Source organism: Halomonas sp. PBN3 (assembly GCF_000475415.1).
GTDB classification, from domain to species: Bacteria; Pseudomonadota; Gammaproteobacteria; order Pseudomonadales; family Halomonadaceae; genus Halomonas; species Halomonas shengliensis.
In genome coordinates this window covers 1-113,203 of the sequence record NZ_AXCA01000163.1, presented here as the reverse complement: position 1 = coordinate 113,203, position 113,203 = coordinate 1, and the positions used below count along the sequence as shown (strand labels likewise).

General features: G+C 70.2%; 99 protein-coding genes and 1 pseudogene (1 of these 100 cut by a window edge). 39 read left to right on the top strand and 61 right to left on the bottom strand.

The annotated features are described in order from the left end of the window. The 11 genes from Q673_RS29255 to Q673_RS29205 all read right to left on the bottom strand — a co-directional run. Positions 1 to 622, bottom strand: the 5' portion of a protein-coding gene (locus Q673_RS29255) for a response regulator (protein ID WP_023006284.1). It extends 68 nt beyond the left edge of the window; the window shows 622 of its 690 coding nt (coding positions 1-622); its start codon is at positions 620 to 622; its stop codon lies off the left edge, out of view. A gap of 157 nt (positions 623 to 779) precedes the next feature. Next, positions 780 to 1,193 (bottom strand): DUF6691 family protein, encoded by a 414-nt coding sequence (locus tag Q673_RS29250; RefSeq protein WP_031218271.1) that lies wholly within the window; start codon positions 1,191 to 1,193, stop codon positions 780 to 782. Next, on the bottom strand, positions 1,190 to 1,663 hold the full coding sequence (locus Q673_RS29245; RefSeq protein WP_031218270.1) for a YeeE/YedE family protein: 474 nt from the start codon (positions 1,661 to 1,663) through the stop codon (positions 1,190 to 1,192). Before Q673_RS29245 ends, Q673_RS29250 begins: the two co-directional genes overlap by 4 nt. Before the next feature lie 37 nt (positions 1,664 to 1,700). Next, on the bottom strand, positions 1,701 to 3,509 hold the full coding sequence (locus Q673_RS29240) for a SulP family inorganic anion transporter (protein ID WP_023006281.1): 1,809 nt from the start codon (positions 3,507 to 3,509) through the stop codon (positions 1,701 to 1,703). Positions 3,510 to 3,512: 3 nt separating this feature from the next. Continuing rightward, positions 3,513 to 3,947: a TIGR01244 family sulfur transferase gene (locus Q673_RS29235; protein ID WP_023006280.1), complete on the bottom strand. Its 435-nt coding sequence runs from the start codon at positions 3,945 to 3,947 to the stop codon at positions 3,513 to 3,515. A gap of 18 nt (positions 3,948 to 3,965) precedes the next feature. Next, on the bottom strand, positions 3,966 to 4,847 hold the full coding sequence (locus Q673_RS29230; RefSeq protein ID WP_031218268.1) for an MBL fold metallo-hydrolase: 882 nt from the start codon (positions 4,845 to 4,847) through the stop codon (positions 3,966 to 3,968). A gap of 163 nt (positions 4,848 to 5,010) precedes the next feature. Beyond that, positions 5,011 to 5,922 carry an MBL fold metallo-hydrolase gene (locus Q673_RS29225; RefSeq protein ID WP_023006278.1) on the bottom strand — a complete coding sequence of 304 codons (912 nt, stop codon included), beginning with the start codon at positions 5,920 to 5,922 and terminating at the stop codon, positions 5,011 to 5,013. Between the two features lie 197 nt (positions 5,923 to 6,119). After that, complete coding sequence (locus tag Q673_RS29220) at positions 6,120 to 6,311, bottom strand: YgaP family membrane protein (protein WP_023006277.1); 192 nt, start codon at positions 6,309 to 6,311, stop codon at positions 6,120 to 6,122. 40 nt (positions 6,312 to 6,351) lie between these two features. Then, entirely contained in the window at positions 6,352 to 6,840 is a 489-nt protein-coding gene (locus tag Q673_RS29215; RefSeq protein WP_023006276.1) for a hypothetical protein, read from the bottom strand. Positions 6,841 to 6,889: 49 nt separating this feature from the next. Then, a complete protein-coding gene (locus Q673_RS29210; RefSeq protein ID WP_081712036.1) occupies positions 6,890 to 7,126 on the bottom strand; it encodes a hypothetical protein in 237 nt (78 codons plus the stop codon). A 198-nt stretch (positions 7,127 to 7,324) separates the two neighbouring features. After that, positions 7,325 to 8,734, bottom strand: a complete 1,410-nt coding sequence (locus Q673_RS29205; protein WP_023006274.1) for an MBL fold metallo-hydrolase RNA specificity domain-containing protein — start codon at positions 8,732 to 8,734, stop codon at positions 7,325 to 7,327. Between the two features lie 237 nt (positions 8,735 to 8,971). On the opposite strand from Q673_RS29205, the gene Q673_RS29200 reads away from it, so the two are divergent. Further along, the gene (locus Q673_RS29200) at positions 8,972 to 9,481 is read left to right on the top strand and encodes a gluconokinase (protein WP_031218267.1); all 510 of its coding nucleotides are present in this window, start codon (positions 8,972 to 8,974) and stop codon (positions 9,479 to 9,481) included. A gap of 101 nt (positions 9,482 to 9,582) precedes the next feature. Here Q673_RS29200 and Q673_RS29195 read toward each other — a convergent pair whose 3' ends face one another. From Q673_RS29195 to Q673_RS29155, 9 genes are all read right to left on the bottom strand, one after another. Beyond that, a complete protein-coding gene (locus Q673_RS29195; RefSeq protein ID WP_023006272.1) occupies positions 9,583 to 10,884 on the bottom strand; it encodes a TRAP transporter large permease in 1,302 nt (433 codons plus the stop codon). Next, the gene (locus Q673_RS29190) at positions 10,884 to 11,522 is read right to left on the bottom strand and encodes a TRAP transporter small permease subunit (protein WP_023006271.1); all 639 of its coding nucleotides are present in this window, start codon (positions 11,520 to 11,522) and stop codon (positions 10,884 to 10,886) included. Before Q673_RS29190 ends, Q673_RS29195 begins: the two co-directional genes overlap by 1 nt. A gap of 67 nt (positions 11,523 to 11,589) precedes the next feature. Next, the gene (locus Q673_RS29185) at positions 11,590 to 12,609 is read right to left on the bottom strand and encodes a TRAP transporter substrate-binding protein (RefSeq protein ID WP_031218266.1); all 1,020 of its coding nucleotides are present in this window, start codon (positions 12,607 to 12,609) and stop codon (positions 11,590 to 11,592) included. A gap of 83 nt (positions 12,610 to 12,692) precedes the next feature. Then, positions 12,693 to 13,460 (bottom strand): FadR/GntR family transcriptional regulator, encoded by a 768-nt coding sequence (locus Q673_RS29180; RefSeq protein ID WP_023006269.1) that lies wholly within the window; start codon positions 13,458 to 13,460, stop codon positions 12,693 to 12,695. A 165-nt stretch (positions 13,461 to 13,625) separates the two neighbouring features. Beyond that, complete coding sequence (gene glyA, locus Q673_RS29175) at positions 13,626 to 14,891, bottom strand: serine hydroxymethyltransferase (protein ID WP_023006268.1); 1,266 nt, start codon at positions 14,889 to 14,891, stop codon at positions 13,626 to 13,628. Positions 14,892 to 15,008: 117 nt separating this feature from the next. Next, positions 15,009 to 16,142 carry a hypothetical protein gene (locus Q673_RS29170; RefSeq protein WP_023006267.1) on the bottom strand — a complete coding sequence of 378 codons (1,134 nt, stop codon included), beginning with the start codon at positions 16,140 to 16,142 and terminating at the stop codon, positions 15,009 to 15,011. Between the two features lie 225 nt (positions 16,143 to 16,367). Beyond that, on the bottom strand, positions 16,368 to 17,045 hold the full coding sequence (locus Q673_RS29165; protein WP_023006266.1) for a polyphosphate kinase 2 family protein: 678 nt from the start codon (positions 17,043 to 17,045) through the stop codon (positions 16,368 to 16,370). Positions 17,046 to 17,054: 9 nt separating this feature from the next. Further along, the gene (locus Q673_RS29160; RefSeq protein ID WP_023006265.1) at positions 17,055 to 19,634 is read right to left on the bottom strand and encodes an ABC transporter permease; all 2,580 of its coding nucleotides are present in this window, start codon (positions 19,632 to 19,634) and stop codon (positions 17,055 to 17,057) included. Continuing rightward, the gene (locus tag Q673_RS29155) at positions 19,631 to 20,350 is read right to left on the bottom strand and encodes an ABC transporter ATP-binding protein (protein WP_031218263.1); all 720 of its coding nucleotides are present in this window, start codon (positions 20,348 to 20,350) and stop codon (positions 19,631 to 19,633) included. Before Q673_RS29155 ends, Q673_RS29160 begins: the two co-directional genes overlap by 4 nt. Between Q673_RS29155 and Q673_RS29150 the strand changes: the two genes are divergently transcribed. Further along, positions 20,349 to 21,014 (top strand): arylesterase, encoded by a 666-nt coding sequence (locus Q673_RS29150; RefSeq protein ID WP_043524956.1) that lies wholly within the window; start codon positions 20,349 to 20,351, stop codon positions 21,012 to 21,014. The genes Q673_RS29155 and Q673_RS29150 overlap by 2 nt on opposite strands. Before the next feature lie 24 nt (positions 21,015 to 21,038). On the opposite strand, the gene Q673_RS29145 is transcribed toward Q673_RS29150, so the two are convergent. Continuing rightward, positions 21,039 to 21,923, bottom strand: a complete 885-nt coding sequence (locus tag Q673_RS29145; RefSeq protein ID WP_023006262.1) for a DMT family transporter — start codon at positions 21,921 to 21,923, stop codon at positions 21,039 to 21,041. Between the two features lie 104 nt (positions 21,924 to 22,027). On the opposite strand from Q673_RS29145, the gene Q673_RS29140 reads away from it, so the two are divergent. From Q673_RS29140 to ettA, 4 genes are all read left to right on the top strand, one after another. Next, positions 22,028 to 23,341, top strand: a complete 1,314-nt coding sequence (locus Q673_RS29140) for a hypothetical protein (RefSeq protein WP_023006261.1) — start codon at positions 22,028 to 22,030, stop codon at positions 23,339 to 23,341. A gap of 138 nt (positions 23,342 to 23,479) precedes the next feature. Further along, positions 23,480 to 23,914: a PAS sensor domain-containing protein gene (locus tag Q673_RS29135; protein WP_023006260.1), complete on the top strand. Its 435-nt coding sequence runs from the start codon at positions 23,480 to 23,482 to the stop codon at positions 23,912 to 23,914. Positions 23,915 to 24,107: 193 nt separating this feature from the next. Next, positions 24,108 to 24,311, top strand: a complete 204-nt coding sequence (locus tag Q673_RS29130; protein WP_023006259.1) for a PA3496 family putative envelope integrity protein — start codon at positions 24,108 to 24,110, stop codon at positions 24,309 to 24,311. An 80-nt stretch (positions 24,312 to 24,391) separates the two neighbouring features. After that, positions 24,392 to 26,053, top strand: a complete 1,662-nt coding sequence (gene ettA / locus Q673_RS29125) for an energy-dependent translational throttle protein EttA (protein WP_023006258.1) — start codon at positions 24,392 to 24,394, stop codon at positions 26,051 to 26,053. A 133-nt stretch (positions 26,054 to 26,186) separates the two neighbouring features. On the opposite strand, the gene lpxL is transcribed toward ettA, so the two are convergent. The 12 genes from lpxL to Q673_RS29065 all read right to left on the bottom strand — a co-directional run bounded on the left by lpxL (position 26,187) and on the right by Q673_RS29065 (position 36,956). Further along, positions 26,187 to 27,101 (bottom strand): LpxL/LpxP family Kdo(2)-lipid IV(A) lauroyl/palmitoleoyl acyltransferase, encoded by a 915-nt coding sequence (gene lpxL, locus Q673_RS29120; RefSeq protein ID WP_023006257.1) that lies wholly within the window; start codon positions 27,099 to 27,101, stop codon positions 26,187 to 26,189. Between the two features lie 17 nt (positions 27,102 to 27,118). Then, positions 27,119 to 28,225 (bottom strand): alanine racemase, encoded by a 1,107-nt coding sequence (alr, locus tag Q673_RS29115; RefSeq protein WP_023006256.1) that lies wholly within the window; start codon positions 28,223 to 28,225, stop codon positions 27,119 to 27,121. Positions 28,226 to 28,370: 145 nt separating this feature from the next. After that, positions 28,371 to 29,357, bottom strand: a complete 987-nt coding sequence (gene rpoS, locus Q673_RS29110) for an RNA polymerase sigma factor RpoS (protein WP_023006255.1) — start codon at positions 29,355 to 29,357, stop codon at positions 28,371 to 28,373. A 105-nt stretch (positions 29,358 to 29,462) separates the two neighbouring features. Continuing rightward, positions 29,463 to 30,629, bottom strand: coding sequence for a peptidoglycan DD-metalloendopeptidase family protein (locus Q673_RS29105; protein WP_031218261.1), 1,167 nt, complete (start codon positions 30,627 to 30,629; stop codon positions 29,463 to 29,465). Next, positions 30,622 to 31,629: a DUF368 domain-containing protein gene (locus tag Q673_RS29100; protein ID WP_081712039.1), complete on the bottom strand. Its 1,008-nt coding sequence runs from the start codon at positions 31,627 to 31,629 to the stop codon at positions 30,622 to 30,624. The genes Q673_RS29105 and Q673_RS29100 overlap by 8 nt, the downstream gene beginning before the upstream one ends. Before the next feature lie 11 nt (positions 31,630 to 31,640). Next, on the bottom strand, positions 31,641 to 32,321 hold the full coding sequence (locus Q673_RS29095; RefSeq protein WP_023006252.1) for a protein-L-isoaspartate(D-aspartate) O-methyltransferase: 681 nt from the start codon (positions 32,319 to 32,321) through the stop codon (positions 31,641 to 31,643). Then, entirely contained in the window at positions 32,308 to 33,054 is a 747-nt protein-coding gene (gene surE / locus Q673_RS29090; protein WP_023006251.1) for a 5'/3'-nucleotidase SurE, read from the bottom strand. The genes Q673_RS29095 and surE overlap by 14 nt, the downstream gene beginning before the upstream one ends. Before the next feature lie 25 nt (positions 33,055 to 33,079). After that, positions 33,080 to 34,156, bottom strand: coding sequence for a tRNA pseudouridine(13) synthase TruD (gene truD / locus Q673_RS29085; protein ID WP_235048516.1), 1,077 nt, complete (start codon positions 34,154 to 34,156; stop codon positions 33,080 to 33,082). Further along, complete coding sequence (gene ispF / locus Q673_RS29080; RefSeq protein WP_023006249.1) at positions 34,149 to 34,652, bottom strand: 2-C-methyl-D-erythritol 2,4-cyclodiphosphate synthase; 504 nt, start codon at positions 34,650 to 34,652, stop codon at positions 34,149 to 34,151. The genes truD and ispF overlap by 8 nt, the downstream gene beginning before the upstream one ends. Continuing rightward, entirely contained in the window at positions 34,652 to 35,386 is a 735-nt protein-coding gene (ispD, locus tag Q673_RS29075) for a 2-C-methyl-D-erythritol 4-phosphate cytidylyltransferase (RefSeq protein ID WP_023006248.1), read from the bottom strand. The genes ispF and ispD overlap by 1 nt, the downstream gene beginning before the upstream one ends. Beyond that, positions 35,383 to 35,718, bottom strand: coding sequence for a cell division protein FtsB (gene ftsB, locus Q673_RS29070; RefSeq protein WP_023006247.1), 336 nt, complete (start codon positions 35,716 to 35,718; stop codon positions 35,383 to 35,385). Before ftsB ends, ispD begins: the two co-directional genes overlap by 4 nt. Positions 35,719 to 35,813: 95 nt before the next feature. Beyond that, complete coding sequence (locus Q673_RS29065) at positions 35,814 to 36,956, bottom strand: GNAT family N-acetyltransferase (RefSeq protein WP_023006246.1); 1,143 nt, start codon at positions 36,954 to 36,956, stop codon at positions 35,814 to 35,816. Positions 36,957 to 37,048: 92 nt separating this feature from the next. Here Q673_RS29065 and Q673_RS29060 point away from each other — a divergent pair, with 92 nt between their 5' ends. The 6 genes from Q673_RS29060 (at position 37,049) to Q673_RS29035 (ending at position 44,566) form a co-directional block, all read left to right on the top strand. Continuing rightward, a complete protein-coding gene (locus Q673_RS29060) occupies positions 37,049 to 38,446 on the top strand; it encodes an aldehyde dehydrogenase family protein (protein ID WP_023006245.1) in 1,398 nt (465 codons plus the stop codon). Positions 38,447 to 38,560: 114 nt separating this feature from the next. Further along, positions 38,561 to 40,447: a phosphogluconate dehydratase gene (gene edd / locus Q673_RS29055; RefSeq protein ID WP_023006244.1), complete on the top strand. Its 1,887-nt coding sequence runs from the start codon at positions 38,561 to 38,563 to the stop codon at positions 40,445 to 40,447. 182 nt (positions 40,448 to 40,629) lie between these two features. Next, entirely contained in the window at positions 40,630 to 41,595 is a 966-nt protein-coding gene (gene glk / locus Q673_RS29050; RefSeq protein WP_023006243.1) for a glucokinase, read from the top strand. Between the two features lie 21 nt (positions 41,596 to 41,616). Further along, a complete protein-coding gene (locus Q673_RS29045) occupies positions 41,617 to 42,498 on the top strand; it encodes a D-hexose-6-phosphate mutarotase (protein ID WP_031218257.1) in 882 nt (293 codons plus the stop codon). Positions 42,499 to 42,530: 32 nt separating this feature from the next. Beyond that, positions 42,531 to 43,502 carry a carbohydrate kinase family protein gene (locus tag Q673_RS29040; RefSeq protein ID WP_031218256.1) on the top strand — a complete coding sequence of 324 codons (972 nt, stop codon included), beginning with the start codon at positions 42,531 to 42,533 and terminating at the stop codon, positions 43,500 to 43,502. A 74-nt stretch (positions 43,503 to 43,576) separates the two neighbouring features. After that, positions 43,577 to 44,566 carry a Gfo/Idh/MocA family protein gene (locus Q673_RS29035; RefSeq protein ID WP_023006240.1) on the top strand — a complete coding sequence of 330 codons (990 nt, stop codon included), beginning with the start codon at positions 43,577 to 43,579 and terminating at the stop codon, positions 44,564 to 44,566. A 16-nt stretch (positions 44,567 to 44,582) separates the two neighbouring features. Here the strand turns inward: Q673_RS29035 and cra are convergent, their stop codons facing one another. Further along, positions 44,583 to 45,584: a catabolite repressor/activator gene (gene cra, locus Q673_RS29030; RefSeq protein ID WP_023006239.1), complete on the bottom strand. Its 1,002-nt coding sequence runs from the start codon at positions 45,582 to 45,584 to the stop codon at positions 44,583 to 44,585. Positions 45,585 to 45,749: 165 nt separating this feature from the next. On the opposite strand from cra, the gene ptsP reads away from it, so the two are divergent. From ptsP to Q673_RS28990, 8 genes are all read left to right on the top strand, one after another. Next, on the top strand, positions 45,750 to 48,647 hold the full coding sequence (gene ptsP, locus Q673_RS29025; RefSeq protein ID WP_023006238.1) for a phosphoenolpyruvate--protein phosphotransferase: 2,898 nt from the start codon (positions 45,750 to 45,752) through the stop codon (positions 48,645 to 48,647). Then, positions 48,647 to 49,621 carry a 1-phosphofructokinase gene (gene pfkB, locus Q673_RS29020; RefSeq protein WP_023006237.1) on the top strand — a complete coding sequence of 325 codons (975 nt, stop codon included), beginning with the start codon at positions 48,647 to 48,649 and terminating at the stop codon, positions 49,619 to 49,621. The genes ptsP and pfkB overlap by 1 nt, the downstream gene beginning before the upstream one ends. Continuing rightward, entirely contained in the window at positions 49,618 to 51,408 is a 1,791-nt protein-coding gene (locus tag Q673_RS29015; protein WP_023006236.1) for a PTS fructose-like transporter subunit IIB, read from the top strand. Before pfkB ends, Q673_RS29015 begins: the two co-directional genes overlap by 4 nt. Positions 51,409 to 51,590: 182 nt before the next feature. Further along, entirely contained in the window at positions 51,591 to 52,739 is a 1,149-nt protein-coding gene (dgoD, locus tag Q673_RS29010; RefSeq protein WP_023006235.1) for a galactonate dehydratase, read from the top strand. A 159-nt stretch (positions 52,740 to 52,898) separates the two neighbouring features. Then, positions 52,899 to 53,654, top strand: coding sequence for an SDR family NAD(P)-dependent oxidoreductase (locus Q673_RS29005; protein ID WP_023006234.1), 756 nt, complete (start codon positions 52,899 to 52,901; stop codon positions 53,652 to 53,654). Then, entirely contained in the window at positions 53,651 to 54,643 is a 993-nt protein-coding gene (locus tag Q673_RS29000; RefSeq protein WP_023006233.1) for a 2-dehydro-3-deoxygalactonokinase, read from the top strand. The genes Q673_RS29005 and Q673_RS29000 overlap by 4 nt, the downstream gene beginning before the upstream one ends. Positions 54,644 to 54,665: 22 nt before the next feature. Continuing rightward, positions 54,666 to 55,277: a 2-dehydro-3-deoxy-6-phosphogalactonate aldolase gene (locus tag Q673_RS28995; RefSeq protein ID WP_023006232.1), complete on the top strand. Its 612-nt coding sequence runs from the start codon at positions 54,666 to 54,668 to the stop codon at positions 55,275 to 55,277. Next, a complete protein-coding gene (locus Q673_RS28990) occupies positions 55,274 to 56,158 on the top strand; it encodes an SMP-30/gluconolactonase/LRE family protein (RefSeq protein ID WP_023006231.1) in 885 nt (294 codons plus the stop codon). The genes Q673_RS28995 and Q673_RS28990 overlap by 4 nt, the downstream gene beginning before the upstream one ends. 98 nt (positions 56,159 to 56,256) lie before the next feature. Here the strand turns inward: Q673_RS28990 and Q673_RS28985 are convergent, their stop codons facing one another. Genes Q673_RS28985 through zwf form a run of 3 tightly spaced genes read right to left on the bottom strand, consistent with a single transcriptional unit; the run spans position 56,257 to position 59,101 of the window. Then, positions 56,257 to 56,919 (bottom strand): bifunctional 4-hydroxy-2-oxoglutarate aldolase/2-dehydro-3-deoxy-phosphogluconate aldolase, encoded by a 663-nt coding sequence (locus tag Q673_RS28985; RefSeq protein WP_023006230.1) that lies wholly within the window; start codon positions 56,917 to 56,919, stop codon positions 56,257 to 56,259. Positions 56,920 to 56,937: 18 nt separating this feature from the next. Continuing rightward, complete coding sequence (gene pgl / locus Q673_RS28980; RefSeq protein WP_023006229.1) at positions 56,938 to 57,606, bottom strand: 6-phosphogluconolactonase; 669 nt, start codon at positions 57,604 to 57,606, stop codon at positions 56,938 to 56,940. Position 57,607: 1 nt separating this feature from the next. Next, complete coding sequence (zwf, locus tag Q673_RS28975) at positions 57,608 to 59,101, bottom strand: glucose-6-phosphate dehydrogenase (RefSeq protein WP_023006228.1); 1,494 nt, start codon at positions 59,099 to 59,101, stop codon at positions 57,608 to 57,610. A 200-nt stretch (positions 59,102 to 59,301) separates the two neighbouring features. Between zwf and Q673_RS28970 the strand changes: the two genes are divergently transcribed. Next, positions 59,302 to 60,162, top strand: a complete 861-nt coding sequence (locus tag Q673_RS28970) for a MurR/RpiR family transcriptional regulator (protein ID WP_023006227.1) — start codon at positions 59,302 to 59,304, stop codon at positions 60,160 to 60,162. Positions 60,163 to 60,283: 121 nt separating this feature from the next. Here Q673_RS28970 and Q673_RS28965 read toward each other — a convergent pair whose 3' ends face one another. Continuing rightward, entirely contained in the window at positions 60,284 to 61,882 is a 1,599-nt protein-coding gene (locus Q673_RS28965) for a solute:sodium symporter family transporter (RefSeq protein WP_023006226.1), read from the bottom strand. 252 nt (positions 61,883 to 62,134) lie between these two features. On the opposite strand from Q673_RS28965, the gene Q673_RS28960 reads away from it, so the two are divergent. Genes Q673_RS28960 through Q673_RS36740 form a run of 3 tightly spaced genes read left to right on the top strand, consistent with a single transcriptional unit; the run spans position 62,135 to position 65,300 of the window. Continuing rightward, a complete protein-coding gene (locus Q673_RS28960; protein ID WP_023006225.1) occupies positions 62,135 to 62,998 on the top strand; it encodes a putative selenate ABC transporter substrate-binding protein in 864 nt (287 codons plus the stop codon). 8 nt (positions 62,999 to 63,006) lie between these two features. Further along, positions 63,007 to 63,780: an ATP-binding cassette domain-containing protein gene (locus Q673_RS28955; protein ID WP_023006224.1), complete on the top strand. Its 774-nt coding sequence runs from the start codon at positions 63,007 to 63,009 to the stop codon at positions 63,778 to 63,780. Continuing rightward, positions 63,777 to 65,300, top strand: a complete 1,524-nt coding sequence (locus tag Q673_RS36740) for an ABC transporter permease subunit (RefSeq protein WP_023006223.1) — start codon at positions 63,777 to 63,779, stop codon at positions 65,298 to 65,300. Before Q673_RS28955 ends, Q673_RS36740 begins: the two co-directional genes overlap by 4 nt. A 28-nt stretch (positions 65,301 to 65,328) precedes the next feature. Here the strand turns inward: Q673_RS36740 and Q673_RS28945 are convergent, their stop codons facing one another. The 5 genes from Q673_RS28945 to Q673_RS28925 form a co-directional block, all read right to left on the bottom strand. Continuing rightward, positions 65,329 to 65,691, bottom strand: a complete 363-nt coding sequence (locus tag Q673_RS28945) for a RidA family protein (protein WP_023006222.1) — start codon at positions 65,689 to 65,691, stop codon at positions 65,329 to 65,331. A 149-nt stretch (positions 65,692 to 65,840) separates the two neighbouring features. Next, positions 65,841 to 66,956: a sn-glycerol-3-phosphate ABC transporter ATP-binding protein UgpC gene (gene ugpC / locus Q673_RS28940; RefSeq protein WP_023006221.1), complete on the bottom strand. Its 1,116-nt coding sequence runs from the start codon at positions 66,954 to 66,956 to the stop codon at positions 65,841 to 65,843. Then, on the bottom strand, positions 66,944 to 68,602 hold the full coding sequence (locus tag Q673_RS28935) for an alpha-amylase family glycosyl hydrolase (RefSeq protein WP_152527111.1): 1,659 nt from the start codon (positions 68,600 to 68,602) through the stop codon (positions 66,944 to 66,946). Before Q673_RS28935 ends, ugpC begins: the two co-directional genes overlap by 13 nt. Positions 68,603 to 68,737: 135 nt before the next feature. Next, a complete protein-coding gene (gene malT, locus Q673_RS28930) occupies positions 68,738 to 71,425 on the bottom strand; it encodes an HTH-type transcriptional regulator MalT (protein ID WP_023006219.1) in 2,688 nt (895 codons plus the stop codon). A 104-nt stretch (positions 71,426 to 71,529) separates the two neighbouring features. After that, the gene (locus tag Q673_RS28925; protein WP_023006218.1) at positions 71,530 to 73,014 is read right to left on the bottom strand and encodes a carbohydrate porin; all 1,485 of its coding nucleotides are present in this window, start codon (positions 73,012 to 73,014) and stop codon (positions 71,530 to 71,532) included. Positions 73,015 to 73,428: 414 nt separating this feature from the next. Here Q673_RS28925 and Q673_RS28920 point away from each other — a divergent pair, with 414 nt between their 5' ends. The 9 genes from Q673_RS28920 (at position 73,429) to malG (ending at position 84,469) form a co-directional block, all read left to right on the top strand. Continuing rightward, entirely contained in the window at positions 73,429 to 74,709 is a 1,281-nt protein-coding gene (locus Q673_RS28920) for an ABC transporter substrate-binding protein (RefSeq protein ID WP_023006217.1), read from the top strand. Positions 74,710 to 74,723: 14 nt separating this feature from the next. After that, on the top strand, positions 74,724 to 75,704 hold the full coding sequence (locus Q673_RS28915; RefSeq protein ID WP_023006216.1) for a carbohydrate ABC transporter permease: 981 nt from the start codon (positions 74,724 to 74,726) through the stop codon (positions 75,702 to 75,704). Continuing rightward, positions 75,701 to 76,543: a carbohydrate ABC transporter permease gene (locus tag Q673_RS28910; RefSeq protein ID WP_023006215.1), complete on the top strand. Its 843-nt coding sequence runs from the start codon at positions 75,701 to 75,703 to the stop codon at positions 76,541 to 76,543. The genes Q673_RS28915 and Q673_RS28910 overlap by 4 nt, the downstream gene beginning before the upstream one ends. 28 nt (positions 76,544 to 76,571) lie before the next feature. Beyond that, on the top strand, positions 76,572 to 78,191 hold the full coding sequence (locus Q673_RS28905; RefSeq protein WP_023006214.1) for an alpha-glucosidase family protein: 1,620 nt from the start codon (positions 76,572 to 76,574) through the stop codon (positions 78,189 to 78,191). Positions 78,192 to 78,257: 66 nt separating this feature from the next. Further along, complete coding sequence (locus Q673_RS28900; RefSeq protein WP_023006213.1) at positions 78,258 to 79,364, top strand: ABC transporter ATP-binding protein; 1,107 nt, start codon at positions 78,258 to 78,260, stop codon at positions 79,362 to 79,364. 87 nt (positions 79,365 to 79,451) lie between these two features. Next, positions 79,452 to 80,504 carry a LacI family DNA-binding transcriptional regulator gene (locus Q673_RS28895; protein WP_023006212.1) on the top strand — a complete coding sequence of 351 codons (1,053 nt, stop codon included), beginning with the start codon at positions 79,452 to 79,454 and terminating at the stop codon, positions 80,502 to 80,504. Positions 80,505 to 80,706: 202 nt separating this feature from the next. Continuing rightward, the gene (malE, locus tag Q673_RS28890) at positions 80,707 to 81,897 is read left to right on the top strand and encodes a maltose/maltodextrin ABC transporter substrate-binding protein MalE (RefSeq protein WP_023006210.1); all 1,191 of its coding nucleotides are present in this window, start codon (positions 80,707 to 80,709) and stop codon (positions 81,895 to 81,897) included. 76 nt (positions 81,898 to 81,973) lie between these two features. Beyond that, the gene (gene malF / locus Q673_RS28885; protein WP_023006209.1) at positions 81,974 to 83,563 is read left to right on the top strand and encodes a maltose ABC transporter permease MalF; all 1,590 of its coding nucleotides are present in this window, start codon (positions 81,974 to 81,976) and stop codon (positions 83,561 to 83,563) included. A 15-nt stretch (positions 83,564 to 83,578) separates the two neighbouring features. After that, complete coding sequence (gene malG / locus Q673_RS28880; RefSeq protein ID WP_023006208.1) at positions 83,579 to 84,469, top strand: maltose ABC transporter permease MalG; 891 nt, start codon at positions 83,579 to 83,581, stop codon at positions 84,467 to 84,469. Positions 84,470 to 84,606: 137 nt separating this feature from the next. Here malG and Q673_RS28875 read toward each other — a convergent pair whose 3' ends face one another. The 5 genes from Q673_RS28875 to Q673_RS28855 all read right to left on the bottom strand — a co-directional run bounded on the left by Q673_RS28875 (position 84,607) and on the right by Q673_RS28855 (position 90,622). Continuing rightward, the gene (locus Q673_RS28875; RefSeq protein ID WP_031218252.1) at positions 84,607 to 85,461 is read right to left on the bottom strand and encodes a universal stress protein; all 855 of its coding nucleotides are present in this window, start codon (positions 85,459 to 85,461) and stop codon (positions 84,607 to 84,609) included. A gap of 63 nt (positions 85,462 to 85,524) precedes the next feature. Further along, on the bottom strand, positions 85,525 to 87,015 hold the full coding sequence (locus tag Q673_RS28870) for a SulP family inorganic anion transporter (RefSeq protein ID WP_023006206.1): 1,491 nt from the start codon (positions 87,013 to 87,015) through the stop codon (positions 85,525 to 85,527). A gap of 317 nt (positions 87,016 to 87,332) precedes the next feature. Then, positions 87,333 to 88,211, bottom strand: coding sequence for a DMT family transporter (locus Q673_RS28865; protein ID WP_023006205.1), 879 nt, complete (start codon positions 88,209 to 88,211; stop codon positions 87,333 to 87,335). Between the two features lie 104 nt (positions 88,212 to 88,315). Further along, positions 88,316 to 89,119, bottom strand: a complete 804-nt coding sequence (locus tag Q673_RS28860) for a slipin family protein (protein ID WP_023006204.1) — start codon at positions 89,117 to 89,119, stop codon at positions 88,316 to 88,318. Between the two features lie 54 nt (positions 89,120 to 89,173). Then, complete coding sequence (locus Q673_RS28855) at positions 89,174 to 90,622, bottom strand: NfeD family protein (protein ID WP_031218248.1); 1,449 nt, start codon at positions 90,620 to 90,622, stop codon at positions 89,174 to 89,176. A gap of 244 nt (positions 90,623 to 90,866) precedes the next feature. Here Q673_RS28855 and Q673_RS35605 point away from each other — a divergent pair, with 244 nt between their 5' ends. Together Q673_RS35605 and Q673_RS36980 are read left to right on the top strand one after the other, a co-directional pair. Further along, positions 90,867 to 91,280: a TIGR04282 family arsenosugar biosynthesis glycosyltransferase gene (locus Q673_RS35605; protein ID WP_023006202.1), complete on the top strand. Its 414-nt coding sequence runs from the start codon at positions 90,867 to 90,869 to the stop codon at positions 91,278 to 91,280. A 15-nt stretch (positions 91,281 to 91,295) separates the two neighbouring features. Then, positions 91,296 to 91,439, top strand: coding sequence for a hypothetical protein (locus Q673_RS36980; RefSeq protein ID WP_235048515.1), 144 nt, complete (start codon positions 91,296 to 91,298; stop codon positions 91,437 to 91,439). Here the strand turns inward: Q673_RS36980 and Q673_RS28845 are convergent. The 3 genes from Q673_RS28845 to Q673_RS28835 all read right to left on the bottom strand — a co-directional run bounded on the left by Q673_RS28845 (position 91,413) and on the right by Q673_RS28835 (position 94,875). Then, positions 91,413 to 91,979 carry a DinB family protein gene (locus Q673_RS28845; RefSeq protein WP_023006201.1) on the bottom strand — a complete coding sequence of 189 codons (567 nt, stop codon included), beginning with the start codon at positions 91,977 to 91,979 and terminating at the stop codon, positions 91,413 to 91,415. The two genes, Q673_RS36980 and Q673_RS28845, sit on opposite strands and share 27 nt — an antisense overlap. 82 nt (positions 91,980 to 92,061) lie before the next feature. Further along, on the bottom strand, positions 92,062 to 92,400 hold the full coding sequence (locus tag Q673_RS28840; protein ID WP_023006200.1) for a hypothetical protein: 339 nt from the start codon (positions 92,398 to 92,400) through the stop codon (positions 92,062 to 92,064). Between the two features lie 99 nt (positions 92,401 to 92,499). After that, on the bottom strand, positions 92,500 to 94,875 hold the full coding sequence (locus tag Q673_RS28835) for a hypothetical protein (RefSeq protein ID WP_023006199.1): 2,376 nt from the start codon (positions 94,873 to 94,875) through the stop codon (positions 92,500 to 92,502). Between the two features lie 270 nt (positions 94,876 to 95,145). On the opposite strand from Q673_RS28835, the gene Q673_RS28830 reads away from it, so the two are divergent. After that, complete coding sequence (locus tag Q673_RS28830; RefSeq protein ID WP_023006198.1) at positions 95,146 to 96,102, top strand: sulfurtransferase; 957 nt, start codon at positions 95,146 to 95,148, stop codon at positions 96,100 to 96,102. Positions 96,103 to 96,194: 92 nt separating this feature from the next. On the opposite strand, the pseudogene Q673_RS28825 reads toward Q673_RS28830, so the two are convergent. From Q673_RS28825 to doeA, 10 genes and pseudogenes are all read right to left on the bottom strand, one after another. After that, positions 96,195 to 96,879 (bottom strand): annotated as a pseudogene (locus Q673_RS28825) (haloacid dehalogenase type II). Between the two features lie 143 nt (positions 96,880 to 97,022). After that, positions 97,023 to 98,450, bottom strand: a complete 1,428-nt coding sequence (locus Q673_RS28820) for an aspartate aminotransferase family protein (RefSeq protein ID WP_023006196.1) — start codon at positions 98,448 to 98,450, stop codon at positions 97,023 to 97,025. A 175-nt stretch (positions 98,451 to 98,625) separates the two neighbouring features. Next, positions 98,626 to 100,125 carry an NAD-dependent succinate-semialdehyde dehydrogenase gene (locus Q673_RS28815; RefSeq protein WP_023006195.1) on the bottom strand — a complete coding sequence of 500 codons (1,500 nt, stop codon included), beginning with the start codon at positions 100,123 to 100,125 and terminating at the stop codon, positions 98,626 to 98,628. Between the two features lie 209 nt (positions 100,126 to 100,334). Continuing rightward, entirely contained in the window at positions 100,335 to 103,112 is a 2,778-nt protein-coding gene (locus tag Q673_RS28810; protein ID WP_023006194.1) for an aminotransferase class I/II-fold pyridoxal phosphate-dependent enzyme, read from the bottom strand. 50 nt (positions 103,113 to 103,162) lie between these two features. After that, the gene (locus Q673_RS28805) at positions 103,163 to 104,164 is read right to left on the bottom strand and encodes a C45 family autoproteolytic acyltransferase/hydolase (RefSeq protein ID WP_023006193.1); all 1,002 of its coding nucleotides are present in this window, start codon (positions 104,162 to 104,164) and stop codon (positions 103,163 to 103,165) included. A gap of 31 nt (positions 104,165 to 104,195) precedes the next feature. Next, entirely contained in the window at positions 104,196 to 105,668 is a 1,473-nt protein-coding gene (locus Q673_RS28800) for a biotin carboxylase (RefSeq protein WP_023006192.1), read from the bottom strand. Between the two features lie 135 nt (positions 105,669 to 105,803). Continuing rightward, positions 105,804 to 106,673, bottom strand: a complete 870-nt coding sequence (locus Q673_RS28795) for a carbon-nitrogen hydrolase family protein (protein WP_023006191.1) — start codon at positions 106,671 to 106,673, stop codon at positions 105,804 to 105,806. Between the two features lie 173 nt (positions 106,674 to 106,846). Next, a complete protein-coding gene (locus Q673_RS28790; RefSeq protein ID WP_023006190.1) occupies positions 106,847 to 107,323 on the bottom strand; it encodes an Lrp/AsnC family transcriptional regulator in 477 nt (158 codons plus the stop codon). A gap of 16 nt (positions 107,324 to 107,339) precedes the next feature. Next, complete coding sequence (gene doeB / locus Q673_RS28785) at positions 107,340 to 108,353, bottom strand: N(2)-acetyl-L-2,4-diaminobutanoate deacetylase DoeB (protein ID WP_023006189.1); 1,014 nt, start codon at positions 108,351 to 108,353, stop codon at positions 107,340 to 107,342. A 200-nt stretch (positions 108,354 to 108,553) separates the two neighbouring features. After that, on the bottom strand, positions 108,554 to 109,753 hold the full coding sequence (gene doeA / locus Q673_RS28780; RefSeq protein ID WP_023006188.1) for an ectoine hydrolase DoeA: 1,200 nt from the start codon (positions 109,751 to 109,753) through the stop codon (positions 108,554 to 108,556). 445 nt (positions 109,754 to 110,198) lie between these two features. Between doeA and Q673_RS28775 the strand changes: the two genes are divergently transcribed. The 3 genes from Q673_RS28775 (at position 110,199) to Q673_RS28765 (ending at position 113,176) form a co-directional block, all read left to right on the top strand. Beyond that, positions 110,199 to 111,149: a 2-hydroxyacid dehydrogenase gene (locus tag Q673_RS28775; protein WP_023006187.1), complete on the top strand. Its 951-nt coding sequence runs from the start codon at positions 110,199 to 110,201 to the stop codon at positions 111,147 to 111,149. 78 nt (positions 111,150 to 111,227) lie between these two features. Next, positions 111,228 to 111,806 (top strand): isochorismatase family protein, encoded by a 579-nt coding sequence (locus Q673_RS28770; protein ID WP_023006186.1) that lies wholly within the window; start codon positions 111,228 to 111,230, stop codon positions 111,804 to 111,806. Further along, on the top strand, positions 111,803 to 113,176 hold the full coding sequence (locus Q673_RS28765) for a nicotinate phosphoribosyltransferase (protein WP_023006185.1): 1,374 nt from the start codon (positions 111,803 to 111,805) through the stop codon (positions 113,174 to 113,176). Before Q673_RS28770 ends, Q673_RS28765 begins: the two co-directional genes overlap by 4 nt. Positions 113,177 to 113,203 lie beyond the last annotated feature (27 nt).

Sequence of the window (113,203 nt, the reverse complement as noted above, 5' to 3'; positions counted from 1 at the left end):
TCTCGATCACCTCGCCGCCGAGCTTGCGGCGCAGGTGGTGGATATGCACGTTGAGGGCGTTGCTCTCCACGTCCTCGCTCATGCCGTAGAGGCTGTCCTTGAGCTGGTCGGCGGAGAGCACGCTGCGCGGCGCCTGGAGGAAGGCCTCCAGCAGCACCAGCTCGCGGCGCGACAGCGACACCGGCCGGCCGCGCAGGGTCACCTCGCGGGCCACCGGGTCGAGGCACAGGGCGCCGTGCTCGATCAGCGGGTGGGAGCGGCCGGCGGCGCGCCGCAGCAGCGCCTGCAGCCGCGCCACCAGCTCGTCGAGGTCGAAGGGCTTGACCAGGTAGTCGTCGGCACCGCCCTGCAGCCCCGCCACCCGGTCGCTCACCGCATCGCGGGCCGTCAGCACCAGCACCGGGGTGGTCACCCCGGCGTCGCGCCACTCCTCGAGCAGGGCGAGGCCGTCGCCGTCGGGCAGGCCGCGGTCGAGGATCACCACGTCGCTGGCCACGCTCTCCAGGACTCGGCGCGCCTCGGCGATGCTCGCCACGTGATCGACGACGTAGTCGTGCATCGCCAGGCCGGCGCGAATGCCCGAGGCCACCAGGGCGTCATCCTCGATCAACAGTACGTGCATGGCAGGGTCCTCTCGTTGTGCGACATCCTGTCACCGCCCCATTAAGCCTGCGTTAATGGTTATGAACATATAAGTCGGAACCGGCGATCCATTGGTCGTAGACGACGACGCCCCCGCCGGCGGGGCCTGCGGGGGCGTCGCTTGATGCCGATCAGGCTCAGCCCCGGGCGGGGACCGCCCGGGCCAGGAACCAGCCGGCGACCATCGCCACCAGCATGGCGACCAGCGGGGCGGTGAGCCCACCCACGGAGGCGATGGCCGGCCCCGGGCAGTAGCCGGAGAGGCCCCAGCCGATGCCGAACAGCGCCGAGCCACCGATCAGGTGGGCATCCAGGTCCTGGCGGGTGGGCAGCTGGAAGCGCTCGGCGAACAGCGGGTTGGGACGCCGGAGCACCAGCCGGTAGCCGATGAAGTTAGTGACCACGGCGCCGCCGAGCACGAACATCAGGGTCGGGTCCCAGGCGCCGGCGACGTCGAGGAAGCCCAGCACCCTGGCCGGGTCGGTCATGCCGGAGACGGCAAGCCCCAGGCCGAAGATCAGCCCGGCGATATAGCCCATGAGCGTTTTCATGCGCCACCTCCGATCACGTGCCGCACCACGAACACGGTGACGATGGCCGCCACCAGGAAGGTGACGGTCGCCACCATCGAGCGCACCGAGAGCCGCGAGAGGCCGCAGACCCCGTGGCCGCTGGTGCAGCCACTGCCCAGGCCAGTGCCCAGACCCACCAGCAGGCCGGCCAGCAGCATCAGCGCCACGCCGCCGGCGGGTTCACCGATCACCCGGCCGGTGACGTCGACGGCGCCGCCGGCGACGTTGCCCAGGCCACCGCCCAGCAGCATCACCACGAGGGGGCCGCTGATCAGGCCGAGCACGAAGGTGAGGCGCCAGGCGCTGTCGCCCTTCGGCCGGGCGGTGATCAGGGTGCCGACGATGCCGCTGATGCCGGCGATGCGGCCCAGGGTGGCCATCAGCCAGGTGGCAGAGAGGCCGATCAGCGCGCCGCCGGCCAATCCCTGCAGGGATGAACTCCAGTCCACGCTTGTGTCTCCTTTACAAAAACCTTGGGTAAGTCGTTCAAGGCATCCGCGGATGCGGCTGTGCCTCGTCATCGAAGGTCGCGCCCGGCACGGCGCCCATCTGCATCTCGGCGCAACGCCGCGACAGGCGGCCGTCGCCGAAACCCCGCAGCTCCTGCCAAGCATCATAGGTGCTCAGAAACACCTTGCCGGTCATCTCGTGGCAGAACTCGGTGTGCTGCAGGCGATCCATCACCGGCCCCTTAACCTCGGCGAGGTGCAGCGCCACGCCGGAATCCTTGAGGCGCGCGTTGATCGCCTCCAGGCTCTCCAGCGCCGAGGCGTCGATGACATTCACCGCCTGGCAGGCCAGCACGATGTGCTCGAGGCCCGGCTGGCGGGCGGCCAGCGCCATCACGGTGTCCTCCAGGTAGCGGGCGTTGGCGAAGTAGAGGCTCTCGTCGACGCGCAGGATGACCAGGCGCTCGTCGGTCTCGACCCGGTGACGCTGCACGTTGCGGAAGTGCTCGGTGCCTGGCACCCGCCCCACCACGGCACTGTGGGGCCGGCTGGTGCGATAGAGGTGCAATGCCAGCGACAGCCCCACGCCCACCATGATACCGCTCTCCACGCCGTGCCCCAGGGTCACGGCGATGGTACCCAGCATGGCGGCGAAGTCGCTGCGCGAGTAGGCCCAGGTGCGGCGGATGGCCCCCAGGTCCACCAGCGAGAGCACCGCCACGATGATGGTGGCCGCCAGGGTGGCGATGGGCAGGTAGGCGATCAGCGGGGTGAGCAGCAGCGCCGCCACGGCGATGCCCACCGCGGTGAAGGCCCCGGCGGCCGGGGTCTCGGCACCGGCGTCGAAGTTGACCACCGAGCGCGAGAAGCCGCCGGTCACCGGCATGCCGCCGGTCAGCGAGGCGGCGATGTTGGAGGTGCCGAGCCCCACCAGCTCTTGGTCGGGGTCGATGCGCTGGCGCCGCTTGGCGGCGAGCGTCTGCCCCACCGACACCGACTCCACGAAGCCGACGATGCTGATCAGCAGCGCCGCCACCATGAGCTCACGCCACAGGCCGGCGTCGAAGGCAGGCCAGGTCAGCGGCGGCAGCCCCGCGGGCACCTCGCCGACCAGCGCCACGCCACGCTCGTCGAGCCCCAGGGCCCAGCTAGCCAGGGTGGTGGCGGCCACGGCGAGGATCGGCGCGGCCTTGGTGAGCATGTCCGCCAGTCGCGCCGGCACGCCGAGCCGGCGCAGGGCCGGCTTGAGCCAGCGGCGCGCGGCGTAGAGGAAGGCCAGCACCGAGAGGCCGATGACCAGGGTGGGGCCGTTGACCTGCCCCAGGCTGCCCGCCAGGCCGCCGGCGAGCTCCAGCAGGCTGTGGCCGCTCGCCTCGACGCCGAGCACATGGCGCAGCTGGCTCGCCGCGATGATCAGCCCGGAGGCGGTGATGAAGCCCGAGATCACCGGGTGGCTCAGGAAGTTGGCCAAGAAGCCCAGCCGCGCCACCCCCATCAGGGTCAGCATCAGCCCCGACATCAGCGCCAGGGCCAGGGCAGCGGTGAGGTACTCCGGGCTGCCCTGGGGGGCGATCTTGCCCACCGCCGCGGCGGTCATCAGCGAGACCACCGCCACCGGCCCCACCGAGAGGGTGCGGCTGGTACCGAACACCGCGTAGACCACCAGCGGCGCAATGCTGGCATAGAGCCCCACCTCGGGTGGCAGCCCGGCCAGCATGGCGTAGGCCAGCGACTGCGGAATCAGCATGATGGTGACGATCACAGCCGCCAGCAGGTCGCTGGATAGCGTCGCCCGGCCGTAGCCGGGCAGCCACTGCAGGATCGGCAGGTAGCGCCTGGGGTTCATGGCTCAGCCCCGCCCCGCGGCGGCCTCCAGCAGCGGGCGACGCTCCTCGAGGTCATGACCCGCGGCATGGGCCGCGGCCAGCAGCGCGGGGATGTCGCAACTCTCGCCCTGGCTGCGGGCGTGGGCCCAGAGGTGCACGGCGCGCTTGCCGGTCTTGCAGAATGCCAGGATCGGCGTGGGCAGGGTCTCCAGCGCCTCGCCGAAGGCGGCGATATCGGCCGCGGAGTAGTCCCCCGGGGTCACCGGGATGCAGCGCCACTCGAGGCCCAGCTCGGCGGCACGCTCGCGGAGGGGGCGGTCGTCGGGATGGTCCTCGGCCTCGCCGGGGCGGCGGTTGCAGACCACCGAACGGAAGCCGCGGCGGGCGACCTCGTCGAGATCGGCCGGGGTGACGGCGTCGGTGATGGCGAAGCCGGGTTCGAGCTCATGGATCTGCATGCAGGCACTCTCCTCTTCTCAGAACTTGTTGATCGGCACCTTGAGGTAGACCTGGCCGTTGTCCTCGGCGGGGGGCATCTCGCCGGCGCGCATGTTCACCTGTACCGAGGGGATGATCAGCCGCGGCATGCCCAGGGTGGCGTCGCGCTCGGTGCGCATCCTGACGAACTCCTCCTCGCCGATGCCCTCGTGGACGTGCACGTTGTGGGCGCGCTGTTCGGCCACCGAGGTCTCGTGCTGGAACTCCTCGCGCTCCGGCGCCTTGTAGTCGTGGCATAGGAAGAGGCGCGTCTCATCGGGCAGGGCCAGCACCTTCTGGATGGAGCGATAGAGGGTGCGCGCGTCGCCGCCGGGGAAGTCGCAGCGGGCGGTGCCGTAGTCGGGCATGAACAGGGTGTCGCCGACGAAGGCGGCATCGCCGATCACGTAGGTGAGGCAGGCCGGGGTGTGGCCCGGAGTGTGCAGCACCCGCCCCTCGAGGTTGCCGATGGTGAAGGTGTCGCCCTCCTCGAAGAGACGGTCGAACTGGCTGCCATCGCGGGCGAACTCGGTGCCGGCGTTGAAGGCCTTGCCGAAGACGTCCTGCACCACGGTGATCCTGGCGCCGATGCCGGTCAGCCCGCCCAGCCTCTCGTGCAGGTAGGGCGCGGCGGAGAGGTGGTCGGCGTGAACGTGGGTCTCGAGGATCCACGCCACCTCGAGGCCGTTGTCGCGCACGAAGGCGATGATCTCGTCGGCGGAGCGCACATCGGTGCGGCCGGCGGCGTAGTCGAAGTCGAGCACCGAGTCGAGGATGGCGCAGGCATTGCTGTCGGGATCCTGCACCACATAGCTGAAGGTGTTGGTGGGCTCGTCGAAGAAGTGGGTCACGATGGGTCGTGGCGTGTGCGTCCTGGACATGGGGAACAACCTCCGTGGGATGTCGCGTGCCGATATACCAACAGCATAGCCCAAATCACATTCTAAGCATAGATTATTTAGATATATACCACCCTGGCCGTGAGGCCCCACGAAACACCACGGGCCCCGAAAATACGGGGCCCGTGAGCGGTGAACGCTGCGCCTACTCCCAGGCGGCGCCCTCCAGGGCATCCAGGGGGATCTTGAGGTAGCGCCTGCCGTTGGCCTCGGGCTCCGGCAGGCGCCCGCCACGGGTATTCACCTGCAGGGAGTGGAGGATCAGCTTGGGCATGGGCAGCTCGCTGTCGCGCTGGTCGCGCATGGCCGTGTATTCCGCCTCGCTGACGCCGTCGGCCAGGTGCTTGTTGGTCTCGCGCTGCTCGCGCACCGTGCTCTCCCACTCTGGCTCGCGGCCGTCGGGCATGTAGTCGTGGCCGGTGAACAGGCGGGTGTCGTCGGGCAGCGCCAGGATCGCCTGGATCGAGCGCCACAGCTGGTGGGCATCGCCCCCGGGGAAGTCGGCCCGGGCGGTGCCGAAGTCCGGCTGGAAGAGGGTGTCGTGGACGAAGGCGGCGTCGCCCACCACGTAGGTGATCGAGGCCAGGGTATGCCCCGGAGAGAACATCACCCGCGCCTCCAGCTCGCCGATGTGGAAGGTCTCCTCCTCGGCGAAGAGGCGATCCCACTGGGAACCGTCGGCCGGGAAGTCCGGCCAGTGGTAGATCTCCTTCCAGAGCTTCTGCACCTCCACCACCTTCTCACCGATGGCGGTGGGGGCGCCGGTCTTCTCGCTCAGGTAGCGTGCCGCCGAGAAGTGGTCGGCATGGGGATGGGTATCCAGCACCCACTCCACCTCGAGCCCCTTCTCCTTCACGTAGGCGAGCAGCTCGTCGGCGTGGTGGGTGGCGGTGGCCCCGGACTTCTCGTCGAAGTCGTACACCGGGTCGATGATGGCGCACTTGCCGGTGGCGGGGTCGCTAACCACATACTGGATGGAGAAGGTGCGCGGGTCGAAGAAGCCGGCCACCTCGGGGCTGCCGGCGCCACTGCTGGGAGAGAGGGCAAAGGTCTTCATGGGCGTCCTCCGATAGGGTTCGGGGTGGGTCGACCACCGATTGCTTTATATGGAATAAGCTTAGCTGAAAAATGACTATACGGCGATTGTACCGCTGCATGGCGGCGATAGCCGCGGTCAACAGCCGCAACGACAGGCGCCCGCGACCTTGCGGCCGCGGGCGCCTTGCCAGGAACGCCGGCACAGGCCGGCGACGGCTACTTCTTCAGCTTGCAGGTGTTCATGCCCAACAGCTTGTAGGCCGGGCAGAAGTTGAACAGACCGGTGGCCAGCGGTACCACGCCGATCCAGCCCCAGGCACCGATGGTGCCGGTCAATGCCAGCAGGATCAGCACGATGCCGACCACGATACGGGCAATCCTGTCGATACCACCTACGTTACGGGTCATGGCGTTCTCCTCGATGCTTGGACGCAAGAGTTGCTTGGATTCAGAAGGTAAAGACCGGAACACTCGGGTCACGCATCAGCTCGGCGATCGGGCCCGGTGCGGCAATGCCCACCCCCTCGCGCAACACCTCCTCACCATAGTCGCGGTTGGGCAGATAGATGGCGCAGACGTCCACCTGAGCACCATTCCCCATCAGCATCTGCATGATGCCCTCGGGGGTCACCTGACCGGCGGGGTTGCTCGGCGGGGTATTGATGGGCTGGGCGCTCTGGTAGCCCTCTACTGCCAGTTCACCGGCCTGGTCGCAGAGCAGCAGCTGCAGGTCGGTGCCCTGCTGCTGCATGGCGTTGGCGAGGATCATCGCCATGCCCTGGGTCTCCAGGGAGTCGCTGGTCAGGATCACCAGCGCCTTGTCATCCATCGCCTTGCCCTCCTCAGCCTCCCCGCCATGGTTGTCGGCCAGGGCCGCGGCGCCGAAGGCGAGGGTACCGGCGGCGAGTGCCGCACTCAGGGTCGTCTTGATGCTCATACAATCACCTCGCGGTCATTGGGTAGTGAAGGAAACCGACTCAGCGTCGTTACTGCGCCGGGCGCCAGGCCACGTCGGGGTCGACCTCGTAGCTCCAGGGCAGCCCGGAGTTACGCCAGCCGTTCACCGCACGCTCGTTCTCCTGCATCAGTTCATAGGCCTCGCTCGCCGTGACGTAGAGCCCCAGCCGGGTCTCGCGATAGGCCGCGGCCTCCTCGGCCAGCGCCGGGCCCGCCGCGAGCAGCGCCGCCAGGGCGGTCGAGGCCAGAAGATCCTTCAACGCCATTCCATGACAAAACCCTCTAAGCTAATTACAAACTACGTTACCGAAGAATGGTCCACTCAGACAGCTTTGCCATGGGACATCTGGCCGCACCTTGATATGAGTCAAGCTTAAGGAGCGGACCTGGCAGGACCGAGTGGTCAGGCATCACCATCACACCGGGGCTTCCCGGTGTGATGCGGAGGGCAGGTTGTCGCGGCGCTAGAGCTCGATGCGGTCGCCGTAGGCAGGAATCTGTGCCTCGATCTCGCTCTCGGCCAGGGCCGCCTGGAGCACCTTCTGGGTCTCGGGCTCGCCGTGCACCAGGTAGAGGCGCGGACGGTTGCGGAAGGCCCCGGCCCAGCCGATCAGCTGGCTCTGGCCGGCATGGGCGGAGAAGCCGCCGATGGTGTGCACCCTGGCCTTCACCGCCAGGTCGTGGCCGAACACGCGGATGCGCTCGGCACCATCGACGATCTGGCGGCCGATGGTGCCACCGGCCTGGAAGCCGACGATCACCAGCCGGGTGGCGGGTTTCTCCAGGTTATAGCGGAAGTGGTGGACGATACGCCCACCGTTGCACATGCCCGCACCGGCGATGATGATCGCCCCGCCGTGTATGCGGTTGATGGCCATGGACTCCTCAACGGTCCGGGTCATGCGCAGCACCGGAAGGTACTGGCCGGGATCACCGCTGGCCGCCTTGTTGAGCACCTTGAGGTCCTCGGGGTCGAGCGCCTTGCGCGCCCGGTGGTAGAGCTCGGTGACCCGGATCGCCATGGGGCTGTCGAGGAACACCATCTGCTGGCGCAGGCGCCCCTCGTGATAGAGCACGCTGAGGTGATAGAGGATCTCCTGGCTGCGCCCCACCGCGAAGGCAGGGATCAACACGTTGCCGCCGTCGGCATGGGCCTGCTCCAGCACGCCGGCGAACTCCTCGAGGGTCTCCTCCAGCGGACGGTGGTCGCGGTCGCCGTAGGTGCTCTCCATCAGCACCAGGTCGGCCTCGTAGAGCTTCTCGGGGTCCTTCATCAGCACCGAGCTGGGGTTGCCCAGGTCGCCGGAGAACACCAGGCGCTTCTCCTGGCCGCCGGAGGGCACACCGAGCTCGACGATCGCCGAGCCGAGGATATGGCCGGCGTCGCGGAACACCAGGGTCACCCCACCGGGCAGGGTGACCGGCTGGCCGTAGGGGTGGGAGACGCACTGGGCGAGGGTCTGCGCCACGTCGTCGAGGTCGTAGAGCGGCTCCACCAATGGCCTGTCGTGGCGGCTGCGCCACTTGTTTTCCCACTCGATGTCCTTGGCCATCACGAAGGCCGCGTCCTGGAGCATGATCTCCAGCAGGTCGCGGGTGCCGCGGGTGCAGTGGATGGGCCCGCGATAGCCCTCGCGCACCAGCTTGGGCAGCAGGCCCGAGTGGTCCAGATGGCCATGGGAAAGCACCACCGCCTCGAGCTCCTTCACCAGCTTACCGAAGGGCTTCTCGTTGGCGCGATCGGCGTCCGCCCCGCCCTGGTGCAGGCCGCACTCCAGCAGCAACCGGTGGGGCCCCTGCTCGCCATCCACCTCGAACAGGTAGCGGGACCCGGTGACTTCCCCCACCGCGCCCAGAAAGGTCAGTGTCGACATGTGCATGCTCTCCCGTCTGCTGGCGATCCCTGTCGGGCCCTTGTCTACCTTCAGCATAACGGATCGTCACCTCCCTGACGCCTGATCGATGTTACGGCATGACCACGACCGCCTTTCGAGTTCCATCACCGACGGGTAAGCGACGGAAAAACCTTGCCACCCATGCACGCGACTTTTACCCTATAAACTTCCTGAAAAATCCGCGCGCAAGGCGCCATCATCGAGAGCCATACCAGGATGTCGACGAGCCCTCAACTCGTGCTGGTCATGGGTGTTTCCGGGTCGGGAAAATCCTTCATCGGCCGGCGTCTCGCCGAGGCGATATCGGCCTACTTCATCGATGCCGATGACCACCACAGCCCCACCAGCATCGCCAAGATGTCACGCGGCGAGCCCCTCAACGACGGCGATCGCGAGGGGTGGCTGGCCACCCTGGCCGACTACTACCGCGACCACCGGCAACAGGGGCGTTCGCTGGTGATCGGCTGCTCCGCCCTCAAGCGTCGCTACCGCGACACCCTGCGCGGCGGCGCGCCGGCGCTCAGGATCCTCTACCTGCACGGCAGCCGCGAACTTCTGCTGTCACGGCTGCGTGCCCGGCAAGGGCATTTCTTCCAGGGAGAGCACATGCTCGACAGCCAGCTTCGTGATCTGGAACCGCCGGGAAACGACGAGGCCTTTCGCGTCGATATCGCCCTGTCACCGGACGAGATCGTGTCGCGCTTCATCGAGCGATTCGACACCTGACCTCTGCCCTTCGTCAGCCAACAAAGGAAAGAAAATAGGCAAGGAAAAGGGAGGCCATTCAGCCTCCCTTTTTTCACGCCTTGCGCTGTCTTACGGCGCCTCTATAGCGGCCAGATGGCCAGCTGCGGCCAGATCAGCAGGGCCGCCAGCACCAGCAGCTGGATCGCCATGAAAGGCAGCACCGAGAGGTAGATGTCCTTCAGGCTGATCTCCGGTGGCGCCACGCTCTTCAGGTAGAAGGCGGCGGGGCCGAACGGCGGCGACAGGAAGGAGACCTGCATGTTCACCGCGAACAGGATGCCGAACCAGATCGGGTCGTAGCCCAGCTGGGTGACGATGGGCAGGAAGATCGGCAGGGCCAGCATGGCGATGCCGATCCAGTCCAGGAACAGCCCCAGCACCAGCATGATCGCCATCATCACCAGGATGATCACGATCGGCGCCACCTCCATGCCCAGGATCATGCCGGAGACGAAGCGGTTGCCGCCCATCAGGTTGTAGACCCCCACCAGGGCCGCGGCACCGATGCCGATCCAGATGATCATGCCGCAGGTGTTGAGGGTCTGGCCCAGGCTGTGGTGCAGCATCGCCACGTTGAACTCGCCACGCAGCACGATGGCCAGGATCACCCCGAACACGCCCATGGCCGCCGCCTCGGTGACCGAGGCGATGCCGCCATAGATGGTGCCCAGCACCAGGAAGGCGACCATCCCTGGCAGCAGGATCGCCTTGATCGCCTCGAGCTTGCTGGCGAAGGGGTTGTCCTGGGTCTCGGCGGTGAGCGGCGGGCCCATCTCGGGGTTCTTCAGGCAGCGCACCAGCACGTAGGCGATGTAGGAGCCCATCAGGATCACCGCCGGGGTGATCGCCGCGGTGAACAGCTCGGCGATGGAGACGCTGGCGATCAGGCCGTAGATGATCAGCACGATCGACGGCGGCATCATGGTGCCCAGCGCCCCGCCGGCGCACACCACGCCGATGGAGAGGCGCTTGTCGTAGCCCAGGCGCAGCATCTGCGGCAGCGCCAGGATGCCCAGCAGCACGATCTCGCCGCCGATGATCCCCGACAGCGCGGCGAGGAAGAAGGCCACCACGATGGTCTGCACCGCCACGCCCCCGGGCAGCCGCCCGGCGAACACCCGCATGGCGTTGAACAGGTCCTTGGCGATGCCCGAGCGGTCGAGCAGCGAGGCCATCAGCACGAACATCGGCACCGCCACCAGGGAGTACTCGGTGATGAAGCTGAACACCCGGCTGGTGACCAGCGGCAGCGCCGTCTCGCCGAACCAGCCGAAGGTGAAGACCATCGCCACCAGGCCGGTGATGAAGGCCAGTGGCAGGCCGGTGACCAGCAGGCCGAAGATGGCGGCGATCATCAGGATCGTTGCTGTCCCGATATCCATCAACGTGCCTCCCTGTCGGTGGACTCATGGGCGTCGGGCGCATGGTCGGCGGGACGGGCGCGAAGCGACTGGATCAGGTGCAAAGCCGCCTGCAGGGTCATCAGCGCCAGGGCGAACAGGATCACCCCCTTCACCAGCGCCGGGAAGGGCGGGTTCCAGGAGGTGCCGGAGCGCTCCAGCTGCCACTCCCCCAGCGGGTTGTGAGAGGCACGCCAGAACATGTGGAAGGCGGCGTAGCTCATCGCCAGGCAGAAACCCAGGGTCACCAGGTCGTTAAAGCGGTCCATCCAGCACTTGAGCCGTGGACCGGCGCTGTCGTAGAGCACCCGCACGCGGATATGGGCGTTGCGGGCCAGGGCCGCAGGGCCGCCCAGGGCGAAACTCACCGCGACCAGGAAGACCACGCTCTCGTGGACCCAGGAGGTGGGGTTGTTGAAGCCGTAGCGCAGGAACACCTCGACCACGCTGATGCCCATGGCGATGAGCACCAGCCAGGCGGCACCGCGGGCGCCACGGGCTACCAGGCGGTCGAGGGCGGTGCGCTCGGGGCCCTGTGCCTCGACCCGCTCGTGGGCCTCGACCGGCTCAGGCGCCTCGGCGGAGTCGTGATCTCGGGAGTCGGTGGGGGGATGGGTCATGACGCGTCTCGATCGAACGCCGCCCGGGACGGACCCGGGCGGCGCCTTGGCGGTGGATGGGGGCCGTTTACATCAGGTTGCGGGCCTGGAGGAAGGCGACCACGGAGTCGTAGATCTTCTGGTTCATCTCGCTGCGCTCGGCCCAGGCGGCCCACTCCTCCTTGGCGATGTTGCGGAACTTGGCACGCTCCTCCGGGGCCATGTCGATCAGCTCGATGTCAGGATCCTGGCGCGCCTCGGCCACGGCCTCGAGGTCGAGCTTCTTGAGCTCGAAGACCATCTCGTAGGCGAGCTTGTCCACCGAGGTCTCGAGGATCGCCTTGAGGTCCTCCGGCAGGCCGTCCCAGATCTCCTTGTTGAGCGATACGGAGACCATCGGCAGCGAGTGGAAGCCCGGGTAGTTGGGGTAGTTGGCGAAACTGTGCAGGCCCTGGTTGTGGTTGGTGGAGAACACCGTGTAGTCGGCGGCGTCGATCACGCCCTTCTCCAGCGAGGTGTAGACCTCGGAGCCCGGCAGGTTCACCGGGGCGGCGCCGGCCTTCTCGAAGATGTTGTAGACCATGCCCTCGGGGGCACGCACCTTGAGGCCCTCGAGGTCCTCCACGGTGCGGATCGGCCGTGTGGAGGGGAAGGACTCCAGGCCGGTGGCGGCGGCACCGATCAGCTGCACGCCGTAGGGATTGACCAGCTCGTTGTAGAGTTCCTCGCCACCGCCATGGTTCATGTACTCGAGGAATTCCAGCGGGTCGCCCCAGGCACCCACCAGGTTGCCCAACATGCCGAAGGCCGGGTCGCGGCCGGAGAAGTAGCTGGGGTCGGTGAGGTGGCCCTGGAGGATGCCGGACTGCACGGCATCCAGGGTCTGGTTGGCCTGGACCACGGCGTTGACCGGTAGGATCTCGATCTCGATGCGGCCGTCGGACATGGCGGTGACATTCTCGGCCCACGCCTTCTTGAGCTCGAACTGGGGCTCGCCGGCGGTCTCGGAGGTCTGGAAGGTCCACTCGTACTCGGCGGCCTGGGCGGAGAAGGCCAGTGCGCCGAGGATGGCGGCGGTCAGGCCCTTGAGGGCAAAGGAGCGTGGCATGGTCTGTTGCATGGTGTGATTCCTTCTTCAGCGCATGAGGGTTGTTGTTGTCGGTGCGGGACACCGGGTGCGAGACAAACCGGTCAGCCCGATTCGGAAACGTCTGCGCCCGGCAGGCGCAGGCGTGGCGGAGGATGGTCGAAGAGGCTGTCGAAGCCCAGGTCGAGGCCGGTACGTTCCAGCACCGAGAGGGCCGCCTGCTCGGCCTGCTCCGGCTGACGCAGGCGGATCGCCTCCATCAGCCGACGGTGGCGCTCCATGCTGTCGCTGAGCTCCGCAGCGCTGTGGTTGGAGGTTTCCACCAGCAGGCCGATGGCCGGCTTGAGCATGTGGCTGAGCTGGGCCCACATCAGGTTGTGGGTGGCGGCGAAGATCGCCTCGTGGAAGGCCACGTCATGCTCGTCATGGGTGCGCCCCTCATGGCGCCGGTCGGGGGCCTCCAGGGCGCGGATCATGCTCTCCCAGGCGGTCTCGATGGCGAGCAGATCGGCGGCGGTGGCATGCTGGGCGGCGAGGCGCGCCATGAAGGGCTCCACCGCCACCCGGAAGGCGAAGATGTCGCGGCGGATGCGCGCATTGGGCTGGGCGAAGCGGGCCATCCAGTCGCTGACCCGGGGATCCAGCAGGTGCCAGTCGGCCAGCTCGCGGACCCGGCTGCCCTGCCCCGAGATACGCACCACCATGCCCCCCGAAACCAGCTGCTGCAGGGCGCTGCGCACCGTGCTGCGGCTGACCCCGTAGGTCTCGCAGAGGTCGAGCTCCCGGGGCAGGAAGCTGCCCGGGGCGTGATCGCCGGCGAAGATGCCGCGCGCCAGGTCCTCGGCGATATCGGGTTTGGGGGGTGTCGGCATGGGCTCTGTACGACCTGTAAGAAGCTATGTCCGACATAGTCTGGACCAGATCGCCACCGCCCGCCGTTAGACTTTGGTCGCCCGAAACGCCAGGGCCCCGCCCGGCGAGTGCCGGGCGGGGCCCTGGGGATACGGAGGGGCGGGCGCGAGGCGGCCCGCCCGGGATCAGCGGTAGACGGGGAAGTTGGCGCAGACGGCCTCGACCTTGGCCTTGACCTCGCCCTCGATGGCGGCGGTGTCCTCGCCCCTGGCCATCACGTCGAGGATGTCGCAGATCCAGCCGGCGAGCTCCTTGCACTCGCCCTCGCCGAAGCCGCGGGTGGTCACCGCCGGCGTGCCGATGCGTAGCCCCGAGGTGACGAAGGGGCTCTGCGGGTCACCGGGCACGGCGTTCTTGTTGACGGTGATGTGGGCACGGCCCAGGGCGGCGTCCGCATCCTTGCCGGTCAGGCCCTGCTTGATCAGCGAGAGCAGGAAGAGGTGGTCCTCGGTGCCGCCGGAGACGATCTCATAGCCACGCTCGATGAACACCGAGGCCATGACCTGGGCGTTCTTCACCACCTGCTGCTGGTAGGTCTTGAACTCGGGGGCCATGGCCTCCTTGAAGCAGATCGCCTTGGCGGCGATGACGTGCTCCAGCGGGCCACCCTGGCTGCCCGGGAAGACCGCGGACTGGAGCTTCTTCTCCATCGCCTCGTCGCCCTCGCTGGAGAGGATCAGGCCGCCGCGGGGGCCACGCAGGGTCTTGTGGGTGGTGGTGGTGACCACGTGAGCGTGGGGCAGCGGGGTCGGGTAGACACCGGCGGCCACCAGGCCGGCCACGTGGGCCATGTCCACCAGCAGGTAGGCGCCCACCTCGTCGGCGATCTCGCGGAACTTGGCCCAGTCGATGATCTGGGAATAGGCGGAGAAACCGGCGATGATCATCTTCGGCTGGTGCTCGCGGGCCAGCTTGGCCACCTCGGCGTAGTCGATGCGGCCGGCCTCGTCGATGCCGTACTGCACGGCATGGTAGTGCTTGCCGGAGAAGTTGGGCTTGGCGCCGTGGGTCAGGTGGCCGCCGGCATCCAGGCTCATGCCCAGCACGGTATCGCCCGGCTTGACCAGCGCCTGGAAGACCGCGGCGTTGGCCTGGGAGCCGGAGTGCGGCTGGACGTTGGCGTAGGTGGCCCCGAACAGCTCCTTGGCGTAGTCGATGGCCAGCTGCTCGACGACGTCGACGTACTCGCAGCCGCCGTAGTAGCGCTTGCCGGGATAGCCTTCCGCGTACTTGTTGGTAAGCTGGCTGCCCTGGGCCTCCATCACCCGGGGGCTGGCGTAGTTCTCGGAAGCGATCAGCTCGATGTGAGCCTCCTGGCGCCGCACTTCCTGCTGCATGGCGTCAAGGAGGGCGTCATCGAAACCGGCAATCGTCATGTCACGGCTGAACATCGTCTGGAAACCTCGCATCACGGAGTGAAGATGTCCTCGCATGATACCCCAGCCCCGGGCGCTTTCACATGAAAGCGGATCATCGCCGACGGCGAATCGGCGCACGTCGGCGAGGGCTCAGCGGGTCTCCACGCGCATGGCGAAGCGTTCGGGCAGCGCGAGCGGGTCCTCGGCGAAGCGCTCGAGACGCTCCTCGGCGGGCAGGTCGAGGGTGACCACCAGGGTCTCGGAGCCGCCGGCCATCAGGTCCACCAGGCCGTTGAGCAGGTCGCGCACCTGGGGGCCGAACATCATCCCGAAGCCCTCGGCCTGGGTACGCGCCTGCTCCAGGTACTGGGCCTTGCTGATGCCCTCCATGGTGGCGCCCAGGGTCGCCAGGCGGTCGAAGAGCCCACGCTCGGCCAGGCGCAGCTCGAGCCGGCCGCCGCCCAGGGCGGCCTCCTCCAGCAGGGTGCCCTCGGCCATCAGCGTGGCGACGTCCCCCTCCTCGGGCAGGACCAGCAGGCTGTCGAGGTCGAGGCCGACCACCAGGCCGTCGCGCAGGGTCAGCTCGCCGTCGCTGACGAGGCGCCCTTCGCGCTCGTCCTCGGGCTCCCAGCGGGCATCGAAGGCGGCATCCAGGCGCAGTTCGCCGCTGCCGTCGGTAAGCACGTTGCTGGCCATGCGCAGGCGGGTGCGCTCCTCCTCGGGGGAGAGCGCGATCATCCGGGTGAGGTCCAGCGACAGGGCGTCGAGCCAGAGGCCGCCCTCGCCGTCCGCGAAGTCGTTGTCCAGCGACAGGCGCTCCAGGCGCGCCAGGCGCTCCTCGCGATGGTCGATGGCCAGGGTGATCAGGGTCACGCCGTCGAACCAGGCCTCCTCCAACGCCTCGTCGTCACGCGGCGGCACCGCGCGGTCGGGGGCGTCCAGGGCGACCTCCTCGATGGCGATGGTGAGCGGCGCCTCCAGCTCCTCCACCTCACCCTCCAGACGCACGCCCTCCAGGGTGACGGCGTCCGGGGCGTCGTAGTCGCCGCTGACCACGTAGCGCTCGACCCACAGCCGCTCGCCGTCATGGCCGGTGAAGCGAATCGCCTCGGCGCGGGTCTCGGCGCCCAGCAGCGAGGTGGAGACCTCGCCGAAGCTCAGCTCACCGCGCCCGGCGAACAGCGCCCGCAGGTCGGCCTCCAGGCGCTCGGCATCGGCCAGCGCCGGGGCAACCGGCAGCATGAAGGCGGCGGCGAATGCCGCGGTGAGAAAGCAGAAACGCATGGGACCACCTCCCGTGTGATCGTGATGGCGTGGAGCACAGCTCCCAGCCTAGCTCAATCGGCCGCGGCCAGTCGCGCCTCGAGGCGCTCGTTGCAGGGCTATCGCAGATAGCCTGGCTGCTCGATAGCTCGGGGCTGATCTGGCGATAAGCCTACGAGGAGGCGCTGTAAATACCTCCCTGTACGCTACCTCGGCCGTCCCTGGTCCTCGGACCTCCTCTTCGGCTTATCCCCAGCGCCCCTTGGTTCGGTAACTGCGATAGCCCTGGCGCTCGTTGACGGCCTCCAGTACCGCCAGGCGCGCCCGGCGCTTGTCGTCGCCGGCCACCAGGGTCCACTCGGCCCCGGGGCGGTGGGTGGCGGAGAACATCGCGTCAATGGCCTGGTGGTAGTCGTCCCAGTGCTCGCGGTTGCGCCAGTCCTCGGCGGTCAGCTTGTGGCGCTTGTGGGGCGTGGCGGCGCGATCCTCGAAGCGCCTGAGCTGCTCGTCCCGGGAGATCGCCAGGAACAGCTTGATCAGCACCCCGCCATGCGCCAGCAGGCGCTCCTCGAAGTGGCGGATCTGGGCCAGGCGATCCTCGAAGGCGCCGGCGGCGAGGCGCCGCTCGGCGCGGGCGAAGAGCGCGTCACCGTGCCAGCCGTGGATGAAGATGCCAATGCGCCCGCGTTCCGGCACCCGTCGCCAGTAGCGCCACCAGTAGGGCCGGCTCTGCTCCTCGCTGCTGGGGGCCAGGGCGTGCACCTCGGTGTGGCGGTTCTCCAGCCAGCGGTTGAGGGCATTGACCAGCTGCCCCTTGTGCGTCGCCGCATGGCCGGTGAGCAGCAGGACCACCGCGCGCTCCTGGCGGCGGGCGAGTTCGAGCTGGGCCTCCAGCAGCCGATAGCGCAGGGTGTCTCGCTTCATGGCGACGCCTCAGGTCTCGCCCAGCAGGCCCAGGCTAGCCGCCGGGGCCTGGCGACGCAGGTCCCGGGAGAGCAGGTGCCCGATGGCGCCGATCGCCAGCGCCCCGCCCAGCGGCAGCGCCAGCCACAGCCAGGGATGGGGGCGCGGCGCCAGGTCGAGCCAGGCGACGTAGAGCCCGGCGGTGGCCAGCTCCGCCAGCAGCGCGCCCATCAGCCCGCTGGCGAGGCCGAGGATGGCGAACTCCGCCCCCTGCACCCGCGAGAGCAGGCGGTTGCCGGCACCGAAGACGCGCAGCAGGCCGCTCTCGTGGGCACGTACCGGACGGCTGGCGGTGAGGGCGGCATAGAGCACGCTAACGCCGGCCAGCAGCACGAAGGCCAGCACCAGCTCCACGGCGCGGGTCACCTGGGTGAGCAGCTCGCGCACCTGGGCGAGGATGGCATCGACGTTGAGCAGGGTGACCCCGGGGAAGTCGCGCACCAGCTCGCGGGTCAGCTCGCGCCGCTCCGCGTCGAGGTGGAAGGCGGTGATGAAGCTGTGGCCGAAGCGCTCCAGCACCCCGGGAGGGAAGATGACGTAGAAGTTGGGGCGGAAGCTGTCCCAGTCCAGGTCGCGCAGGCTCTGCACCTCACCGACCACCTCGTCGGCGCCGATGGTGAAGGTGAGGGTATCGCCCAGTCCCAGGCCGAAACGCTCTGCCAGGCCATCCTCCAGGGAGATCGGCACCGTCGCCACGCCAGGCTCGGCGGCCACCTCGTCGAACCAGTCGCCGCCGCCCTCGGCCGCGGTATCGAACCAGCGGCCCGCCACCTGGCGGTTGCCCTCGGGCAGGGTCTCGCGCCAGGTCAGGTTGAGCTCGCGGCGCAGGGCGTTGTCTCCGCGCGACTCGGGGGGCACCGCGTCGCGGGGCGCCTCGCCGTTGATGGCGGTGATGCGCCCACGCACCATGGGGTAGAGGGCGCTGCGGACGTCGGCGGCATCGCCCAGGGCGGCTTCGAAGGCCTCCCGCTCGTGGGGCTGGATGTTGATGGCGAAGTGGTTGGGGGTCTCCTCGGGAAGCTGGGCCTGCCAGGTGGTCAGGAGGTCGCCGCGCACCATGGCGATCATCGCCATGGCGAAGAAGGTCACCGCGAAGGCGAGCAGCTGGCCCAGGCTCGCCGTGCACCGCCGCGCCAGCTGGGCGCCGCCCAGGCGCAGCGCCTGGGCGAGGCCCGCCTCGCCCTCGCCGCGGGGCAGCCGCGCCGCCAGGCGCAGCACGCCGGCCAGCAGCAGCCGGCCCAGCCCCCACAGCACCACCAGCATGACCAGCCCGCCCAGCAGCAGGGCCACCGAGAGGCCGAGATCGCCGGAGTAGAGCCACAGCAGGCCGCCGAAGACCGCGCTGGCCACCGCCACCACCAGCCACGCCGAGGCGGGCAGCGGGTCGAGCTCGCGACGCAGCACCTTGAGGGCACTGACCTTCTTGAGCCGCAGCAGGGTGGGGCCGGCGAAGCCCACCAGCACCGCCAGGGCGGTGAAGACCCCGAGCCACAGCGGCAGCGCGCCGGGCGGCGGCAGCTCCAGCGGCAGGAAGGCGGTGAGCAGCGCCAGCAGCCCGGCCTGGCCGGCCAGCCCCAGCGCCGCGCCCAGCAGCGAGGCCGCCAGCGCCAGCCACAGCAGCTGCAGGGCGAACAGCCGGCTGAGCTCGCCCTGGGTGGCGCCGAAGCAGCGCAGCAGGGCGGCGGTATCCAGGTGCCGGTCGACGTAGCGGCGGGTGGACATGGCCACCGCCACCCCGGCCAGCAGCACCGCGGCGAGCCCGGCCAGGCTCAGGTAGCGCTCGGCGCGCTCCAGGGCGTTGCCGAGCCCGGGGCGGTCGCGGCGCACGTCGCGCACCTCCACCCCGTCGCGACGCAGCCGCTCCAGCAGCGGGGTGAGCGCTTCCAGGATGTCCGGCGGCCCGGCGCCCAGCAGCTCGAACTCCACCCGCGAGCCGTCCTGGACCAGGGCGGTGTCGCCGATGTCGTCGATATGCATCATCAGGCGCGGGTTGAAGCTACCGAAACCGGCGGACTGGTCGGGCTCGCGCTCCACCAGGCCGCCCACCCTGAGCTCGCTCTCGCCGATGCGCACCCGGTCGCCAACCTCGGCCCCGAGCAGCAGGGCCAGGCGCGGCGCCAGCCACACCTCGCCGGGGGCGGGGCCACGCGCCAGGGTCTCGACGCCCTCCCCCAGGTCCACCTCTGCCGCGCCGTAGAGGGGGTAGCGGTCGTCCACCACCTTGAGACTCGCCGGCTGGAAGGCGTCGTCGAAGCTGACCATGGAGACCATGTCGATCTGGTCGCTGAGCACCAGGCCGGCCTCCTCGAGCTCGGCGCGCAGGGCGTCCTCGAAGGGCCGCGCCTGCTCCAGCACCAGGTCGCCGCCCAGCAGCTGGCTCGCCTGGCGCGTCAGGCCGCGGTCGAGGCGATCCAGGAAGAAGCCGATCATGGTGGAGGCGGCCACCGCCAGGGCCAGGGCGACGAACAGCGCACGCACGTCGGCGGCACGCAGGTCGCGTGCCAGCCCCCGCGCCGAGAAGCGCGCCAGGCGCAGGGCGGGCCGGCTCATGCGCTCACCTCGTCGAGGGTCATCATCTCGGCCAGGCGGCCGTGATCCAGGCGCAGGCTGCGGTCGCAGCGCCGCGCCAGGGCATGGTCGTGGGTGACCAGCACCAGGGTGGTGCCGGCCTCGCGGTTGAGGGCGAACAGCGCCTCGATGATGCGCTCGCCGGTGTCGGGGTCGAGGTTGCCGGTGGGCTCGTCGGCGAACACCAGCTCGGCGCCGGTGACGAAGGCCCGGGCCAGGGCCACCCGCTGCTGCTCGCCACCGGAGAGCTGCTTGGGCAGGTGGTCCAGACGCTCGCCCAGCCCTACCCGCTCCAGCCACTCCCGGGCGCGCGCCTCGGCGCCGGCCCGCGGCGAGAGCTCCAGCGGCAGCATCACGTTCTCCAGCGCCGTGAGGGTGGGCAGCAGCTGGAAGTTCTGGAACACGAAGCCCACCCGGCCGGCGCGCAGCCGTGCCCGACCATCCTCGTCGAGCTCGGCGAGCCGGTGGCCGAACATCGAGAGCTCGCCGGAGGTGGGCAGGTCGAGCCCGGCCAAGAGCCCCAGCAGGGTCGACTTGCCGGCGCCACTCTGGCCGAGGATCGCCACCGTCTCGCCGGGGAACACCGAGAGCGCCAGGTCACTCAGAATGGTGAGCCGCCGTTCGCCGCTGGCCACCTCCTTGCAGAGGTGCTCGGCGTGTAGAATCGGTGTCGTCTTCCGCTGAGAGGTCGCCTTCATGATCACAAGATCCCCTGCTGTTGCGTTGCGTTGCTCGCTGGGCTGGCTGCTGGCCCTGGCGCTCTGGACCCAGGCCGCGCCGGCCGCGGAGCGCCCCACCCTGCTGGTGATGGGCGACAGCCTGAGTGCCGCCTATGGCATCGAGGCCGACGCGGGCTGGGTCAGTCTGCTGCAGGCGCGCCTCGACGGGAAGGCACGTGTGGTCAACGCCAGCATCAGCGGCGAGACCTCCAGCGGCGGCGCGGCCCGGCTGCCCGAGCTTCTCGGACAGCATGCCCCCGACATCGTTCTGCTCGAGCTGGGCGGCAACGACGGCCTGCGCGGCCTGCCGCCGGGGCAGTTCCAGGCCAACATGCGGCGCATGGTCGAGGCGAGCCAAGAGGCGGGCGCCGAGGTGCTGCTGCTGGGCATCGACATCCCGCCCAACTACGGCCAGGCCTACCGTGACGCCTTCACCGGGGTCTACCACCGCCTGGCCGACGACTACGACCTGCCGCTGGTGCCCTTCCTTCTCGAGGGGGTGGCGCTGGAGGAGACGCTGATGCAGGACGACGGCATCCACCCCACCGCCGCCGCCCAGCCGGTCATCCTGGAGAACGTCTGGCCGACGCTGACGCCCCTGCTCGAGGAGAACGGCCTGGCCCTGGCCGAGGCAAAGGGCTGACGCCGTGACGGGCGTTCGGTTCGCCTACTGCGCTGGCGCTGGCGCCTTCTGCCACTGCTGCAGGCCGAGGCCGGCGAGGATCAGCACCAGGCCTACCAGGGTAGACGGCAGGATCGGCTCGTCCACCACCAGGTAGAGCAGCAGCAGCGACACCGGCGGCGAGAGGAAGATCAGGTTGGAGACCTTCGCCGTGCGCGACACCGTGTGCACGGCGAGCTGCCACAGCACGAAGGCGATGCCCATCTCGAAGAGCCCCACGTAGACCCCTGCCCCCAACGCCGTCCAGCCATGCCACTCAAGGCCCGGCCCGGCCAGCAGCAGCACCGTGAGCACCGGCAGACCGACGCTGAAGTTCTGCCACTGGGCCACCAGCGGCGGGCGAGGGTCACGGGCGTTGAGCAGCCAGTAGAGCGCCCAGATCAGCGTCGAGGCGAGCGCCATGGCGACGCCCAGGGGGTCGGCGAAGGCCACGTCGAGCACCGCCCCGCGGGTCGCGATCACCCAGACGCCGGCATAGGCGATCAGCCCCGCCAGCACGTCCGTGCGGGTCAGCCGCTGGCCGAGCAGCGGCACCGCCAGGAAGGCCATGGCCAGCGCCCAGGTGTAGTTGAGGGCCATGGCCTCCTGGCCCGGCAGGCGGTCGTAGGCCCCGAACAGCACCAGATAGTAGGCCACCGGGTTCATCAGCCCGGCCCAGGCGGCGGTGCGCCAGCCGCGGCGCAGCGCCTGTCCCAGCAGGCCCTGGCGCGCCACCAGCACGCCGATCAGCGCCCAGGAGACCAGCGAGGCGAGCCACATCAGCGCCAGCGGGCTCATGTGGCCTAGCGCCACCTTGAACGCCGTGGCTACCGTGGACCACAGCGCCACGGCACCGAGGCCGAACAGCATCGCCTGGCCGTCGCGGGTCATGGGCGTGACCTCGGGGCAGGAAAGCGGCGGGGAATTCCAACGGGTGACACGGCGTCCTCACAGTCGCGACAATGGGCGACCCATCCTACCAGCGAGGAGCCCCCATGGCCGCCCCCGAGATCAGTCAGCGCCGCCTCTACGAATGGTTGACCGGCGATGAGGACAGCCGGATGTGCCGGGACATCCCCGACGAGGCGTGCGACGAGCAGCCGCGCAGCTTCTTCCTGCACCTGGTGGCCTCGCTGGGCAACAAGCTCGCCGACGAGCTCGCCAGCGCCCGGCTGGTGCTGCCCTGGCTGCTGGGGGTGATCGGCGCGCCGCTGTGGATGGTGGGCCTGCTGGTGCCGATCCGCGAGGCCGGCGCCCTGCTGCCGCAACTGTTCGTGGCCGGCTTCATCCGCCAGAAGCCACGACGCAAGTGGGTATGGGTGGCCGGCGGGCTGCTCCAGGCGGCCGCCGCCGCGGCACTCGCCCTGCTCGCGCTGGCCGGTTCCGGGGGGCTGGGCGGCGCCCTGGTACTGGCCGTGCTGGTGGCGCTGTCGCTGGCCCGGGGGCTCTCCTCCATCGCCACCAAGGACGTGCTGGGCAAGACCATCGCCAAGCGGCGCCGCGGCACCCTGATGGGCTGGAGCGGCAGCGTGGCGGGCGCCGTGACCCTGGCCGCCGGCGGCGTGCTGATGCTCTTCGAGGACCGCCCCGGCGAGCTGACCCTGGCGGTGCTACTGGGGGTGGCGGCCCTGGGCTGGGCGCTCAACGCCCTGTGCGCGGCGCGACTCCGCGAGGCCCCGGGCGCGGTGGAGGGCGGCGAGAACGCCTGGGACAGCATCAAGCTGGGCCTGCGCCTGCTGGGCGAGGACCGCGCCTTCCTGCACTTCAACGTCGCCCGCGCCCTGCTGCTGGCCAGCGCCCTGGCGCTGCCTTGGGTGGCGCTGCTCGGGCAGCAGCAGAGCGGCACCGAGCTTGGCGGCTTGGGGGTGCTGATCGTGGTCTCCGGCGTCGCCGGCATGCTGGCGAACCCCGTCTGGGGCAAGCGCGCCGACGCCTCGAGCCGCCGGGTGATGCGCGACGCCGGCCTGGGGGCGGCGGCCTGCTGCCTGCTGGGCGCGCTGGTCGCCTGGCTTCCGGGGGGCTGGACCCAGACGGTATGGCCCTATGCGCTGGTCTATGCGCTGCTGGTGATCGTGCATGCCGGGGTGCGCCTGGGGCGCAAGACCTATGTAGTGGACATGGCGGGCAGCGACAACCGCGCCCTCTACGTGGCGCTCTCCAACACCCTCACCGGGGTGCTGCTGCTGGTGTTGGGCGGCGCCGTGGGCGCCCTGGGCCAGTGGCTGGGTGGTGCCGCGCTGCTGGTGGTGCTCGCCGGCATGGCGCTGGCCGCCGCCGCCAGCGCCAGCCGCCTGCCCGAGGTGGAGTGAATGGCCCGGCCAGGCCCGCGCCTGTGCCGCGTTGAAATCCCGCCGCCCACTGGCCATGATATCTGGCACACTAGCGGCAACACGCGCGCCGTCTCCCCCCGGGCAGCCAGGACAGGATCCGCGACAGGAACGCCCAGCATGAAACGATCTCCCCTGATCAGTCCCGACCTGCTCGAGCGCATCGTCGACGCCTCGGAGGACGGCATCGTGGTCGCCGAGCAGGAGGGCGACGAGAACATCCTGATCTACGTGAACAAGGGCTTCGAGCGCCTGACCGGCTACAGCGCCGACGAGATCCTCTACCAGGACTGTCGCTTCCTGCAGAACGACGACCGCGACCAGGAGGGCCTCGACACCCTGCGCAAGGCGCTGGCCGTGGGGCGCCCCTGCCGCACCGTGCTGCGCAACTACCGCAAGGACGGCACCCTGTTCTGGAACGAGCTCTCCATCACCCCGGTGCATGACGACGACGACAACCTCACCTATTACATCGGGGTGCAGAAGGACGTCACCGAGCGGGTCGAGGCCCAGCAGGAGCTGGCGCGGCTCAAGGCCGAGCACGGCCTGGAGTGAGCCCCGCGGCGGCGCCGCGAAAAAACCGCCCTCGAGGGCTTGCACTGCACTCCCAAGGCATATATATAGCGCCCAGGCAGCCAGCTTGCTGCCTGGGCGCTTCGGGTTCGCATGTGTGACGTGACCGGCGGACGAGAAGCGATCGTGTGATGGCCCGGCAACTTCCGGGCCCTGGCCATGGGAGGATTGCCACATGGGCCGTGAACCCCTTCTCGATCCCGGATACGACGACGATCAGGAACTCGCCGACGCGGTGAACGACGACGACTACGTGCGTCCCCGCGCCACCAGCCGCGCCGACACCCTGCGCGCCCGCCGCCGCGTCGAGGCACTGCTAGAGGAGCGCCGCCTGAGGCGTGCTATCGAGGACGACTGGGCGGTGGACGAAGAGGAGTAGCCCCCGCCACTGGCTGGCCTTTGCCCGTTGCGGGCTCTATCATCCCGAGGTCAGCCAACCCCCCAACCAAGTGGAACTCCATGGCGCAATACGTCTACACCATGAATCGGGTGGGCAAGGTCGTGCCCCCCAAGAAGCAGATCCTCAAGGACATCTCGCTCTCCTTCTTCCCCGGCGCCAAGATCGGCGTGCTGGGCCTCAACGGCGCCGGCAAGTCGACCCTGCTGCGCATCATGGCCGGCGTCGACACCGAGTACGAGGGCGAGGCGCGCCCGATGCCGGGCATCAACGTCGGCTACCTGCCCCAGGAGCCCGAGCTCGACGACAGCAAGAACGTGCGCGAGACCGTCGAGGAGGCCCTGGCCGGCATCAAGGAGGCCCAGGAGAAGCTCGACGGCGTCTACGCCGCCTACGCCGAGCCGGACGCCGACTTCGACGCCCTGGCCGCCGAGCAGGCACGCCTGGAGAACATCATCGAGGCCGCCGACGCCCACAACCTGGAGCGCAAGCTGGAGGTTGCCGCCGAGGCCCTGCGCCTGCCGCCCTGGGAGGCCCAGGTCGGTCATCTCTCCGGCGGCGAGCGGCGCCGCGTGGCGCTGTGCCGGCTGCTGCTCTCGAGCCCCGACATGCTGCTGCTGGACGAGCCCACCAACCACCTGGACGCCGAGTCGGTGGCCTGGCTGGAGCGCTTCCTGCACGACTACAGCGGTACCGTGGTGGCGATCACCCACGACCGCTACTTCCTCGACAACGTGGCCGGCTGGATCCTCGAGCTCGACCGCGGCCAGGGCATCCCCTTCGAGGGCAACTACTCCCAGTGGCTCGAGGCCAAGGAGAAGCGCCTGGAGCAGGAGGCCAAGCAGGAGGCCTCGCGCCAGAAGGCGATCAAGCACGAGCTCGAGTGGGTGCGTTCCAACGCCAAGGGCCGCCAGGCCAAGAGCAAGGCGCGCCTCAACCGCTTCGAGGAGATGCAGTCCGGCGACTTCCAGAAGCGCAACGAGACCAACGAGATCTACATTCCGCCCGGCCCGCGCCTGGGCGACAAGGTCATCGAGTTCCACGGCGTCGCCAAGGCCTTCGATGACAAGCTCCTCTACGAGGACCTGACCTTCACCGTGCCCAAGGGTGCCATCGTCGGCATCGTCGGCGGCAACGGCGCGGGCAAGTCGACGCTGTTCAAGCTGATCACCGGTAAGGAGCAGCCCGACGCCGGCGAGGTGGTGGTCGGCGACACCGTCGATGTCGCCTACGTCGAGCAGCTGCGTGACGGTCTCGACGACAAGCAGACGGTGTGGGAGGCGGTCTCCGACGGTCAGGACATCCTCAACATCAACGGCTACGAGGTCTCCTCGCGGGCCTACGTGGGGCGCTTCAACTTCAAGGGCAATGACCAGCAGAAGCGGCTGAACGAGCTCTCCGGCGGGGAACGCGGCCGCCTGCAGCTGGCCCAGACCCTCAAGCAGGGCGCCAACGTGCTGCTGCTCGACGAGCCCTCCAACGACCTGGACATCGAGACCCTGCGGGCCCTCGAGGAGGCGCTGCTGGCCTTCCCCGGCTGTGCCATGGTGATCTCCCACGACCGCTGGTTCCTCGACCGCATCGCCACCCATATCCTGGCGTTCGAGGGCGACTCCCACGTGGAGTTCTTCGAAGGCAACTACACGGATTACGAGGCGGACCACAAGAAGCGCGTGGGCGACGACACCCCGCACCGCATGAAGTACAAGCGGATCGACGCCTGACCGGCTTCGCCGGAGCGGGAAGCCGTAAGCTTTAAGCTGTAAGAGAAAACCCCACTAACCTTCTCGGTTGTGGGGTTTTCTTATGGCTTACGGCTTATAGCTTACAGCTCCCGGTTTCTACTGAAGCTCCGCTTCAGTAGAAACCGGGTTCGCCCTCGGGGCGGGTCTTGAAGCGTCGGTGCAGCCACAGGTACTGCTCGGGGTGGCGACGGATGGCGCCCTCGATGAAGGCGTTGACCCTGGCCGCGTCGGCCACCTCGTCGTCACTGGGGAAGTTCTCCAGCGGCGGCAGGTACTCCAGGGTGTAGGTGCGATTGTCCGGGTTGCGATGGAAGATCAGCGGCATCACCGGGGCGCCGGTCATGCGGGCGATGCGCGCGGTCATCTTCACCGTGGCAGCCGGAATGCCGAAGAAGGGGGCGAACACGCTGGCGTCGCGCCCGAAGTCCTGGTCCGGCGAGTACCAGACACTATGGCCCGCCTTGATGCGGCGCACCACGCCGCGCAGGTCGAAGCGGTCGATGGTCTCGCCGAAGATGCGATTGCGCGCCCGGGTCATGAAGCGCTCGAAGAGCGGGTTGTCGTGGGGGCGATAGACGGCGTCGGCAGGGAAGAACAGCGAGTGCAGGGCGCCGCCCAGGTCGAGGGTCGAGAAGTGCACGCCGATGATCAGGGCGCCCTTCCCTTGGGCCTGCACCCGGGCCATGTGCTCCTGGCCCTTGAAGGTGACGCGGTGGCGCAGGTGCTCCGGGTCACGGCACCAGGCGGTGGCGGTCTCCATGATGCCGATGCCGTTGGCGATGAAGGTCTCCCTGACCAGCGCCCGGTGCTGCTGTTCATCGAGTTCGGGGAAGCAGAGCCGCAGGTTGGTCTCGGTGATATGCCGACGGCGCCCGGCGAAACGCCAGGCGGCCAGGCCGATCGCCTTGCCGACCAGGATCTTGAGGCCCCAGGGCAGCCAGGCGGCGAGGTGCATGGCGCCGATGGCCAGCCACACCGGCCAGTACCGGGGGTGGGCGAAGTTCGTCGAGGCGTCGTCCCTGGACATGCGGGCTTCCTGTCGAGCTAGCGGGGCTGCCCATGATAGCGCCTCGGCACCCGCGGCAGCACCCCGGTAAGCAGGGTGTAGCTGATGGTGTCGCAGTAGCGGGCCACCTCGTCCACCGAGAGCACCTCGCCGTTGGCCGCCCGCCCCCACAGCACCACCTCGCTGCCGATGTCGGCCTCGGGAATATCGGTCAGGTCCACGGTGAGCATGTCCATGGAGACCTTGCCGGCGATCCTGGTGCGCCGCCCCTCGACCAGCACCGGGGTGCCATCCACCGCGTGGCGGTCATAGCCGTCGCCGTAGCCGGCGGCCACCACGCCGATGCACGAGGGACGCGGGGTCACCCAGCGCCCGCCGTAGCCCACCGGCTCGCCGGCGGGCAGCTCACGCACGGCGATGATCGCCGAGCGCAGCGTCATCACCGGCGCCAGGCGGCGGCTGGCCGCGTTGGCGGCCTCCAGCGGGTCGCTGCCGTAGAGCATCACCCCGGGGCGGTTCCAGGCACCGTGGGCGGAAGGCCGCGCCAGGGTGGCCGGCGAGTTGGCCAGGCACAGCGAGGCGTCGAGACGCTCGGCGAGGGCCGTCAGGCACGCCATCTGCGCCTCGAAGTAGGCCTCCTCCACCAGGTCGGCGGTGGCGAAGTGGCTCATCAGCTGCAGGTCGCAGGCGTGGTCGGGGGCGGCCTGCAGCCGCCGCCAGGCCGCCTCGGCCTGCTCGGGGGGGAAGCCCAGGCGATGCATGCCGGAGTCCACCTTGAGCCACACGGGGATGGGGCGCGCGGGGCGATGGGCGAGCAGGGCGTCGAGCTGCCAGTCGCTGTGAACCGCCATCCACAGGCCCAGTTCGTCTACCTGGTCAAGCTCATCGGCGCCGAAGATGCCCTCGAGCAGCACGATGGGGGTGGCGATGCCCGCCTCGCGCAGGGTCACCGCCTCCTCGATGCAGGCCACGGCGAAGGCCGGGGCGAGCCCCTCCAGGGCACGGGCGCAGGCCACCGCGCCGTGGCCGTAGGCGTCGGCCTTGAGCACGGCGACACAGCGGCTCTCGGGCGAGCACTCGCAGGCGAGACGGTAGTTGTGGCGCAGGGCGTCGAGGTCGATCTCGGCGGTCAGCGGCCGGGCCATGGCAAACTCCAGGTCAGCGAACGGAACAACCCGGCATTATCATCGGAATGGACGGCGAAATCACGGAAGAAACCGCCGTATCGACGGCGGTTTCCCCAGCGATCGCGCTAAAGGAAGGGGGCAGTCCAGCAAGATCCTCCACCCACTACTCGAAGATGGCCTCCAGGTTGAGGCCCTGCTTCTCCAGCACCCGACGCAGCTTCTTGAGGGCCTCGACCTGGATCTGGCGCACCCGCTCCCGGGTCAGGCCGATCTCCTCGCCCACCTGCTCCAGGGTGGCGGCCTCGTGGCAGCGCAGGCCGAAGCGGCGCACCACCACCTCGCGCTGCTTCTCGGTGAGCTCGGAGAGCCACTCGTCGACATGCTGCTTGACGTCGCCATCCAGCAGGCTGGACTCCGGGCCAAGCTCGTTGTCGTCGGCCAGGGTCTCGATCAGCGGCTTGTCGCTGTCGCCGCCCACCGGGTAGTCCACCGAGGAGATGCGCTCGTTGAGCCCCATCATCTTCTTGACCGTCGCCACCGGCTTGTCGAGGTGTTCGGCGATCTCCTCCGCGGTGGCCTCGTGGTCGAGCTTCTGGGTCAGCTCGCGGGCCGCGCGCAGGTAGATGTTGAGTTCCTTGACCACGTGGATCGGCAGGCGAATCGTGCGGGTCTGGTTCATCAGCGCCCGCTCGATGGTCTGGCGGATCCACCAGGTGGCGTAGGTGGAGAAGCGGAAGCCGCGCTCGGGGTCGAACTTCTCCACCGCGCGGATCAGGCCGAGGTTGCCCTCCTCGATCAGGTCGAGCAGCGACAGGCCACGGTTGAGGTAGCGCCGGGCGATCTTGACCACCAGGCGCAGGTTGGACTCGATCATCCGCGAACGGCCCAGCGGATCCCCCTTCTGGGCCAGGCGGCCGTAGAAGACCTCCTCCTCGGGGGTGAGCAGCGGCGAGAAACCGATCTCGTTGAGGTAGATCTGGGTGGCGTCGAGGCTCTGGTGACTGTAGCGGTCCTCGCGATTCAGCGCCTTCTCGAAGGCGGCCTCATCCTCCTCGCGGGTCTCGTCGTCGATGCTATCGACGATCTCGTCTTCCTTCTCCTCGAGCGCGTCAAGATCCACATCCTGAAGGTCCCGTTCAAGCATGCTCATCGATGGCTACCCCGTGCTTGCGTCCTGTCGCCGATGCCGAGAAGCATCGGCGCTTCCGATTATTATTGTGTGACACTCGGTGGGCGAGCCCACCGGGGCGAGGCATCAGCGTGGTGGCAGATACTCCAGTGGGTCCTGGGGCTGACCATCCTTGCGCACCTCGAAGTGGAGCCTGACGCTCTCGGCATCGCTGTCGCCCATGGTGGCGATCACCTCACCCGCCTCGACCACGTCGTTCTCGCGGACCCGCAGGGAGTCGTTATGGGCGTAGGCGCTGAGGAACTGGTCGTTGTGCTTGAGCAGGATCAGCTGGCCGTACCCCCGTACGCCACTGCCCGCATAGACCACGATGCCCGGTCCCGCCGCCTTGACAGGTTGCCCCTTTTGCCCGGCGATATCAATGCCGGCGGTGATGGTGCCACCCTCGCCGAAACGCCCCACCACCTCGCCGTCGGCGGGCCACTGCCAGGGCACCTCGGCCACCGGGGTGTAGGTGCGTGAATCGCGATCGGCGCCCTGGGTGCCGCCGGCCACGGCGGTGCCGGCATCGGTCTCGGCGGCCGTGTCGACCGGCGCCTCATCGGCACGCTCCCGGGCGGGGGCCTGCTCGGCAGTGGAATCGGCCACGTCTTGGGCCTGGTTGGTAGCATCTGCCGTCTCATCGGCTGACGGGGCCTCAGTGGCCGCATCACGCTCGCTGCGCTCGGCCAGGTCACGCTCGCTCAGGGTCCCATCGGCGCCGGGGCTGTCCGGTGAGTAAACCGGGCCCGGGCCCTGGTCACTCCCATCATCCGCGACACCGGTGGTGCCGGTCGGCGCCTCGCCGCTGGAGGCCGCGTCGCCTGACAGGGACTCGCCGGACGAGCGCCGCGCCTCGGTCTCGCCACTGGGCAGCAGCCAGCCCATGTCGTCCGCGTCGTCCTGGGGCTGGGCACCGCCGAGGGGCGTGGCCACCGCTACCGCGCTGCCAGCGTCGACGTCGGCGCCGGCCTCGCCGCGGGCGGCCTCGGGGTCGAGCACCAGGCGCTGGCCCGGCTCGATGTGGTAGGGCGGGCCGATGCGGTTGAGCCGCGCCAGGTCGCGGTAGTCCATGTCGTGGCGCCAGGCGATCCCGTAGAGGGTATCGCCCCGCTCCACCGTGTAGTGGCTGGCCGCGTCGTCGGCACGGCTGGCCGAGAGGTCGCGCACAGGTACCTGCCGGGGGGTCTCCTGCTGGCTGGCGCAGCCGGCTATCGCCAGGGCCAGCCCCGAGATCATCAATACCTTACGCATCAGAGCCTTCCTCCTTGTTCGCCCCATCGGGGCTTGCCCCATGTGTGGTGGCCCCGCCGGTCGGACGCGACCGGGTGGCGTGCCGGCCACCGCGGTCGATCAGCAGCACCGTGGCCGCCCCCGCCAGCACCAGGGCCGTCACGGCCAGCAACTGGGGGGCATCGCCGGTGAGCAGGGCGTAGTCGCCCGGTGTCAGGTAGCGGTAGTCCAGCGGAATCATCTGTCCTTCGGGGCCGAGCTGGTAGCGTACCAGTTCTCGCCATGGCCAGAGTACCGGCAGCGAGCCCACGATGAAGCCCACCAGCAGCTGCAGGGTGGCGGTGTGGTGCCGGTCGAGCAGCCAGGAGAGCAACCGCGAGAAGGCGAAGAGCCCCGCCGCGCAGCCAGCCCCGAACAGGCCGATCAGCCCCAGGTCGAAGCTGCGGATGCCATCCATCACGGTGCCGTAGAGCCCCATGGTCAGCAGCAGGAAGCTACCCGAGACGCCGGGCAGGATCATGGCACTGATGGCGATGGCCCCGCCCACCACCAACATGGTCTCGCGGCTGCCGAGCTCGCTGACCAGCGGCATCAGTGCGGGCAGGCCATAGGCCAGCAGCAGCCCGGCCACCAGCGGCGCGACGTGCCACCACTTCCAGTCGGCAGGGTGGCGGCTGACGACCAGCGCCGAGGCCAGCACCAGGCCGAAGAAGAAGCCGTTGAGCAGCAGCGGGTGGTCCTCCATGAGCCACACCACCAGGTGGGCGACGCTGACCAGGCTCACCAGGATGCCCGCCAGCAGCGGCACCAGGAAGGCCAGGTTGAGGTGGGCGACGAGCCCCGCCACCCCGCCGCGGCGCCAGGCGCCGAAGGCGCTGGGGCCGAAGCGCTTGATGGTGTGGATCAGCTCCTCGTAGATGCCGGTGATGAAGGCGATGGTGCCGCCCGAGACGCCGGGAACGGCGTCGGCGGCGCCCATGCCAGCACCCCGGATCACCAGGCCGAGATATCGCTTCAACAGAGAACTCCTTTTCAACGGATGACGCCTTCCAGCAACGGCACGAAGCGCACCGGCTCCAGTCGCCGCCGCTCGAACTGGTCCCCCTGGCGCTGCACCCGGGTCAGCCACTGGCGGCCGCGGGCGTCGGCGAGCGGGGTGATCAGCACACCCCCCCCGGCGAGTTGGGCGAGCAGCGCCGTGGGCAGTTCGCTGGCGCAGGCGGTGAGCAGGATGACATCGAAGGGGGCCGCCTCCTCCCAGCCGTGGCCGCCGTCGGCCAGGCGTAAGTGGAGGTTGCGTGCCCCCAGCAGGCGCAGCCGCTCGGCGGCACGCCGGTGCAAGGCATTGATTCGTTCGATGGACCAGAGTTCCGGCACCAGCCGCGACAGGATCAGCGTCTGGTAGCCGGAGCCGGTGCCCACCTCCAGCACCCGCTCGGGCGCCTCCTGCAGCACCAGCTCGGTCATGCGCGCCACGATCCACGGCTGGGAGAGGGTCTGGCCGTGGCCGATGGGCAGCGAGGTGTCCTCGTAGGCGCGATGGGCCAGCGCCTCGTCCAGGAAGAGGTGGCGCGGCTCCCGCGCCAGGGTCTCCTTCACGCGCGGGTCGCGGATGCCCTGGGCGGCCAGGCGCTCGACCATGCGATCACGGGTGCGCTGGGAGGTCATCCCCACGCCGCGCACCAGCTCGGCCAGCCGTTCAGGTGAGTGCATCCAGCCAGCCCTTGACGTCCGCGATGGCCGCATGCCGGGTAAGGTCGGTCTGCAGCGGGGTGATGGAGACGTAGCCCGCCTCCACGGCGGCGAAGTCGTTATCGGGGCCGTCGTCGGCGTTCTCGCCCACGGCGGCGATCCACCAGCGCACCCGCCCGCGCGGGTCGCGCACCTCCTGGGGCCGCGCGGCGGGGCCACGATAGCCCAGGCGGGTGACCCGGAAGCCCTGGATCTCGCTCCACGGCAGGTCGGGCACGTTGACGTTGAGCAGGCTGCGCGGCGGCAGCGAGAGCCGGTCCGCGGCGCCCACCAGGCTCGCCGCCACCCGGCCGGCGGTGTCGAAGTGGCGGTGGCCCACCAGCGACATGGCGATGGCCGGCATGCCCAGGTTGCGTCCCTCCATGGCGGCGGCCACGGTGCCCGAGTAGAGCACGTCGTCGCCCAGGTTGCCGCCGTGGTTGATGCCGGAGATCACCAGGTCGGGCTTCTCGTCCCAGACGCCGTTGACCCCCAGGTAGACGCAGTCCGCCGGGGTGCCGTCGACGCTGTAGAAGCCGTTGTCCAGCGCCGAGAGCGCCAGCGGCCGGGTCAGTGTCAGGGAGTTGCTGGCCCCGCTCTTGTCGCGGTCCGGGGCCACCACGCGCAGCCTGGCGTGCGCCGCCAGGGCATCGTGCAGGGCGCGCAGCCCGGGGGCATGCACGCCATCATCGTTGGAGAGCAGCAGTCGACGCATCTCGTCTCCTCGTCTGGGCGCCCCGTCACAGGGTCGGGTGCGCGATCAATTCCCTGAGCACCGCGGTGGCGAAGGCCCCGCGAGGCAGCGTGAAGGTGAGCCACAGCTCATCGGTGCCGAGCTCGAGGCTCGCCTCGGCGAGGCGCAGCCGCAACGGTCGCCGCCCAAGACGCACCCCGGCCCGCTCGAGACCGGCACACAGCGCCGGGTAGCGGCCGGCCAGGCGGGCCTCGCGGGCCAGCGCCTCGCCGCTCGCCGCCGAGCGCCCCACGCCCCACAGCACGCCGCTGGGGTGCAAATCGAGGCGCACCGCCCGAGCCTCGAGCTCGGCATCCGGCGCCTCGACGGTGAACTGGCTCGCCGTGCCATCGAGGATCGCCACCTCGCCCGGCAGCAGCGTCTCCCAGCTGCCATCGGCCAGGCGCTCGGCGAGCCCCTCGTTGAACAGGAAGCTGCGCGCCGCCGAGAGCAGCATGCCGTCGCGGTCGTCACGCTTGCGCCAGCCCCGGGCCAGCAGCGCGCGGGCGCGCAGCAGGTTGCGTCCATCGTGACCGAAGCGCTGGGGACCGAAGAGGTTGGGCACCCCGCGCTCGAGCAGCCGCTCCCAGCGCGCCGTGAAGCCCGGCGACTCCACCGCCGGCCCGGTGAGCCGCAGCCGGAAGCGGTTGGCGCGGTGCACGCCGCGCTTGAGCTTGCGGGGATGGCGGGCCATCTCCAGCACCCCGATGCCCTGCTCGGCCAGCGCATCAACGAGGCCCGCCGGCGCCTCGCGCCCCGGCAGCTGGACCGAGAGCCACTGGCGGGTCACGGCGACGCGATCCTTCATGCCCGAGTAGCCCACCGCCCGCGGCGACACCTCGCACAGCCGCGCCAGCGCCTTGACCGCCATGGCGGTGGTCAGGTCGCGCTTCTCGATGAACAGCCACAGGTGCTCGCCCTCCCCCTCGGGGGCGAAGTCGAGCACCTCCTCGACCCGGAAGTCCTCGGGGCGCGCCCGGTACTCCCCCGGTGGCGGCGGGCCGAAGGCGGCGTCCAGCGCCCGCGGCCAGGCCGGGGGCCAGGCGATGGCGTCGGGCTCGCGTGTGACGTCGACCTCACTCACCGGCAGGCTCACCCTGCCGATCCGCGACCGGCAGCAGCAGCGCCACCGCCTCGGCGGCGATCCCCTCGCCGCGGCCGGTGAAGCCCAGCCGTTCGGTGGTGGTGGCCTTGACGTTGACCGCACCGCGCGCCAGCCCCAGGTCGTCCGCGATGTTGGCCGCCATGGCTCCCACGTGGGGGGCCATCTTTGGCGCCTGGGCCATCAGGGTGGCATCGAGGTTGCCAACCCGGTAGCCAGCCTCGCGCACCAGGGCCACCACGCGGCGCAGCAGGTCGCGGCTGTCGGCGCCCTTCCAGGCCGGGTCGGTGTCCGGGAAGTGGCGGCCGATGTCGCCCAAGGCGCAGGCCCCCAGCAGGGCGTCGCTGATGGCGTGCAACAGCACGTCGCCGTCGGAGTGGGCGATGAAGCCGCGCTCGAAGGGCACGGCGACACCGCCGATCATCAGGTGGTCGCCCTCGCCAAAGCGGTGGACGTCGAAGCCATGGCCGATTCGCATCATCTCTCCGCGACGCCCGCCGGCGCCGTCTCGTTGTGCGCCGAGGCCTGGGCGGCCAGGATCAGTCCGGCCAGCGCCAGGTCCTCGGGATGGGTGATCTTGAGGTTGTCGCGACGCCCCGGCACCAGCAGGGGCGCCTCGCCCAGCGCCTCCATCGCCGTGGCCTCATCGGTGACCGCCACGCCCGCCTCGGCGGCCGCGGCAAGCGCACGGGCCAGCAGACCATAGCGGAACCCCTGGGGCGTCAGGGCGTGCCACAGCCCGTCGCGGGGCTCGGTGGCGGCCACCCGGCCGGCGCCGTCGTCGCGCTTCATGGTATCCGCCACCGGGGCGGCCAGCAGCCCGCCCACCGGCTCTTCGTCGAGCGCCTGCTTGAGCCGGCGCAGGTCGTCGAGCGCCACACAGGGCCTCGCCACGTCGTGGACCAGCACCAGGTCGTCGGCGTGGGCCTCGCCCTCGATAGCCGCCAGGGCATTGGCCACGGAGTCGGCGCGCTCGGCACCGCCGGCCACCCGCCGCCAGTCGGCGAAGGGCACCCAGGCCGGGTCGAACCAGGCGTCGTCGAGGTCGAGGCAAAGGCACAGCCTCGCCGCCGGGAAGGCGGCGTGCAGCCGCGCCAGGGTGTGCGCCAGCACCGGGCGCCCGGCCAGGGTCAGGTACTGCTTGGGGCGGTCGGCACCCATGCGTCGTCCGCGGCCGGCCGCCGGCACCACCAGCCAGGGCTCCGCGCTCATCGGCGCGCCTCCAGCTCGGTGGCGGGCAGCGGGTTAACCACCGGCTCGGCCTCCACCGCCACGTCGGGCACCCAGAAGAACTGCTCGTCGGTGCGCACCATGCCGATGTCGCTGCGTGCCCGCTCCTCGATGGCATCGAGGCCTGTCTTGAGGTCGAGCACCTCGGCCGCCAGGCGCGCGTTGCGGTCGCGCAGCGGCTGGTTGGCCGCCTCCAGCGACGCCACCCGCTCGCGCACCTCGGCGAGCTCCTCGATGCCGCCCTGGCCGAGCCATAGCCGGTACTGCAGCAGCGCCAGCAGCACCGTCAGCGCCAGCGCCAACCCCTTGAGCATGGTGCCTTCCCGTTGCGTCGTTACGATGGCAGGCATTATGCCATCTTAGCGGCCCGCCGGCAGGGCCAATCTCGGCGGCAGGCTCGGCGAAGAGGCTAGGCCCCGCGCCGGAAAGGCAGCGCCGCCTCGGCGGCTCGGCGGTAGGCCAGCACATGCTCGCGCTCCTCGGCGCAGAAGCGGGTCACGGCGTCGCGCAGGCGCGGGTCGGCGATATGGTGCAGCGAGGTGAGCAGCCGTGGCGCGAAACCCCGGGACAGCTTGTGCTCGCCCTGGGTGCCGGGGTCGAAGGTGGTGAGGCCGCGCTCGAGGCAGTGCTCGATGCCCTGGTAGTAGCAGGCCTCGAAGTGCAGGCAGTCGGCGACCACCTCGCTTCCCCAGTAGCGGCCGTAGAGGGTGCGTGCGCCCTGCAGGCAGAGCGCCGCCGCCACCGGCTTGTCCTCGAGGCGCGCCTGGATCAGCAGCAGGGCCTCGGGCAGCGTGGCGCGCAGGCGGCGAAAGAACTCCAGGCTCAGGTAACCGCTGCGGCCGCGCTCGAGGTAGGTGATCTCGTAGCAGCGGAAGAAGTGTTCGAGGGCCGCGGCGTCGATCGCCTCGCCCTCCAGGCGGTGCAGGGTCAGCCCCTGGTCGGCAACCAGGCGCCGCTCGCGGCGGATCGCCTTGCGCCGCTTGGCGGTCAGGGCGGCGAGGAAGCCCTCGAAGTCACCGTAGCCGGCGTCCCGCCACTGGAACTGCACCCCATGGCGGGCCAGCAGGCCCGGGCGCGCCGCCTGCCAGTCGGCCACCTCGGCGCCCGTGGCGAACAGCAGGTGCCAGCTCGGCAGGGCCGGATCGTCTTCCCAGGCCGCGGCCAGGGCCTCGCGGGCGGCGAGCGGATCGATGCCCGGCGCCAGGGCCAGCCGCGGTCCCGGCGCCGGGGTGAAGGGAACGGCGGTGAGCGCCTTGGGGTAGTAGCGCCCGCCGGCGCGCTCCCAGGCATCGGCCCAGGCCCAGTCGAAGACGTATTCACCGAAGGAGTGATACTTGTGGTAAAGCGGCATGACGCCCACCAGCCGCCGCCCCTGCCACAGCGTCTGGTGGCGCGGCACCCAGCCGGTGGCCGGCGCCACCGCGCCGCTGGCCTCCAGGGCGTGCAGGAACTCATGGCGCAGGAAGGGGGAGTCGTCGTCGACCAGGGCGTTCCAGTCGGCGGCGGGCAGCGCCTCGATGGCGGGCACTTCCTGCGACACGAGCGAGGGCATGGCGACTCCGGCGGCTGACAAGGCGTTGGCGAAGGGCCTACATTGTGCCCAGACTCGCGACCCCTTGCCATCACCGCCTCAAGGACCCTCGCATGGATGATGCCCGCGCCCTGACCGCGCGCCTCGACGCCCAGCGCCGCGCCTTCTCGGCCGCCCCCTATCCCAGCCTGGCCGAGCGCCGCCAGCGCCTGGCGCGGCTGGCCACCCTGAGCCGCCGCCACCGCGACGAGATCGCCGCAGCCATCGACGCGGACGTCGGCCATCGCCCCGCGGTCGAGACCCGCCTGGCGGAGATCGCCACGGTGCTGCAGGCGGCGCGCTTTGCCCGGCGCCGGCTGCGCCGCTGGATGCGCCCGCGCCGCGCCGCCGTGCCCTGGCGGCTCCAGCCGGCCTCCGCACGCACCCACCCTCAGCCACTGGGGGTAGTGGGCATCATCGCCCCCTCCAACTACCCCTGGAGCCTGGCCTGGCTGCCCGCCATCGACGCCCTGGCCGCCGGCAACCGGGTGATGATCAAGCCCAGCGAGCACACCCCGGCCACCTCGGCGCTGATGGCCAGGCTCGCGGCGCGCTACTTCGCCCCCGAGGAGCTATGCGTGGTGGAGGGCGACGCCGAGGTCGCGCGCGCCTTCGCCGCCCTGCCCTTCGACCACCTGTTGTTCACCGGCGGCGGGGCCATCGGCCGCGAGGTGGCAAGCGCCGCCGCGGCCAACCTGACGCCGGTCACCCTGGAGCTCGGCGGCAAGAGCCCGGCCCTGGTGGCCGCCGACGCCGACCTGGAGAAGGCTGCCGAGCGCATCGCCTTCGGCAAGTGGCTCAACGCCGGGCGCACCTGCATCGCCCCGGACCATGTGCTGATCGAGGCCTCGCGCCTCGAGCCCTTCCTCAAGGCGCTCGAGCGCCAGGTGGCACGCTTCTACCCCGAGGGCAGCGCCAGCCGCGACTACGGCGCGGTGCCGGGGAAGGCACAGCGCGAGCGCCTCGAGGCGATGCTCGCCGAGGCCCGCGACCACGGCTGCCGGGTGATAGCGCTCGGCGAGCGGCTCGAGCTTGCCAGCGGCGGGGTCAAGCTGCCGCCCACCCTGGTGGTCAACCCCACCGACGACCTGCGGATCATGCAGGAGGAGATCTTCGGCCCCTGGCTCGCGGTGATCGGGGTGCCCGACATGGCCCATGCCCTGGCCCACATCAACGCCAGGCCGCGTCCGTTGGCGCTCTATGCCTTCACCGACGACCCCGACCTGCGCCGCCGGGTGCTTCAGACCACCCACTCCGGCGGCGTGGTGTTCAACGACACCCTGTGGCACAACGCCGTGCCCGCCCTGCCCTTCGGCGGGGTCGGCGCGAGCGGCATCGGCGCCTACCAGGGCGAGGCGGGCTTCCGTCGCTTCAGCCTGGAGCGCAGCGTCTTCGCCCAGTCGCGACGCAGCGCGGTAAGCTGGCTCAACCCGCCCTACCGGCGCTGGCTGCTACGCCTGCTGGGGCTGTGAGCCGCGGCCCCTCAAGGTAAGAAAACTACAAAAAGGACAACAATTCCGCTAGGATTGGCGAAAGCTCGCAATCTATATTGGTAAACTTACCAAAACAAACCGCCGAGGTGTCCCATGGCCAGTCCCACCCCCGCCCTCAACGCCACCGTCGCCGACGTCACCCGCCGCATCCGCGAGCGCAGCGCCGAGCGCCGCGCCCTCTACGAGGCGCGCATGGCCGACCAGCACCGCCGCGGCGTGCACCGGGGCGAGCTCTCGTGCGGCAATCTGGCCCACGGCTTCGCCGCCTGCGGGGTGGAGGACAAGAACGCGCTGAAGCTGATGAACAGCGCCAACCTCGGCATCATCTCGGCCTACAACGACATGCTCTCGGCCCACCAGCCGCTCGAAACCTTTCCCGAGACCATCAAGGCCGCCGCCCGCGCCATGGGCTCCACCGCCCAATTCGCAGGCGGCGTGCCTGCCATGTGTGACGGTGTCACCCAGGGCCAGCCGGGCATGGAGCTGTCGTTGTTCTCCCGCGACGTCATCGCCATGGCCACCGCCGTGGGGCTCTCCCACAACATGTTCGACGCGGCGCTCTACCTCGGCGTGTGCGACAAGATCGTGCCGGGGCTGTTCATCGCCGCGGCACGCTTCGGCCACCTGCCGGCCATGTTCGTGCCGGCCGGCCCCATGCCCAGCGGGCTGCCCAACAAGGAGAAGGCGCGCATCCGCCAGCTCTTCGCCGAGGGCAAGGCGAGCCGCGAGGAGCTGCTCGAGGCGGAGTCGCAGTCCTACCACAGCCCCGGCACCTGCACCTTCTACGGCACCGCCAACTCCAACCAGCTGATGATGGAGATGATGGGCCTGCACCTGCCGGGCACCTCCTTCGTCAACCCGGGCACCGAGATGCGCGAGGCGCTCACCCGCTTCGCCACCGAGCAGGCGATCCGCAATACCGAGCCCGGCGGCGACTACCGCCCCTTCTACAAGCAGATCGACGAGCGCGCCATCGTCAACGCCATCGTCGGCCTGCTCGCCTCCGGCGGCTCCACCAACCACACCCTGCACCTGGTGGCCATGGCCGCCGCCGCCGGCATCACCCTTACCTGGGAGGACTTCACCGACCTCTCCGCGGTGACGCCGAGCCTGATGCGGGTCTATCCCAACGGCCAGGCCGACATCAACCACTTCCAGGCCGCCGGCGGCATGAGCCTGCTGTTCCGGGAACTGCTCGCCGCGGGGCTGCTCCACGGCGACATCCCCACGGTGTTCGGCACCGACCTCACCGCCTACACCCGGGAGCCGTTCCTCGAGGAGGGCAAGCTCACCTGGCGCGAGGGCCCCGAGAGGAGCCTCGACGAGGAGGTGCTGCGCGGCGTGGCCACGCCCTTCGCCCCCACCGGTGGCCTCACCGTGGTGGACGGCAACCTGGGCCGCGGGGTCATCAAGGTCTCGGCGGTGGCCGAGGAGCATCGCGTGGTGGAGGCCCCGGTCAAGCTCTTCGAGGACCAGAATGAGCTCAAGGCGGCCTTCGAGGCCGGCGAGCTGGACCGCGACGTGATCGCCGTGGTGCGCTTTCAGGGCCCCAAGGCCAACGGCATGCCCGAGCTGCACAAGCTGACGCCCTACCTGGGCGTGCTCCAGGACCGCGGCCACAAGGTGGCACTGGTCACCGACGGGCGCATGTCCGGCGCGTCCGGCAAGGTGCCGGCGGCGATCCACATCAGCCCGGAAGCCCTCGACGGCGGGCCGCTCGCCAAGCTGCGCGACGGCGACATCGTGCGCCTGGATGCCAACGCCGGCACCCTCCAGGCGAAGGTGGACGCCCACACCTGGGCCGACCGCGAGAAGCGCGTCGCCGAGCTGGATCACTACCACGTGGGCCTGGGCCGCGAGCTGTTCGCCGGCTTCCGCCACCTGGCCATGCGCGGCGAGGAAGGCGCCGGGGTGTTCGGCGGCTTCGAGGCCGACGACCTGGCCCGCCAGGCCGGCCAGATCCACGACGAGGACGCCTGAGCCACGCCGAGGCCGTCTGATCCACGGCATGTGAGATAGTGAGAAGCGCCGGGGACAAGCCGCAGAGGGGGTCCTACGCCATGGATGGCGTCGGTAGCGCCCAGGGAGGGGTTCACAGCGCCCCCTCGCAGGCTTGTCGCCGGAACAGCTTCGAGCGACGCAGCCCTAGAGAACCATTGACGATGATTCGACCCGCCCTGATCGGCGATATCGGGGGCACCAACGCCCGACTCGCCCTGGTGACCCCGGGCGCCTTCGCGCCCCACGACATCCTGACCCTGCCCTGCGCCGACTACCCCGGCCTGGTGGAGGCGGTGCGCGACTACCTGGCCCGGGTCGGGGCGGTAGGCGAGCGCGCGCCCCGCGAGGCCTGCCTGGCCTTCGCCTGCCCGGTGCATGATGACCGCATCAAGATGACCAACAACCACTGGGTCTTCTCCCGCGCCGCGGTGCAGGCGGAGCTGAGGCTTGAACTCTTCAAGACCATCAACGACTTCACCGCCCAGGCCCTCGGCGTCCCCCACCTGGGCGAGGACGAGCTGGTCGAGGTGCAGCCCGGCACGCCCGCCTCCCACGCCGCGCGCCTGGTGATCGGGCCCGGCACCGGGCTCGGCGTGGCCACCCTCTTCCCCGGCCGCCACGCCTGGATCCCGCTGCCCGGCGAGGGCGGGCATGTCACCTTCGCCCCCACCGATGAGTGCGAGCAGAACCTGCTGCGCCACTTCCGCAACCGCTACGGGCGGGTATCGGTGGAGCGCGTGCTCTGCGGCCAGGGGCTGCTCGACCTCTACCTGGCCCACTGTTCGCTGAAGGGCGCCAACCCCGCCTACGCGAGCCCCGCCGAGGTCACCGCCGCCGCCGACGCGGACCCCGTGGCTCGTGATACCCTGCTGCGTTTCCTGAAGATCCTCGGCGACGTCTGCGGCGACGCGGCGCTGACCCTCGGCGCCCGCGGCGGCGTCACCCTGTGCGGGGGCATCCTGCCGCGGCTGCTCGACTGGCTGCCGAAGAGCCGCTTCCGCGAGGCCTTCGCCGACAAGGGGCGCATGCGGGCCTACAACGCGGCGCTGCCGATCCAGGTGGTCACCGCGCCCTGGCCGGGGCTGCTGGGCGCCGCCGAGGCCCTGCACAATCCAGAAGTCGAATGAATCGACGCAAGAGGTCGAATGATGATTCCACACAGCCTGCGAACCCTGATCGACGAGAGCGACGGCCAGCGCCGCGCCGAGTGGTCCGGCCGCGAGGTGTGGCTGGCCAACGAGGCCTGGGGGGAGCTGGCCGTCTCGCTCCAGGGCGCCCAGGTGCTTCATTACCGCCCCTCCGGTGACGACGAGGGCTGGCTGTGGGTGACGCCCACGCCCCAGGCGCTGCCCGGGGCGATCCGCGGCGGCATACCGCTGTGCTGGCCCTGGTTCGCCGACGAGCACACCGCCGACGAGAGCCCGGACCGCTCGGGCCCGCTGCACGGCCCGGCGCGCAAGGCGGCGTGGCGGCTGGACGCCGTCGACGAGCACGAGGAGGGCGTGGAGCTGCACCTCTCCCCCGAGGCGCCGCTGCACAGCCAGCTCACCCCGCGGGCGGTGATCCAGGCCAACGCCCGGCGCCTGCACGTGGAGCTGATCACCGAGCACACCGGCGAGACCCCGGTGAAGATCACCGGCGCCCTGCACACCTACTTCGCGGTGAACGAGGTCCACGGCTGTCGCGTCGAGGGGCTGGCCGGCGCCCGCTACCTGGACAAGCTGGCCGGCTTCGCCGAGCGCGAGCAGCAGGGCGAGCTCGGGGTTCGCGGCGCCCTCGACCGCATCTACCACACCAACGCCGAGCTGACGCTGGACGACGGCCACCGGCGCCTGCGCATCGCCCGCCAGGGCAGCGACTCCGCGGTGGTCTGGCACCCCGACGCCGCCCTGCCGGAAGACACCCCGGCCGAGGCCGGTCGCCACTACCTCTGCGTGGAGGCCGCGAACACCCGCCTCGACCCGGTGTGGCTGGTGCCCGGCGCCCAGCACCTGCTGGGCACCACCCTTTCCTTGGCAGGCGACGCCTGAGCCACATCCATTCATCATGAGAACCCGTGACCATGCTGCCCGTCATCGCCTTCGGCGAAGCCCTCGTCGACATGCTCTCCAGCCGGCTCGGTGAGGCCGCCGGCGACGCCCCGGAGACTTTCACGCCGTATGCCGGCGGCGCACCCGCCAACGTCGCCGTGGCCTGCGCGAGGCTCGGCGTGCCGAGCCGCTTCCTGGGCATGCTGGGCGACGACCACTTCGGCGACTTCCTTGCCGCCGAACTCGCCGCCCACGGCGTCGACACCTCGGGCGTGGTGCGTACCCGCGAGGCACGCACGGCGCTGGCTTTCGTCTCACGGGACGCCGACGGCGAGCGCACCTTCGACTTCTACCGGCCGCCCGCCGCCGACCTGCTCTACCGCCTGGAGCACCTGCCCGCCGGGGTCTTCGCCGCGCCCGCCATCCTTCATCTGTGCAGCAACAGCCTGACCGAGCCGGCGATCGCCGAGACCACCCTGGCCATGGCGGCGATGGCGCGCCGCACCGGCAGCCTGGTCAGCGTCGATGCCAACCTGCGCCACAACCTGTGGACCGAGGGCGAGGCGGACATCGGCCTGGTCACCCGGCTGCTGGACGCCGCCGACCTGCTCAAGCTCTCCACCGACGAGCTCGACTACCTGCGTGGCGACCATCCCCGGAAGGCCTGGCTCGCCGAGCGCCTGGCCGCCGGCGCCAGGGCCATCGTCATCACCGACGGGCCCGGCGAGGTGCGCCTGATGGGCGCTGAGATCGACACCCGGGTGGCACCGCCCAGGGTGCAGGCGGTGGATACAACGGCAGGAGGAGACGCCTTCATCGGCGGGCTGCTGGCCGAGCTCGCCGACCACCTGGGCCGGCACGGCAGCGACGGCGCCTGGCACCGCGACGAGGCGCTGCTCACCCGCGCCGTGGCGACCGCCTGCCGCTGCGGCGCCCACGCCGTGACCCGCCCCGGCGCCTACGCCGCCCTGCCCACCCGCGAGGACCTCGCCAGGCTACGCTGACAGGACATGCAGGGAGCCGGGACCGCCACCGGCTTCGCCCCCAAGACGCCACACCACGACCCGGGAGAGTCACCATGCGCCAGCTCCAGTGGGGCATCCTCAGCACCGCCGGCATCGCCCGCAAGGCGATGATCCCGGCGATCCAGGACGCGCCCAACGCGCGGCTGACTGCCATCGCCAGCGAGAGCGGCAAGGCAGGCGACGTCGCCGCCGAATATGGCATCCCCCGCGCCCACGACGGTTTCCGCCACCTGCTGGAGGATCCCGACGTGGAAGCGGTTTACGTGCCGCTGCCCAACCACCTCCACGCCCGCTGGGTGTGCGAGGCGGCCCGCCACGGCAAGCATGTGCTGTGCGAGAAGCCCGCGGCCCTCAACGCCGAGGAGGCCCGCGCCATGCAGGCCGCCTGCGACAGGGCCGGGGTGGCGCTGATGGAGGGCTACATGTACCGCCACCATCCCCAGCATGCCCGCGCCGGGGAGATCCTCGCCAGCGGCGAGATCGGCGAGGTGCGCCAGGTGCGCGGGCTCTTCTCCTTCCCCCTGGACCTGGAGGCCGACGACATCCGCCTCTCGACGGCGTCGGCGGGCGGCAGCCTGCATGACGTCGGCTGCTACCCGCTGGACGTCATCCGCCGCCTGCTCGGCATGCCCGCGGCGGTGACCGTGGTGGGAAGAGTGCCCGAGGCGCTGGGCGTGGACACCAGCGTGGGCGGCATGCTGCGCTACGCCGACGGCCGCCTGGCCGAGTTCGGCGCCAGCTTCGAGCAGGCCATGGTCAACCGCTACGAGGTGATCGGCAGCCACGGCCGCCTGCTGCTGCCAGCCGCCTTCCGCCCCGACAAGCAGGGCGGCGTGGGCGAGATCATCGTCACCGACGAGCGCGGCCGCACCCGCCGCGAGCCGGTCTTCGGCGACCAGTACCCGGCCCAGATCGAGGCCTTCTCCGCCTGGGCCCTCGGCGAGGGACCCGCCCCGGACGCCCCTGCCGAACTCGCCGACCAGGCCCGCCTGCTGGCCGCCTGCCGCGACTCGCTGCACCAAGAGCGCACCATCACGCTGTGAGCCTTTTTGCCCGCCGCTACCGCACCGCCTGCCGCTCCGGCCGCCGCCAGCGCAGGCGGCGGGCGATCACCGTCTCGCCCGGGGTGTAGTCGCCGCGGGCGGCGGCCAGGGCGGCGCGCAGCGCCTCGGCGGCGATGCGGTCGTAGTCCTGCAGGGCGGAGTTCACCGGCAGCGGCAGGAAGTCGAGCAGGCGGCTGTCGCCGAAGGTGGCCAGGCGCAGCGCGGGGGGCAGGCCGCCCTGCTCCAGCAGCACGTCGAAGACGCCGTCGAGCAGGGTGTAGGAGGCCGTCACCAGGGCGTCGGGCAGGCCATGGGCGTCGAGCAACTCGCGGGCCAGCCGCGCGCCCTCGTCGCGGTCATAGCGCTCACCGCAGACCATCAGCGGCGCGGCGTCGCTGCCCGCCAGGGCGCGGTGGAAGCCGGCGCGGCGCTCGCGGGTGATGGAGATCGCCGGCACGGCATCGAGCCACGCGATGCTCGCCACCCCTTCCCCCAGAACCGAACGGGTCAGGCGCTCGGCGGCCTCGCCGTCGTTGCTCACCACGCAGGCGAAGCGCGCCGGGTCGAAGCCGCGGTCCACCGCGATCACCGGCAGGCCATCGGCCATCAGCTCGGCGTAGAAGGGGTCGTCCGGCGGCAGGCTGCTGGCGGTGATCAGCACCTCGCAGCGCTGGGCGCGCAGCGCCAGGGCCAGGTCGCGCTCGGTCTCCGGACGGTCATCGGAGCCGACGATCAGCAGCTGGTAACCCTGCTCCCGGGCGCCGCGCTCCAGGCGCTTGGCCAGGCGCGCATAGCTGACGTTCTCCAGGTCGGGCACGATCAGCCCCAGGGTGCGGCTCGAGCCGCGGCGCAGCGCCGCCGCCTGGGCGTCCACCCGGTAGCGGTGCTTCTCGACCACGGCCATCACCCGCGCCACGGTCTCCGGGCTGATGCGCTTCTCCTCGGCCTTGCCGTTGACAACATAGCTGGCGGTGGTGCGCGAGACACCGGCCAGGCGGGCGATCTCGGCGAGCGTCATGGCGTCCCCTCGTGGTGGAAGTGACACGATTCTACGCGAAGCGGCCCGCGGCGGGGGCGACCACCACCCCTACCAATGTCGCAGTCCCGCGGGCTTGCCAGCCCGGGTGAATCGATCCAGCCTTACAGTATGGTGACACGATTCACTGAACCTGAGGACCCATCCATGCTGACCCTATCCCAGGACGACATCCTGCTCGGCTGCGAGGCCGATGAGTGGCGAGACGCCCTGGAGCGCGCCGCCGAGGCCCTGCACCAGGCCGGCCTCACCGCCGCCGCCTACCGCGACGGCCTGTTCGCCCGCGAGGCGCAGTCCTCCACCTTCCTCGGCAACGCCATCGCCATCCCCCACGGCACCCCGGAGAGCCGCGAACACGTGCGCGCCACCGGCGTGCGCGTGCTGCAGTTCCCGCGCGGCATCGAGTGGCACGATGGCCAGCGCGTCCATGTGCTGGTGACCATCGCCGCCCAGAGCGACGAGCATCTCGACATCCTGCGCCAGCTCACCCACGTGCTGGATCGCGAAGGCATCGCCGAGCGCCTGGCCGCTGCCGACTCCCGTGCCGAGATCGCCGGACTGCTGTCGAAGGCGGTGGTGGAGGCGCGCCTGGACGCCGACACCCTGTGCCTGGGCTTCCCGGCCCGCGACGCCCGGGAGCTGGCCCTGGCCGCCGCGGCGCGGCTGCGCCAGGCGGGCAGCGTGGGCAATGGCTTCGTCACCGCCGTGGCCGACCAGGCCCCGCGCCCGCTGGGCCAGGGGCTGTGGCTGGTAGCCAGCCAGCACGACGTGAGCGAGCCGGCACTGGCGCTCGCCACCCCCGAGGGCCGCGTCCACGAGGCCGGCGAGGCGCTCGCCGGGGTGGCCTGCCTCGCCGCCCAGGGAGACGCCCACCGCTGCCTGCTCGAGCGCCTGGCCAGCCTGCTGGAGAACGGCGGCGCGGCGGAGCTGGCCGGCGCCGACGCCGCCACCGTGCTGGCCCGCCTGGCCGGGGAGCGCGCCGGAAGCGCGACCCGCCAGGTGCGGGTACTCAACGCCCACGGCCTGCACGCCCGCCCCGCCAAGCAGCTGGTCCAGGTGGCCCGGGAACAGGGGGTGGCGATCCGCGTGCGCCTGGTCGAGGGCGGCGGCCAGGCGGTGTCGGCCAGCAGCCTCACCAAGGTGATCAACCTGGGCGCCCGACGCGGCCAACGGCTGCAGTTCTCGGTGGACGAGGCGGTCGACGACGAGCGCGCCGCCCGGGCCCTGGCGGCGGTCTGCCGCGCGGTGACCGAGGGTCTCGGCGAGGCGGTGGCACCCTTCGACGAGAGCCGCGAGCATCACCTGCCCGAGCCCGAGGCGGTGATCGAGCCGCTGCCCGAGGATGCGCCCCAGAGTGCGGTGGCCGCCTCGCCGGGCCTGGCCATCGCCCCCGCCTTCGTGCTGCGCACCCCGCGCTTCGCGTATCCCGAGCGAGCCGCCGATGGCGCCGCCGAGAAGGCGCGCCTCGAGGCCGCCCTGCGCGAGGGCGAGGCCCAGCTCGAGGCCCTGGTGCAGCAGGCGCGTGGCGGCGAGGTGGCCCAGATCCTCTCCATGCACGAGGAGATGCTCGGCGACCCCGAGCTGCACCAGGCCGCCCGCGAGGGCATCGACGAGGGTGCCTCCGCCGAGGCCGCCTGGTGGCATGCCATCGAGACCGCCGCCCACGCCCAGGAGATGCTCGCCGACCGCCTGCTCGCCGAGCGCGCCGCCGACCTGCGCGACGTCGGCCGGCGGGTGCTGGGCATCCTGTGCCATGTCGAGATGCCCGAGCCGCCGGACGAGCCCTATATCCTGGTGGCCGACGACCTGGGCCCCTCCGACGTGGCACGCCTGGACACCAGCCGGGTGCGCGGCCTGCTCACCGCCCGCGGCGGCGCCACCGCCCACAGCGCCATCCTGGCCCGGGCGCTGGGCATCCCCGCCGTGGTGGGGGCCGGCGAGCGGGTGATGACGCTCGCCGACGACACCCGGCTGATCCTCGACGGCGAGCGCGGCCGCTTCACCGCCGCCCCCTCCGCGGAGCGCCTGGCGAGCGCCGAGCAGCGCCTGGCCGAGCAGCATCGCCGCGAGGCCGCGGCCTGGGAGGCCCGTCACCGCCTCGCCGCGACCCGCGACGGCCACCGCGTCGAGGCGGCGGCCAACCTGGGCAACACCGCCCACGCCCGGGATGCCGTGGAGCGCGGCGCCGAGGGGGTCGGGCTGCTGCGCACCGAGTTCATCTTTATGGCCCACGCCGCCATGCCGGACCTCGCCACCCAGGTCGCCGAGTACCGCGCGGCCATGGAGGCCCTGGACGGCCGACCACTGGTGGCGCGCACCCTCGACGTGGGCGGCGACAAGCCGCTGCCCTACTGGCCGGTGCCCAAGGAGGACAACCCCTTCCTCGGCCTGCGCGGCATCCGCCTGGCGCTGACCCGCCCGGGGGTGCTGGAGACCCAGCTCAGGGCCCTGCTGATGGCGGGAGCGCCCGCGGCTGGGGGTCCTGAACAGGCCCGCCCGCTGCGCATCATGCTGCCCATGGTCAAGGACATCGGCGAGTTCCGCGCCGCCCGCGCCCTCTTCGACCGCCTGCTCGAGTCGCTGCCCGAGGCCGAGCGCGCCACCGACGTCCAGCTCGGGGTGATGATCGAGGTGCCCTCCGCGGCACTGCTGGCCCCGAGCCTGGCCCCCGAGGTGGACTTCTTCTCGGTGGGCACCAACGACCTGACCCAGTACACCCTGGCCATCGACCGCGGCCACCCCGAGCTCTCCGCCCAGTCCGACGGCCTGCACCCGGCGGTGCTCCGGCTGATCGAGATGACCGTGGCGGCCGCCCACGCCCACGGCAAGTGGGTCGGGGTGTGCGGCGAGCTCGGCAGCGACGCCGCGGCGATCCCGGTGCTGGTGGGCCTCGGCGTCGACGAGCTCTCGGTGAGCGCCCGTCAGGTGCCGCTGGTCAAGGCGCGCCTCGCCGAATTCGATCTCGCCGAGGCCCGCGCCCTGGCCGAGCTGGCCCTGGCCCAGCCCACCGCCGAGGCGGTGCGCGACGCCCTGGAGGTGCGCTGATGGCCCGCCTCCTAACCCTCACCCTCAATCCGGCGCTGGACCTCTCGGTGAGCCTGGAGCGGCTTGTCCCCGGAACGGTCAACCGCACCCGCGAGACCCACCTCACGGCGGCCGGCAAGGGGGTCAACGTGGCCCGGGTGCTGGTCGCCCTCGGCCACCAGGTCACGGTGTCGGGTTTCCTCGGCGCCGACAACGACGGCCCCTTCCTGCGCGCCTTCGAGGCCCTCGGCGTGGAGGACGCCTTCCTGCGCGTGCCCGGCGAGACCCGCATCAACGCCAAGCTCTCCGAGGCCTACGGCCGGGTCACCGACATCAACGGCCCCGGCGCCGCCATCGGCGACGACGCCTGGCAGCGCCTGCTCGACTGGCTGGCCGCCCGCCTGGCCAACGCCGAACGGCGCCCCGCCGCGGTGGTGATCGCCGGCAGCCTGCCCCCCGGGGTCACCCCGGAACGCCTCGCCGCGCTGATCGAGCAGCTGCGCGGGGCGGGCCTGCCGGTGTGGGTCGACACCAGCGGCGAGGCCCTCGGCCGCGCCATCGCGGCACGCCCCACCGGGGTCAAGCCCAACGAGCAGGAGCTGGCCGAGTGGGCCGGCCAGGCGCTGACCTCGCCCGAGGCCCGGATCCGCGCGGCGCTGCGCCTCTACGCCGCCGGCGTGGAGGAGGCGCTGCTCTCCGCCGGGCCCGACGGGGTGCTGTGGGTAAGCAGCCGCGGCGCCTGGCAGGCGGTGCCGCCGCGCCTGGCGGTGGCCAGCACCGTGGGCGCCGGCGACACCCTGCTCGCCGCCCTGCTCCACGGCGTGGTCGAGGGCCACACCGCGGAGCAGACCCTGCGCCTGGCCACGGCGCTCTCCGCCGAATCCGTCCGCCATGTCGGCGTGGGCGACCCCCGCGCCACCGACTTCCCCCACCTCCAACAACAGACCCGCGTGCGTCGTCTCAACGACGTCGATGCGGGGGGAGCCATCGCATGAACGTCATCCTCGTCACCGCCTGCCCCAGTGGCATGGCCACCACCTTCCTCGCCGCGCGTCGCCTGGAGCAGGCCGCCCGGCGCCTGAGCTGGACGCCCCGCGTCGAGATGCACGGCGAGCTCGAGCCCGTGCGGCCCGCCTCCGCCGAGGAGATCGCCGGCGCCGAGCTGGTCATCGTCGCCGCCGACCATGTCCCGGACCCCGGGCGCTTCGCCGGCAAGCGGCTGTTCCGGGCCGCCATCGACCAGGCGCTGCCCGACCCGGACGCCTTCCTCGCCCGCGCCGAGCGCGAGGCGGCGCCCTTCGAGCCCGGCGACGCGGCGCCGGCCGCCCAGGCCGCGCCCACTGCGTCCGCTGCGTCCGGCAGCCAGCCCGACGGCGCCCGACGCGACGGCGCCCGGAGAATCGTCGCCGTCACCGCCTGCCCCACCGGCGTGGCCCACACCTTCATGGCCGCCGAGGCGCTTGCCGAGGCCGGCAAGGCGCTGGGCCACCAGATCCGCGTGGAGACCCAGGGTTCGGTGGGCGCCCAGGACCGGCTCACCGAGGAGGAGATCGCCGCCGCGGACCTGGTGATCCTGGCCTGCGACATCGAGGTGGATCCCACCCGCTTCGCCGGCAAGCGGGTCTACCGCACCTCCACCGGCAATGCCCTGAAGAAGCCGCGGCCGACCCTCGAGGCGGCCCTCGAGCACGCCGAGGTGGAAAGCGCCGGCGGCGGCGCCTCGGGCCAGGGCGAGGCGAAGAAGAGCCTCAAGGAGCGCGGGGCCTACAAGCACCTGCTCACCGGGGTCTCCTTCATGCTGCCCATGGTGGTGGCCGGGGGCCTGCTGATCGCGCTCTCCTTCGTGTTCGGCATCGAGGCCTTCCAGCAGGAGGGCAGCCTGCCCGCGGCGCTGATGCAGATCGGCGGCGGCACCGCCTTCGCCCTGATGATCCCGGTACTCGCCGGCTACATCGCCTACTCCATCGCCGACCGCCCCGGCATCGCCCCGGGCATGATCGGCGGCATGCTGGCCTCGGAGGTCGGCGCCGGCTTCATCGGCGGCATCCTCGCCGGCTTCCTGGCGGGCTACGTGGCCAGGGCGGTGGCGACCCACGTCAGACTGCCCTCCAGCATCGAGTCGCTCAAGCCGATCCTGATCATCCCGCTGGTGGCCAGCCTGGTGACCGGCCTCACCATGATCTACGTGGTCGGCGAGCCGGTGGCCGGCATCCTCGCCGCGCTGACCGCCTTCCTCGAGAGCATGGGCTCCACCAACGCCGTGCTGCTGGGCATCCTGCTCGGCTCGATGATGTGCTTTGACCTGGGCGGGCCGGTCAACAAGGCCGCCTACACCTTCGGCGTCGGCCTGCTGGCCTCGGAGACCTACGGCCCCATGGCGGCGATCATGGCCGCCGGCATGGTGCCGGCCATCGGCATGGGCATCGCCAGCTTCGTGGCCCGGTCGAAGTTCTCCGAACCCGAGCGCGAGGCGGGCAAGGCCTCCTTCGTGCTGGGCTTCTGCTTCATCAGCGAGGGCGCCATCCCCTTCGCCGCCAAGGACCCACTGCGGGTGATTCCGGTGTGCATGCTGGGCGGCGCGACCACCGGCGCGCTCTCCATGCTGGTGGGCGCCAAGCTGATGGCGCCCCACGGCGGCATCTTCGTGCTGCTGATCCCCAACGCCATCACCCCGGTGCTGCTCTACCTGGCGGCCATCGTCGCCGGCTCGCTGGTCACCGGCCTGGGCTATGCGGCGCTCAAGCGTGGCGCCGCGCCGGTGGCGGTGACCGCCAACGCCTGAGGCGCGGGTGACACCAGGCGTCCACGTCAGGGGCAGGCCGGTCGGCCTGCCCCTTCGCGTTCCGGTACCAGGAATGCAACCAAGGGGGCACTTGCCTAAATGTCAGACATTTCATAGGATGACACACAGCCCAGGCGGCCGCCCGCGAGGCGTCCGCTCCCTGACACGCACCAGGAGCCTCCATGAAGATCACCCGACTCAAGACCTGGCAGGTGCCGCCGCGCTGGCTGTTCCTCAAGATCGAGACCGACGAGGGCTGCTACGGCTGGGGCGAGCCGGTCATCGAGGGCCGCGCCGCCACCGTGGAGGCCGCCGTCCACGAGCTTGCCGACTACCTGATCGGCCAGGACCCGCACCGCATCGAGCACCTGTGGAACACCCTCTATCGCGCCGGCTTCTACCGCGGCGGCCCGATCCTGATGAGCGCCATCGCCGGCATCGACCAGGCGCTGTGGGACCTCAAGGGGCGCGACCTGGGGGTGCCGGTGCACCAGCTGCTGGGCGGCAGGGTGCGCGACCGCATGCGCATGTACGCCTGGACCGGGGGCGACCGGCCCAGCGACGTGGGCGAAGGCGCCCGCGCGCTGGTCGAGCAGGGCTTCACCGCCTTCAAGATGAACGGCACCCCGGAGCTGCAGATCGTCGACAGCCACCGCAAGGTGGACGAGGCGGTGGCCCGGGTCGCCGAGGCCCGCGACGCCGTGGGGCCGGACGTGGGCATCGGCATCGACTTCCACGGCCGGGTGCACCGCCCCATGGCCAAGGCGCTGCTGCGCGAGCTGGAACCCTTCCACCCGATGTTCGTCGAGGAACCGGTGGCCCCCGAGCATCTGCCCTGCCTCAAACAGATCGCCGGGGGGCTGGGCTACCCGCTGGCCACCGGCGAACGGCTGCACACCCGCTTCGCGTTCCGCGACCTGCTGGCCGACGGCATGATCGACATCGTCCAGCCCGACCTCTCCCACTGCGGCGGCATCAGCGAGGGCATGAAGATCGCCGCCCTGGCCTCGGCCCATGACGTGGCGCTCGCACCGCACTGCCCGCTCGGCCCGCTGACCCTGGCCACCTCGCTGCAGCTGGATGCGGTCTGCCACAACGCCTTCATCCAGGAGCAGAGCATGGGCATCCACTACAACCGCGACAACGACGTGCTGGACTACCTGGTGGACAAGTCGGCGCTGGCTATCGAGGACGGCTTCTGCGCCATCCCCCAGGGGCCGGGGCTGGGCGTGGAGATCGACGAGGCCTTCGTCGAGGAGCGCGCCAAGGTGGGCCACCGCTGGCGCAACCCGGTGTGGACGCATCAGGACGGCTCCATCGCCGAGTGGTGAGGAAACGCTGCCCAAATGGCTGCGCGAGCGAATCGCTGCGTTGCGCGCTGCTCGAAAGCCTCACCTAGTACCGCATAGGCTCCGGTTTCTGCGCTGCGTGCGCCTTGCGCTTCATCTCGCTCGCCTATTTGTATCAGCGCTTCGAAGGAGGAGGACAAGATGGATATCGAATTTCACGACCTCAAGGGCCAGAGCGTCTTCATCACCGGCGGCGGCTCCGGCATCGGCGCGGCCCTGGTGGAGGGCTTCCTGGCCCAGGGGGCGAGGGTGGCCTTCGTCGACCTGGAGCCTGCCGAGGCCTTCTGCGAGGCCATGGCGACGGCCCATGGCAGCCGCCCGCTGGGCATCGCCTGCGACGTGCGCGACGTGACGGCGCTGACCGCCGCCATCGACCGGGCGCGCCAGGCCCATGGGCCCATCGGCGTGCTGGTCAACAACGCCGCCCAGGACACCCGCCACCGCCTGGACGACTGGAGCGTCGAGGAGTGGGACGACAGCCTGGCTACCAACCTGCGCCCCCACTTCTTCACCGCCCAGGCGGTCGCCCCGGACATGCGCGAACTGGGGGGTGGCGCCATCATCAACCTCTCCTCCAACAGCGCCTTGCTGGGCCTCTCCGGCTACCCCACCTACGTGGCCGCCAAGTCGGCCATCCTGGGGCTGACCAGGGCGCTGGCTCGGGAGCTCGGCGGTGACGCCATCCGCGTCAACAGCCTGATCCCCGGCTGGGTGATGACCGAACGCCAGAAGGCGCTGTGGGTCAACGACGCCGACCTCGCCGAGTGCCTGGCCCAGCAGTGCCTCAAGGAGGCGATCCCGGTGGCGGATCTGGTCGGCCCCTGCCTGTTCCTGGCCTCCCGGGCATCGCGGATGATGACGGGCCAGGAGCTGGTGGTCGACGGGGGGCGCGCATGAGCGCCGCCGTCGAGAGCCGGCTGGCCTGGGTCGCGGTGGACTGGGGCTCCAGCAACCTGCGCGCCTGGGCGATGGACGCCCGGGGCGAGGTGCTGGCCCGCGCCGGCTCCGGGCGCGGCATGCTCGCCCTGGCCCCCGACGACTACGAGGCCGAGCTGCTGCGTGTGATCGGCGACTGGCTGCCCGCCACGCGGCGCGTGCCGGTGCGCATCTGCGGCATGGCCGGCGCCCGCCAGGGCTGGCGCGAGGCCGCCTACCTGCCGGTGCCGACCCGCCTGGGGGCTCTCGCCCGGGGCGCGGTGGCGCCGGCGGTGGCCGACCCCAGGCTCGCGGTGGCGCTGCTGCCGGGCCTCTGCCAGACCGCCGACGAGGGCGGGCGCGCCTTCGACGTGATGCGCGGCGAGGAGACCCAGCTGGCTGGGCTGGTGGCCCGCGAACCCGGCGTCGCGGGCCTGGCCTGCCTGCCCGGCACCCACGCCAAGTGGGCAAGGCTCGAGGCCGGCACGGTCACCCGCTTCACCACCTGCCTCACCGGCGAGCTCTTCGCCCTGCTCGCCCGCCAGTCGGTGCTCAAGCACTCCCTGGCGCAGGGCGACGATGACCTCGACGACCCTAGCTGCCGCGACGCCTTCGTGGCGGCGGTGCGCGAGATCCGCTCGGTCCCCGCCGCCTACTCGGCGAAGCTCTTCGGGCTGCGCGCCGCCGACCTCCTCGACCCCGGCCTGCCCCGCGGGCCGGCGCGCGCCAGCCGGCTCGCCGCGCGCCTCTCGGGGCTGACCATCGGGCTGGAGCTCGCCGGCATCCTCGACGCCGAGGACGGCGCCGCGGCCGGCCCGGTCACCCTGATCGGCGGCGCATCGCTCTGTGCACGCTACGCCCTGGCGCTGGACGCCCTGGGCCGCGACAGCCGCTGCCTGGACGGCGAGGCCGCCGTGCTTGCCGGCCTGCGCCTGGCCCACGATGCCCTCGGCCCCGCCGAGGGTGCCTGATTCCCATGCTGGAGACCTTGCCATGACCCTGCCCCTGATCGGCATCCTGCGCGGCGTCACCCCCGAGGAGGCGGTGGCGGTGGGCGAGGCGGTACTCGCCGCCGGCATCACCACCCTGGAGGTGCCGCTCAACTCCCCCGAGCCACTGGAGAGCATCCGCCGCCTGTCCGACGCCCTGGGCGAACACGCCCGGGTCGGCGCCGGCACCGTGCTGACCCCCGACCAGGTGCGCGAGGTCCACGCCGCCGGCGGGCGCCTGGTCGTCTCGCCCAACTGCCGCCCGGCGGTGATCGAGGCGACCAGGCGCCTGGGCATGGAGAGCTGGCCGGGGGTGGTCACCCCCTCCGAGGCCTTCGATGCCCTGGACGCCGGCGCCAGCGGCCTCAAGCTCTTCCCCGCCGTGCAGGTGGGGCTCGCCGGGATGCAGGCGGTGCGCGCCGTGTTGCCGGCGGGCACCCGGCTCTACGCGGTGGGCGGCATCGGCGAGGCGAACTTCGCCGACTGGCGCGCCGCCGGGGTGGATGGCGCGGGCCTCGGTGGCGCCCTCTACCGGCCCGGCCAGACGCCGGCGCAGGTGGCCGAACAGGCCCGGGCACTGGTGGCGGCCTGGCGCGCCGCGGGAGGCGAGGCATGAGCCTGGTAAGCGTCCCGGCCGAACTCGCCGTGGAGAGCCGCTGCACGCTGGGCGAAGGCCCCCAGTGGCACGCCGCCAGCGGGCGCCTCACCTGGTGCGACATCCTCGGCCGCCGGCTGCACTGGCGGGAGGTCGCCTCCGGCGCCACCGGGCACCACGAGCTCGACCGCATGGTCTCCCTGGCCGCTCCCTGCGAGGATGGCGGCCTGCTGCTGGTAGGCGAGGATCGCCTGAGCCGTCTCGATCCGGCGGGCGGGCTCGAGCTCCCCCTCTGCGACTTCGAGGCCGACAACCCGCGCACGCGCGGCAACGACGCCCGGGTCGACCGCCACGGCAGCCTGTGGCTCTCCAGCATGGGCAAGGGCGCCGAGCCCGGCGCCGGCCGCCTCTACCGCCTGCACCGCGGCGAGCTGGTGAGGCTGCGCAGCGGGCTCACCATCCCCAACGCGATCTGCTTCTCGCCGGGAGGCGAGTTCGCCTGGTTCACCGACACCCCGACCGGGGTGGTGATGCGCTGGGCGCTGGACCGCAACGGCTGGCCGGTGGGCGACCCGGTGCCCTGGGCCGACTTCTCGGCCACCCCCGGCAACCCCGACGGCGCCGTGGTGGATGCCGAGGGCCACCTCTGGCTCGCCCTGTGGGGCGCCGGTCGGGTGGTGCGCCTGGACCACGACGGCCGCGTGGTCGCCGAGGTCAGGCTGCCGGTTTCACAGCCCTCCTGCCCCGCCTTCGCCGGGGCCGACCTCGAACGCCTCTATATCACCACCGCCCGGGAGGGGCTCTCCGCCGAGGCGCTGGCCGCCGAGCCCCTGGCCGGCGCGCTGTTCGTCGCCGAGACGGGCGTGACCGGCCTCGCCGAGCCACCGCTGCGGCTGGCATAGGCGTCCGCCGACACGGCCCCAAAAAAAACCCGGCCGCGAGGGCCGGGTGAAAGACGACAGCGACTGGCTGTCGAGAGAGCACACGGGAAACACGACGCTCAGTGGTGGTAGCGCTCGGCCACCTCGCGGGCCAGCTGGCGGATGCCGTTCCAGTCCTCCGCCTCGACCAGCGACGTCGGGGTCAGCCAGGAGCCACCCACGCACATCACGTTCTTGAGCGCCAGGTAGTCCTCGGCGTTGTCCAGGTTGATGCCGCCGGTGGGGCAGAAGCGCGCCTCCGGCAACGGGCCGGCGAACGCCTTGAGCGCCTTGACGCCACCGCTGGCCTCGGCGGGGAAGAACTTGAAGCGGCGATAGCCGTACTGCCAGCCGGTCATCAGCTCGGAGACGGTGGCCACCCCGGGCAGCATGGGCACCGGGCTACCCACGCCGTAGCGGAACAGCGCCTCGGTGGTGCCGGGGGTAACCACGAAGTCGGCGCCGGCCTGCTCGGCCTGGCGGTACTGGGCCGGCGTCAGCACGGTGCCCACCCCGATGCTGGCCTGGGGCAGCGCCTCCTTGATGCGGCGGATCGCCTCCAGGGCGCAGTCGGTGCGCAGGGTCACCTCCAGCACACTGAGGCCACCCTCGACCAGGGCGGTGGCCAGGGGCACCGCGTCCTCGACGCGCTGGATGGCCAGCACCGGGATCACCTCCGCCTTGAGGCAGATGCTGTCCAGCTCGGTGGTGCGGGTCGAGGGCAGCTGCTTGTCGATGCTCATGTCGTCGTCTCCAGGTGTTCAGGGGGCCCAGTAGGTGGCCAGCGGGCAGGCGAGGAAGGCTCGGATCGGCAGCTCGCGGACGTCGTCCCCGGCCAGCGCCCGGGCCAGCACGGCGCGCTTGTCGCCGCCGGTGATGTGAAGGAAGTGCCGCCGCGCCTGGTGCAGGCGCTCGGCGGAAAGGGTGATGCGCGGCTGGGGCTGGCTCGGCGTGCGCACCGCCACCGCCGCGGCCTCGGTGGTCAGCGCCAGGGCGAGCTCGCGGCTGTCGGGGAACAGCGAGGCGGTGTGGCCGTCGCCGCCCATGCCCAGGATCACCGCGCTGGCCGGCCAGGCCAAAGCCGCGAGGCGCTCGGCCACGGCGGCCGCGCCCTGCTCGGGGGTGGGGTCGGCGGTGGTCAGCGGCACGAAGGTGGCGGCGGCGGCAGGGCCCTTGAGCAGGTGCTCGTGCACCAGGCGGGCGTTGCTGTCGGCGGCGTCCTCGGCCACCCAGCGCTCGTCGGCGAGCGTCACCTGGACCCGCGCCCAGGGCAGCTCGCAGGCCGCCAGGGCCGCGAAGAAGGGCACCGGGGTGGAGCCCCCGGAGAGCACCAGCAGGGCTTGGTCGTGACGCGCCAGGTCGGCGCGCAGCGCCTCGGCCACCGCCTCGGCCAGCTGGGCGGCCAGGCGCTTGCGGGAATCGTCGCTCATCTCAGTAGTCCTCGTACCAGCTGCGGCCGTCCTGGGTGATCATGGCGATGGAGGCGACCGGGCCCCAGGAGCCGGCGGGATAGCGGCGAGGCGGCTCGTCGCGATCCTTCCAGGCGGCGATCAGGTTATCGCACCACTGCCAGGCGTGCTCCACCTCGTCGCGGCGCACGAAGAGGTACTGCTGCCCCTTCATCACCTCCAGCAGCAGGCGCTCGTAGGCATCCGGAATTCGCGTCTTGGGGAAGGCGCTGTTGAAGTCCAGGTGCAGCGGGCCACGGCGCAGGCGCATGCCCTTGTCCAGGCCGCTGTCCTTGGTCAGCACCTCCAGGGCGATGCCCTCCTCCGGCTGCAGGCGGATCACCAGCTTGTTGGCGGCCAGGTCGCGCTGGTCCGGGTCGAAGATGTAGTGGGGCTGCTGGCGGAAGTGGATGACGATCTGCGAGAGCTTCTCCGGCATGCGCTTGCCGGTGCGCAGGTAGAAGGGCACCCCGGCCCAGCGCCAGTTGGCCACGCCGGTCTTCATGGCCACGAAGGACTCGGTGTGGCTCTCGGTGTTGGCGCCCTCCTCCTCCAGGTAGCCCGGCACCGACTTGCCGTCGATGGTGCCCGCGGTGTACTGGCCGCGCACCACGTCGCGTCCCAGCATGTCGTCGGTGAAGGGCTTGAGCGCCTTGAGCACCTTGACCTTCTCGTCGCGGATGGCGTCGGCGTCAAGGTTGGCGGGCGGGTCCATGGCGATCAGGCAGACCAGCTGCAGCAGGTGGTTCTGCACCATGTCGCGCAGCTGACCGGCGTCGTCGAAGTAGCCCCAGCGCCCCTCGATGCCAACCTTCTCGGCCACGGTGATCTCCACATGGGAGATGTGGTTCTGGTTCCACTGGGTGCCGAACAGGGGGTTGGCGAAGCGCAGCGCGATCAGGTTCTGCACCGTCTCCTTGCCCAGGTAGTGGTCGATGCGATAGACCCGCGACTCGGGGAAGACGGCGCCGATGGCGTCGTTGATCTCGGCCGAGGACGCCAGGTCGTAACCGATCGGCTTCTCCACCACCACCCGGCTCTCGTCGTCCAGGCAGCCGCCGGCCTCGAGGTGGCGACAGATGTCGCCGTAGATCTTCGCCGCCACCGAGAGGTAGACCACCATGGGGCGGCCGGCGTCCTGGCGCCACTCGCGGATGGCGGCGTAACCCTCGGGCGTCGTGAAGTCGAGGGTCAGGAAGTCGAGGCGGGCGAGGAAGCGCGCCAGCGCCTCGCGCTCGAGCTCCTCGGCCTTGACGTAGGTCTTGAGCGCCTTCTCGATGCGAGCCCGGAAGGCGTCGACGTCAAGCTCCTGGCGCGCCAGGCCGAGCAGGCGGGTCGCGGGGTCGAGGAGCCCCTCGCGCTCCAGGTGGAAGAGCGCCGGGAACAGCTTGCGCTGGGCCAGGTCGCCGAGCGCCCCGAACAGCGCCAGGTCGATCTCGGTGCCGGCGGTCTGGCCGGTGCGGTTGCTTTGGCTCATCTGCGCCCCCATATTGTTAACTTACCAAAAAAATACTGACCTTCGCCTGATATCGCAAGTTATTTGGGTAAACTTACCAAAATAATGGCCCGCGCTCGGCGCCACGCTGGCCTGGCTTCCCCGGCCGGGCTAGGATAGCCGCCACCATGTAGTTAAATCACCACATCCCTCGTCAACGCCCCGGAGATCATCCCCTCATCATGGCCCGTCACGACCTGCTCGACCGCATCCGCCAGCGCCTGAACGACCTCAACCGCTCGGAGCGCAAGGTCGCCGACGTCATCCTGGCCGATCCGGCCGCCGCCACCGGCATGAGCATCGCCACCCTGGCACAGGCCGCCTCGGTGAGCGAGCCCACCGTCAACCGCTTCTGTCGCAGCTTCGAGGCCAAGGGCTACCCCGACTTCAAGATCAAGCTGGCCCAGAGCCTGGCCGGCGGCACCCCCTACGTCAGCCAGGCGGTGGAGCCCGACGACGATGCCGCCGACTATACCCAGAAGATCTTCGGCGCCACCATCGCCGCGCTGGACGAGGCCCGCCGCCAGACCGACCCCAAACGCATCGAGCGGGTGGTGGACTACCTGATCCAGGCCAAGCAGATCCACTTCTTCGGCCTGGGCGCCTCCGGCGCCGTGGCCCAGGATGCCCAGCACAAGTTCTTCCGCTTCAACCTGCCGGTGACCGCCTACGTCGACGTGCTGATGCAGCGCATGGTGGCCTCCACCTGCCGCACCGGCGACGTGGTGGTGATCATCTCGTGGACCGGGCGCACCCGCGAGCTGGTGGACATCGCCCGGCTGGCCCGGGAGAGCGGCGCCGTGGTGCTGGGCATCACCGCCCCGGACTCGCCGCTGGCCCGGGAGTGCAGCGAGACCCTGGAGGTCGCCACCCACGAGGACACCGACCACTTCATGCCGATGACCTCGCGGATGATCCAGCTGGCGCTGATCGACGTGCTGGCCACCGGCGTGACCCTGCGCCGCGGCGAGGACTTCCTCGACCACCTCAAGAAGATCAAGGACAGCCTCAAGGAGACGCGCTACCCCAGCGGCTCACGTTAGTCATGTCGCGATAGCGAAAGGCGCCGGGAAAGCCTTGAGCGATGCTTCCTGCGACAGCCTTTATGCCACCGCCCCGCCGGGCACCCGGCGGGGCGGTGTCGTGTCGGGGCGGTGGCCGGCCTCAGACGCCGGCAAAGGCGGCGTAGATGATCACCACCAGCAGCACCAGCACGATACCCACCGGCACGGCGCCCTTCCAGGGGGTGAGGTCCACCGCCTGGACGTCCTCGTGGACCCAGGGGGTCTCGCGCGGGCGCAGCCTGCCGATCAGCAGCATCATCGCCACCAGCAGCACGAACACCAGCGCCACGAAGTGGAACTCGTGCATGATCACCGGCAGCTTGTTGAAGGGCGGCACGAAGTAGCCGGCGGCGATCAGCAGACAGCCACCCACCAGGGCGATCTTGGCCGCCATGGGCGGCACCCGCCGGCTCAGCAGGCCCACCACCACCACCGCCAGGATCGGAATGAAGTAGATGGCGTTCATCTTCTGCAGGTAGCCGAACAGGCTCTCCTGGCCGGCCAGCAGCGGCGCGATGACCATGGTGACGGCGGCCATGATCCAGCCGAACACCTTGCCCGACCTCACCACCTGCGCCTCGCTGGCGTTCTTGTTGAGCACACCCTTGTAGATGCCGAGGCTGAAGATGGTGGTGGTGCTGTTGAGTGCCGAGTTGAACGACGACAGGATGGCGCCCACCATCACCGCGGCGAAGAAGCCGGTGAGGTAGGGCGGCAGCACGTTGAACACCAGCTGGCCGTAGGCCTCGTCGGCGCGCACGCCCTGGTCGGCATAGAGGTGGTAGGCGATGATCCCCGGCAGCACCAGATAGAGCGGCCCGAGCAGCTTGAAGAAGCCGGTAAGCAGCACCCCCTTCTGCCCTTCCGCCAGGTTCTTGGCGGCGAAGGTACGCTGGATAATCTGCTGGTTGGTGGTCCAGTAGAAGACGTTGATCAGGAAGACCCCGGTGAACAGGGTGAAGAAGGGCACCTGCTGCTCGGCGCCACCGATGGAGTTGAGCTTCTCCGGGTGGCTCTCCTTGAGGAGGCTCCAGCCCTCCAGCACCCCGCCGCCGTCGCTGACCGCCTGCAGGCCGAAGTAAACGATGAGGAAGCCGCCCACCAGCAACCCCACGCCGTTCAGGGTGTCGGAGACGGCGACGGTACGCAGGCCGCCGAACAGCGCATAGATGGCGCCGATGATGCCCACCACCCAGACCGTGAGCCACAGCAGCACGGTGGGCGACTGGATGCCGGTCAGCCCCTGCAGGTCGAGCATCCCCTGCAGCCCCATGGCGCCGGAGTAGAGGATGATCGGCAGCAGGATCACCGCGTAGGCGATCAGGAAGATCACGTTGGTGATCAGCTGGGTGCCGCGGTCGAAGCGGATCTCCAGCAGCTGCGGCAGGGTGGCGATGCCGCTTCTCAGGAAGCGTGGCAGGAAGAACAGCGCCAGCGCCACCAGGGCGATCACCGCCACCACCTCCCAGGCCATCACCGAGAGGCCATCGGCGAAGGCGGCGCCGTTGAGGCCCACCATCTGCTCGGTGGAGAGGTTGGTCATCAGCAGCGACCCGGCGATCAGCGGGAAGGTCAGGGTGCGCCCGGCCAGGAAGTAGCCGCTGGTGCTCGAGTGATCGTCGCGGCGCGTGATGCGCCAGGTGATGAAGGCGACCAGTCCCGTGAAGAACAGGAAGGACGCCAGGGTGAGGGCATGCATGGGAGACTCCTTCGAGTCGGTTTGGGCGGGCCGGCCGGGCGGCGCACGACCGGCCATGTCTGACATTGAAATGATAACGACATTCTAGCCGCCTGAATCGCGTGCAATACCCGACCTTGGTCGAATTTTCGCCGTTACTTTTGATAAGTTTACGAACCAACACCCGCCGCTCTGCCGTCGGCCGGGCCTGCCCTTGCCAGGCCCGGCCCAGAGGGGAACAATAGCCACCTCACTTCTTCCAGGAGCCACACCATGCGCCGGATCGCCCTCCTCGCCGCCCTCGCCCTGCCGCTGCTCGCCGCCCAGGGTGCGGCGGCCGAGACCTTCCGCTTCACCGCCATTCCCGACGAGGACCAGGCGCGCCTGGTGGAGCGCTTCGCCAAGGTGGCCGACTACCTGGAGGAGCGCCTGGGCGTCGAGGTGGAGTACGTGCCGGTGAAGTCCTACGGCGCCGCCGTGACCGCCTTCCGCAACGACCAGGTGCAGCTGGCCTGGTTCGGTGGCCTCTCCGGCGTCCAGGCCCGGCGCCTGGTGCCGGGCTCGCGGGCCATCGCCCAGGGCAGCGAGGACGCCCGCTTCCAGAGCTACTTCATCGCCCACGAGTCCACCGGGCTCGAGCGGACCGATGCGTTGCCCGAGGCGATCGAGGGCATGAGCCTCACCTTCGGTGCCCGCACCTCCACCTCCGGGCGGCTGATGCCGGAGCACTTCCTGCGCCAGCGCTTCGACGACGCCGACCCCGAGGCGCTGTTCTCCCGGGTCGGCTACTCCGGCGACCACTCGCGCACCATCGCCCTGGTGGAGGCCGGCACCTGGGACCTGGGGGCAGTGAACTACACCGTGTGGGACGCCGCGGTGGCCGACGACCGCGTGGATACCGACAAGGTCTCGGTGATCTGGGCCACCCCCGAGTATCCCGACTACAACTGGACCATCCGCGGCGACGCCGATGAGCGCTTCGGCGAGGGCTTCGGCGACGAGGTCCAGGCCGCCTTCCTAGAGATGGAGGACCCCGAGCTGCTGGGCGCCTTCCCCCGCGAGGGCTTCATCCCCGCCGACAACGCCCTCTACGCGCCCATCGAGGAGGTCGCGGAAGCCCTCGGGCTGCTGCGCTGACCCCCGCCATGGAGAGCGAGCAACGCCGGGCCGCATCCCGCCGGCCGCTTCTGTGCCTGGCGGGGGAGGACCTCGGCCACGCCGACCACGTGGTGCTGCCAGGGCTCTCCCTCAGCCTCTACCCGGGGGAGCGGGTGGCGCTGCTCGGCCAGAGCGGCGCCGGCAAGTCGACCCTGCTCGCCGCCCTGCGTGCCCGCCTGGGGCGCGAGGCCGCCTGGTGCCCCCAGCACCACGGCCTGGTGCCCCAACTCGCCGTCTACCACAACATCTTCATGGGGCGGCTGCCCGAGCGCCCGGCGCTGGCCAACCTCTGGAACCTGGTGCGCCCGCTGCGCGGCCCCTGGCAGGAGGTGGGCGAGCTGTGTGCCCTGCTCGGCCTGGCAGGACTGGAACGCCGCCCGGTGGCGCAACTCTCCGGCGGCCAGCGCCAGCGGGTGGCCATCGGCCGCGCCCTCTACCAGGGGCGGCCAATCTTCTTGGGTGACGAGCCGGTGGCCAGCGTCGACCCCCACCAGGCGTGGCGGCTGCTCGACCTGATCGACGCCCGCCACGCCACCGCCGTGGTGGCGCTGCACCAGCGCGAGCTGGCGCTGTCGCGCTTCGACCGCGTCTGGGGGCTGCGCGACGGGCGCCTGGTGCTGGACGCCCCGGCGGCCGACCTGAGCCTGGCGGACCTCGACGCCCTCTACCCCGACGCCGCGCCCGACACGGCCCACGCCGAGCCCGCTCCCTCCCCCGCGCCTGGCCCGGAGGCACTACCCTGCTCGCGGGCCCGCCCATGAGCCACTCCCTTGCCGAACGCCAGGGGCACGGCCGCCACTGGTGGCGCGGCGCCACCCCCGGGCTGCGCCTCGCCCGCCACACCCTGGGGCTGGTGGCCCTGGCGGTGCTGCTGGCGCCCTTCGCCGACCTGGCAATCCACACCCGCGATCCCTGGGCGGAACTGGGCCGCATGGCGCTGGGCCTGGCCTGGCCCGCCTGGGGCTCGCTGGAGTCGCCGCTCACCGCCATCGGCCTCACCGTGGCGGTGGCGCTGTGGGGCACCCTGGCCGGGGTGGTGCTGGGCATACCGCTGGCGCTGCTGTTCGCCCGCTCGCGCCTGGTGCGCGCCGGTTGCGCCTTCGTGCGCGCCATCCACGAGCTGTTCTGGGCGCTGCTCTTCCTGCAGGTGTTCGGGCTCTCGGCGCTCACCGCCCTGGCGGCGCTGGCGATCCCCTATGCGGGCATCTTCGCCAAGGTCTACGCCGAGATCCTCGAGCAGGTGCCGCGCGCCCCGGGCGACGCCCTGCCGCCGGGCAGCGGGCGGCTGTCGCGCTTCTTCTACGTGGAACTGCCGCTGGCCTGGACCCAGCTGGTCGCCTACGCCCGCTACCGCTTCGAGTGCGGGCTGCGCGCCAGCGTGCTGCTCGGCTTCGTGGGGCTGCCGACCCTGGGCTTCCACCTCGAGACCGCCTTCCGCGAGGGGCGCTACCATGAGGCCGGCGCCCTGCTGTGGCTCTTCTACCTGCTGATCGCCGCCCTGCCTTGGTGGAGCCACAAGCGGCTGATCCCGCTGCTGCTGCTGGGCGGCGCCTGGCTGCTGGGCCCCTGGCCCGAGGTGGACGGCGGCCTGCTGTGGCGCTTCGTCTCCCAGGACATCTGGCCGGCGGCGCTGCTCGCCGGCGATGGGGCGGGCCTGGCCGCATGGTTCGCCGACATCCCGGAGCTGGCCCCGGCCATCGGCAACACCCTGCTGCTGGGGCTGCTGGGCACCGTGGGGGCGCTGGCGGTGGCCCTGGCGCTATGGCCGCTGGCCTGCCGCCACTTCGGCAATCCCGTGACACGCCTCGCCGGCAGGGGCCTCTTGATCGTGCTGCGCTCGACCCCGGAGCTGATGCTGGCCTTCCTCTTCCTGCTGCTGCTGGGCCCCTCGCTGCTGCCCGCTTGGCTCGCCCTGGCGCTGCACAACGGCGCGCTGATCGCCTTCCTGGTGGCGCGCCACGCCGACGGCCTCTCCCCCGGCATGCCGGGGCTGCCGGCCTCGGGCCGCTACGCCTACGAACTGCTGCCGCGGCTCTACCCGGGGCTGCTGGCACTGCTCTACTACCGCGCCGAGGTGATCCTGCGCGAGACGGCGATCCTGGGGATGCTGGGGGTGGCGACGCTGGGGTTCTATATCGAGGGGAGCTTCGAGTACCTGATGTTCGACGTCGCCTTCTTCCTGCTGCTGGTCACCGCCGGGCTCAATATCGTGGTCGACGCCCTCTCGCGGCGGCTTAGGCCGCGCGAGGGCGCCCTGCTGGACGACCCCTGCGCCCGCTGAGGGCACAGGAGCGGCGATGCACCGGGGCTCAGTCGCCCTTCACGGCGGCGGTGACGGTGACCTCCACCCTGAGCTCGTCGGCGGGCATGGGGGCGCAGACGCAGGTGCGCGCCGGGGCATGGCCGCTGGGTACCCAGGCGTCCCACACCGCGTTCATGGCGGCGAAGTCGTGGCCGTCCTTCAGGTAGAGGGTCGCGGTGAGCAGGTGCTCGCGGTCGCTGCCGACCTCCTCGAGCAGGGCGTCGACGCGGGCGAGCATGCTCTCGGTCTGGGCGGTGATGTCGCCGTGGCGCGCCTCGGGGCCGGCCACCTGGCCGCACAGGTAGGCGATGCCGTTGTGGATCACGGCGCGGCTCATGCGCGCCTTGGTGTCGTGACGGATGATGGTCATGGGACTTCATGCTCCTGGTGGGAGGAATTCTCTCGCTGCCATGGTCCGGCAGCAGGGTGAGTATCCCGGAAGGCATGGCCGGCGTCGATGCCGTGCCGCACGCTATGCGGCGGGCCATGTCGCTGATCCACCAGCCGTGCACCACCGCCCTAGTGGCTGACGCCGGGGATCTCCACCTGGCGCGGACAGGCCGCGCCGTCCGGGCCGAACAGGTGGCAGCGCTCTCCGACAAGCCCCAGGGGCACCGCCTGGCCATCCTCTAGGGCGGTCAGGCCATCCAGCCGCCGGGTCAGGGTTCCCTCGACGCCCGCCACCCTCAGGTGGGCCAGGGTCTCGTAGCCCAGCTTCTCGGCCACCGTCAGCCGGGCCGACAGGGTCGCCTCGGCCTGCTCGGGGGCCACGAAGTCCTCGGCACGCACCCCCAGGGTCGCCCGCCCGCCGGGCTCGAGCCCCCGGCCATCCACCGCCACCCGCAGCGGCTCGCCGCCGGGCAGGCGCACGGTCGTGTGCTGCCGGCCCGGCTCGACCACCTCCACCTCCAGGGTATTGATGCGCGGCGAGCCGATGAACTCGGCCACCTCCCGGGTCCGGGGGAAGTGGTAGAGCGACAGCGGCGGACCGACCTGGGCGATGCGCCCCCGGGAGAGCAGCACGATGCGGTCGGCCAGGGTCATCGCCTCCACCTGGTCGTGGGTGACGTAGATCATGGTGGCCTCGAGCCGCTTGTGCAGCTCGGCGATCTGCACCCGCATGTCCACCCGCAGGGCCGCATCCAGGTTGGAGAGCGGCTCGTCGAACAGGAACACCGCCGGCTCCTTGACCAGGGTCCGGCCGATGGCCACCCGCTGGCGCTGGCCCCCGGAGAGGTCCTTGGGCTTGCGCTCCAGCAGCGTGGAGAGGTGCAGCATCTCGGCGGCGTGTTCCACCCGGCGGCGGATCTCCGCCTTGTCGGTGCGCGCCAGCTTGAGGCCGAAGGCCATGTTCTCGGCCACCGTCATATGCGGGTAGAGGGCATAGGACTGGAAGACCATGCCGATGTCCCGCTCCTGGGGCGGCACCTCGTTGATGCGTTCCCCGTCCAGGCACATCTCCCCCCGGGTGATCTCCTCGAGCCCGGCGATCATGCGCAGCAGGGTCGACTTGCCGCAGCCGGAGGGGCCGACGAAGACCACGAACTCGCCATCCTCGATGGTCAGGTCGATGTCCCGGGAGATCTCGACCCCGTCGTAGGATTTGCCGATACCGCTGAGCGTCAAACGTCCCATGCCTGATCCTCCTCTGTCGAACAACTGGCGATGGCGATGCCGTAGGGGGGCAGGCGCAGCCGCCCGTTGGTCCAGGTGCCGTTGACCAGCTCGGGGGCGGCGTCCAGCGCCTGGGCCGCCCGGGGCGCCGGCAGCTCGCGGGCCTGGTCACTGAAGTTCAGGGCCACCAGCAGGCGCTGGCCCTGGTAGTGGCGTTCCAGGCAGAGCACCTCGTCACGAATCGGGTGATAGTGCACCTCACCCTTGACCAGCGCCGGCTGGCCGCGACGGAAGGCCAGCAAGGCGCGGGTGGCGTGGAGCAGGGCCTCGGGGTCCGCCTCCTGGCGATCCACCGCCAGGGCCCGGTGGGCCTCGGGAATCGGCAGCCAGGGCGCGCCGCCAGAGAAGCCGGCCTGCTCGGCCCGGGACGCCCAGGGCAGGGGCGTGCGGCAACCGTCGCGGCCCTTGTAGGCCGGCCAGAAGGTGATGCCGGCGGGGTCGACGAGCTGCTCGAAGGTCAGGGACGCCTCCGGCAGGCCCAGCTCCTCGCCCTGGTAGAGGCAGACGCTGCCGCGCTGGGTGAGCAGGAAGGCCAGGTAGAGGCGCAGCTTCGCCGCATCCCCTTCGGCGTTCCAGCGGCTCGCCAAGCGGGTCACGTCGTGGTTGCCCAGCGCCCAGCAGGGCCAGCCGTCGCCGATGCGCGCCTCCATCTCGGTGAGGGTATCACGCAGGAAGGCCGGGTCATGGCGCTCCCCCAGCAGGTCGAAGGAGTAGGCCATGTGCAGGCGCTTGCCGCCCTGGGTGTACGCCGCCATCACGCCGAGGGAGTCGTCGTCGCCCACCTCACCGACGCTGGTGGTGCCCGGGTACTCGTCGAGCAGGGCGCGCAGCTTCTCCAGGAAGGCCAGGTTCTCCGGCTGGGTCTTGTCGTGGTGGTGGAGCTGGAAGCCGTAGGGGTTGTCCGGCCGTACCCCGATAAAGCCCTCGACGATCTCCTTCCGGGGCGGGTTGTCTTTCAACTCGCCATGGGTGCAGAAGTTGACGGCATCGAGGCGGAAACCGTCCACGCCGCGCTCCAGCCAGAAGCGCACCTCGCCGAGGATCGCCTCCACCACCGCCGGGTTGCGGAAGTTGAGGTCCGGCTGCTCGACCAGGAAGTTGTGCAGGTAGTACTGGCAGCGGCGGGTGTCCCACTGCCAGGCGCTGCCGCCGAATACCGACTGCCAGTTGGTGGGCGGCGCGCCGTCGGGACGGGCATCGGCCCAGACGTACCAGTCGGCCTTGGGATTGTCGCGGCTGGCGCGGCTCTCGGCGAACCAGGGGTGCTGGTCCGAGGTGTGGGAGAGCACCTGGTCGATGGTCACGCGTAGGCCCCGGGCATGGGCCGCCTCCACCAGGCGGTCGAAGTCCTCGAGGCTGCCGAACATGGGGTCGACGCCGCGGTAGTCGCTGATGTCGTAGCCGAAGTCCTTCATCGGCGAGGTGAAGAAGGGCGACAGCCAGATGGCGTCGACATTCAGGGAGGCGATATAGTCGAGGCGCTCGATGACGCCCTTGAGGTCGCCGATGCCGTCGCCGTTGGTGTCCTGGAAACTGCGCGGGTAGATCTGGTAGATCACCGCGCCGCGCCACCAGTCGGCGCCCTGCCGACCCATAATCCGTGTCATGCGTCCTGTCCTCCATCATGCGTGGGCCACGCGCCGGAACCCGGCCATGGCAAGGGTCAGGCTCATGGTGCGCCGCAGCGGCCAGGCGGACATCCTCCCGGGGACGGAGGGGGCGGCGTAGTCGGGGGGCGGAGGTTACTCCCCCTGAATGCGCGAGAGCAGGTCGGCGGCCAGCGCCACGGCCTCCTCGCGGCGACGGATGCCCTGCTTCTGGTAGAGGCTGCGGATATGCGTCTTGACCGTGGTGGGCGCCACCGACAGCTGGTCGGCGATCTGTTCGTTGGAGAGGCCGGCATGGATCAGCCCGAGGATCTGCCACTCGCGCCGGGTCAACGGCGAGACCCGGATCAGCTCGGGAACGTCGGGGCGCGCGACGATATCGGCGATCACCGACTCGTCGAGCATCAGCCGCACCGCGCTGGTGAAGTCGCGCTGGCGCCGGGCCAGCTCGAGCAGCCGCTCGGCATGGCGGCGAGCCAGCAGCTCCAGCCCGTCCCCGGCGAGCAGCTCGGTGAGCATCTCGGGCAGGGCCGATCCCAGCCTCAGGAAGCTCCCCGTCAGTCCCGTGCGGGTGGCCAGGACCAGGGCCTCGCGCAGGTGCTCGAGGCCCTCCTCACGCCCCCCGCGCTGCCAGGCCAGGGCCGCCAGGCAGAGCCGGTTGCGATTGGTGTCGGTGACCAGCCCCAGCGACTCGGCCCGGCGCTGCAGCGCCTCTAGCAGCCCGGCGGCCTCGTCATGGCGGCCGAGCAGGGTCAGCGCCCGGGCATGGTTGCGCAGGTTGCACTGGGCGAAGTGGTTGGTGGCCGCCTCGGGATCGCCGGGGGGCGCCTCCTGCCACCAGCGTGCCACGGCGTCCAGGTCACCGTTGGCCTGCCACCAGGCCAGCAGGGTGGCATGGGCATTGGCCTGCCAGTCGGCATGGTAGTCGCCCTCGGCCAGGATCTGGCGCAGGCGCCGCACGTGGTCGGCGCACTGGGCCTGGTCGCCGCGGGAGAGCGCGAGCTTGGCGAGGCTGACGTGGCACTGCAGGGTCCAGCGCTTGCCCTGCCGGTCGAGTACCGCGATCCCGGCCAGCGCCGCCTGCTCCGACTCGTCCAGGCGCTGCCACTCCCACAGCAGCTGGCTGCGGATGCGGTAGAGGAACTCCGCCACCGGCAGCCGATCCAGGCCGCTGCGCTCGAGATGCGCCAGAGCGCGCTCCTGGACGTCATGGGCGGCCTGCAGCCGACCCTGGGCGACCAGGGTCTCCGACTGGTGACAGAGCGACCAGAGCAGCAGCCGGTCGTCGCCGATGCGGGTGGCCTCGCGCTCCACCTCGGCCACCTCCCCGAGCGAGGCCTCGAGGTGGCCCTGGACGAATCGCGCCTCGGCGCGTATCGCCGCCGCCGAGGCGGGCGTGGCCGCCAGGTAGCGCGCCGGCAGCGCCAGCGCCTGCTCGGCCAGCGGGGCAGCGCGCTCGGCGTTCCCCTCGTTGATGGCCAGCTGGGCGCGCAGGGTCGCGAACTCGGCGGCCAGCGCCTGCCACTCGGGCGCCTCGAGCTGGGCCTCGATCCAGTCGATGACTCGCCGGGTACGCCCGAACTGGTACTGGGCATGGGAGACCCAGCCCTGCAGCAGGGCCAGTTTCGGCGCGGCGGCCAGGCGCGTATCGCCCAGCCGGTCCAGGGCACGCGCCAGCAGCGAGAAGTGCCCCCCAGCCAGCAGGGAGGGCCCCTGTGCCTCGACCTGGGCGGCCAGGGCCTCCGGGTCGTCGGCCTCGATGAGCTGGGCCAGGGCCAGCGCCGGCTCGCCCAGCGACAGCCACGCCTCACCAGCGCGCCGGTGGAGCGCCCGCTGGCGCGACAGGCTCAGCTCATGGCGACGAAAGCACAGGTAGCGGGCGAACAGCGGATGCAGGCGCAGCCAGTGATCATCGGGGTCGGGACGCTCCAGGAACAGGCCGGCCTGCTCCAGGGCCTCGAGCCGCTGGGAGAGGCCATCCCCCTCCAGCAGCCTCGCCACCAGGGGTGGCGAGAAGCGCTCCAGCACGCCCAGCTGCAGCAGCAGCTCGCGGTCGCCGACATCGATCAGGTCATCGAACCAGGCGACGAAGTCGGGATGCGGGCCATCGAGCCGGTCCACCAGGCGGTCGAATCCCGCCCGGGTGGTGGTCCGCTGGATCAGCCAGTCGAGCGCCATGACCCAGCCGCCGGTGCGGCGCAGGGCGCGCTCCAGGCTGACCCGGGTCGGCGGGAAGCTCAGCTGTTCGGCACACAGGGTCTGGGCTTCCTCCAGGTCGAAGGCCAGCTCGGCCATGCCGATCTCCTCCAGTTCGCCGCGCAGCCGCAGCGCCGGCAGCCCCAGGGCCGGGCGGCGGCGAGAGATCACGGTGAGGGTCAGCCAGGGCGGCTGGTGGCGCAGCCAGGTCACCAGGGCGGCGAGGATCGCGGGCTCGGTGAGGTGCTCGAAGCCATCGAGCACCAGCCGTGCCGGCGCCGCCACGGCGGGCAGCGCGGCAAGCCAGGCCTCCATGGCATCGTCCAGGGCGGCGCCCTCCTCGAGCGGCGCGAGGGGGGCGTCACCGAGCTCGCCGAGCATGGCCCGGAAGCCCTCGGCGAAACGCCGCGGCACGTCATCACGGCTGTCCAGCCTCAGCCAGGCGGCACGCTGTTCCAGGGCGGGCAGGCGCTCGGCCACCAGGGTACTCTTGCCATAGCCGGGAGGCGCCTCGACCACCAGCAGGCGGACCCGCTCGTCGAGCACGAAGTGATCGTTGAGGCGCGAACGCGCCACCAGCGACAGGGGCAGCGCCGGGGGCGCCAGCTTGTTCGGGATCAGCGTCATGACGGCTCCCTGGCATCAGATGGGCCTGCGAAAAGCCCGCGGCCAGGGCCGCGGGCAAGGATCGAAACAGCCGACTGGGCCCGGCCGGCGCCGGGCCCCTGCCATCAGAACCAAACTTCGGTCTGGACGCCGAAGCTCCACTGGCCCCCGGTGAAGCCGTCTTCGCCGAAGCTGCCGCCGTACTCGTTCAGCTCCTCGCTCCAGTCAGTGTAGGAGGCAAAGAGGCGGACCTCCGGGCGCTGCCAGAAGCCACCCACCTGGGGCTTGAAGGTCGGGGCAAGGGTGAACTTGCCGAAGTCTCCCTTCACGGCGTTGCCGCCGGCGCCCTGGTCGAGGTCCATATACTGGTAGCTGGCCTCGTACTGCATCTCGAAGTTCTCGGTCAGCTCGTTGGCCAGGCGCACGTTGAGGCCCGCCCAGTTGTACTTGTCGCCCTGCACGTAACGATCCCGGCTGGTCTCCGCGAGGATCGAGGGGGCCACGCGCCAGCGCGGCGCCAGGTAGGTGGTGCCGTAGAGGCCGAGGCGGGTCGCCTGGGCGTCATCGGTGAGGCTGCCGTCGGCGCCCAGCACCTTGGCCTCGGCGCCCAGGCCCTGGCCATGGATCAGCGCCGCCTTGAAGTTGCCCTCGGCAAGGCCGAAGAAGCTGTCGCCGTGGTAGGCCACCATGGTGTGGAAGCCGCTGTCGGCGGCCGTCTGGCCCGCCTCGATGTCGCGTTCGTCGTTGTCGGCGGCGGAGAGGCCGCTGACCATGAACTGCCAGTTGCCCACATAGTTGTTGGAGGTGAGGGTCAGACTGTCGGTGCTGCCCGGGTCCTCGCTGCCGATGATGTCGAAGTCGCTGAAGCTGCGACCGTAGAGCGACAGGTTGGAGGTCCAGCTGTCGGCCAGCTGCATGTCGTAGATACCCGCGCCGGTGCCGGCCAGGAAGATGAAGTCGCTGTCGATCCAGTGGATGTCGAAGTTGTCGCGATCGAAGCGCTTGCCGGCCCAGATCGAGGCGTTCTCGAAGACGCCGGTGAAGCTCGGCAGGTCGCTGAACTCGGCATAGACCTGGCGCACGTTGAGGTTCGATTCCTCGGCGGTCCAGTCGTTGCTGGTGCTGACCGAGTCGGCGAGCATCATCCGGTAGTGGGCCCGGGCGCCGTTGTCGTAGCGCATCCGGTAGTTGAAGATGCCCTCGACATAGGTATCCCCCTCGTTGCCCAGCCGACCCACAGCGCCACCCAGCGGACCGGCGGGGGTCACGTAGGGCCCGCCCGGCAGGCTCTTGCCATCCTCGCCCAGCAGCAGCCCGGAGCGGGCATAGACGTTGAAGGAGAAGCCCTCCTCGCCGCTGGCCTGGCGCTCGACCCTGGCCAGTCGTGCCTCGACCTCGTCGGCGGAGAGCCGCCCCTGGGCCTCGGCTTCGGCGATCTCGGCGCGCTGCTCGGCGGCATCGGCTCGCTGCTCGGCGGCGGCGATACGCGCCTCGAGCTCGGCCAGGCGCTGCTCCAGCCCGTGGTTGTCGGCGCTGGCGGCGCCACTCAGCGCCACGCCGGCGGCGGTGATGGCAATGGCGAGGGGGGTCTTGAACATGACGGTGTTCATGGTGGTGTCATCCCTTGTTGTTGTGGACTGTCGCCCATGCCGGCCCCGGTCTGTATCGATTCAGTCCCATGACATGCCCGACGCGGCGGGAGTCGGGGGAGGCGGCTGGACAAGCCAATCGAAACTTAATCGTTTAAGCCCACCCCCCTCAACGTCATGAGCGAAGAACGCGACCAATGTCTAATGCAGCGCCTCCCTGCCGAAGGCCTCTTAACCAGACCCTCACTCCCCTTCGCCGGCGAGGTAAGCAGGCGCTCACGCCGGACCGCCAGGCCGCGCGGCCAGGCTTCGACAAAAGTCTAGGTTGATGGAGCCAGGGCCATGGTCTTAACTGTCGCCACGAACTTAATCGTTTAAGACACGCCATTCACCGCTCGCAAGCCCCCACAACAACAAGCCGACGAGGATTATCCCATGCTCAAGACGCCTCTCATCACCGCCATCGCCCTGGGTTCCGCCGTGCTGGCCGGCACCGGCCACGCCCAGGCGGCGGACCTGACCATCTCCTGTGGCGCCGTCGGCGCCGAGCTGACCCTCTGCGAGGAGGGCGTGCGCGCCTGGGAGGAAAAGACCGGCCACGAGGTCGATATCGTCTCCACCCCCAACTCCTCCACCGAGCGCCTGTCGCTCTACCAGCAGATCCTCTCCGCCAACTCCAGCGACATCGACGTGATGCAGATCGACGTGGTCTGGCCGGGCCTGCTCGCCAACCACCTGCTCGACCTGCGCGAGGCGCTGGGTGACGAGGCCGGCAAGGGACACTTCCGCGCGATCGTCGAGAACAACACCGTCGATGGCCGCCTGGTGGCGATGCCCTGGTTCACCGATGCCGGGGTGCTCTACTACCGCAAGGACCTGCTCGAGAAGTACGGCTTCGAGGCACCCGCGACCTGGGCCGAGCTCACCGAGATCGCCCGCGAGATCAAGGCGGCCGAGCGCGAGGCCGGCAACGAGCGCATGCACGGCTTCGTGTTCCAGGGCCGGGCCTACGAGGGTCTGACCGTCAACGCCCTGGAGTGGGTGGCGAGCCACGGTGGCGGCACCGTGGTGGAGCCCGACGGCGAGATCAGCATCAACAACCCCCGCGCTGCGGCCGCCCTGGACCTGGCCGCCAGCTGGGTCGGCGACATCGCTCCCGACGGGGTCCTCAACTACACCGAGGAGGAGGCCCGCGGGGTCTTCCAGGGCGGCAATGCCGTGTTCATGCGCAACTGGCCCTATGCCTGGTCCCTGGCCCAGAGCGAGGGCAGCGAGGTGCGCGACAAGGTCGGCGTGACCCAGCTGCCGGCGGGCGGCGATGGCGGCGAGAGCAGAAGCGCGGCGGGCCTGGGCGGCTGGAACCTGGCGGTCTCCCGCTACAGCGAGAATCCCGAACTGGCCGTGGACCTGGTCGCCTTCCTGACCGGGCATGACGAGCAGAAGCGTCGCGCCATCGCCGGCGCCTACAACCCGACCCTCGAGGCCCTCTACCAGGACGAGGAGGTGCTGGAGGCCGTGCCCTTCTTCGGCGAGCTCTACGACACCTTCGTCAACGCCGTGGCTCGCCCCTCGGCGGTGACCGGTGACGCCTACGGCCGGGTCAGCAACGCCTTCTTCAGCGCCAGCCATGACGTGCTCTCCGGCAGCCGCAGCGGCGAGCAGGCCGTGGCCGACCTCGAGCGCGAGCTCTCGCGCGTCAAGCGCCGCAACTGGTAACCGGGAGCCTTCCCATGACCTCTACCGTCAACGACAGCGCGCCCGCCGCGGCGCGCCCCCTCTCCGGCCAGTACCGCAGCACCAAGGTACGCCGCCAGCGGGTGCGCGCCGCCTGGACCTTCCTGGCGCCGATGCTGGTGACCCTGGCCCTGGTGGCCGGCTGGCCGCTGATCCGCACCTTCTACTTCAGCTTCACCGATGCCTCGCTGTCGGACCTCGGCAACGTCTTCTTCATCGGGCTGGAGAACTATCTGGTCCTGGACGATGGCCGCTGGTACGGCGTGCTCGCCGACCCCGTCTGGTGGCGCTCGGTGTGGAACACCTTCTTCTTCGCCATCGTCTCGGTGTCGCTGGAGGTGGTGTTCGGGGTGATCGTCGCGCTGATCCTCAACGCCGAGTTCAAGGGCCGCACCCTGGTGCGCGCCGCGGTGCTGATCCCCTGGGCGATCCCCACCATCGTCTCGGCGCAGATGTGGGCCTGGATGCTCAACGACCAGTTCGGGATCATCAACGAGCTGCTGATGACGCTGGGCCTCATCGCCGACCCCATCGCCTGGACGGCGGATGCCAGCTACTCCATGTGGGCGGTGATCATGGTCGACGTCTGGAAGACCACCCCCTTCGTCGCCCTGCTGGCGCTGGCCGCCATGCAGATGCTGCCCAAGGACTGCTACGAGGCCGCCGAGGTCGACGGCATCCATCCGGTCAAGGTGTTCTTCAAGGTCACCCTGCCGCTGATCACCCCGGCGCTGATGGTGGCGGTGATCTTCCGCCTGCTCGACGCCCTGCGGGTGTTCGACGTCATCTACGTGCTGACCTCCAACTCCACCAGCACCATGTCCATGTCGATCTACGCCCGCCAGCAGCTCGTCGAGTTCCAGGACGTGGGCTACGGCAGCGCCGCCTCGACCCTGCTGTTCCTGATCATCGCCCTGGCGACCATCGCCTATCTCTACCTGGGCCGCAAGCAACTCAACCTGGGAGGTGACGCATGACCTCGCGCCGGTTCAACAAGCTCGCCGCACGGGTCGGCTTCTGGGGGCTGGTGGCCCTGGTGGTGGTCGTCGCCGTGTTCCCCTTTTATTACGCGGTGATCACCTCCTTCAAGCCGTCCGGCGACCTCTTCCGGGTCGAGCTGTGGCCCAGTACCTGGAGCCTGGCCAACTACGTCCAGGTATTCACCCAGCGCAGCTTCATCCAGGCGATCTTCAACTCGATCCTGGTCGCCACCAGTGTGGTGTTTATCGCCCTGCTGCTCGGCATCACCGCCTCCTACGCCCTGGGCCGGGTCCGCTTCCGCGGCCGCTCCACGGTGCTGCTGGTGATCCTCGGCGTCTCCATGTTCCCCCAGGTGGCGGTGCTCTCTGGGCTCTTCGAGGTGATCCGCGCGCTCAACCTCTACAACAACCCGGGCGGCCTGATCCTCAGCTACACCATCTTCACCCTGCCCTTCACGGTCTGGGTACTGACCACCTTCATGAAGCAGCTGCCCATGGAACTGGAGGAGGCGGCGATCATGGACGGGGCCACCCCCTGGGTGACCATCACCAAGGTGTTCCTGCCGCTGATGTGGCCGGCCATGGCGACCACCGGGCTGCTGGCCTTTATCGCCGCCTGGAACGAGTTCCTCTTCGCCCTGACCTTCACCCTCACTGACAGCCAGCGCACCGTGCCGGTGGCCATCGCCCTGCTCTCCGGCGGCAGCGCCTACGAGCTGCCCTGGGGCCCGATCATGGCCGCCTCGGTGATCGTCACCGTGCCCCTGGTGGTGCTGGTGATCATCTTCCAGCGGCGTATCGTCTCCGGCCTCACCGCCGGCGCGGTCAAGGGGTAAGCCTCTCATGTCATTCACGGAATCCAAGATGCAAGACAATACCCTCTGGTGGCGCGGCGGCGTCATCTACCAGATCTACCCGCGCAGCTTCATGGACGCCAATGGTGATGGGATCGGTGACCTGGCCGGTATCACCGAGAAGCTCGACTATGTGGCCTCGCTCAACGTGGACGGGATCTGGCTGTCGCCCTTCTTCACCTCGCCGATGAAGGACTTCGGCTACGACGTCAGCGACTACCGCGACGTGGACCCGATGTTCGGCACCCTGGACGACTTCAAGGCGCTGCTGGCCAAGGCCCATTCGCTGGGCCTGAAGGTGATGATCGACCAGGTGATCAGCCACACCTCCGACCAGCACCCCTGGTTCCAGGAGAGCCGCGCCGACCGCCACAATGCCAAGGCCGACTGGTACGTGTGGGCCGACCCGAAGCCGGACGGGACACCGCCCAACAACTGGCTGTCGATCTTCGGCGGCCCGGCCTGGACCTTCGACCCGCGCCGGCGCCAGTACTACCTGCACAACTTCCTGAGCAGCCAGCCGGACCTCAACTTCCACCACCCGGAGGTGAGGGCCGCCCAGCTGGACAACATGCGCTTCTGGCTGGAGCTGGGGGTGGACGGCTTCCGCCTGGACACCGTCAACTTCTACTTCCACGACGCCGAGCTGCGTGACAACCCGCCGGTCCCCGAGGGGGAGGCCAAGACCCTGGGCGCCCCGGAGGCCAACCCCTACACCTGGCAGCGCCACGTCTACGACCTGAGCCGCCCGGAGAACCTCGATTTCCTGCGCGAGCTGCGCGCACTGATGGACGAGTACCCCGGGACCACCACGGTGGGCGAGATCGGCGACGACAATCCGCTGGAGCGCATGGCCGAGTACACCGCGGGCGGCGACAAGCTGCATATGGCCTACACCTTCGACCTTCTCAACACGCCCCACTCGGCGGCCTATCTACGCGAAGTGATCGAGCGCTTCCAGCGCCTGGCCGGCGACGCCTGGCCCTGCTGGGCGCTCTCCAACCACGACGTGGTGAGAAGCGCCACGCGCTGGGGCGCGGACGAGGACCCGCTCGCCTACCCCAAGGCGGCCCTGGCCATGCTCTTCTCGCTACGCGGCAGCGTCTGCCTCTACCAGGGCGAGGAGCTGGGCCTGCCGGAGGCGGAGGTGCCCTTCGAGCGCCTCCAGGATCCCTACGGCAAGGTGCTGTGGCCGGAGTTCAAGGGTCGCGACGGCTGCCGCACCCCCATGCCCTGGGAGCCTAGCGGGAATGGCGGTTTCACCGCCGAGGACGTCGAGCCCTGGCTACCGGTGGAGGCGCGCCACCTGCCCCTCTCGGTGGCGCGGCAGGAGGACGACAGCGCGTCGGTGCTCAACGCCACCCGCCGTCTGCTGGCGTTCCGCACCGCCCACCCGGCGCTGGTCGATGGCGACCTCACCCTGGTCGACATCGGCGAGGACCTGCTCGGCTTCCGGCGCGAGAAGGGCGACGAGCGGCTCCTCTGCGTCTTCAACCTGACCGGCGAGGCCCGGGAGACCCGGCTGCCGCTGGCGGTCGACCACGCCCTGGAGGGACACGGGTTCACGGCCTCCCTCGACGGCGACACCCTGCGGCTGCCGGCCTACCAGGCCGCCTGGTTCGCCCTCTGAGCCACACTCATAACAACAGGCCGGCCCGGACGAGCCCCCACCCCCGGGCCGGCAAGGAGACACCCCATGGCAAGCGTCACCCTCGACAAGGTCAACAAGGTCTTCGGCAGCACCCATATCATCAAGGACGTGGACCTGGATATCGGCGACGGCGAGTTCGTGGTCTTCGTCGGCCCCTCCGGCTGCGGCAAGTCGACCCTGCTGCGGCTGATCGCCGGGCTGGAGTCGATCAGCGACGGCACGCTCAGCATCGGCGAGACGGTGGTCAACGAGCTGCCGCCCCGGGAGCGCGGCGTGGGCATGGTGTTCCAGTCCTACGCCCTCTACCCGCACATGACCGTCTACGAGAACATGGCCTTCGGCCTCAAGCTGGCCAAGGCCAGCCAGGAGACGGTGGAGGATCGCGTGATGGCCACGGCGCGCATCCTGCAGCTCGAGGAGCTGCTCGACCGCAAGCCCAAGGCGCTCTCCGGCGGCCAGCGCCAGCGCGTGGCCATGGGTCGCGCCATGGCCCGCGAGCCGCGCATCCTGCTGTTCGACGAACCGCTCTCCAACCTGGACGCTTCGCTGCGCGTGCAGATGCGTAACGAGATCGCCCGGCTGCACAACCGCCTGGGCTCGACCATGATCTATGTCACCCACGACCAGGTGGAGGCCATGACCCTGGCCGACAAGATCGTGGTGCTCAACGGCGGACGCGTCGAGCAGGTGGGCAGCCCCCACGAGCTCTACCAGCGGCCGGCGACGAAGTTCGTGGCGGGGTTCATCGGCTCGCCGACCATGAACTTCATGCCGGCGAGCCTGGCCGGCCAGGCCGAGGCGGGCTGCCGGGTGCAGGTCGAGGGCATCGGCGAGCTGAGCCTGCCCCAGGCGGCGGGCGAGCATGCCGCCGGCACGGCGCTGACCCTGGGCGTTCGCCCCGAGCACCTGCGCCTGGAGGCGGCCAGCGGCGACAACGCCTTCGAGATCGTCAACGTCGAGTACCTGGGCAACGAGGTCTACGTCTACCTGGAGCCCAGGGCCGGCGAGACCCTGCTGATCCATCGCAGCGAGGCGCCCAGCCGCTGGCAGGAGGGGCAGCGGGTGGCGCTGGTGCCGGACCCGCAACACGTGCACCTGTTCGATGCGAACGATCGCGCCCTGAAGGCCAGCCGGGCCCGAGCCGTGGCCTGAAGCGGCGCATGAGCACGCACCGGCCCTGTCCCCCGCGGGCCAGGGTCGGTATCCTTGTCAGCGGGTCGCCAACGACCAGGGAAGGCCATGACCGCACCAACGCGCCGCATCACCTTGAAGGACCTGGCCCGTGAGCTCGGGGTCTCCACCGCCACCGTCTCCAACGCCTTCAACCGGCCGGACCAGCTCTCGCCCGCCCTGCGCGAGCGCATCCTCTGCGAGGCCAGCCGACTGGGCTACCACGGCCCCGATGCCAAGGCGCGCAGCCTGCGCACCGGGCGCTCGCGGATCATCGCGGTGATCCTCGCCGAGAGCCTCACCTACAGCCTCAACGACGCCGTGGCGAGCGAGTTCCTCTCGGGGGTGGCCGAGGTGCTCGACGCCCAGGGCCACACCCTGCTGCTGCTCTCCTCGCGCCAGACCCAGGGCCAGGTCCCGGGCTCGGCGAGCATGGCCGACGGCTTCATCGTCTACGGCCTGATGCCGAGCCCCTCGCTGCTCGGCCGGCTGCCTGCCCAGGCCTCGCTGGTCTCGGTGGACTTCGACATCGCCGGCCGCCCCACCGTCCACGTCGACAACGAGGCCGCCTGCCTCGCCATCGCCCGCCACGCCCTGCGGACGCCCCCGCGGCGGCCGGCCATCGTCAACCTGCGCCTCACCGCCGAGCCCTGCAACGGCCGCATCACCCCGGCCCATGCCCTGCTGGGAGCCGATCAGACCATCACCCGCTCGCGCCTGACCGCCTTCCACCGCGCCCTGGCGGAGCACGGGATCGACCCGGCCAGGGTGCCGATGTGGAACATCGAGGAGAACACCTTCGAGGTGTGCGCCCCGGTGATCGAGGCGATCCTCGACTCGCCAGACGACGAGCGCCCCGACCTGCTGCTCTGCATGTCCGACCGCATCGCGCTGACCGCCGTCACCCTGGCCGAGCAGCGCGGCCTGCGCATCCCCGGGGACCTGCGGATTACCGGCTTCGACGGCATCGCCGAGGGGCAGTACCGGGCCCCTCGCCTCACCACGATCCGCCAGGACAGCACCGAGAAGGGCCGCACCGCCGCCCGCATCATCCTCGGCCTCGCCCCGGCCGAGCCCAGCCTGCTGCCCACCGAACTGGTGATCGGCGCCAGCTGCCCCTGAGCCGACGGGGCCTGCCGCCCCGCGCCTCCTCTCCTTCGCCCTCTCCCCCTTCGCCCCGTGCCCTACGCCCCACCCGTACGCCACCCCTGCGCCCCCCCGGGGAGGAGGACGTCGAGCGGGGGATTGGCGACGCTGGACGCCTCCGTCATGACGCTCCACCCGGGGCGCCACCGCACAACAACAGCCTGGAGGATCCAGTCCCATGACGCCATCACGCCGTGGTTTCCTGTTCCCGCTGCTGGCCGCCGCCCTGGGGAGCGGCCTCGCCCTGCCCGCCGTGGCCTTCGATGCTGACAAGCTGACCGTCTGGATGGGCGACAGCAAGGGGCCGGAGGGCATCCGCGAGGTCGGCCGCCGGTTCACCGCCGACACCGGGGTCGAGGTGGAGATCGTCCATCCCGACAACCTCACCGACCGCTTCCAGCAGGCCGCGGGCAGCGGACAGGGGCCGGATATCGTGATCTGGGCCCATGACCGCCTGGGCGAGTGGGCCCAGAGCGGGCTGCTGATGCCGCTCTCCCCGAGCGACGACTTCCGTGGCCGCTACTTCGACTTCACCTGGGACGCCACCCTGTGGAACGGCGAGACCTACGGCTACCCGATCTCCGTGGAGTCGCTGGGGCTGATCTACAACAAGGCGCTCGTCGACGAGGCCCCGGAGAGCTTCGCCGAACTGATGGCGCTGGATGCCGAGCTGGCCGAGCAGGGCAGGAAGGCGATCCTCTTCGACTACAGCGAGCCCTACTACGGCTGGACCCTGCTGGCGGCCAACGGCGGCTACCCCTTCCGCCAGACCGAGTCTGGCTTCGACGTCAGCGACATCGGGGTCAACAACGCGGGGGCCCTGCAGGGCGCCGAGCTGCTGCGCGAGCTGATCGAGCGGGACGTGGTGCCCCGCGGCACCGACTACAGCGTGATGGATACCCGCTTCAATCGCGGCGAGGTGGCCACCATGATCAGCGGGCCCTGGGCCTGGGGCAACCTGGAGCGCAGCGGGATCGACTACGGCGTGGCCCTGCTGCCCAGGGTGGGCGACGAGCGTGCCCGACCGCTGTTCGGGGTGATGACGGCGATGATCAACGCCGCCTCGCCCAACGACTTCCTGGCCACCGAATTCCTCGAGAACTACCTGCTCGACGAGGAGGGGCTGCGTACCTTCAACGGCGACGGCACCCTGGGCGCGGTGGCCCATGAAGCCTACCAGCGGGAGCTGGCGGAGGACCCCAATATCGCCGCCACCCTGGCCAATGCGGAGATCGGCCTGCCGATGCCCAACATCCCCGAGATGGGCGCCTTCTGGGCCGCCATGGAGCCGGCCCTGCAGAACATCGGCAGCGGTCGCCAGTCGCCCCAGGAGGCGCTGGACGCCGCCGCCCGCCGCATGCGCCAGTAAGCACTTCCCCACGCCACGCGCGCCGCCGGCGGTTATCCGCCGGCGGTCCTGTAGGCTCGTTTCACAGGTCATGCCCATGTACACCACCAACGCTTCCCGCGGCCTGCCCCGGCACCGCTCGCGCCACCCCACCGAACGCTATGGCCGCTGGGCCGGCCGTGCCCTGGTCGCCGCCCTGGTCGTCTCCCTGCTGTGGCTAGTGCTGGCCTTCCATCTCAACGGCCAGTGGATGTTCGCCCTGCTGTTCCTGGTGCTCGGCAGCTCGCTGGCGGTGGTCTTCACCAAGCGCAGCCTGATGAGCCACCGCTACATCTTTCCCGCGGTGGCGGGGCTCGGGGTCTTCGTGATCTTCCCGCTGCTCTACACCATCGGTATCAGCTTCAGCAACTACAGCTCCAGCAACCTGCTCAGCGAGGAGCGGGTGCGCGATCAACTGCTCTCGCGCACCTTCCAGGCCGAGGGCGCCGCCTTCGATTTCGCCCTCTACCGCGACGGCGAACGGGCCCGCCTCTATTTGCACGGCGGCGACCGGACGCCCGAGGATGCCCTTCCCGAGGCGAGCCAGGGCTTCGTCACGCCGCCCCTCAACCTGGACAATCCCGAGCCGCGCCGGGTGGGCCTGCAGGCGGTAGACCGCCCCCCCAGCGGCGAGCCGTTGCCGATGCGCGAGGTGATCGCCGCCCGCGGCGCCCTGCAGGGACTGCGCCTGGTCACCCCCGAGGGCCTCGAGCTGCGCATGGCGGGGCTGCGCCATTTCGCCCCGATGCTCGACCGCTACGAGGCCCGGGACGATGGCAGCCTCTATGATCGTCGCGATGATCGGGTGCTGACCCCGGACCAGCAGATCGGCTTCTTCGTCACCGACGACGGCGAGAGCGTCACCCCGGGGTGGCCGGTGGCGGTCGGCCTGGACAACTACACCCGGATCTTCGCCGACCCGGACATCCGCGGCCCCTTCCTGCAGATCTTCGTCTGGACCTTCGCCTTCGCCGGGCTGACCGTGCTGTTCACCCTGGCGGTGGGCTTCGTGCTGGCCGCCCTGCTGCAGTGGGATCAGCTGCGCGGCAAGGCGATCTACCGCACGCTGCTGATCCTGCCCTACGCGGTACCCGCCTTCATCTCGATCCTGATCTTCAAGGGGATGTTCAACCAGCACTTCGGCGAGGTGAACATGATCCTCGACAGCCTGTTCGGCATTCGCCCGGAGTGGTTCACCGACCCCTGGCTGGCCCGCACGATGCTGCTGGTGGTCAACACCTGGCTCGGCTACCCCTACATGCTGCTGCTGTGCATGGGGCTGATCCAGTCGATCCCGCGGGACCTCTTCGAGGCCTCGGCGGTGGACGGCGGCGGTCCGCTCACCAACCTGTTCCGGATCACCCTGCCGCTGATCATCAGGCCACTGACGCCCCTGCTGATCGCCGCCTTCGCCTTCAACTTCAACAACTTCGTCCTGATCGCCCTGCTCACCGGCGGTAACCCGGACATCCTCGGCGCCAGCACGCCGGCGGGTACCACCGACCTGCTGGTCAGCTACACCTACCGCATCGCCTTCCAGGATGCCGGCCAGAACTTCGGCCTGGCCGCCGCCATCGCCACCCTGATCTTCCTGCTGGTGGCCGGCCTGTCGCTGCTCAACCTGCGGCTGTCCAGGGTCAAGGTCTGAAAAGGAGATACCGTCATGGCCATGGTTCAACCCCGCTCGATCCGTGCCCGGCGGCTTGCCGCCCACCTGGCGCTGCTCGGCTTCGTGTCGCTGATCGTCTTCCCGCTGCTGCTGGTGATCTCGATCTCCTTCCGCGAGGGCAACTTCGCCAGCGGCAGCCTGATTCCCGAGCGCTTCTCGCTGGAGCACTGGGCCCTGGCCTTCGGCATCCCCTGGGAGCGGGCCGACGGCAGCGTGGTCCAGCCCCCCTTCCCGGTGCTGCTGTGGCTGTGGAACTCGGTGAAGGTCGCGCTGGTGTCGTCGCTGCTGATCCTGGCGCTCGCCACCACCAGCGCCTACGCCTTCGCTCGCATGCGCTTCCGCGGCAAGGCGCCGATCCTCAAGGGCATGCTGATCTTCCAGATGTTCCCGGCGGTGCTCTCGCTGGTGGCACTCTATGCGCTGTTCGATCGCCTGGGCCAGCTGGTGCCCTGGCTGGGCATCAACACCCATGGCGCCCTGATCGTCGCCTCGCTGGGGGCGGTGGCCCTGCACATCTGGACCATCAAGGGCTACTTCGAATCCATCGACGGTTCCCTGGAGGAGGCCGCCATGGTCGACGGCGCCAGCACCTGGCAGGCCTTCCGCTACATCCTGCTGCCGCTGTCAGTGCCGATCCTGATGGTGGTCTTCATCCTCGCCTTCGTGATGAGCATCATGGAGTACCCCATGGCCTCGGTGCTGCTGGTCGACGAGCACAAGCTGACGCTCGCCGTGGGGGCCCAGCAGTACCTGGCCGACCACAACCAGCGCTGGGGCAACTTCGCCGCCGCCGCGGTGCTCTCGGGCCTGCCCATCACCGTGGCCTTCCTGGTCTGCCAGCGCTGGATCATCGGCGGGCTCACCGCCGGCGGCGTGAAAGGCTAGTTTCCTCGTCCTGAGCGAAGCGCTGCTCGCCCCCGGCCATCCTGGCCGGGGTTTTCTCGTGACGAGGCGTGGGAGGCGACGACGCCCCGTGCGCTCTCGCGCCCGGGGCGTCGGGTCGAATCTGGGAGGGAGTCGCCTCAGCGCAGCAGCAGCACGGGCACCTTCGCACGGCGCAGCATCTCGGTGGTGGTGCTGCCCACCAGCAGGTGGCGGATGCGCGAGTGGCCGTAGGCGCCCATCACCAGCAGGTCGATGCCGTGCTCCTCCAGGTAGCCGCGCAGGGTCGCCTCCACCTCGCCGGCGCGGATGGCGCCCTCGGCCGCGTGGCCGGCGTCGCGCAGGGTCTTCAGCGCCCAGTCGAGCTGGGAGCGGTTGTCGCCGGTCTCGGCGCCGACGATCACCACATGCACCGGGATGCCCGCGAAGAGCGGGCTTGCGGCCAGCATCTCCACCCCCTTGCGGGTGGTCTTGCTGCCGTCGAAGGCCAGCATCACCCGCTCGGGACGCCGGTAGGTGTGCGGCACCATCAGGATCGGCCGGTGCAGGCTGCGCACCACCCGCTCCAGGTTGGAGCCCAGGTGGCCGCTGTCCTGGTGGGCGGTCTCGCCGCGCTTGCCCACCACCAGCAGGCGGATCTCGTCGGCCAGCTCCTCCAGGGTCTCCACCAGGGTGCCGTTGCGCTGGCGGGTACCCGGCTCGGCCACGCCGTCCTCGATGGCTCGCTCCCTGGCGGCCTTGAGCACCATCCGGCCCTGCTCCTGGGCCACCTTGGCGCGCTGCTCGTCGAGCTGGGAGAGCTCCTCCAGCAGGTGCTCCCGGGCGCCCAAGCCGATGCTGCCGGAGAGGTCGGCCTCGGCGACCTGGGGATGGTTGTCCACCACGTGCAGGAAGGTCAGCGGGGCCTCGAGGGCCCGGCTGGCCCAAGCGGCGTAGTCGCACACCCCTTCCGAGAACCTGGAGCCATCGATGGCGGCCATTACCTGTTCTGTCATCGTCTCGTCCTGATGCTGGCGTGTCGGGTCATGGTGTCACGTTCTCCCTGATCGTGGTGGCCGTCAATGGCCGCCCATCAGCTTCTCCACCGCCTCGGGATCGTCGTGCACCGCGTAGCGGTCGACGATGGTGGCGCTGGCCTCGTTGAGGCCGACCAGTTCCACCCGGGTGCCCTCGCGGCGGAACTTGATCACCACTCGGTCCAGGGCCTGGACGGCGGTGATGTCCCAGAAATGGGCCCGGGACAGGTCGATGGTCACCTTCTCCACGGTCTCCTTGAAGTCGAAGGCATTGCCGAAACGCTCGGAGGAAGCGAAGAACACCTGCCCCACCACTCGGTAGATACGATGACGCCCCTCATCGGCCTCCTCGCTGCCGATATAGAGGATATTGCCCACCTTGTTGGCGAAGTTCATGGCGGCGAGCAGCACGCCCACGAAGACGCCGATGGCCAGGTTGTGGGTGCCCACGGTCACCGCCACGGTGGCGAGCATGACGAGGTTGGTACTCATGGGGTGCTTCCTGAGGTCGCGGATCGACTCCCAGCTGAAGGTGCCGATGGAGACCATGATCATCACCGCCACCAGCGCCGCCATTGGGATCCGCGAGACCCAGTCGGAGAGGAACACCACCATCAGCAGCAGCGCCACGCCGGCCACCAGGGTGGAGAGCCGCGTCCGCCCGCCCGACTTGATGTTGATCACCGACTGGCCAATCATCGCGCAGCCCGCCATGCCGCCGATCAGGCCGGTGCCGATGTTGGCCAGGCCCTGCCCCTTGCACTCGCGGTTCTTGTCGCTCGGGGTGTCGGTCAGGTCGTCGACGATGGTGGCGGTCATCATCGACTCCAGCAGGCCCACCACGGTGAGCATCACCGAGTAGGGCAGGATGATCATCAGGGTCTCGAGGTTGAGCGGCACATCGGGCCACAGGAACACCGGCAGGCTGTCGGGCAGCTCGCCCATGTCGCCCACCGTGCGGATCTCCATGCCAGTGGCCAGATAGACGGCGGTGAGCACCAGGATGCAGACCAGCGGCGACGGCAGCGACTTGCCGATCACCGGCAGGTAGGGGAAGCCGTAGATGATCGCCAGGCCGGCCGCGGTCATGGCGTAGACGTGCCAGGTCACCCCGGTCAGTTCCGGCAGCTGGGCCATGAAGATCAGGATCGCCAGGGCGTTGACGAAGCCGGTGACCACCGAGCGCGACACGAAGCGCATCAGGTCGGCGAGGCGCAGGTACCCGGCGAGGATTTGCAGCACGCCGGTGAGCAGGGTGGCGGCCAGCAGGTACTGAAGGCCGTGCTCCTTGACCAGGGTGACCATCAGCAGCGCCATGGCGCCGGTGGCCGCCGAGATCATCCCGGGACGACCGCCGGCGAAGGCGATGATCACCGCCATGGAGAAGGAGGCGTAGAGGCCCACCTTGGGGTCGACCCCGGCGATGATGGAGAAGGCGATGGCCTCAGGGATCAGCGCCAGGGCGACGACGATCCCCGAAAGGATGTCGCCCTTGAGGTTGGAGAACCAGCTCTGTTTCATCTTTTCGTACATGCTGCGGTCCGGTCAGGGGGATGGAGGGGCCGTGAGGCGTCGGAACCTGTCGATCATGCGTCACGGCCGCCCCGTCGAGGGGGCGGTGGCCGAAAGGCCGCACGGGGAACGGGCGTGAGTCACGAGCCGGGAGGGCGCGCCGGGGCGCCCGGGCCATCAGGATGACGTCGCGCGATGACGCGCCGAAGACGGCATCATCGCGGGATGATAAGGAGGATGCGCTAGGGCGGCGTGACCCGCCCTGCCGGGGGTGTCTTCATGGGCTTGGGAGTCATCGGACGAAGGGCCAAGGCTACGGGTAACAGGAGCGCGGCATTCTAGCAGGGCTCGTGCTGCGCTGCACCCAGCGCCCGCTGGCGACGCTCGACCCGCCGGTCCACCAGCCCCTTCGCCAACAGGCTGCCGAGCACCAGGGCGCCACCGGCGAAGGCGGCCGGCGTCGGGCGCTCGCCGAGCAGCCACCACACCCAGAGCGTGCCGACCACCACCTCCAGCAGCATCAACAGCCCCACCTCGGCAGCGGGCAGGTAGAGCGGGCCGCGCTGCAACAGGGTGAAGCCCAGCGGCAGCAGCCCCAGGCAGAGCAGCAGCAGCCACCCCAGGGTGGCGCCGGTGGGCAGCGTGAGACCGGGACCGGTGACGCCATGCAGCGCCGCGAGAGCCGCCACGATCAGCCCCGCCAGGGTCAGCATGGGGCTCATGTCGACGCCCTGGCGGGTGCGGCAGAGGGTGAAGTTGGCCGCCATGGCGGTGGCGGCAAGCAGGGCGAAGGCGTTGCCCTGCCAGGAGCCGACCCCCGCGTCGTCGAGGGCGATCAGCGCGATGCCCACCAGGCAGGCGAGGATCGAAAGCCAGGTGCGCCGGGGCAGGCGCTCATGCAGGAAGAGCCGCGAGAGCAACGCGGCGATCAGCGGGGCGCCGGCCAGGATCATCAGCACGTTGCCGCCACGGGTGTACTGGTTGCCCAGCACGAAGCCGAAGGTGGAGAGGCTGAAAAGCAGCGCCACGCCGATGCCGGTCCAGCCACAGCGGCGGTAGGCGGCGAGCGCCCCGCGCCCGTGGCGGGCGACCACGATGGCGATGAAGCCCAGCGCGGTGAGCAGGCCCCGCCACACGAGGATCTCGGCGTCGGGCAGGCCGATCACCTTGATCAGCAGGGCGTCGGGGGAAATGATCAGGGCGCCGCCGCCGGTCATCAGCAGACCCTGCTGGCGGCGCCCGAGAGGGGAAGGCGTCAAGGCAACCTCGTGGACGGACAGGGCGCCTCAGGATGCCATGACGGCTCCGCCTTGGCACGGGGTCAGGCCGGGCCGCCGCCTCCATCGGCGTCAGGACGCCGTGCCGGACGGTTCGCCGCGGAGGCCTGCATGTGCTTGAAGGCCTCCATGATGTCCATGGGCAGCGGGAAGACGATGGTGGAGGCGTTCTTGTTGCTCATGTCGCTCATGGTCTGCAGGTAGCGCAGCTGCAGCGCGGCGGAATTCTCGGCCATGACGTTGGCCGCCTCGACCAGCTTGCGCGAGGCCTGCAGCTCACCCTCGGCGTGGATCACCTTGGCGCGCCGCTCGCGTTCCGCCTCGGCCTGGCGGGCGATGGCGCGGATCATGCTCTCGTCGAGGTCGACATGCTTGATCTCGACGTTGGCCACCTTGATGCCCCAGTTCTCCGCCGAGGCATCGATGATCTCCTGGATGTCGTCGTTGAGCTTGTCGCGTTCGGAGAGCATCTCGTCGAGGTCGTGCTTGCCGAGCACCGAACGCAGCGTGGTCTGGGCCAGCTGGCTGGTGGCCTGGGTGAAGTTCTCTACCTGGATGATCGCCTTCTCGGGGTCCACCACCCGGAAGTAGAGCACCGCATTGACCTTGACGGTGACGTTGTCCCGCGAGATCACGTCCTGCTCGGGCACGTCCATGGTCACCACCCGCAGGTCGACCACCTCCATCTTCTGGATGCCGGGGATGATGATGATCAGCCCAGGTCCCTTCACCGACTGGAAGCGCCCCAGGAAGAACACCACCCCACGCTTGTACTCCGGCAGGATGCGGATCGAGGCGGCGAGCAGCATCACCACCAGGACCACGGGAACGAGATAGGAAATCAGCATGGTTGCCACTCCTTGAACGATCGGGAGACGGCGGCTGCCGTCTCCCCGTTTGCTTTACCCAGATGACGCCAGCGGCACCACCTCCAGGGTCAGGCCGTCCACCGCGGTGACCCGCAGCGTCTGGCCCCGGCTCACCGGCTCGCTGGCACGTGCGTTCCAGCGCTCGCCCATCAGGCGCACATGGCCGCTGCCGGAGAAGTCCTCCAGCGCCACGGCCTTGTGGCCGATCAGCTCCTCCTGCCCGGTGCGGGCGCGCCGCCGACGCAGGCCGGCGAAGCGCAGTAGCACCCACAGCATCAGCGCCGAGGCGATCAGCGCCACGCCGCCGATCAGCGGCAGCGAGAGTCTCAGGCTCTCCGCATCCATCAGAATCACCGATCCGATCACGAAGGCGGCGATGCCGCCGATACCGAGGATGCCGAAGCTGGGCATCAGCGCCTCACCCACGATCAGCGCCAGCCCCACCAGGATCAGCGCCAGGCCGGCATAGTTCACCGACAGCACCTGGAAGGCGAACAGCGCCAGCAGCAGGCAGATGATGCCGATGGTGCCCGGCACCAGGCTGCCCGGATTGGCCAGCTCGAAGATCAGCCCGTAGAAGCCGATGATCATCAGGAAGTAGGCGACGTTGGGGTCGGTGATCACCGACAGCAGCTCGGTGCGCCAGTCGGGAGCGAAGCGCTCGATGGCGAGCCCCGCGGTGGCGAGGGTGCGCTCGCCCGCCTCCATCACCACCCTGCGCCCGTCTATCCTCGCCAGCAGCTCGTCGAGGTCCCGGGCCACCACGTCGATGACGTTCGCCTCGAGCGCCGCCTCGGCGGTAAGGTTGACCGCCTCGCGCACCGCCGCCTCGGCCCAGTCGGCGTTGCGGCCATGACGCTCGGCCAGGCCGCGGATATAGGCCACGGCGTCCTCGAGCACCTTGCGTTCCATGGCGGTCTCGCCGCGGCGGGGCGCGTCGCTCGCCTCGCCGTCTGGAGCCTGGGGCTGATCCTCGGCCGCCTGCTCCTCCTCGCCGGTGTCTGCCTCCTCGCCCTCGCCACCGCCGAGACCCGGCAGGCCGCCCCCGCCCAGCTGCACCGGCGTGGCCGAGCCGAGGTGGGTGGCCGGGGCCATGGCGGCGACATGGCTGGCGTAGAGCAGGTAGGTGCCTGCGCTGGCCGCCCGGGCGCCGGCCGGGGTGACATGGATCGCCACCGGCACGGGTGAAGCGAGCATGTCGCGGATCATGTCGCGCATGGCGGCGTCCAGGCCACCGGGGGTATCCATCTCCACCACCACCAGCTCGGCGTCCGCCTCGGCGGCGCGCGCGAGCCCGCGGCGGAAGTAGTCGGCGGTGGCGGGGCCGATGGCCCCCTCCACCGTCATCACCAACGCCGTGCGCTCCTCCTGCTGGGCCTGGACCGCGGCCTGGCCGGCCAGCAGCACTAGCCCCAGCGCCAGGCAGGCGAGGCCGAATAGCGGCAGGCGGCGCCCGATCAGGGCGGCAAGGCGTGGGGGCATGGCGTTCATCCAGCGGCGCCCCCGGTGCGGAGGCTCATGTCGTGAGAGTCCCGGCGCGCCGCCGGGTTCAGTGCACGGCGCGCCGTCTGTCGGCTATCAGCGTAGGCGGCGGGCGAGCGGGCTGGCAAACCCCCGGCGCCGGGCGCGACAGCCTGTCGCGCCATCGGCCACCGGCGGACCGGCAAACGACCGCAGATGGCGGTATGGTAGGCGCCAGAGTTCGCTGCCGACCGCGAGGAACCCGATGCCCCAGACCCGCCAAGCCGCCCCCGGCCAGGATCCGGGTGCCCTCGACCCGGCGCTCGCCGAGGCGCTGACCCGAGCGCTCGCCGAGACGGGCCACGACCGGGGGGTGAGCGCGCTGCGCGCCATGGCCGACACCGGCCTGGCCCACCACCACGTCTGGCTCGCGCGCCACGGCATCGCCCGGCGCCCACAGCCCGAGGGGGACCTCGGCGAGCGCATGCGCCAGGCGCTGACGCCGGGGCCGGCCATGGTGATCGGCAGCGACTGTCCCGCGCTGACCCCGGCGCTGCTCCAACGCTGCGCCGCGGCGCTGGCGACCCACGACGCCGTCTGCCTGCCCGCCGAGGATGGCGGCTACGCCCTGCTCGGCCTGCACCAGGCCCACCCCAGCCTGTTCACGGAGATCGCCTAGGGCGGCGAGACGGTGATGGCCGATACCCGTGAACGCCTCGCGACCCTGGGCTGGCGGCTCGCCTGCCCCGCCACCGTGTGGGACCTCGACCGCCCCGAGGACCTCGAGCGCTGGCGGCGAGGTCCCGCTCCGTCAGGCGCCAAGCGGCAGCGACCGTGACAGGGCCTCTGCCTCACGGTCCCAATGGCGCAGGGTCGAGGGGTGGACGCCGAAATCCTTCGGCAGCACCACCCCGAGGCGCTCGGCGAGCAGCCCCAGCAGCGCCATGTGGTGCACCGTGTGGCTGGTCAGGAAGGCCAGCTCCCTGGCCAGGCTGGTGGCCAGCGACTGGCTGACGCTCCCCTCCGCGACCGGATAGGTCAGCGACAGCCCCGTGGCAGAGGGCTCGGTGAGGCGCGCCAGGCCACGGCGGATCTCGGCGAGGCGCGCCAGCGCCTGTTGCGGGTCGCGCTCCAGGCGAGGGTCGCGCGACCGGCTCTCGTAGTCGACGCGCCCGGCGCCGATGCCCTCCAGCAGGGCCTGGTAGTGATCGAGGATATGGCGCAGGTGGCGCCCCAGGGTCTGCCTGCCCGCGGCGTCGAAGGGGTGGCGGTACTGCGCCGGAGAGAGGCAGGCCAGGAAGGCCTCCAGCTGCTGGAGGCTCCAGAGCCCCTCCTCGACCAGGGGGTCGAGACGGGGTGGCGCGTGGGTCTGGCTCATGGGCATGCACCTCCGGTGGTGGTGACGCCGCGCCGGTCACATGGGCCGGCACGGCGCCTGGGTGGCCTCGAGAGGGGTGGCGTCAGTAGGCGCCTTCTCCCTCGGCCTCTCCCTCGGCCTGACCTTCCCCTTGGCCCTCGGCCTCACCTTCAGCGTGGCCCTCGGCCTCGCCTTCGCCCTGGGCCTCCTCGTCGTCGTGGCCGCCGGCCTCGGCGCCACCTTCCGCACCGCCCTCGGCGTGGGCCTCGGCGAGCATCAGCGGGGCCTCCTGGCCGCTGGTGTAGGCGGGCTCGGTGGGCGCATCGGCCACGGCCTGCATCGCCGCACCGCTGGCGACCAGCGCCAGGGCGGGCGCGGCATGCCCCAGCCGACGGCCGAGCCGCTCGATCAGGGTCTTGCGTTGATGGTCTGCTTCCGTCATGACATGACCTCCGTCAGGGTGTCGCGGGCAGGGTCACGCCCTGCCCTCGGGCGAGAAGGCGGCATGCCTCCTCGACAGGGGGAGCCGGACTCCCGCTGCTCAGGCATCGACCGAGGCATCGGCCGCTGCATCGTTCGCTTCCTCGCGGGTGGCGCCACCGCGAGCCAGCCGCCAGGCGACCAGGCGCTCCGGACCCAGTCTCGAGGCGACCTCATGGCAGACGATACCCTCCAGCCAGGCATCGAGACCCGCCATCGCCGCGGCCGACGGCGCCGCCTCGCCGGGGCCATGGGCCAGCGGCAGCAGCGCGGCCAGGGCCTCGAGCCGGGCGAGCGGACGAGGCGGGCCGGCCTCCTCGCCCTCGCCATCGCCCTGGATCACCACCAGCGGCACCTCGGCCGCCCCCCGCGCGGAGGTGGCCCCGGCGGGATGCCCCGCCAGGGGCAGGCCCAGCGGTTCCAGGCGTGGCTGCCCGCCATCGACCACCAGGCGCACGCCGCGGCTGGCCTCGCCGTGCAGGCCCGACGGCAGGCATTGGGCCGCGTCACCCAGGGCCAGCAGCGTCGCCTGGCCGGGCGCCGGAGACCACCAGACCAGGTCCAGCACCGGCGCCTCGGCGCGGGCGGCGCGGCTCAGCAGCCGCGTGCCGAGCGCCGGCACCACCTCGGCCAGGGTCAGCCGACTCGCCACCAGGCGTCCGTCCTGGGCCAGCGCATAGCCGTTCGGCGTCGCCAGCACCGCCAGGTGCAACGCTGCCTCGGCGGCCGCCGTCTGCGACGACGCGGGAGAGAGCCGCTCGCCGAAGGCCTCTGCCAGGCGCCGCTCGACGGCGGCGTCGGGCAGCATCAGCCCCACGCCCTGGTCGTCGAAGCGCAGCCGCCAGTGGGAGGGGCTCGCCTCGGCGGGCGCCTCGCCCCCCTGCTTATCATTATCGGCCTCCTGGGGTTGGGCTTGCTCCTGGCCCTGGCAGAGCAGGCCCTCACGGCACCACTCCCCCAGGGTCGACCATACGGTGTCGCGCAGCGCCTCCAGCGACGCCGACGCTTCGCTCGCCTCGGCGAGGGTCGCGGCGATGGCGTCGGGGTCCAGCCCCTCGGTGGCCAGCAGCCAGATCAGCGCCGCGGCGTCGTTGGGACGATAGAGACGGCCGCTCGCCTCGGCATAGAGGGCCAGGCGATCCTCCTCATGGAACTCCGCCACCCGACGGCGCACCAGCCGCGGACGCGGCAGGTCGCGCCCCGCCATCGCCTCGGCCAGGGTGAGGTCGGCCCGGCTCGGCAGCGAGAAGACGGGCAGGTAGCGCTCGGGGTCATCCGCCGGCAGCAGCCGCTCGAAGCCGCCGGCCCGGCACTCCTCGGCCCGGGCCTCGGCGAGCAGGGTCGCGGCGTCGCGACCCTCGGCCGACGGGTGATCGCCGGCGACATCCACCAGCGCGAGCATGTCGCGCACCAGCTCGCCCTTGATGCGCTCCTCGACCCGGCCGCCATCCTCGGGGGCGGCGCAGGTGCCCAGCGACGGGCTGAGGTTGCACTCCAGGATCCACGGCTTGAGGTCGGCGTCGACCAGGCAGTCGAGCCCCAGCAGTTCGTAGCCGCCGCGGGGATCGGCGCCCACTTCCTGGCCCCGGCGGCGCAGGTCGTCCACCGCGGAGATGACGGTGAGGCCCACCAGGTCGCGCAGCCGGGCGAAGAGGCCCGCGTCGTCATGCCCCTGGTCGCGCAGCCAGGCGCGGTAGCGCGCGAGGTCGATGAACTCCACCGGCACCTCGGCGCGGGTGTTGAGGGCGTTGATGTCGGGGTTGGTGAGCTGGCTGAAGGGGTTGTCGGCATCCTCGGGATCCCAGGGCTCCGAGGCCAACTTGGCGAACCCCTGGCGGTAGAGGTAGACCCGTAGCGGGGTGAGCGAGCTGATAAGCACATAGAGGCGCAGCACGTACTTGTGGCCGCGGATGGTATGCGGGCGGTCCAGGTAGGCCTGGACCAGGTGGTCCGACGCCGTCGTCGCCTCGGCCACGTCGCGCAGCACCCGCACCCCCTTGCCCTTGGAGGCGTTGGTGGGCTTCTCGATCCAGCGGGACGCGGGAGCCGCCAGGGCGGCGAGCTGCAGCGCCTGGACGTCGCGGGGCATGGCCCAGGCGCGGGGGAAGAAGTCGAGCCGGGCGGTCAGCGGATGCGCCGCGCCGTAGCCGTCGACCAGCCGCGCGCGCAGTGCGGCGAGGCTATCGTGCAGGCGGCTCTTCACGGTCAGGGCGGCGTTGCCCGGGAAATGGTTGAGCTTGCGCCGCGGCGCGGCACGGCGGAACTGCGCCGGGGCCGGCATGCCGGTGACCCAGGCGGCGTCCCAGTGGGTCTCGTCGCCCTCCTCCCAGCCCTGCACCTCCAGCGCCTCGCGGAAGAAGCGGTCCTGCTCGGCGGCACGCTGGCCGCTGAGCCAGAAGCGGCGCGGGACGCTCGCCGGGTTCATCTCTCGGGGCATGGGGCTCTCCTCCTGTGGGGCCGGTCGGCGGCCTCTGGCCGGGGCGCCGGAACGCGGCGCCCTTGCGGGGCTCCCTACAGCCATAGCAAGTCGAGGCGACGCTGTCGCCCCCGCGGGGCGCCGGGCGGCACAAATATCACCCTAACACCTCTATTAATGAGGCTTTGTATTCTTTTTAAGAATAACAGAAACAGGAAACCTTCTTGGCGAGGGAGCGCCGCTTCGTTGCAGCATTGACGGTCTCCCCATCCCCTACGAGGAGGATCCGCCATGAGATCCCGACTGATCATCGCCGCCGGCGCCCTGGCGGTGGCCGGCCAGGCCCACGCCCTGCACCCCTCCCCCCTGGTGGAGGCCGAGTGGCTGAACGACCAGCTGGGCCAGGAGGACCTGGTGGTGCTAGACGTGCGCTCCTCCATCGACGACGGCGGCGACCGCGAGAGCTTCGAGGCGGCCCGCATCCCGGGCAGCCGCTACTCCAGCTATACCGACGCCGGCTGGCGCGAGAGCCGCGATGGCGTGGCCGGGCTGATGCCGGAGGTGTCGGCGCTGGAGACGCTGATCGGCGAGCTGGGTATCGACAACGACGACACCGTGGTGGTGGCCGCCGCCGGCACCGGGCCCACCGACTTCGGCAGCGCCGCACGGGTCTACTGGACCTTCAGGGCGCTGGGACATGACGAGGTGGCCATCCTCAACGGCGGCGTCGCCGGCTGGCAGGCCCAGGGCTTCGAGGTCGCCTCGGGCACTCCGGACGCCATCACGGCCAGCGACTTCGAAGGCCGCCTACAGGACGACCTGCTGGCCACCACCGCCGAGGTCGAGGCCGCAAGGGAGAGTGACGCGGCGCTGGTGGATGCCCGTCCGGTGGACTTCTATCGCGGCGAGACCCAGTCGCCCGCCGCACGTGCTCCCGGCACGATTCCCGGCGCCGTGAATCTGCCTCACCACGCCGCCCTGGTCGAGCGTGATGGCGCCTACTACCTCGACCCCGAGCGTCTCAAGGCCAACATCGAGGCTCTCGGCCTGGACCCGGAGGCCCCCACCGTGGCCTTCTGCAACACCGGCCACTGGGCCGCCAGCGGCTGGTTCCAGCTCAGCGAGGTGGGCGGCCTGGAGAGCGTCAGCATGTACGACGGCTCCATGGCCGAGTGGACCCGCGACGATGACCGTCCGCTGCAGCTGGCCGAGCGCGGCACCGTCAGCGTGGGCGAGCTGGTCGACTGAGCGCCTGCTAGTCCCAAGGGCACGCCCCACGAGGCCCCACGAGGCCCCGCGAGCCCAAGCTCGCGGGGCCTCGGCGTGTTGGGTGCCTCCGCTCAGCCGAGTCGCTCAGCCAGGGCCTCGAGGTCGGTGACGGTGAGGTCGGGTTCGATGCCCCAGGGGTCGAAGGGCGCCTCCGGGCTGCGCCGCACCCAGGCGGCATGGAGGCCGGCATAGCGCGCGCCGATGACGTCGAAGGCGTTGCTGGAGATCAGCCAGGTATCGCCGGGTTCGCTCTCGAGGCGATGGCGCAGGTGAGCGTAGACCGCGGGATCCGGCTTGAAGCGCCTGACCTCGTCGACGCTGACCACCTCGCTGAAGTGGCGGCGCAGGCCGGCCTGCTCGAGCAGCCCCCTCCACCGCCGCGGCGGTACCGTTGGAGAAGGCCACGCAGATCACGCCGGCCTCGGCGAGCCGCGTCAGGGCGACCTCGGCCTCGGCGAAGGCCGGCAGCTCGGCGTAGACCTGCATCAGGTGGTCGCGGTCGTTCTCGGAGAGGCCGGCCTGGAGCGCGCGGTCGGTGAACACCAGCGCCTCCTCGGTGCAGCGGCCGAAGGGTGCATAGGCGCCCATCAGGCCGCGGCGGAAGCTGTACTCCAGCTGCTTGTCGCGCCAGCGCCGCGAGAACTCCGGCGCCAGCTCGGCCTTGCCCAGGGCGCCGAGCCGCCGCTCCAGTTCGGTGACCACCCCGTGGGTGTCGATCAGGGTGCCGTAGACGTCGAAGGCCAGGACCTGTGCCATGGGAAGCGCTCCTTCACCGGGTGTCGATGCCTAGAGGGTGTGCCAGCCCGGCCGGCGAGGCAAGCCTCCCCGTCAACGACGTCGCCGCGGGACGGGCCCGCGGCGACGAGAGGGACCGAAGGCCGAGGAGGCTGAACGCCGGATCAGGCGACGGGGGCGGTCACCGCCTTGAGGGCACCCTCGCGCACCAGCGCGTCGGTCACCCTGTCCACGGCGCGACGGGCGCGTGCGACGATCTCGTCGACCTGGTCGCGGGTGGCGATCAGCGGCGGCGCGAAGCCGAGGATGTCGCCCTGGGGCATGGCGCGGGCGATCAGGTTCTCGTCGAGGGCCGCGGCGGCGATGCGCGGGCCCACCTTGAGCGCCGGGTCGAAGTCCGTACGCTTCTCGGGGTCGGCGGAGAACTCCAGGGCCACCAGCATGCCCACGCCGCGCACGTCGCCGACGATGGGATGGTCGCCGAAGGCGTCCGCCATGGCACGCTGCAGGTAGGCGCCGGTATCGGCGGCGTTCTCGGTCAGCTTCTCGCGCTCGATGATCTCGAGGTTGGCCAGCGCCGCGGCACAGCCCAGGGCATGCCCGGAGTAGGTCCAGCCGTGGCCGATGGGGCCGTACTGGCCGGTGCCCTGCTCAAGCACCTGCCAGACGCGATCGCCGACGATGACCCCGGAGAGCGGCTGGTAGGCGCTGGTCAACCCCTTGGCCACGGTGATCAGGTCCGGCTTGATGCCGTAGTGGTGGCTGCCGAAGTCGGCGCCAATACGCCCGAAGCCGCACACCACCTCGTCGGCGATCAGCAGCACGTCGTACTTCGCCAACACCGCCTGGATCGCCGCCCAGTAGCCCTCCGGCGGCGGCACGATGCCACCGGTGCCGAGCACCGGCTCGCCGATGAAGGCGGCGACGGTCTCCGGCCCCTCGGCCAGGATCATCTCCTCCAGCTTCTGCGCGCAGTGGGCGGAGAACTCGCGCTCGCTCATGCCCTCCAGCTCGGCGGCACGCTGGTAGTAGAACGGCGCCTCGGTGTGCAGGATGCCCTCGATGGGCAGGTCGAACTGGTCGTGGAATGCCTTGAGGCCGGTCAGCGAGCCGGTGGCCAGGCCCGAGCCGTGGTAGCCGCGCATGCGCGAGATCACTTTCTTCTTCTGCGGGCGACCGAGCACGTTGTTGTAGTAGCGCACGAGCTTGAGCTGGGTCTCGTTGGCGTCACTGCCACCCAGGCCGTAATAGACCTTGGACATGCCGGGCCCGGCGAGCTCGATGATCTTCTCGGAGAGGGCGATCTGCGGCTCGTTGGAGTGGCCCACGTAGGTGTGGTAGTAGGAGAGCTCCAGGGCCTGCTGGTAGATCGCCTCGGCCACCTCGGTGCGGCCGTAGCCGATGTTGACGCAGTAGAGCCCGGCGAAGCCATCGATGAACTCGCGGCCGTCCTTGTCGCGGATGGTGATGCCCTGGCCGCCGGTGATCACGCGGCCCGGCGCGTCGCCATGGGCGAAGTCGCGCAGGTGAGAGGAGGCGTGGAAGGTGACCTTGCGGTCGCGGTCGATCAGGTCCTGATGCTGCTGGCTCATATCGTTCTCTCTGTTAGCAAGGCTCCCCGGCATCCCGCCGGGGAGAAGGGTCAGTCAAATAGGCAAACCATCAATCTTCGAAGGCCATCGCAGCCGGCGGAACGTGCTCAAGGCTGTCCCGGCGCCTCTCGCCAGGAGCCACTACCGGCGGGCCTGGCCAGTCTCGGAAGTGCGGTTAGCTCCCGGAAACCGAGCCCAGGGCACCCAGGCAGTAGTACTTGGTCTCCAGGTACTCATCGATGCCGGTGATGCCGCCCTCGCGGCCGAGGCCGGAGTGCTTGACGCCGCCGAAGGGCACCGGGGGGCCGGTCATCTTCACCGAGTTCACCGCGACCATGCCGAACTCGAGCGCGCGCATGATCTTCCAGATGCGGCGGATGTCGTGGGTGTAGATATAGGCCGCGAGGCCGTACTCGGTGTCGTTGGCCATCTCGATCACCTGGTCGTCGTCGGCGTAGGCGGTGATGCCGGCGACCGGGGCGAAGCTCTCCTCGTACCAGATCTTCATGTCATGGGTTACCCCACTGAGCAGGGTAGGCATGAAGAAGTTCTCGCCCGGCGCCTGGCTCTGGTCGCCGGCCACCAGGGTGGCGCCCTTGGCCAGGGCGTCGTCGACGATAGCCGCGGCCTTCTCCACCGCCTGGCGGTGGATCAGCGGGCCCAGGTCGATCTCGCTGTCCAGGCCATTGCCCACGGTCAGCGCCGCCATGCGCTCGGCGAAGTGTTCGACGAAGGCGTCATGGATCGACTCGTGGACCAGGATGCGGTCCGCGGCGAGGCAGTCCTGGCCGGCGGTCTGGAACTTGGCCGCCACCGCGGCGAAGGCCGCCTCCCGGGGATCCATATCCGGGCCGACGATGAAGGGGGCGTTGCCGCCCAGCTCCAGCGAGACGCGCTTGACGGTGTTGGCGCTCTGCTCCAGCAGCAGCCGGCCGACCCGGGTGGAGCCGGTGAAGGAGAGCGCCTTGACGCGATCCTCGGCACACAGGATCTTCGACACCTCGGCGGGCTCGCCCAGCACCACATTGAAGACCCCGGCGGGGATCCCGGCGCGCTCGGCGAGCTCGGCCAGCGCCAGCGCCGAGAACGGGGTCTCGCCGGCGGGCTTGACGATCACCGGGCAGCCGGCGGCCATGGCGGCGGCGGCCTTGCGGGTGATCATCGCCAGCGGGAAGTTCCACGGGGTGATCAGCGCGGCGATGCCCACCGGCTCCTTGATGGTACCCAGGGCGGCGTTGGGGATGTGGCTGGGGATGGTCTCGCCGAAGGTGCGCTTACCCTCCTCGGCGAACCAGCGCACGAAGCTGGCGCCATACTCCACCTCGCCGCGGGCGTCCGGCAGCGGCTTGCCCTGCTCCAGGGTCATGATGGTGGCCAGGTCCTCGCGGTTGGCCTGCAGCAGGTCGTACCAGGCCAGCAGGCGCTCGCAGCGCTCGTCGGCACGCAGGGCGCGCCAGTGCACGAAGGCGGCCTCGGCGGCGTCCACGGCGGCACGAATCTGGTCCGCCTCGAGCCACGGGATATGCCCGATCACCTCGCCGGTGGCGGGATCGATCACGGCCTCCTCGCGGCCACCGTCGCCGTGGGTCCACTTGCCGTCGACATAGGCGTACTGACGGAACAGACGCGGATCGTCGAGCATCGTGGACAGCGTCCTGGACAGCTTCATGTTCATGCGGCACCTCCCCTGAGCACTGGCCGGATCGACATGGTGGGCCAGTACGAAAGAAACGGGCGAGCCGCCTGCGGGCGGCTCGATGGGGACATGGTAGGGGAGATGGCGCGGCGGGAGTTTTCGTTAGCCGACGAGGCGAATGGGCTTTTTTTCGTTCTCGTCGGCGTGACGCGAAGTTTTTCTGTGGCCCTCGCGCCTGGCCGGGCTGGTCAGCCCGCCGCGGGGTCGACCAGCGCGGCCTCGGTGAACACCAGCAAGCCCAGCTCCGGGCGGTAGCCATGGATTTCCTTGACGTCCAGGGCCTGCAGGAAGGCGAGGATCTCCTCGCTGACCACCTGCCCCGGCACCAGCACCGGGAAGCCCGGCGGGTAGGGGATCACGAAGCTCGCCGAGACCACGTCGCGGCCCTGGCGCATCTCGGCCTGCAGGGCGCCGTTGTCGAAGCGCAGGTACTCGGTGTTCTCCTCGTCGTAGGCCAGGAAGTAGGCGCAGCGGATGTCACCCTGGGGCGTGTCGGCGCACTGGCGGAAGGCACCGTGGAAGCGGCTGAAGTCGGGCAGCGGCGGCAGCTCCTGGGTCAGGGAGTGCACGCGGTGCTCGATGATCTTGCGCTCCGGCCGACTGCTCTCCTCCCAGCGGGTCTCGAACTCCTTGGCGAGCTTGATCAGCACGTCGAGCAGGTAGGCGATGGCGCCCCGGGAGGTGCCGATGTTGGTCATGAACAGCACGGTGTTGCGCGAGGTCTTGTTGATCTGGATGCCGTACTTGTTCATCAGGTACTCGTTCTTGAAGGCGTCGCCGTCCACCCCGGTGGCGCCGATGGCGATGGTCACCCGGGTCGGGTCGACCACGAACTCGTCCCGCGCCCAGGCCTCTTCCATCTGGTTCCAGCCGGTCACCGGGTCGTAGAAGGAGTCCACCTTCGACTCGCGGTAGGTCTCGGGCACCATGTCGCTGTTCTTGAGCACCCGGAAGTACTTCTGCAGCAGCGGGTTGGTATAGAGCTGCTCGCGCAGCGACAGCGCCGCCTCCACCTGGGCATGGACCAGCTCGAAGCCCTCCATCTCCGCCTGCATACGGCCCACGTCCAGCGAGGCGAGGATCTGGTAGTTGGGCGAGGTGGAGGTGTGGGTCATGTAGGCCTCGTGGAAGGGGGCCTCCACGCGCTGCCGGAAGTCCTGGTCGTAGACGTGGATCATCGAGCCCTGCCGCAGCGAGGTCAGGGTCTTGTGGGTGGAGTGGGTGGCGTAGGCGCGGATGCGCACCGCGTCGGGGTCCGGCAGCAGCCGGCGCTCCAGCCAGGTGGCGTCGTCGTCCGGGTCGAGGGCATCGAATTCCGCCTTCCAGGCGGCGTACTCTTCGCGGTAGGCCTCGCTGCGGTAGCGATCGCGCAGGGTGCGCGCGGCATGCATGGCGGTGCGCGGCCGGTAGGTGGGGTTGAAGCTGGCGAAGGCGAACCACGCCTCGTCCCACAGGAACACCAGGTCAGGCTTGATCGCCAGACACTCCTCCATCACCCGGCGCACGTTGTAGACCACGCCGTCGAAGGTGCAGTTGGTGAGCAGCAGCATCTTGACCTTGTCGAGCTCGCCGGCGCGCTTGTAGGCAAGCAGGGTCTTCTTGATCTCGTGCAGCGGCACCGCGCCGTACATGGAATAGTCGTTGAGCGGATAGGAGTCCAGGTAGCTGACATGGGCGCCGGCCAGCACCATGCCGTAGTGGTGCGACTTGTGGCAGTCGCGGTCGATCAGCACGATGTCGCGGGGCTTGACCAGTGCCTGCACTACGATCTTGTTGGCGGTGGAGGTGCCGTTGGTGACGAAGAAGCTCTGGCGCGCGCCGAAGGCCCGGGCGGCATACTCCTGGGCCTTCTTGATCGGCCCGAAGGGTTGCAGCAGCGAGTCGAGCCCGCCGGAGGTGGCCGAGGTCTCGGCCAGGAAGATGTTGATGCCGTAGAAGTCGATCATGTGGCCCGCCCAGTGGGAGCGGGTCACCGACTTGCCCCGCGAGATGGGCATGGCGTGGAAGACCCCGGTGGGCTTCTTGCTGTACTCGCGCAGAGCATCGAAGAAGGGGGTGCGGTAACGGTTGTCGATGGCCCGCAGGATGGTGTGGTGCTGCTCGATGTAGTCGGTCTCGCGGTAGAAGATCCGGTTGAAGTGGCGGATGTCGCGGCTGGCGGTGGCCTCGACGTCGCCGCTGGTGACCAGGAACTGGTCGATCTCCGGACGCAGCTCGTGGATCATCGAGCTGAGCAGGATACTGCGGTCGGCCTCGGACTGGTTCTCCAGCTCCTGCTCGGAGAGCCCCTCGAGGTAGTTGCGCAGCGCGCTCAGGTTGTACTTCGACTTGTAGGGAAACTCGTAGCGGATCAGGCAGGCCTGGATGTTGGGGTTGACCAGCACCGCGATCAGGGCATCCTCGAAGCTTCGCACCGTGACCACATCGTAGACGAAACGGTCCTCGGGACGGCGCAGGTTGTGGAAGGCCTCACGCACCACCTCCTCCTCCTGGGGGGAGAGGTTGTCGACGATCAACAGCTCGAAGTAGGGCTGGGCCGAGCTGTTGGAGGCGGGGTGGCCACGGCGCAGCTGGTTGAGGGCATCGAGGGTCTCCATGTCCTCGGCGTCGGCGTCGGTCTCGGAGAGGTCGACGTGGCGGCGGCGGTAGGACTCGCTGATCAGCGCGCGCACCAGGCGCTTGACCACCTTCTCCAGCAGGGCGTACTCCTCGCGGTCGAACAGCGACCAGAGGTGGCGGAAATCCTCCTTGGAGGGGAAGGCGTGGTAGTCCTCGATGATCTCCAAACGGGTCAGCTTGACGTCCACCGCCTTGACCAGGGTCCGCGCCCGCGGGCAGCCCGCCTCCTGGCGGACCAGCTGGCCCAGGTCGCGCTTGAGGGCGTTCCAGGTGTCGGCCCGCAGCTGGGAGATCTTGTGGTAGAAGCCCAGCGCGGTGTAGGGCGTTTCGGTATGGCTCTCTTGCATGGCGCTACCCTCAAGGGTGGTGATTGTCGTTGTGCATGCGGCCCGCCCGCTCAGCCCCCGAGCCGTTCGCGCACGCCGTAGCGCACGGTGACCCACTCCTCGGGGAAGTGGTCGAAGCCCAGGTCCAGGTCGAGGCCCGGCCAGTGATAGCGCACCCGCCCCTCGCCGGGCCGGTAGAAGGCGGTGTAGATGGTCCCCAGTCCCCGGCGATAGTCGTGGCGGAACAGCGGCGGCGCCTTGAAGGCGGCCTCCAGGCGTGCCGCGTCGGTGGCCGCGTCGTCCACCAGGATGGAGAGCTGGCGCTCGCGGATCAGGGTCTCCGAGGCCAGGGCGTGGGCGTACCACTCGATCTTCTTCTGATGGTTGGTGGCCACCGGCACGCGGCGGATGCTGGCGCGCCGGTCCGGGCCGATCATCGCCGTCACGTAGCGTCCGGCGGCGTCGGCCAGAGTGATGTTGTAGGCCATGTGGGTGGGCACCCGGGCCAGCACCTCGGCGGCCTCGGGCACCGTGTCGCAGAACTCCAGCAGGTAGCGCAGGATGATCGGCGCGCCGAAGCCGTCGCCCACCGCCTTGCGCCCGCCGAAGGCCAGCGATACGGCCAGCCCCCGATCGTTCATGCCGTCGAGTACCCCCCACAGGCAGTCCGTCATGGCGATCACCCGTCGCTCGTTCCAGCGGGTTAGCAGGATGGTGCCCTCGCACAGCTCCGGCGGGTAGTCGTAGTTGCGCGCCAGCAGGGTCTCCTCGGCGCGCGCCAGCACCGCCTGGGAGCAGCCGGTGATGTAGGGGGGCGGCTGGTAGAGGCTCAGGAAGCGCGCGGCCAGGTCGCCGCCGCCCGCCAGGTCGCACAGGGTGCGGTAGGTGGGCAGCAGCTCCGGCATGTGCCGCCGCAGGGCGTTGAGGCAGGCCAGGTAGCCGGGGCGCTCGCGCTCCCCCTCGGCCAGGTACCAGGCCTCGTAGGCGGACCAGTGGGTGTCGAACAACGACCGCCACTTGGGCCCCGGCACGGCCTCGCTCAGGCTGCGGAAGTGCAGCGTCTTGTCATCCATCACGCATCCAGCCACCAAGGGCGCGCCGCCCTCACAGGATCTTGAAGTTGCCGCCGCCCACGGCGTGACTCACGGCGACCTCCTCGACCACCGGGTCCTGCAGCGACTGCCCGGCGTACTGGCCGCGGATGCCGTCGATCCAGGCCTTGGCGCGCTCGTTGAGCTGGAAGTCGTCGTCCATCAGTCGCCCGCGGGTGATCAGGATGCCCAGGTCGGCGCCCTCGTAGCGGAAGTCCCCGGCGCCGCTGATGCGCAGGAAGAAGCCCTCCTGCTCGTTCTCGGCGGCGTGGGGGTGGTAACTGTAGTGGTCGTAGGCGATGCCGCCGTCGGCGCCCATCCTCCACACCCCGGTGCGCGGCGCGGCGGTCAGCAGGTCGACGCTCTCGTCGGTGTGCTTGATCACCAGCTGGCTCCAGCTGTCGACGCTCTCGGGGTGGGACCAGCGCTCGTTGATCTCGTCGATGTCGAGCTCGAAGTCGATGTCAGAGAACTCCAGCAGGTGGAACAGGAACAGCGGGATATCGGAGTGGGCGAAGGCGGCCACGTTGGTCAGCGAGCTGGCCCCGGTGACCCGCGGGTTGAGCTCGCCCAGGTAGACCTCGCCGTTGTCCATGTCGATCAGGAAGTCGAGCTCGAAGTAGCCGCGATAGCCCTCCTCACGCAGCGCCTCGCCGAACTGGAAGGTGTACTCCCGGGCCTTGTCGCGGATCTCCTGGGTGAAGGCGCCGGCGAACATCTCGTTGCCGCACCAGCCGCCCTTGTAGGGCGTCAGCGACTTGAAGCCGACCAGCTCGGTCATCAGCGGCCCCACCACGGTGCCGCAGCGGGTGGCGCAGGCCTCGATGGCCGAACCGCGGCAGTTGATGCGCTTCATGATCTTGACCTCGGCCTCGGCCTCGATCTCCTCGGCGTGCTTGTAGTAGTCCTCCTCGCTGGCGATGAAGAAGGTGGTGTGGCCGGAGTCGCCGAAGGCGGTCTGCACCACCAGGTCGTCACCCAGGTCGCGACTCACCTCGCAGAGCTCCTGGTAGCTGCCGACCTTCGCCAGCACGTTGGGCACGCTGGGCACGCCGGCCTTGTTGCCGATGCGCACCGTCTCGATCTTGTTGTCCATGCGGCTGCGCAGCGCCGCCGGCGGGAAGGCGATGCGCAGGCCGAGCTGCTCGCACACCTCCTCGGTGTGCTCGTCGAACATCAGGAAGGCCGCGGTGCCCGCCTTCTCGCCGTCGGCCCGGGACTGGATGAAGTCGATCACCTCCTTGTGCTCGAGGAGGTAGTTGTTGATGTCCTCGATGCTCTCGAAGTCGCGGGGGAACTTCTCTTTGGGCACGAAGACGTTGCGCTGCTGCCCCTCGAAGCAGTCGATGTAGTTGATGTGCCGAAAGTTGCCCACCCAGTCGCCGATGCCGAGCAGGTTGAAGTTGGTCGCCGAGATGAAGTAGATCGGCTCCTTGTTGTTGAGGAAGTGGCGGCGGACGTCGGCGATGCTGGTGATCTTGTTCATTGTGGTCGCTCCAACGGAGGTGTTTCGGGCGGCATCTCGGGGGGAGGGACGTTCCGCGGAACCCCCGCGGCCAAGCAGCCGGCACAGGGTGCGCTTCAGGGACTCCAGCATGGCAGGGCCCTCCGGGTGGGGATGTCAGTACTCCTCGATATCGGCGCGCTGGGGCTTGGCCAGCGGCCCCAGGGTATCGAGGAAGGGCGAGGAGCCGGTCTCGCTGCGGTAGAGGGTGAAGTCGACGCGGCGGTCACGGAAGCTCTTGAGCGGCTGGCCCAGGCCACGCAGGCCGGTCTCGCGCTCGCGGCGCACGCGGTTGACATCCACCTCGATGGGCATCACCTCCTCGCCGGTGCCCGCCTGGTGGATGACGTCCCCGGAGGGGCCGACCACGATGGAGCGCCCGTTGCCGAGGGCTCCGGCGCCGTTGATGTCGAAGAAGTAGCACTGGTTGACCGCGGCGTTGGTGCGCGCGATGGAGAGCTCGATGTCGCGGTCGATGGTGTCGGTCATGGTGGGGTGGAGGATCACCTCGGCGCCCATGGCGGCGAGGGTCCGGGTGGTCTCCGGGAACCACATGTCGTAGCAGATCGAGACCCCGAAGCGCGCCACGTTGGGCACGTCGAACACCACGAACTCGCTGCCGCTCTCCACGCCCGCCTCGTAGGGACGGAAGGGGAACATCTTGCGGTAGCGGGCCACCACCTGGCCGTGGGGATTGATCACCGACAGGGTGTTGTAGATCCCCTCGTCGGTGTGTTCGAACATCGAGCCCGGGATCAGCCAGATGCGATGCTGCTCGGCGAGCTGGCAGAACATCTGCTCGGCGTGGCTGGGCATCGGATGGGCATGGTGCGGCGAGGCCCCCAGGGGCATCAGCTCGCTGAACAGGACCATCTGCACCTGGGGAAAACGGCTCATCAGCACGTCGATCCGGTGACGCATGGCCTCGGTATTGTCGCCGTGGTGGAGAGCATGCATCTGCACCCCGGCAATGGTGAAGTACGACATCGTCGTCTCTCTCGTCAGGCGATCCTGGTATTGCGTGGGCACTGCATCTGGTCCGGCACTGCGGTGCCGGAGAGATCGCCCGGCCGTCGGGCATCCGCCCTCCCCCGATGATTACCAGCTTAGCCGGACGAGGTCCAGCGGCATCAACGCTCTACTCGCGATGACGGCGTGGCTCAGCCGACGAAGTCGTCGCGGGAGAAGCCCGCCGCGGGGCGCTTGACGCTCTTGGTGACGATATAGGTGAAGTAGCGCTCGATGCCGGCATCGCCGGTGAGCCAGGCGTCGATCAGACGCTGGTAGGCGTCGATGGAGTCGGCCTCCACCTTGATCAGGTAGTCAACGCCGCCGCCCACGGCGACGCACTCGGTGACCTCGGGGGTCTCCTGCACCAGCGACTCGAAGCGGGCGAAGCTCTCGGCGTTGTGCGTCTTGAGCTCGATCTGCACCCACACGGGGGTGCGCCGCACCAGCGCCGCGGCGTTAATGCGGGCGCTGTAGCCCTCGATGATGCCGGCCTTCTCCAGCCGGCGGACCCGTTCCCAGCAGGGGCTGACCGAGAGGTTGATCGCCTCGGCCAGCCTGGACTTGGTGATGCGCCCGTCATGGGAGAGGATCTCGAGGATCTTCAGGTCGTAGCGGTCGAGTTTCATCGTGCTGCCGGCCGCCTCATCCCAGGGAGTCGACGATATCGGCGATCACCGCGATGGTGTCGCCCATGTTGACCAGCGCGGGATGGCGCCGCGCCGCCAGCACGCCGCTGCGCGCCGCGCGGTACGCCACCGGGGCGGTGCCGCTGCGGGTCATGTCGTAGACCCGGGCCACCACCTCGCCCTTCTCGACCCGCTCGCCCAGCGCGAAGCAGAGCTCCAGCACGCCGGAGTGCTCGCTCTGCACATAGCAGCTGGCATCGGGCATGTCGAGGTAGACCTGGGGCTCGGCCGGCATCTCCACCTCGCCCTGCAGCAGGCCGTAGTGGATCAGGAAGTTGCGCACGCCGCGCTCGGTGATGGCCATGCTCTCGGGGGTGGAGGTGCCGCCGCCGCCGAGCTCGGTGGCCACGAAGACCTTGCCCTGGCTCTCCACCGCGGTGTCGAACAGCGCCGCTGCGTCGAGCTCGAACATCATCATGGCGTAGGGGGCACCGAAGGCCTTGGCGCCCTCGAGGGCCTGGCGCTGCTGCTCGGGGTCATCGAGCACGTGGGAGGCGCCGAAGGGGATGATGTCCAGGGTGCGCCCGCCTGAGTGCAGGTCGAGCACCACATCACACATCGGCACCATCACCCGGGTGAAGTAGTCGGCGATCTTCTCGGTCACGCTGCCGTCGGGGTCACCGGGGAAGCTGCGGTTGAGGTTGCCGCCATCGAGGCCGGAGGTACGCTTACCGGCCATCACCGCCGGGGTGTTCATGCAGGGCACGATGATCACCCGGCCCGTGACCTCCTCGGCCTTGAGCTCGCTCGACAGCTTGAGCAGCGAGGTGATGCCTTCGTACTCGTCGCCGTGGTTGCCGCCGGTGAGCAGCGCGGTGGGGCCCTCGCCGTTCCTGACCACGGTGACCGGGATCATCACCGCCCCCCAGGCGGAGTCGTCCACCGAGATGGGCAGCTTGAGGAAGCCGTGCTGGACGCCATCGGCGTCGAAGTCGACGGTGGCGCTGATGGGGCTGGGACGCTTGGTCATTGTCTGGTCTCCATGTTCTTGAAGAGGGCTTTCGAGACTCCATTCTCACGGCGAATGGCGGCCCGACACGGGGCTTTTCCGGCGACAAGCCTGCGAGGAGGCGCTGTGAATACCTCCCTGTAAGCTACTTTTGCCTTCCCTGGCAAAAGACCTCCTCTTCGGCTTGTCCCCGGCGCCCCTCCTTGGGGTGGTCTATTGGCTCAGCGCACGAAGAGCTGGCGCGGGAAGTCGGCCAGGGTCTCGCAGCCGGTCTCGGTGATCAGGATGCTCTCGGTGATCTCCAGGCCCCACTCCTCTTCCCAGAGCCCGGGCATGAAGTGGAAGGTCATGCCCGGCTGCAGGATGGTCTCGTCGGAGGGACGCAGGCTCATGGTGCGCTCGCCCCAGTCCGGCGGGTAGCTGATGCCGATGGGATAGCCGCAGCGGGCGCCGCCGCGGTCGAAGCCGTACTTGTCCATGGCCGCGCCCAGCGCCATGGCGATGTCCGCGGTGCGGTTGCCGGGCTTGGCCACCTCCAGGCCGTTCTCGATGCCCTCGAGCAGCGCCGACTCGGCGCGCACGAACTCCGCCGGCGGCTTGCCCAGGAACACCGTGCGCGACATCGGCGCATGGTAGCGCTTGTAGACCCCGGCGATCTCGAAGAAGGTGCCCTCGCCCTTGCGGAAGGGGGTGTCGTCCCAGGTCAGGTGGGGCGCGGCGGCGTCCTTGCCGGTGGGCAGCATGGGCACGATGGCGGGATAGTCGCCGCCGAACACCTGGCCACGCTCGTCGCGCCACCCCTCGATGCCTACCCGGTAGATCTCCGAGACCAGCTTGCTCTTGGGCAGGCCGGGCTCGATCACCTCGAGGATCCGCGAGTGCATCCCCTCGACGATCTTCGCCGCCACCCGCATGTACTCGATCTCCTGGGGCGACTTGATGGCGCGGCACCAGTTGACCAGCGAGTTGGCATCCATGAAGCGCGCATGGGGCAACTCGCGCAGCAGGCTCTGGTAGGCCTTGGCGGAGAAGTAGTAGTTGTCCATCTCCATGCCCACCACCCCCTGGTGCCAGCCGCGGTCGGGCATGATCGACTGGGCCAGGTAGTCCATGGGGTGCATGTCGGGGTTCTGAACGTAGTAGTCGGGGTAGTAGGTGATGTTGTCCGGATCGATCCAGCAGGTACGCAGGGCCCCGTTGGCGTCCATGCGCCGGCCGTACCACACCGGTTCGCCCTCCAGCCCCACCAGCACGCACTGGTGCACGTAGAACGACCAGCCGTCGTAGCCGGTGAGCCAGGCCATGTTGGAGGGGTCGCTGACGATCAGCACGTCGATGCCCCGACTCGCCATCTCGGCGCGGACCTTCCACAGCCGGGTGGCATATTCCTCACGAGTGAAGGGCAGGTTTACCTGGGTCATTGGGCCACTCGCCAAAGCAACATCAAGAAAATCGGCCCTCTCGATGAGGAGAAGGCCGGGCCAGGGTCACGGTCACTGACGGGATGCCTGAACGGGTGACGCGCCGATCAGTCGCACCAGGCAGTGGGGGAGGACCCCCGTAAGGTGGAGGTTACTGCCAACCCACGGTAGCCGGTCAAGCATTTCCTGATGCCGGCAGGGCTATCGCAGTTACCGAACCAAGGGGCGCTGGGGATAAGCCGAAGAGGAGGTCCGAGGACCAGGGACGGCCGAGGTAGCGTACAGGGAGGTATTTACAGCGCCTCCTCGTAGGCTTATCGCCAGATCAGCCCCGAGCTATCGAGCAGCCAGGCTATCTGCGATAGCCCTGCTGATGCCGGGTGCGGACTTGTTCCTCGCCCGTCGCCAGGCCCATGATGACGGCATGCCAACACGAGGAGACAACATGAAGGTCCTGGTGCATATCGACGACGCCGACCGGTGGCGCGAGGCCCTGGCGCGGCGCCTTCCCGAGGCCGAGGTAATCACCTCGGCGGCGCCCGTGGAGCAGCGGCGCGAGGCCGACTACCTGGCCGTATGGAAGCCGCCGGAACAGCTGCTGCGTGAGCCCACCGACCTCAAGGGGATCGTCAACCTGGGCGCCGGGGTGGACGCGCTGCTCAACAACCCCGGCCTCCCCGACGGCGTGCCCATCGTCAAGCTGCGCGACGCCGGCATGGCGGGACCGATCGCCGACTACGTGCGCTACGGCATCCTCCACTTCCAGCGCGACTTCGACCGCTACCGGCGCCAGCAGCACGCCCGGGAGTGGCGCGAGCACCCAGTCGTGGACAAGGCCGACTGGCCGGTGGGGGTGCTGGGGCTCGGCGCCATCGGGTCGAAGGTCGCGGCCAGTGTCGCCGCCGACGGCTTCCCGGTGCATGGCTGGAGCCGCTCGCCCAGGACCCTCGAGGGCATCACCTGTCACCACGGCGATGACGGCCTCACGGCGCTGCTAGGCCAAGTCAGGAGCCTGGTGCTGCTGCTGCCCGACACCCCGGCCACCCGGCATATCATCGACGCCGAGGCCCTGGCCCGGCTCCCGGAGGGAGCCAGCCTGATCAACCCGGGGCGCGGCACTCTGATCGACGAGGCGGCCCTGCTGGCGGCGCTGGGGCCTGCCCGGGAGGGTGACGGCGAAGCCGAAGGCCGTCTGCGCGGGGCGCTGCTCGACGCCTTCCCCGAGGAGCCGCTGCCCGCGACGAGCCCGTTGTGGGTCCATCCGCGGGTATGGGTCACCCCGCACATGGCCGGGCCCACGCCCCTCGGCGCGGCGCTGGACCAGGTGGCCGAGGCGCTGCGGGCCTTCGCCGCCGGCGAGCCCCAGGCCACCGTCGACCCGGATGCCGGCTACTGAGCCCCGCCCCTGTCACAAGCCCCGGGAAGGCCTTACGCTGAAGGCAGGAGAACCCGACGCCCTGCGAGGAGGTAGGCGATGCGCATGAACGTGGAGTACGGCCCCGACGACGCCCTGCTGGTCGTCGACATGCAGAACGACTTCTGCGAGGGTGGCGCCCTGGCGGTGGCCGGCGGCGCCGCCCTGGCGCCGGGCATCAACGCCGAGATCGCCGCGGCCCATGCCGCCGGCGCCCTGGTGGTCGCCTCCCGGGACTGGCACCCGGTCGACCATGCGAGCTTCGCCCATCGCGGCGGCCCCTGGCCGGTGCACTGCGTGCAGGACACCCAGGGCGCCGCCTTCCACCCCGAGCTGACGCTGCCCGACGAGGCGATACGGGTGAGCAAGGCGACCGCCTTCGATGCCGACGCCTACTCCGCCTTCGACGGCACGGGCCTGGCCGGCTACCTCAGGGAGAGGGGCATCACCCGGGTGGTGGTGTGCGGCCTGGCGCTGGATGTCTGCGTCAAGGCCACCGCCCTGGAGGCCCGGCGCGAGGGCTTCGCCACCCGGCTGCTGGGGCCGCTCACCGCCGCGGTGGACCCGCAGGGCACGGCGGCGGTCCTCGACGAGCTCCGCGAGGCCGGCGTGGCGATCGATGGCGAGGCGCGCTCATGACCCAGGCGTCCGGCACCCTCTCCCCCCATGCCATCCCGCCCTATGCCGTTCAGGACGACGACCTGGCGCTGCTCACCGACCTCTACCAGCTGACCATGCTGCAGGCCTACTGGGGCGAGGGCATGCGCGAGCGTGCCACCTTCAGCCTATTCTTCCGACGCCTGCCCGAGACCCGCCGCTTCATGCTCGCCTGCGGCCAGCAGCACGCCGCCGAGCTGGCCACCCGGCTGCGCTTTCGCGCCGCCCACCTCGCCGACCTGGCCGAGACCGGCCTGTTCGAGGACGCCTTCCTCGAGTGGCTCGGCGACTGGCGCTTCACCGGCGACATCTGGACCCTGCCCGAGGGCTCCCCGGTGTTCGAGAACGAACCCTTCATGGAGGTGGACGCCCCCATCGTCGAGGCGCAGCTGCTGGAGAGCCTGGTGATGAACCTGGTGCAGCTGGAGACCGTCATCGCCTCCAAGGCGGTACGCGTGGTGCTCGCCGCCGATGGCCGCCCGGTGATGGACTTCGGCCTGCGCCGCATGCACGGCGTCGACGCCGCGGTGCGCGGCGTGCGCGCCTACCGCACCGCGGGCCTGGCGGGCACCAGCAACGTGCTCGGCGGGCTGCGCCACGACCTGCCGCTCTCCGGCACCATGGCCCACAGCTACGTGCTGGCCCACGACGACGAGGAGGCTGCCTTCCGCGCCTTCGCCCGCCGCTACCCCGGTACCACCCTGCTGGTGGACACCCACGACACCCCCGCAGGGGTGCGCAAGGTGATCGCGCTGATGGACGCCGAGCCCGGCCTCAGGGTGGGGGCGGTGCGCCTCGACTCCGGCGACCTCGGTGGGCTGGCCCGGGAGGCCCGCGCACTGCTCGACGCCGCGGGTCACCCCGAGGTGAAGATCGTCGCCAGCAGCGGCCTCGACGAGTGGCAGATCGCCGCCCTGGTCGAGGCCGGCGCCCCCATCGACGGCTTCGGGGTGGGCACCGAGATAGGGGTCTCCTCCGACGCCCCGGTGATCGACCTCTCCTACAAGCTGGTGGAGTACGCCGGCACCCCGCGCCTCAAGCACTCCCCGGGCAAGGTCAACCTGCCCTGTCGCAAGCAGCTCTACCGCCGGCACGATGCCGAGGGCCGCTTCGTCAGCGACATCATCGCCCTGCGCGACGAGCCCGGCATCGAGGGGCAGGCGCTGCTGCGGCCCCTGGTGCGCGGCGGACGGCTCGCCGCCGAGGAGATGGCCCTGGCCAGCGAGGCCCGGGAGCGCGTCGCCGATGCCCTGGGGCGGCTGCCGGAGGCGCTGCGACGCCTCGCCCCGGGGCCCGGCGACTACCCGGTGACCCTCTCCCCGGCCCTTCAGCGCCTGCGCGAGCAGGGCTGAGCCCCGCCCAGGGCTATCGCAGTTACC

Coding starts and splice junctions, on each gene's coding strand:
- Q673_RS29250 (WP_031218271.1), bottom strand. CDS start 1,193: ATGAAAACGCTCATGGGCTATATCGCCGGGCTGATCTTCGGCCTGGGG.
- Q673_RS29240 (WP_023006281.1), bottom strand. CDS start 3,509: ATGAACCCCAGGCGCTACCTGCCGATCCTGCAGTGGCTGCCCGGCTAC.
- Q673_RS29235 (WP_023006280.1), bottom strand. CDS start 3,947: ATGCAGATCCATGAGCTCGAACCCGGCTTCGCCATCACCGACGCCGTC.
- Q673_RS29230 (WP_031218268.1), bottom strand. CDS start 4,847: ATGTCCAGGACGCACACGCCACGACCCATCGTGACCCACTTCTTCGAC.
- Q673_RS29225 (WP_023006278.1), bottom strand. CDS start 5,922: ATGAAGACCTTTGCCCTCTCTCCCAGCAGTGGCGCCGGCAGCCCCGAG.
- Q673_RS29220 (WP_023006277.1), bottom strand. CDS start 6,311: ATGACCCGTAACGTAGGTGGTATCGACAGGATTGCCCGTATCGTGGTC.
- Q673_RS29215 (WP_023006276.1), bottom strand. CDS start 6,840: ATGAGCATCAAGACGACCCTGAGTGCGGCACTCGCCGCCGGTACCCTC.
- Q673_RS29210 (WP_081712036.1), bottom strand. CDS start 7,126: ATGGCGTTGAAGGATCTTCTGGCCTCGACCGCCCTGGCGGCGCTGCTC.
- Q673_RS29205 (WP_023006274.1), bottom strand. CDS start 8,734: ATGTCGACACTGACCTTTCTGGGCGCGGTGGGGGAAGTCACCGGGTCC.
- Q673_RS29200 (WP_031218267.1), top strand. CDS start 8,972: ATGTCGACGAGCCCTCAACTCGTGCTGGTCATGGGTGTTTCCGGGTCG.
- Q673_RS29195 (WP_023006272.1), bottom strand. CDS start 10,884: ATGGATATCGGGACAGCAACGATCCTGATGATCGCCGCCATCTTCGGC.
- Q673_RS29190 (WP_023006271.1), bottom strand. CDS start 11,522: ATGACCCATCCCCCCACCGACTCCCGAGATCACGACTCCGCCGAGGCG.
- Q673_RS29185 (WP_031218266.1), bottom strand. CDS start 12,609: ATGCCACGCTCCTTTGCCCTCAAGGGCCTGACCGCCGCCATCCTCGGC.
- Q673_RS29180 (WP_023006269.1), bottom strand. CDS start 13,460: ATGCCGACACCCCCCAAACCCGATATCGCCGAGGACCTGGCGCGCGGC.
- glyA (WP_023006268.1), bottom strand. CDS start 14,891: ATGTTCAGCCGTGACATGACGATTGCCGGTTTCGATGACGCCCTCCTT.
- Q673_RS29170 (WP_023006267.1), bottom strand. CDS start 16,142: ATGCGTTTCTGCTTTCTCACCGCGGCATTCGCCGCCGCCTTCATGCTG.
- Q673_RS29165 (WP_023006266.1), bottom strand. CDS start 17,045: ATGAAGCGAGACACCCTGCGCTATCGGCTGCTGGAGGCCCAGCTCGAA.
- Q673_RS29160 (WP_023006265.1), bottom strand. CDS start 19,634: ATGAGCCGGCCCGCCCTGCGCCTGGCGCGCTTCTCGGCGCGGGGGCTG.
- Q673_RS29150 (WP_043524956.1), top strand. CDS start 20,349: ATGATCACAAGATCCCCTGCTGTTGCGTTGCGTTGCTCGCTGGGCTGG.
- Q673_RS29155 (WP_031218263.1), bottom strand. CDS start 20,350: ATGAAGGCGACCTCTCAGCGGAAGACGACACCGATTCTACACGCCGAG.
- Q673_RS29145 (WP_023006262.1), bottom strand. CDS start 21,923: ATGACCCGCGACGGCCAGGCGATGCTGTTCGGCCTCGGTGCCGTGGCG.
- Q673_RS29140 (WP_023006261.1), top strand. CDS start 22,028: ATGGCCGCCCCCGAGATCAGTCAGCGCCGCCTCTACGAATGGTTGACC.
- Q673_RS29135 (WP_023006260.1), top strand. CDS start 23,480: ATGAAACGATCTCCCCTGATCAGTCCCGACCTGCTCGAGCGCATCGTC.
- Q673_RS29130 (WP_023006259.1), top strand. CDS start 24,108: ATGGGCCGTGAACCCCTTCTCGATCCCGGATACGACGACGATCAGGAA.
- ettA (WP_023006258.1), top strand. CDS start 24,392: ATGGCGCAATACGTCTACACCATGAATCGGGTGGGCAAGGTCGTGCCC.
- lpxL (WP_023006257.1), bottom strand. CDS start 27,101: ATGTCCAGGGACGACGCCTCGACGAACTTCGCCCACCCCCGGTACTGG.
- alr (WP_023006256.1), bottom strand. CDS start 28,225: ATGGCCCGGCCGCTGACCGCCGAGATCGACCTCGACGCCCTGCGCCAC.
- rpoS (WP_023006255.1), bottom strand. CDS start 29,357: ATGAGCATGCTTGAACGGGACCTTCAGGATGTGGATCTTGACGCGCTC.
- Q673_RS29105 (WP_031218261.1), bottom strand. CDS start 30,629: ATGCGTAAGGTATTGATGATCTCGGGGCTGGCCCTGGCGATAGCCGGC.
- Q673_RS29095 (WP_023006252.1), bottom strand. CDS start 32,321: ATGCACTCACCTGAACGGCTGGCCGAGCTGGTGCGCGGCGTGGGGATG.
- surE (WP_023006251.1), bottom strand. CDS start 33,054: ATGCGTCGACTGCTGCTCTCCAACGATGATGGCGTGCATGCCCCCGGG.
- ispF (WP_023006249.1), bottom strand. CDS start 34,652: ATGCGAATCGGCCATGGCTTCGACGTCCACCGCTTTGGCGAGGGCGAC.
- ispD (WP_023006248.1), bottom strand. CDS start 35,386: ATGAGCGCGGAGCCCTGGCTGGTGGTGCCGGCGGCCGGCCGCGGACGA.
- ftsB (WP_023006247.1), bottom strand. CDS start 35,718: ATGCTCAAGGGGTTGGCGCTGGCGCTGACGGTGCTGCTGGCGCTGCTG.
- Q673_RS29065 (WP_023006246.1), bottom strand. CDS start 36,956: ATGCCCTCGCTCGTGTCGCAGGAAGTGCCCGCCATCGAGGCGCTGCCC.
- Q673_RS29060 (WP_023006245.1), top strand. CDS start 37,049: ATGGATGATGCCCGCGCCCTGACCGCGCGCCTCGACGCCCAGCGCCGC.
- edd (WP_023006244.1), top strand. CDS start 38,561: ATGGCCAGTCCCACCCCCGCCCTCAACGCCACCGTCGCCGACGTCACC.
- glk (WP_023006243.1), top strand. CDS start 40,630: ATGATTCGACCCGCCCTGATCGGCGATATCGGGGGCACCAACGCCCGA.
- Q673_RS29045 (WP_031218257.1), top strand. CDS start 41,617: ATGATTCCACACAGCCTGCGAACCCTGATCGACGAGAGCGACGGCCAG.
- Q673_RS29040 (WP_031218256.1), top strand. CDS start 42,531: ATGCTGCCCGTCATCGCCTTCGGCGAAGCCCTCGTCGACATGCTCTCC.
- Q673_RS29035 (WP_023006240.1), top strand. CDS start 43,577: ATGCGCCAGCTCCAGTGGGGCATCCTCAGCACCGCCGGCATCGCCCGC.
- cra (WP_023006239.1), bottom strand. CDS start 45,584: ATGACGCTCGCCGAGATCGCCCGCCTGGCCGGTGTCTCGCGCACCACC.
- ptsP (WP_023006238.1), top strand. CDS start 45,750: ATGCTGACCCTATCCCAGGACGACATCCTGCTCGGCTGCGAGGCCGAT.
- pfkB (WP_023006237.1), top strand. CDS start 48,647: ATGGCCCGCCTCCTAACCCTCACCCTCAATCCGGCGCTGGACCTCTCG.
- Q673_RS29015 (WP_023006236.1), top strand. CDS start 49,618: ATGAACGTCATCCTCGTCACCGCCTGCCCCAGTGGCATGGCCACCACC.
- dgoD (WP_023006235.1), top strand. CDS start 51,591: ATGAAGATCACCCGACTCAAGACCTGGCAGGTGCCGCCGCGCTGGCTG.
- Q673_RS29005 (WP_023006234.1), top strand. CDS start 52,899: ATGGATATCGAATTTCACGACCTCAAGGGCCAGAGCGTCTTCATCACC.
- Q673_RS29000 (WP_023006233.1), top strand. CDS start 53,651: ATGAGCGCCGCCGTCGAGAGCCGGCTGGCCTGGGTCGCGGTGGACTGG.
- Q673_RS28995 (WP_023006232.1), top strand. CDS start 54,666: ATGACCCTGCCCCTGATCGGCATCCTGCGCGGCGTCACCCCCGAGGAG.
- Q673_RS28990 (WP_023006231.1), top strand. CDS start 55,274: ATGAGCCTGGTAAGCGTCCCGGCCGAACTCGCCGTGGAGAGCCGCTGC.
- Q673_RS28985 (WP_023006230.1), bottom strand. CDS start 56,919: ATGAGCATCGACAAGCAGCTGCCCTCGACCCGCACCACCGAGCTGGAC.
- pgl (WP_023006229.1), bottom strand. CDS start 57,606: ATGAGCGACGATTCCCGCAAGCGCCTGGCCGCCCAGCTGGCCGAGGCG.
- zwf (WP_023006228.1), bottom strand. CDS start 59,101: ATGAGCCAAAGCAACCGCACCGGCCAGACCGCCGGCACCGAGATCGAC.
- Q673_RS28970 (WP_023006227.1), top strand. CDS start 59,302: ATGGCCCGTCACGACCTGCTCGACCGCATCCGCCAGCGCCTGAACGAC.
- Q673_RS28965 (WP_023006226.1), bottom strand. CDS start 61,882: ATGCATGCCCTCACCCTGGCGTCCTTCCTGTTCTTCACGGGACTGGTC.
- Q673_RS28960 (WP_023006225.1), top strand. CDS start 62,135: ATGCGCCGGATCGCCCTCCTCGCCGCCCTCGCCCTGCCGCTGCTCGCC.
- Q673_RS28955 (WP_023006224.1), top strand. CDS start 63,007: ATGGAGAGCGAGCAACGCCGGGCCGCATCCCGCCGGCCGCTTCTGTGC.
- Q673_RS36740 (WP_023006223.1), top strand. CDS start 63,777: ATGAGCCACTCCCTTGCCGAACGCCAGGGGCACGGCCGCCACTGGTGG.
- Q673_RS28945 (WP_023006222.1), bottom strand. CDS start 65,691: ATGACCATCATCCGTCACGACACCAAGGCGCGCATGAGCCGCGCCGTG.
- ugpC (WP_023006221.1), bottom strand. CDS start 66,956: ATGGGACGTTTGACGCTCAGCGGTATCGGCAAATCCTACGACGGGGTC.
- Q673_RS28935 (WP_152527111.1), bottom strand. CDS start 68,602: ATGACACGGATTATGGGTCGGCAGGGCGCCGACTGGTGGCGCGGCGCG.
- malT (WP_023006219.1), bottom strand. CDS start 71,425: ATGACGCTGATCCCGAACAAGCTGGCGCCCCCGGCGCTGCCCCTGTCG.
- Q673_RS28925 (WP_023006218.1), bottom strand. CDS start 73,014: ATGAACACCGTCATGTTCAAGACCCCCCTCGCCATTGCCATCACCGCC.
- Q673_RS28920 (WP_023006217.1), top strand. CDS start 73,429: ATGCTCAAGACGCCTCTCATCACCGCCATCGCCCTGGGTTCCGCCGTG.
- Q673_RS28915 (WP_023006216.1), top strand. CDS start 74,724: ATGACCTCTACCGTCAACGACAGCGCGCCCGCCGCGGCGCGCCCCCTC.
- Q673_RS28910 (WP_023006215.1), top strand. CDS start 75,701: ATGACCTCGCGCCGGTTCAACAAGCTCGCCGCACGGGTCGGCTTCTGG.
- Q673_RS28905 (WP_023006214.1), top strand. CDS start 76,572: ATGCAAGACAATACCCTCTGGTGGCGCGGCGGCGTCATCTACCAGATC.
- Q673_RS28900 (WP_023006213.1), top strand. CDS start 78,258: ATGGCAAGCGTCACCCTCGACAAGGTCAACAAGGTCTTCGGCAGCACC.
- Q673_RS28895 (WP_023006212.1), top strand. CDS start 79,452: ATGACCGCACCAACGCGCCGCATCACCTTGAAGGACCTGGCCCGTGAG.
- malE (WP_023006210.1), top strand. CDS start 80,707: ATGACGCCATCACGCCGTGGTTTCCTGTTCCCGCTGCTGGCCGCCGCC.
- malF (WP_023006209.1), top strand. CDS start 81,974: ATGTACACCACCAACGCTTCCCGCGGCCTGCCCCGGCACCGCTCGCGC.
- malG (WP_023006208.1), top strand. CDS start 83,579: ATGGCCATGGTTCAACCCCGCTCGATCCGTGCCCGGCGGCTTGCCGCC.
- Q673_RS28875 (WP_031218252.1), bottom strand. CDS start 85,461: ATGACAGAACAGGTAATGGCCGCCATCGATGGCTCCAGGTTCTCGGAA.
- Q673_RS28870 (WP_023006206.1), bottom strand. CDS start 87,015: ATGTACGAAAAGATGAAACAGAGCTGGTTCTCCAACCTCAAGGGCGAC.
- Q673_RS28865 (WP_023006205.1), bottom strand. CDS start 88,211: ATGACCGGCGGCGGCGCCCTGATCATTTCCCCCGACGCCCTGCTGATC.
- Q673_RS28860 (WP_023006204.1), bottom strand. CDS start 89,119: ATGCTGATTTCCTATCTCGTTCCCGTGGTCCTGGTGGTGATGCTGCTC.
- Q673_RS28855 (WP_031218248.1), bottom strand. CDS start 90,622: ATGCCCCCACGCCTTGCCGCCCTGATCGGGCGCCGCCTGCCGCTATTC.
- Q673_RS35605 (WP_023006202.1), top strand. CDS start 90,867: ATGCCCCAGACCCGCCAAGCCGCCCCCGGCCAGGATCCGGGTGCCCTC.
- Q673_RS36980 (WP_235048515.1), top strand. CDS start 91,296: ATGGCCGATACCCGTGAACGCCTCGCGACCCTGGGCTGGCGGCTCGCC.
- Q673_RS28845 (WP_023006201.1), bottom strand. CDS start 91,979: ATGAGCCAGACCCACGCGCCACCCCGTCTCGACCCCCTGGTCGAGGAG.
- Q673_RS28840 (WP_023006200.1), bottom strand. CDS start 92,400: ATGACGGAAGCAGACCATCAACGCAAGACCCTGATCGAGCGGCTCGGC.
- Q673_RS28835 (WP_023006199.1), bottom strand. CDS start 94,875: ATGCCCCGAGAGATGAACCCGGCGAGCGTCCCGCGCCGCTTCTGGCTC.
- Q673_RS28830 (WP_023006198.1), top strand. CDS start 95,146: ATGAGATCCCGACTGATCATCGCCGCCGGCGCCCTGGCGGTGGCCGGC.
- Q673_RS28820 (WP_023006196.1), bottom strand. CDS start 98,450: ATGAGCCAGCAGCATCAGGACCTGATCGACCGCGACCGCAAGGTCACC.
- Q673_RS28815 (WP_023006195.1), bottom strand. CDS start 100,125: ATGAACATGAAGCTGTCCAGGACGCTGTCCACGATGCTCGACGATCCG.
- Q673_RS28810 (WP_023006194.1), bottom strand. CDS start 103,112: ATGCAAGAGAGCCATACCGAAACGCCCTACACCGCGCTGGGCTTCTAC.
- Q673_RS28805 (WP_023006193.1), bottom strand. CDS start 104,164: ATGGATGACAAGACGCTGCACTTCCGCAGCCTGAGCGAGGCCGTGCCG.
- Q673_RS28800 (WP_023006192.1), bottom strand. CDS start 105,668: ATGAACAAGATCACCAGCATCGCCGACGTCCGCCGCCACTTCCTCAAC.
- Q673_RS28795 (WP_023006191.1), bottom strand. CDS start 106,673: ATGTCGTACTTCACCATTGCCGGGGTGCAGATGCATGCTCTCCACCAC.
- Q673_RS28790 (WP_023006190.1), bottom strand. CDS start 107,323: ATGAAACTCGACCGCTACGACCTGAAGATCCTCGAGATCCTCTCCCAT.
- doeB (WP_023006189.1), bottom strand. CDS start 108,353: ATGACCAAGCGTCCCAGCCCCATCAGCGCCACCGTCGACTTCGACGCC.
- doeA (WP_023006188.1), bottom strand. CDS start 109,753: ATGACCCAGGTAAACCTGCCCTTCACTCGTGAGGAATATGCCACCCGG.
- Q673_RS28775 (WP_023006187.1), top strand. CDS start 110,199: ATGAAGGTCCTGGTGCATATCGACGACGCCGACCGGTGGCGCGAGGCC.
- Q673_RS28770 (WP_023006186.1), top strand. CDS start 111,228: ATGCGCATGAACGTGGAGTACGGCCCCGACGACGCCCTGCTGGTCGTC.
- Q673_RS28765 (WP_023006185.1), top strand. CDS start 111,803: ATGACCCAGGCGTCCGGCACCCTCTCCCCCCATGCCATCCCGCCCTAT.